The organism is Streptomyces sp. NPDC054813, assembly GCF_053611365.1.
The window spans coordinates 291,733-388,333 of the sequence record NZ_JBSHAF010000009.1 but is presented as its reverse complement, the minus strand read 5'-3'; the positions used below and the strand labels follow the sequence as shown (position 1 = coordinate 388,333).

Below are 96,601 nucleotides of genomic sequence, written 5' to 3'. Positions count from 1 at the left end.
GCGTTGACTTTTGGCACGCTGTTGAGTTCTCAAGGAACGGTCGCTTCCTTTGTACTCACCCTCTCGGGCTTTCCTCCGGGCTTCCCTTCGGTGTTTCCAACCTTACCAGATCCGTTTTCCGTTCCGTTCCCGGTCGGAATTCATTTCCGGTGGCCGTTGGAGGGCCTTCGCCTATTCGATTGCCTTCCGGCTCTCTTTCGGCGTTTCCGACTTTATCAGAAGTTGTCGGCCGGTCTGACCGGCGACTCGTTTCTGAATAAATCGGAGGGTGGCTTCGATGTTCGGAGATAACTCTCCGTTGTGAAGCAGATCGATTCTAACGATCAGCCCTGAACCTGTCCAGTTCTAGGCAACTGTTTGAATCTACCTCCCCGCCGGACCTGTGTCAACAGGTCTTCCGGGGCGAAGAGGAGAGTAGCAGCTCACGGGGGGTCTCCGCACATCAAGCGGCCGTTGGGACGAACGCGCTGCGCTCGGTCTCCTCGAGGTCGCCCGTCTCGCCGGCACGTGCGGCACGGCCGCCGAGGACGAAGACATAGGTGAGGAAGGCCAGCTCAGCGACGACTCCGATGCCGATGCGGGCCCAGGTGGGCAGGCCGGACGGGGTGACGAAGCCTTCGATGGCGCCCGAGACGAACAGCACCAGGGCCAGCCCGATCGCCATGCCCACGGCGGCCCGGCCCTCTTCGGCGAGGGCGTTGCGGCGGCTGCGCGGGCCTGGGTCGATGACGGTCCAGCCGAGGCGGAGCCCGGTACCCGCGGCGACGAAGACCGCGGTGAGTTCGAGCAGCCCGTGCGGGAGGACCAGGCCCAGGAAGGCGTCGAGACGGCCGGCCGAGGACATCAGGCCGAAGCCGACGCCCAGGTTGAGCATGTTCTCCAAGAGGATGTACAGGACCGGGAGCCCGAGGAAGACACCCAGGACCAGACACATCGCGGCGGCCTGAGCGTTGTTCGTCCACACCTGGGCGGCGAACGAAGCCGCGGGATGGCTGGAGTAGTAGGTCTCGTACTCACCGCCGGGCCGGGTCAGCTCGCGGAGCTGGCTGGGGGCGGCGATGGTCGACTGCACGTCCGGGTGGGTGCCGATCCACCACCCCAGAAGGATCGCGACGGCGGTGGATATGAGCGCGGTGGGGACCCACCAGTGACGGGACCGGTAGACGGCGGCCGGAAATCCCTGCCCGAGGAAGCGGGCGACATCGCGCCAGGAGGCGCGGCGGGTCCCTGTCACAGCGCTACGCGCGCGTGCCACGAGTTGGCTGAGGCGTCCGACGAGCTGTGGGTCGGGTGCGCTGGACTGGATCAGGGAGAGGTGTGTGGCGGTGCGCTGGTAGAGGGCGACGAGTTCGTCGGCTTCGGCTCCGTTGAGGCGCCGCTGGCGGCGGAGGAGCACGTCGAGGCGGTCCCACTCGGCTCGGTGTGCGGAGACGAAGACGTCGAGGTCCATCGGGTCTGCCTGCTCCTCGGCTGGTCGTCGACTGCCTGTCTTAGCTGTCAGCTTGTCGTACTGCGGCGCGATGCGCTCTCAGCTTGGCAGACTTGCGCTGTACAGGGCAGACCAGGGGAAGGCGGCGGGCGTGAGTGAGCTGGTGACGGGTGAGGCGGTGGCCCTCGAACTGCGTCCTGCGAGGCTGCCCAGCAGGGCACTGGCCGTACTGCTCGACCTGGTCGTGGCCATCACCGTGTACATCGGTGTGTCCATAGGTCTGGTGGCGGCCACGGCCTCGCTGGACGAGGCCGCACAGGTCGCGCTGTCGCTGGCGGCCTTCCTGTTGTTGCTGGTGGGCGGGCCGATAGCGGTGGAGACCCTGAGCCATGGGCGCTCGCTCGGGAAGATGGCCTGCGGACTGCGCGTGGTGCGCGATGACGGCGGGCCCATCCGGTTCCGGCACGCGCTGGTGCGTGGTGCTCTCGGCGTCGTCGAGATTCTCATGACGTTCGGGGTCGTCGCCTGTATCGCCTCGCTTGTCTCGGCGCGCGGCCGGCGGCTGGGGGATGTGTTCGCGGGGACTCTGGTCGTACGTGAGCGGGTGCCGGTCGGGCAGGCCCGCTTCATTCCGCCGCCTCCGCCCTGGTTGGCGGGACGTTTCGCCGAGCTGGACCTGTCGGCCGTTCCGGACGGGTTGTGGCTTGCCGTCCGGCAGTACCTGACGCGGATGCAGCAGCTCGATCCGCAGGTCTCCTGGGCGATGGCCGAGCAACTCGCGACCGACCTCGCGGCCCGGACGGGGACTCCGGCGCCGCAGGGCATTCCGCCGGCGGCGTATCTGGCGGCGGTGGCGCAAGAGCGGCAGGCACGCGAGGCCCGGCGGGCCTTCGTCGGCCAGGCTCCCTCGGAATCCGGCGCGCCGAACGTATACGCCCCGCCGGCACCCGGCGTTCCCTATGGCTACGGCTACGGCGACCCCTCGGTGCCGGGTACGCCCCATGGCTACGCTCCCCCGGTGCCAGCTGCGCCGAACAGCTACGCCCCGCCGGTGCCTCAGGCGCCCGCGCCTCCGTCGCCTCCGTACCGGCCCGACCCCGCGGCACCGGCCTTGACGCATCCCTCGCCGGTGGAGCAGCCCCCGGCTCCCCCGTCCGCCACGCCTCCAGCGACCGAGCGGCCCTCCACCGGGTTCGTGCCGCCGGCATAGGCGGAACCCGGCGCCGCGCCGGGTCAGTCGTCGAAGACGGAAGGCGGCGACCGCAGGTCCTCCAGCTCGATTCCGGGTGCCGCCAGGACCACGTCGCCGACGAGGTGCACGGTGTGCTGTTCTCCCGTGTCCAGGGCTGTGACCTGGTATTCGTCCACGGTCAGAGGGCCGTTGTCAGTGGCGTGTGCTTCGCTTTTCACCAAGGCCCAGGACTGGTCCACGGTGCGCGGGGCGAGGACCGGGTCCGTGAAGGCCACGAGGCGTACGCGGGTCGCGGCGGCGGAAGGGGTGAGGCGCAGGAGACGGGCGGTGGCGACCAGAAACGCGGGGGACGTGCCGGTGAAGGCGTGGGCGCGCACATGGCCTTCGGTGGCGTGAATGCCGGTGGGGTCCATGCGGACCCAGGTGACGCCGTCGAGGGCGGCGCCGCGCACCTGCCAGCTCCCGGCGTGGAGTTCGAGGCGGATAGGGCGGCCGAGGTCGTCGAGGGCGAGATCGACCGAGCCGCCGTGGTCACCGGAGGGGGTGGTCACCTGGGAGACATAACGCCAGCCGGAGGGGCCGGGGGCGCACTGGAAGTGTTCTTCGCCGAGGGGGGTGTGATCGTGCGGATCGTGGAGCGAATAACGGCCGCGGGGCATGGGGGTCCTGGATCTTGACGGGCTGCCGGTCCGGTGCTCGGTCCTGCGGTACGGCCGCGGGTGGGCCGACGGACCAAAGAGGCAGGCCCCCGACACGGGGGTGCGGGGGCCTGCCTCGATGGACCGGAGCACTTGCCTCCGGGAGAGCGTGTCAGTGCACTGGCGTGCTCCCCCGGAGGGCGGGCCGCGGGCTCAGCTGAGGCACCTCATTGGCGGTGTCTCGGCAGCGGTGCCTGAGTACCGGTACCTCAGTAGCGGTAGTGGTCCGACTTGTACGGGCCCTCGACCTTGACGCCGATGTACGAGGCCTGCTCGGGGCGCAGCGTCGTGAGCTTCACGCCGAGTGCGTCCAGGTGCAGACGGGCGACCTTCTCGTCGAGGTGCTTGGGCAGCGTGTAGACGCCGACCGGGTACTCGTCGGGCTTGGTGAACAGCTCGATCTGGGCCAGGGTCTGGTCCGCGAAGGAGTTGGACATCACGAACGACGGGTGACCGGTGGCGTTGCCCAGGTTCAGCAGGCGGCCCTCGGAGAGGAGGATGATCACCTTGCCGTCGGGGAACTTCCACGTGTGGACCTGCGGCTTGACCTCGTCCTTGACGATGCCGGGGATCTTGGCGAGGCCGGCCATGTCGATCTCGTTGTCGAAGTGGCCGATGTTGCCGACGATGGCCTGGTGCTTCATCTTGGCCATGTCCGAGGCCATGATGATGTCCTTGTTGCCGGTCGTGGTGACGAAGATGTCGGCCTTGTCGATGACCTCGTCGAGGGTCGTGACCTGGTAGCCGTCCATCGCGGCCTGAAGGGCGCAGATCGGGTCGATCTCGGTGACGATCACGCGGGCGCCCTGTCCGCGCAGGGACTCCGCGCAGCCCTTGCCCACGTCGCCGTAGCCGCAGACGACCGCGGTCTTGCCGCCGATCAGGACGTCGGTGGCGCGGTTGATGCCGTCGATCAGGGAGTGGCGGCAGCCGTACTTGTTGTCGAACTTCGACTTGGTGACGGCGTCGTTGACGTTGATCGCCGGGAACAGGAGCTCGCCGTCGCGCTGCATCTCGTACAGGCGGTGGACGCCGGTCGTGGTCTCCTCGGTCACGCCGCGGATCTCGGAGGCCAGCTGGGTCCACTTCTGCGAGCCGTCCGTGATGGTGCGGTGCAGGAGCTCGAGGATGACGCGGTGTTCGTCGGACTCGGCGGTGTCGACGGACGGCACCTTGCCGTCCTTCTCGTACTCGACGCCCTTGTGGACGAGGAGGGTGGCGTCACCGCCGTCGTCCAGGATCATGTTCGGGCCGCCGGTGGGGGTGTTCGGCCAGGTCAGCGCCTGCTCGGTGCACCACCAGTACTCCTCCAGCGTCTCGCCCTTCCAGGCGAAGACGGGGACGCCCTGCGGGTTGTCGGGCGTGCCGTTCGGGCCGACGGCGATGGCGGCGGCCGCGTGGTCCTGGGTGGAGAAGATGTTGCAGGACGCCCAGCGGACCTCGGCGCCGAGGGCGACCAGGGTCTCGATCAGGACGGCGGTCTGCACGGTCATGTGCAGGGAGCCGGTGACGCGGGCGCCGGCCAGCGGCTGCGCGTCGGCGTACTCCTTGCGAATCGCCATCAGGCCGGGCATCTCGTGCTCGGCGAGGGTGATCTCCTTGCGGCCGAAGTCGGCCAGGGAGAGGTCGGCGACCTTGAAGTCCTGTCGGTTGTCGACAGTCGTCATTGCGAGCTGCTCCTCGGTATCGGGTCGAGGGTGGGTACGGCTGGTCTGCGCGGCGGCGGACACAGGGGTGCCCGAGAAGAGGACACAGGCATGCCCACGTGCGCGCAGCGCAGTCCGTCGGAGGCCCTCTCTCCCTCGGCCGGCCCGCATGGGACCGCCCGACCGCCATCAGCAGCGACGTCTGGCTCCGTCCCAAGCTACACCGGTGTGGCGGGGCGTCCCCAGTCCGCCTCCGAACAGTTCACGCCGTTCGAGGGGGCGAGCGCGGTCGGAGGGGTGGGATGTGAAGAGGTGATGAGGGTCTCGACGAGGGGGTGCACAGGAACGAGCAGAAGGGGGCCAACCAGGACTTTCGCGCCTTTGGGCAGGGGTGGAGGTGTTGCAGGATGCGGGGAGATCGGGAGTTCCGATCGAGCGCGCGGGGCGTCCGGGACGGCGTTTCGTGTGACGAAGGCGTTAGGAGATCGACGTGACCAGTCCGGCCGGCCCTCCCCCCACGGGCAGCCACGGTGACGAGCCCAAGAAGGTGAAGCTGCTGGCGGTGACCGCATGTCCGACGGGTATCGCGCACACCTACATGGCAGCCGAGAAGCTCGCGCAGGCCGCTCAGAGCCACGGTGTCGAGATGAAGGTGGAGACGCAGGGTTCCATCGGGGCCGAGAACATATTGGATGACAACGATGTCAGAGACGCGGACGGCGTCATCGTCGCCGCGGACAAGGACGTGGACCTGACTCGCTTCGCGGGCAAGCGGGTGCTCAAGGTCGGGGTGGCCGAGGGGATCCGGCATCCCGAGCAGCTGATCGAACGGGTTCGGTCGGCACCCGTGCACCAGCCTGGGGGTACGGCCACGGACCCGGGAGCGGGCGGCGGCAGGGAGCGGAGCGTTGCCTACAAGGCGCTGATGAACGGGGTCAGTTACATGATTCCGTTCGTCGTGGTCGGCGGGCTGCTGATCGCGATATCGCTCTCGCTGGGAGGTAACCCCGACCCCTCGGGCGGGCTCGTCATCCCGAAGGACTCCTTCTGGATGGACGTGAACAACATCGGTGTCATCGGCTTCACGCTGATGGTGCCGATCCTGTCCGGGTACATCGCCTACGCCATCGGGGACCGGCCCGCCCTGGTGCCGGGCATGATCGGCGGCTGGATCGCCAACACCGGGTCGCTGTACGACTCGAAAGCGGGCGCGGGGTTCATCGGGGCGATCGTGACCGGGTTCCTGGCCGGGTATCTGGTGCTGTGGATCAAGAAGGTCAAGGTCCCGAAGTTCGTTCAGCCGATCATGCCGATCATCGTGATCCCGATCGTGGCGACGACGGCGCTCGGGCTGTTCTTCATCTACGTGATCGGGAAGCCGATCGCCTGGGTCTTCGAGCATCTGACCAGCTGGCTGAGCGGGATGACGGGCACGAGTGCGATCCTGCTGGGCGCGATCCTGGGCCTGATGATCGCGTTCGACATGGGCGGCCCGGTCAACAAGACGGCGTTCCTCTTCGGCGCCGGGCTGATCGCGACCGGCAACCAGACCGTGATGGGCATGTGCGCCGCCGCGATCCCGGTCATGCCGCTGGGCCAGGGGCTGGCCACGCTCATCCGGAAGCGGTGGTACGACGAGCAGCAGCGGGAGACCGGGCTGGCCTCCCTGTTCATGGGCTGCTTCGGTATCTCGGAGGGCGCGATCCCGTTCGCCGCGGCGCGGCCCGCGCAGGTCATCCCGGCCAACATGCTGGGCGGCGCGGTGGCCGGCGCGATCGCCGGGCTGGCCGGGGTGAAGGACGCGGTGCCGCACGGCGGGCCGATCGTGGCGGTGCTGGGCGCGGTGAGCGGCGTACCGATGTTCTTTGTGGCCGTCGTGATCGGGACGGTGGTGACGGCGCTGACGACCGTGGCGCTGGTCGACCTGAGCATGCGGAAGAGGAGCGGCGAGCCGACGGAGAGCGCGGGCGCCCCAGTCCAGGTACCCGAGTCCGTGCTGGTCGGGGCGGTGGCCGGTGGGGGTGCGGTTCCGGTGACGGTCGGGGCGGGCGGCGCGGGCGGCGCGCCCGATCGGACGGCAACGACGGCGACGGCGACGGCGACGGCGACGGCGACGGCGACGGCGACCGCAACGGCAAGGACAGCGGCGACGGAGACGGCGGCCTCGGGCACGGCGGGCACGGCTGACCGGCCGATGGCCACGAGCGCGACCGGTGGGCCGGGGGCGCCCGGTGCGCCCGATACGCCGAGTGGGCCGGGTGCACTCGGTCGAGGTGCTCTCCGGGTATCTGACCGAAGGGACCGTCAAGGTCCGGCTGGACGCGGACGTCAAGGAGGACGCGATCCGGGAGATGGCCGGGTTGCTGGTGCGCAGTGGTCGGGTCGCGGATGTCGAGGAGCTGGTGGCTACCGCGCTGCGGCGCGAGGCGCGGGGGACGACCGGGCTCGGCGAGGAGATCGCGATCCCGCATGCCAAGACGGATGCGGTGACCGCGCCGGTCGTCGGGTTCGCGCGGTCGGCGGAGGGCGTCGAGTGGGGCTCGCTGGACGGGACGAAGGCGCGGCTGGTCTTCATGATCGCCGTACCGGAGGCGGCTGCCGGTGACGAGCATCTGCGGATCCTCGCGCTGCTGTCCAGGAAGTTGATGGACGTCGGGTTCCGGGAGCGGCTGCTGGCCGCGGCGGACGAGCAGACGGTCCTCGGCGTGCTGAGCGAGGTCGGGTGATCGGATGCCGGCGGGTCTGCCTCCCCAGTCGACGGGGGCGGCGGCCCATGTTCGGCCTGCGCTGGAGCCAGAACCGTGGCCCGGGGCCCCGCGCCACGGGCACGAACACCGCCACGAGCACTGCCACGGCCGCTGCTACAGCTGCTGCCACAGCCACAGCCACAGCCACAGCCACAGCCACAGCCACAGCCACAGCCACAGCCACAGCCACAGCCACAGCCAGCAACGAGTTGGGCCCGGGTGGGCTCGGCTGCGGTTGGTAGCCGGTGACGATCAGCATCTGGGGGCCGCGGCATCTGGCGGCCACGGGTACGCGACGACAATCGGCGTTCTACGGCGACGGGCCCGCCCCCTTGTCCAGGGGGCGGGCCCGTCGCTGTGGCGGTCCGGGAAGGCTCAGTGGCCGGCGGGGTGGGGGAGCGGGCCGCCCGGGGTGGCTTCCGGGTCGGGGCCCTTGGCGGCCTCGGCCTCGTTGTAGATGTCGGGTTCGAGGTAGATCACGCGGGCGATGGGGACCGCGGTGCGGATGCGGGCCTCGGCGGCGTTGATGGCATTGGCGACCTCGGCGGCCGTGTCGTCGTGCTGGACGGCGATCTTGGCGGCGACGAGCAGTTCCTCGGGGCCGAGGTGGAGCGTGCGCATGTGGATGATGCCGGTGACCGTGTCACCGTCGACGATCGCGGCCTCGATCTTCTTGACCTCTTCGACGCCCGCGGACTCGCCGAGGAGAAGGGACTTGGTCTCGGCGGCGAGGACCAGGGCGATCAGGACGAGCAGGACACCGATGCAGACCGTGCCGATGCCGTCCCAGACGCCGTCGCCGGTGAGCAGGGCGAGGCCGACGCCGGCGAGGGCGAGGGCCAGGCCGATGAGGGCGCCGAAGTCCTCGAGGAGGACGACCGGCAGCTCGGGGGCCTTGGCGCGGCGGATGAACTGCGACCAGGACAGCTTGCCCCGCAGCTCGTTGGACTCCTTGATGGCCGTGCGGAACGAGAAGCCCTCGGCGATGATCGCGAAGACCAGGACACCCACCGGCCAGTACCAGTGTTCGACCTGGTGGGGGTGGCTGATCTTCTCGTAGCCCTCGTAGATGGCGAACATGCCGCCGACCGAGAAGAGGACGATCGAGACGAGAAAGGCGTAGATGTACCGCTCGCGGCCGTAGCCGAAGGGGTGTTGCGGGGTCGCCTCGCGCTGGGCCTTCTTGCCGCCGATGAGCAGCAGGAACTGGTTGCCGGAGTCGGCGACCGAGTGCACGCCCTCGGCGAGCATCGACGAGGAGCCGCTGAACGCGAACGCCACGAACTTCGCTGCCGCGATCGCGAGGTTGGCGCCGAGTGCCGCCACGATCGCCCTGGTGCCGCCTGACGCGCTCATGTGTCCGCGATGTCCCTTCTCGCCGTCGTCCGTCTACGCCGTCCAGGCGTGCGCTCGTCTTTGCCCGTGCTTTGCCGGATGGGTCATTCTTGCAGCCCTGTCCGGGAGCGGCTCGTCAGGTATCCACAATCCCGGTACGACAATCCGACCCATCCGGCATCGCGGATCCCTCAGACGATCACCGTGGCACGGAAGACCGTGCCCGCGCCCGAGACCTCCGCCTTTTCGCCCGCGGGGACGAACACCGACCGGCCGGGGGTCAGCTCCTCCTCGCCCGCCCGGACCGCGCCGGCCGTGCAGAGCAGGATCTGCGGGGTCGGCAGGGTCAGGTCGTGGGGGGCGGCACCCTCGAGCAGGACGTACCGGGAGAGCCGGAACTCGTCGATGGGCGTCTCGTAGACCTCTTCGCCGTCCGGGGCGGCCTCGGGGCGCAGCACGCCCGCGTCGCCCGCCTCGAAGCGGACGACGCGCAGGAGTTCGGGGACGTCGACGTGCTTGGGGGTCAGGCCGCACCGCAGCACGTTGTCGGAGTTGGCCATGATCTCGACACCGAGGCCGTCGAGGTAGGCGTGCGGGATGCCGGCGCCGAGGAAGAGGGCCTCGCCGGGCTGGAGGCGGACGTGGTTGAGGAGCATCGCGGCGATCACGCCGGGGTCGCCCGGGTAGTGGCGGGCGAGGTCGGCGTAGGGCGCGTGGTCGCCGCCGAGGCGGGTGCAGGCGGCGGTGGTCTCGGCGACCGTGTGGGCCATCTCCTCGCGGTCGGCGGTGAGGATCGCGGTGAGGACCTCGCGCAGGGCCGCTTCCTCCGGGTGGGCGCGCAGCAGGTCGACGTACGGCTCGAGGGCGTCGACGCCGAGGGCCTCGAGGAGTTCGGCGGCCTGTTCCGGGGCGCGGAAGCCGCACAGGCCGTCGAACTCGGTGAGCGCGCAGATCAGTTCGGGCTTGTGGTTGGCGTCCTTGTAGTTGCGCTGCGGGGCGTCCACCGGGATCCCGCGCCGCTCCTCGTCCTCGTAACCCTCCCGCGCCTGCTCCAGGTTGGGGTGCACCTGGAGGGAGAGCGGGGCGCCGGCCGCGAGGATCTTGAGCAGGAAGGGCAGCCGCGGACCGAACTTGGCCACGGCCGCCTCGCCCAGCTCGGCCTTCGGGTTCGCGTCGATGACCTCGACGAGCGTGCCGCGCGCGGTGCGCGAGGGAGCGCCCGGGTGCGCGCCCATCCACATCTCCGCCTGGGGCTCGCCGCTCGGCTCGACCCCGAGCAGCTTCGGGATGGCGGTCGGGGAACCCCAGGCGTAGGGGCGGATCGTGTTGTCGAGGCGGTCCATGACTTCTCTCTGCCGGTTCTCTCTGCGTACGGGGCGGCCGGCGAACAGGGTCGCGTGGGGACGCGGGGCACGCCGTACAACGGTGTACGACGATCCGCGATCCGCGACGGGTCCACGAACACGTGCGCCGGTGTACTGGCGCGTACGCCGGTGTACTGGCGCGTACGCCGAAGTACGAGCGAGTGCGCCGGCATATGGCGGCCGTGTTCACCGCGTGTTTGCCCACCGGTTCGCCTTCGGTACGGCCCTCAGGTCGTCCTTGGTACGGCGGGACCGGTGTCGGTGTCCATCTCAGGCCCCCGATGCGAGCGCCAGGTAAACGGCGGCGAAATCCGTGACGGCGATCAGTTCCGCCAGGGTCTCCAGCTCGCCGCCCTCCTCGGGCTCCAGCTCGCTGACCGGGGTGTCGTGGCCGAGTGCGAGCTCGCGGGCGGCGGGCGCGGCGGTGAGGCCGCCGAGGGGGCGGTCGCGCAGCAGCACCACGTGCGCGTGCAGCGCGGGGGCCTCCTCCACGCGGTCGCGGAAGAAGTCGTCCGGGTCGGCGCTGGCGGCGAGCGGGCCGGCGAGCAGGGCGTGGTGGGCCGCCAGCGCCTCGGGGAGTTCGGCGGCCAGGGCGGGGCGGCCGGCCAGTTCGGCGAGGGCGGCGGCGAAACGGCGGCCCGCGGGGCCGGCCGAGATGCCCTCCGTCCAGACCACCGGGAGCGCGTCGGCGAGGTCCGAGGCGAGGGTCTTGGCGGGGTTGCTGTAGGTCACGATGGCCGGGCCGCAGCGCTCGGCGACCCGGTCGAGGCGGTCGGCGACCTTCTCCAGGTCCTCCGGTGGGGCGGTGACCAGGCCGATGCGGTCGAGGAGCACCAGGAGCGGGGTGAGCAGCGCCCACAGGACGCCCGGGGAGGAGCCGGCGAGCGGCTCGCCCTGGTCGTACGGGGCCGTCGCCATCGGTACGAACATGCCGTGGGCGCCGGCCACCGCTTCGGCGAGCGGAGTCCCCGCGGGGGCCACGGCGGCGACCGAGCAGCCACGCCGGTAGGCCTGGTCGACGAGGAGGGACAGGCTGGGTTCGGAGCCGTCCGGGGTGGCGATCAGCAGCAGGTCGACGGAGCCGGCCCAGCCGGGCAGCTCCCAGCGCAGGGCGCCGGCGGCCGGGGCGACACCGGAGGGGGCCAGCCGGATGACCGGGCTGCCGGGGCCGGCCAGCGAGCCGAGGAGGTCGGCGGCGTGGGTGGCGGCGACGCCGGGACCCGCGATCAGGACGGCGCGCGGGCGGCCGTCCGGCTTCAGCTCCTGGACACCCGCCTCGATGGCGTGCCGGGCCGCGGTGCGGACGCGGGCGCCGGCCTCGGCCGCGCCGCGCAGCAGACCTCGGCGGTCTGCCTCGGCGAGGCCCTCCGGCGTGTCGAGCAGCGATTCGTCGAGCATGGGAGCGGCCTCCGGTCGCCGGGGTCCTGGTGCGTTGCGGTCGCGGTTGTGGTTGTGGTTGTGGTTGTGGTGCTTACGCGGGGCGGCGGGCCTCGTCGACGAGAAGGACCGGGATGCCGTCGCGGACGGGGTACGCCAGGCCGCAGTCCTGGCCGGTGCAGATCAGCTCGGCGTCCTGCTCCTTGAGGGGGGCGTGGCAGGCCGGGCAGGCGAGGATCTCCAGAAGGCCGGCTTCGAGCGGCATGGGGTTTCCCTTCGGGGGGTGGGCGTTCGCGTTCGGTCAGATTACCGCCGCCGGGCTGGGCGGGGCCGACCTCAGCCCCTGATGATCGCCAGTACCTCGTCCCGTACCTTCGTCATCGTCGCCTCGTCCCTGGCCTCCGCGTTCAGGCGCAGCAGCGGTTCCGTGTTGGACGGGCGGACGTTGAACCACCAGTCGGCGGCGGCGACGGTGAGGCCGTCCAGGTCGTCCAGGGTGAGGTCGTCGCGGTCCCCGTAGGCCGCACGGATCTCCGCGAGGCTGGCCTGCTGGTCGGCGACCGTGGAGTTGATCTCGCCGGAGCCGGCATACCGGTCGTACTGGGCGACGAGGGACGACAGCGGGCCGCTCTGACCGCCGAGGGCGGCGAGGACGTGCAGGGCGGCCAGCATGCCCGTGTCCGCGTTCCAGAAGTCCTTGAAGTAGTAGTGGGCCGAGTGCTCGCCGCCGAAGATCGCGCCGGCCCTCGCCATCTCGGCCTTGATGAACGAGTGGCCGACGCGGGTGCGGACCGGGGTGCCGCCGTTCTCCCGGACCACCTCCGGGACGGTCCAGGACGTGATCAGGTTGTGGATGACGGTGCCCTTGCCGCCGTTCCGGGCCAGTTCGCGGGCGGCGACCAGGGCGGTGATCGCCGACGGCGAGACCGGCTCGCCGCGCTCGTCCACGACGAAGCAGCGGTCGGCGTCGCCGTCGAAGGCCAGGCCGAGGTCGGCCGACTCCTCGCGGACGCGCCGCTGGAGGTCCACGATGTTGGCGGGGTCGAGGGGGTTGGCCTCGTGGTTCGGGAAGGTGCCGTCCAGCTCGAAGTACATCGGGACCAGGGTCAGGGGCAGGCCCTCGAAGACCGTCGGGACCGTGTGGCCGCCCATGCCGTTGCCCGCGTCGACCACGACCTTCAGGGGGCGGATGGAGGTCAGGTCCACGAGCCCGCGCAGATGGGCCGCGTAGTCCGACAACGTCTCGTGGGAGGTGATGGTTCCGGGCGTGGCGGCCGGCTCCGGCGCGCCCTCCTCCGACCAGCGCTCCGCCAGCTCCCGGATCTCCGTCAGACCGGTGTCCTGGCCCACCGGGGCGGCTCCCGCGCGGCACATCTTGATGCCGTTGTACTGCGCCGGGTTGTGCGAGGCCGTGAACATCGCGCCGGGCAGGCCGAGTGCGCCCGAGGCGTAGTACAGCTGGTCGGTCGAGCACAGGCCGATCTCGGTGACGTCGACACCGCGGGCCGCCGCGCCGCGCGCGAAGGCGCGGGACAGGCCGGGCGAGGAGGGCCGCATGTCGTGGCCGACGACGATCGCGGCGGCGCCGGTCACCTGCACGAACGCGGCGCCGAACAGCTCGGCGAGCGCCTCGTCCCACTGGTCCGGAACCACCCCGCGCACGTCGTACGCCTTGACGATCTGCGACAGATCAGCAGCCACGGCCAACCCTCCTGAAGTCCTATCGGTCGCCCCAAACTACCTGCCCCGGGGTCAGGCGCGGACGCGGGATCCGCCGGCGGATCCCTGTCGGACTCCCAGCGGACTCCGGGCCGCGATCTGCGGCGATCCACGGCGGTCCCGCGCGATCCCAGGCGATCCCAGGCGATCCATCGTGATCAAACGCGGTCACTCCCGCACAGCCGGCCCCGCACAGCCGCTCGCACACAGCGAGTCACGCTCAACACTTCACCCCAGCCAGTCCCTCCAGCCAGCCCCTCGCAGGAGCGCGCCGGCCGAGGTGGCGGAGCCGGAGACGGCGACGCCGAACCAGCCGAGGACCGGCCGCACAAAGGCGAGGCCCGCACCGGCCGCCGCCACCAACTGGCCGATGGTGGCCGCCTGTCCGGGGAGGTTCACGACGTGGGCGAGGGCGAGGACGGACGTCACGACGAGGATCGCGAACCTCAACTCCCGTACCGTCGCCGCCCACTCCGTGACCGCCACGCGCGCGTGCACGTGCAGGACGGCCGCGGTGGCGATGCCGGCGATCAGCACGAGTGTGCCGCCGGTCGACACCACCGGCCAGGTGAGGAGATTTCGGTCGGCCGGTCGGCCGTTCGGTTGACGACGAGGAGGGCGTACGGGGCGTAGGCACGCAGGACTTCGGGGCGCGGATCGTCGGAGAGTCGCCCGAACGAGCGGCGCAGGATGCCGAAATGCCGGGTGCGGACCGTCATCGCGCGGTGCAGGATGCCGAAATGCCGGGTGCGGACCGTCATCCGGTACACCCGCAGGGCGTTGACGACGATCCACAGGACGGGGAACACCGGGGCGACTGCGAGGAACGGCTCAGTTGTCCGGTGACCGCAGTACCCGCAGATGGCCGCGCCGCGCGACCTCCATCGGGTCCGCGCCGCGCCCGCCACCGCCCGCCTCGGCCGCCCGCTCCTGGGGGCGGGCCGCCTCGCGCACCGCGTTGGCGAGCGCTTCCAGGTCGTCCCCGCTGGGACGGGCCGGAGCGGAGCCGTCGATGAGCCGGACGACCTCCCAGCCGCGCGGGGCGGTGAGGCGCTCGGAGTGCTCGGCGCACAGGTCGTAGCAGTGGGGTTCGGCGTAGGTGGCGAGCGGGCCGAGGACCGCGGTCGAGTCGGCGTAGACGTACGTCAGCGTCGCGACGGCGGGTCGGCCGCAGGCGGTTCGCGAACAGCGACGTACAGGGCTCACGACGTTGGACGGTACCGCACTCTTGAGCGGGCCGCGACGACTCTCCCCCAGGTCACTCCACCGTGTCGGGTTGTGAAACGCCCCACACACCCCTCCGGACACGCCCCGCTGACCTGCACGGACAGCCCTGTCTGGGATCCCGGACAGGGCCGCATCCGGTCATAGGTCGGTACAAACACCGTCAAATGCCTTGAGCTCACCGGTCTTGTGGAGATACGGAAACGAGCCCAACCTTGGCTGGAATGGTCATCCTCCGACAGGTCACCCCGGGCGGTCTCGAGGCGTGGAGCAGCGCGCCCGGAGCCCGCGAGGACTACGCTTCACCAGTGATGGACAACCGTGTACCGCCCCGTGCCGCCGGCCCCGGGCCTCGTCGACGCGATCGCCACGGTCGGGGCATGCGCGGGCCGATCGCACCACCTCAGGTGCCGCTGGCCGCGAGCCGCGCCGACGTGTTCGCGGATCTGGTGCAGGACTCCGTGGAACGCCTGGAGCGGCGCTGGCCACAGCTCGCCGACATCGATTTCCTGGTCCTCGAAGTGCCCCGGATCCAGGACCGGCACGACGAGAGCTGGAGCGACGAGGCGGTGCCGCTGGGCGGGATCATTCCCGCGCGCGAGGGACGCCGGGCGCGTGTCGTCGTGTACCGGCGGCCGGTCGAGATCCGTACCAAGGGCCGCGACGAGCGGGCCGCGCTGGTGCACGAGGTCGTCGTGGAACAGGTCGCCGAACTGCTGGGGCTCACCCCGGAGACGGTGGACCCCCGCTACGGCGAGGAGTGAGCGGGGGTCCCTTCGGCGCGGCCTACCGGCACGGGCTGCCGGCACGGCCTACTTCTGCAGCACCGACACGTCCTGGTCCGCCTCCGGTACGGCCACCGTGCCGCGGTCGTCGGGGAGGGTCTGGATCGTGAAGCCCGGGACGCCCTCCTCGGTGGCGGCCAGGGTGCGGGCGCCGTAGACCGGGCCACCGGAGATCGGCTCCACGGTCAGCGCGTAGGTGCCCTTCAGGCCGGACGGGACCGGGGCCTCGACGTCCTGCGTAGTGCCGGACTTGATCGTGAACGTCTTGGACACGGCCGTGCCGCCGCCGCTGCCCGCCGACGCCGTGACCTTGACCTTGGCGGTGCCGGCGGGGGCGGTCAGGGAGAGCGTGGTGCCCTTGCCGCTGTTGTCGGCGGACGTCGCGCGGGTACCGACCGGCGCGGTCGCCGGGATGTACGCGGTCTCCTGCTTGCCGCCCTTGCCGCGGGTGATGCGCAGCGCGGCCACCACCGGGACGGACTGGTCCGTGGGCGTGAGGACCAGCGAACCCGCCTCGCCGCGGGTGACGTCGCCGAGGTCGGCGGCGGTGGTCATGCCCGCCTTCACGTGCAGCGTCTCGTTGCCGGCCGGGGTGATCAGGCCGTCCGGGGAGGCGAGGCGCACCTTCAGGTCGGCGTCGGCGTCGCCGTCGGTGAAGGCGATCAGCCGGACGTCCGTGGCGTCCTTGGGGATGCCTGGCAGGACCAGACTGCCCGCGGGGTCGGCGGAGGCGGCCAGCCAGTCGCCGCCGGTCTTGTCGTCCAGGGCCTGCACACTCGCGCCGACCCGCCCGCTGCGCACGTTCACGTGCACGGTCAGGTCGGTCTGCTTCTCGTCGGTGAGCGTGGACAGCAGGACCGGCTCGCCGGCGTGCGGCGCGACCGTGATGCCCTCCCCCACCGAGGACTTGAGCTGGCCGTCCTTGCCGTACAGCTCGATGTCGACCACGGCGGCGCTGTCGTCGGGGTTGGTGAGGTGGACGTAGTCGGTGCGGCCGGAGGCGGTGCTGGCGCCCGGGAACCAGAAGTCGGTGTCGGCGGAGGTGCAGTTGACCCCCTGGAGGCCGCGCCCGGTGCCTGCCGCGACCTCGGTGGTCTCCTGCACGGTCCAGCCGGGGGCGTACCTGCCCTCGGCGGTGCCGACGTACGCGGGTCCGTCGGCGCCGGAGGTGTCCCCGGTGGCCGGGGTGCCGGGCGCCTTCGGGGTGAGGACGGGCTTGGACGCCTTCTTCTTCTTGCCGCTCGTCCCGTCCGCCGACTGCTCGGTGGCCGCCTGGAGTTCGGCCTTGCCGTCGCTCGTGGTGCCCTTGGTGACGGGCGTGTACGAGGTGTACGAGGTGTCGGCGATGTCGGACAGGCTCGGTGCCGGGCACAGCAGGGTGGTGCGCTCCACGGGCAGCTGGGCGGCCGCCTCGGCGGTGTGCGTGGGTGCGGCGGCAGGCGCGTCGAGCGCGGCGAACCCGGTGACAGCCGCGAGGGCGGCCGTACCGGCGAACAGGGACAGGGTGGTGCGGTTCACTGCTGGCTCCCGTCGTGGTGCTCGCCGCCGGTGCCGTGGCGGTGCTGGGCGGCCGGGTCATAGGCGGGGTCGTAGCCCTGCTGGTACGTCGGGTCGTACGCCGGCTGCCCCTGCTGTCCGCCGTAGGCGTACGGGTCGTACTGGCCGGTCTGGTACGGGTCGTAGGTCTGCTGGTCGTAGCCGCCCGTCTGGTACTGGCCGGTCTCCTGGTACTGGTCGGCGTAGCCGGGTTGGTAGCCGTCGCCCGCCGGGTAGGACGCGGGATCCCATTCGTCGTAGGACGGCTGCTGCGGGACCGCGACCGGGGGTTGCTCCTCCCCGGCGGCCGGGAAGTCCGCGCCGTCCTCCGTGGTCGCCTCCTCCTCGGACTCCGCCTGGGCGCGCAGGCGGCGGGCGCGGCGGCCCTCGCCCTCGACGGGCTGGGCGGGGATCGGCTGCTCCTCGGGGAGGTCGTCGTCGACGTCACGGCGGCGGCCGGGCAGGGCGAGGACGACCAGGACGACGGCGAGCGCGCCCTGGACCCACAGCCAGACGGTGTGGGTGAACGGGGTGTCGTAGGTGACGTCCAGCTTCCCGCCGGAGGAGGGGAGTTCGAAGCCCTGGGCCCAGCCGTCGACCGTGGTGCGGGTCAGCGGCCTGCCGTCAAGGGTGGCCGTCCAGCCGGGTGCGGCCGAGTCGGCCAGGCGCAGGATGCGGCCGTCGGAGCCGGTCGGGACGGTGGTGTGGATGTCGACGGGTCCGGCGGCGACGGAGTCGGGTGTGCCCGAGCCGTTCGCGGAGACGATGGTCGCGCGGGAGACCTGCTGGTCGACGCGCCACAGGGCGCTGCCGTTCTGCTGGCTGAGCCGGGACAGGCCGGGCGTGGCGTCCAGCACGCGCGTGATGTCACGCGGGGCGCCCTTGTGGACGAGGACGTAGCGCACCGCGAACCCGCCGAGCTGGTTGGCCTGGTCGGCGCCGGAGCCGGCGACCAGGTTGGCGACGACCTTGTCGAGTTTGGCGTTCTCGCCGTCGGCGGCGGTCACCTCGGCGTCTCCCATGCGGGCGCCGGAGCCGCGCACCAGCATGTAGTCCACGCGCGCGGTGCTGTCGCTGTCGAGGACGAGGGTGCGGACCTGGTCGGTGGTGGAGCTGTCCTCGGCGACGAAGGCGGGCACCTGGGTGGCGTCGCGCCGTTCGACCGGGCCGTCGGCGCCCGCGATCATCCAGCCGGCGGCGAGCAGCAGCGGGCCGGCGGCCGAGGCGAAGGCGATCAGGGCGGCCACCGGCTGGCGCCAGCCGAAGCTCTGCTCGGCGACCCGGGAGCGTGCCCCGTCGGCGCCGAGCGCGGCGGCGGAGACGATCGCGATGCCGTAGACGAGGGTCGCCGGGCCCGCCCAGGCGGACTTGTTGGACAGAACCGCGAAGACCAGGCCGACCAGTGCGACCGCCCAGGCGGCGCGGACGGCCGACTGGCGCTCGGAGCGCAGCAGGGCGGCCAGCGCGGCCAGGACGATGCCGATGAGCATCAGCCCGTCGACCGTGCCGGGGCCGCCCGGGCTGGCGCCGAGCAGGTCGAGGGCGGAGGCGGCCGAGGCGCCGTACTCCAGCCCGGCCTCCTTGAAGAAGCCGAACGGCAGCAGCGTCAGCGACCAGGGGGCGAGGACCAGCAGCGGGGTGCCGAGCTGGGTCAGCAGCCGCAGACCGGAGGCGACCAGGTCGGAGCGGCGCACGGCGAGCACGACGACACCGAGGACCAGGGCGATCGGCCAGACGATCGGTGTGAACGCGGTGGTGATGGTCAGCAGCAGCGCGTACGCCCAGGTGGCACGCCAGCTGCCGCGCCCCCCCGAGGTGTTGGTGAGGCCGCTGGCGGCGATGCCCGCGCGGGCGGTCAGCGGCAGCAGGACGGCGAGCACGGCGGTGCCGATGCGGCCGCCCGCGAGCGCGCCGGTGGCGGCGGGCAGGAAGGCGTAGACGATGGCCGCCCAGGCGCGCAGCAGGCGCGAGGTGACCAGCGGCCGGGAGGCGAAGTAGGCGGTGAACCCGGCCAGCGGTACCGAGGCGACCAGCAGCACGGTCACCGCGAGCCCGGTCGAGCCGAACAGCAGGGCGGCCAGCGAGGCGACGAGGGCGAGATACGGCGGGGCGGCCGGGGTGCCGCCGGCGCCGACCGCGTGCCAGGAGTCCAGGTAGCGGGACCACAGCTCGCCGGAGGTGCCCGGGGCGGGCAGCAGGGCGCCGCCCGCGAGCGCGCCGCTGCCGAGCAGTGCGCGGCAGGCGACCAGCGAGAACAGCAGCAGCACCAGGAAGAGCACCGGGCCCGGTTTGCGGGCGATGCGCTTGAGGCGGGCGAACTGCTCGATCTCCAGGAAGTCGGCGTCGTCGCCGCCGGGCCCGGACTCGACCGCGCTGCCGTGCCGGCCGGCCGCGGACAGTTCGTCGTCGGCGCCGAAGAAGTTGCCCGCGACCTGCTCGACGGTGGCCCGTACGGTCGCGCCGGGCGGCGGGAACAGCGGGCGCAGTTCGCCCTTGTCGAGTTGGGAGGAGCCGCGCCTGCGCCGCCCGGCGATGATCCGCTCGGGGCGCAGCAGGGTGCCCAGCAGACCGCGGATCTCGTCGAGGGCCTGGCCGGGGACCTTGCCGACGAGGTTGCTGACCGTGCGCAGCAGGGTGCCGAGGACCAGCCGCAGCAGGATCCAGGGCAGCGCGGCCGTACGGGCGTTGACGAGCAGGGTGTAGACGGCGCCGGCCTTGTCGACCTTGTGCGGGGAGGCGGTGGTGCGGCCCGCGCAGTCGACGGCGCGGCGCTCGCGGGAGGCGGCCTCGGCGTGCCGTACGACGGCCTCGGGGGCGATCAGGACGCGGTGGCCGGCGTTGTGCGCGCGCCAGCACAGGTCGACGTCGTCGCGCATCAGGGGGAGCCGGCGGTCGAAGCCGCCGAGTTCCTCGAAGACGTCGCGGCGGATCAGCATGCCGGCGGTGGAGACGGAGAGCACGGGCCGGACGTGGTCGTGCTGGCCCTGGTCCTGCTCACGACGGTCCAGGCCGGTCCAGCGGCGGCCGGAGTTGGCGATGGTGACGCCGACCTCCAGCAGTTGCCGGCGGTCGTACCAGCCGCGCAGCTTGGGGCCGACGACCGCCACGTCGTCGCGGCCCAGCTCCATCTCGTTGTCGACGACCCGGAGCAGCTGGGCCAGGGCGTCGGGTTCCGGGGCGCAGTCGTCGTGCAGCAGCCACAGCCACTGGACGGGCTCGCCGTAGGGCAGCTCGGGCATGTCGTAGGCGTCGTCGCGCCACTGGCGGGTGACCGGGTCCCAGCCGCTGGGCCGCTTCAGGTACGGCAGGTCGTCCGGGGTGAGGACGGGCGCGGTGCGGCTCGCTTCCTCGACGGCCTGGCCGAAGCCGGTGCGGCGGGCGAGGTGCACGACGTTGGCGTCGCCGAGGGACTCGGTGAGCAGCCGGGCGGAGTCGTCCGCGCTGCCGGTGTCGGCCGCCACCGCGTACTGGGCGGGGCGCTCCTGGCCGAGCAGCCCGGCGAGCGCGTTGGGCAGCCAGCGGGCGCCGTCGTGGGAGACGAGGACCGCGGTCACCACATGACGCGGGAACTCGGGCGGGCGGGTCGGGTCGAACCCCGCTGTGGCAGTTGTTGCCTGGGCTGCCTGGTGGCTGTGGACGGACATCGAGGTACGGGCCCCGGTTCGATGGACTGCGGTGGACTCCAGCGCCCGCTGGTGGCGGCGAGGCGTCTCGGACGAGCGCCCACACTATCGGCTGGGCATGTCGACGGCCCGCCCCCTGTGGACAACCCACGGGCGACGGGCCGTTCGCGCGGCTCGGTCGGGTGCGACGGGCGGACGCCCGGTTCAGACGGCGGCCTTCTTGAGACGGCGGCGCTCGCGCTCGGACAGTCCGCCCCAGATACCGAACCGCTCGTCGTTGGCGAGGGCGTACTCGAGGCACTCGGAGCGCACCTCGCAGGCGAGGCAGACCTTCTTGGCCTCTCTGGTGGAGCCGCCCTTCTCGGGGAAGAAGGACTCGGGGTCGGTCTGGGCGCACAGCGCGCGCTCCTGCCAGCCGAGTTCCTCGTCCGCGTCGTCGACCAGCAGTTGCTGCACCAGCTCGGTCATGTGCGCCCCTCGTCTGTCTTTCACGTCCCCGTGCCTGGCCGTTACCGATTTCGGCTGAACGACACGAGTGAAATTACAAGTGTGCTGCTCCGGGCGAGTCAAGCCGAGATCTGCTATTGGGCCCGTTATTCACTCTGCGGAACCAAGGCCATGCGGAAAGTGTTCAAATCGGCATAAACCTTGACACGCAGACGAAGCCCACGAGGGCCCCCGACCCCATACAGGGCTTGTACGGAGAAGGACGCCCAGATGTTCGATCGCGTTCCGCAGTGACACGCGCGCCCGGTTGTGCGCCATGTGTCCCGGGTGCCTGCTGAACAAACCTTTCGGCAGAGAGATGAACCGGATGAGGTGAAACATGTCCCACATACCGGGCGCCGAGTTGACACTGCGGGTGTGAACCGATGTCCTAGTGGGCATGCTCGCGAACTTGGCACTCACCTCGACCCGCACCGCCGGGTCCCACGGTGCTGCCCGCGCTCGCTGTAGCTGTTGCTGTTCCAGCTGTTGAGCCGTAGCCGTATCCCACCGCTCCAGCTGCAGACCGGGTCCCCAGGACTCGGTTTTCGCATTTCGTTCCCCGCTGACCTTCTTCACTGAGGAACCACCGCACCCCATGAACAGCGACAACGACCTGCAGATCGCCGGCGACATCCTCGAAGTCCCCCACCTGCTGCAGCCCCCGCGCGAGCACCCGGTCACCGTGGCCGAGTTCGCCGGCCTGGCCCGCACGATCGCCGGCGACCGCGCGCAGTGGGAGCACCTCGTGCGGTACGACGCGACCACGCGCTGGTACCACCGGCTGCGCACCGGCCCCGGCTACGAGGTGTGGCTGCTGTCCTGGGTGCCCGGTCAGGGCAGCGGGTCGCACGACCACGGCCGCTCGTCCGGGGTGCTGACCGTCCTGGAGGGCACGCTCACCGAACGCACCGGGCGCGGCACGCGCGCGCTGTCCGCCGGCGCACAACGGGTCTTCGCGCCGGGATACGTGCACGAGGTGGTGAACGACGCGCTGGAGCCGGCCGTCAGCCTGCACGTCTACTACCCGGGTCTCACCGAGATGCCGATGCACACGGCGCAGAGCTGCGAGGCGCGACCCGTGACTGCGTGACGCGTTGTCGGAGCCGCCTGCAAGACTTGGCGCATGCGCATTGTGGTTCTGGCAGGCGGTATCGGCGGTGCCCGGTTCCTGCGCGGTCTCAGGCAGGCCGTGCCGGACGCCGACGTGACCGTCATCGGCAACACCGGGGACGACATCCACCTCTTCGGGCTGAAGGTCTGCCCGGACCTCGACACGGTGATGTACACCCTCGGCGGCGGCATCAACGAGGAACAGGGCTGGGGGCGGACCGACGAGACCTTCCACCTCAAGGAGGAACTCGCCGCCTACGGGGTGGGGCCCGACTGGTTCGGTCTGGGCGACCGGGACTTCGCGACGCACATCGTGCGCACCCAGATGCTGGGCGCCGGCTACCCGCTGAGCGCGGTGACCGAGGCGCTGTGCGACCGCTGGAAGCCGGGCGTGCGGCTCATCCCGATGACCGACGACCGGGTCGAGACCCATGTGGCCGTCGAGGTCGACGGCGAGCGCAAGGCGGTGCACTTCCAGGAGTACTGGGTACGGCTGCGGGCGTCGGTGCCCGCCGAGGCGGTGGTGCCGGTCGGCGCCGAGCAGTCCAAGCCGGCCCCGGGCGTCCTGGAGGCCATCTCGGAAGCGGACGTGATCCTCTTCCCGCCGTCCAACCCGGTGGTCTCCGTCGGCACGATCCTCGCGGTGCCCGGCGTCCGGGAGGCGATCGCGAACGCCGGGGTGCCGGTGGTGGGCCTCTCCCCCATCGTCGGGGACGCGCCGGTGCGCGGGATGGCCGACAAGGTGCTCGCGGCGGTGGGCGTGGAATCGACGGCGGCGGCGGTCGCCGAGCACTACGGCTCGGGGCTGCTGGACGGCTGGCTCGTCGACACCGTGGACGCGGGCAGCATCGCGCGCGTGGAGACGGCCGGCATCCGCTGCCGGGCCGTACCCCTGATGATGACCGACCTGGACGCGACCGCGCAGATGGCGCGGGAGGCGCTGGCACTCGCCGAGGAGGTGCGCGGGGCATGACCGACGCGACCGAAGCGGCCGACCCGACCGGGGACGCGGTGCCCGGGTACCGGGTGTGGGCCCTGGCCGGGCTCCCCGAGGTGCAGCAGGGCGACGACCTGGCCAAGCTGATCGCCGCGGCCGCACCGGGGCTCACCGACGGTGACGTGGTGATCGTCACGTCGAAGATCGTCTCCAAGGCCGAGGGGCGGCTCGTCGAGGCGACCGACCGGGAGGCCGCGATCGACGCCGAGACCGTGCGGGTGGTGGCCCGGCGCGGCGCCCTGCGGATCGTGGAGAACCGGCAGGGGCTGGTGATGGCGGCGGCCGGGGTGGACGCCTCCAACACCCCGGCCGGGACCGTGCTGTTGCTGCCCGAGGACCCCGACGGGTCCGCCCGCGCGATCCGCGCGGGGCTGCGCGACGCCCTCGGCGTCAACGTCGGGGTCGTCGTCACCGACACCTTCGGGCGCCCCTGGCGCGCGGGGCTCACGGACGTGACCATCGGCGCCGCCGGGGTGCAGGTGCTGGACGATCTGCGCGGGGGCGTGGACGCGTACGGCAATCCGCTGGTCTCGACGGTCGTCGCGACGGCCGACGAGCTGGCCGCCGCCGGTGATCTGGTCAAGGGCAAGGCGACCGGCCTACCGGTGGCCGTGGTGCGCGGGCTCGCGCACCTCGTGGCCGAGGCGGGGGACGAGGGCGAGGACGCACGGGCGCTGATCCGGGACGCGGCCAGTGACATGTTCCGGCTCGGCACGTCCGAGGCGGTCCGGGAAGCGGTGGCGCTACGGCGGACGGTGCGGGCGTTCACCGCCGACCCCGTCGACCCCGGGGCGGTACGGCGGGCGGTCGCCGCGGCCGTGACGGCGCCGGCGCCGCACCACACGACGCCGTGGCGGTTCGTGCTGCTGGAGTCCGAGGAGTCGCGCGTCCGCCTGCTGGACACGATGCGGGACGCGTGGATCGCCGACCTGAGGAAGGACGGCAAGTCCGAGGAGTCCATCGCCAAGCGGGTACGGCGCGGGGACGTGCTGCGGAACGCGCCGTATCTGGTGGTGCCCTGTCTGGTGATGGACGGGTCGCACACGTACGGAGACGCGCGGCGGGACGCGGCCGAGCGGGAGATGTTCGTGGTCGCGGCGGGGGCGGGCGTGCAGAACTTCCTGGTCGCGCTGGCCGGGGAGCAGCTGGGATCGGCGTGGGTGTCGTCGACGATGTTCTGCCGGGACGTGGTGCGGGAGGTGCTGGCGCTTCCGGCGGGATGGGATCCGATGGGGGCGGTGGCCGTGGGGAAGGCGGCGGAGGAGCCGAGGGAAAGGGCGCCGAGGGAGGTCGGGGACTTTATCGAGGTGCGGTGAGCTTTTGCCGCCTTCGGTTCGGGGTCTACCGGTTCACCGGCGAGTACACGTTGTGGAGGTTGATCGCGCCCACGCGGCGGTAGCCGCATATCGGACACAGCCCCGCGCCCCTGAAGGGGCGCTCGATGCCTAGGATTCCTTGATGGCCGGACGTTTCACTCCACGGCCCACCCGTGCGACTGTGCGGGGTGGGCAGGTCGTCGTACCTGCTGGAGTGCCCCGGCAGGCGAGCGCGCCCGGCCGGGTTCGGCTGTGGAAGCCGGACGGGGCTCTTGATCTCGGGCTTGTGCTGGGGCCGTTGCGGCGGGGGCCCGGGGATCCGACGTTTCGGGCCACCTCCGACGGGTCCGTGTGGCGGGCCAGTCTCACGCCTGCCGGGCCGGGGACCCTGCGGGTCGCCGTGTACGGCGGTGAGGTGCGCGGGGAGGCGTGGGGAGCCGGTGCCGAGTGGCTGCTGGAGCAGCTGCCGGAGCTGCTCGGCTCCGCCGACGACCCGTCCCTCTTCGTGCCCCGGCACCGGGTTCTCGCCGCCGCCCGGCACCGGCGGCCGGGGTTGCGGCTGACCCGGACCGGGCTGGTGCTGGAGTCGCTGATCCCCTCGATCCTGGAGCAGAAGGTCACCACCGACGAGGCGTACCGGGCCTGGCGGTTGCTGGTGCGCGGGTTCGGGGAGCGGGCGCCCGGCCCCGCGGGGGTGGGCGAGCGGCCGATGTGGGTGATGCCGGCGCCTCGGACCTGGGCGCTGATTCCCTCCTGGGAGTGGCACAAGGCCGGCGTCGACAACAAGCGGGCGTCGACGATCCTGCGGGCGGTGCGGGTCGCCGCGCGGCTCGAGCAGGCCGTGGGGATGGCGGCGGAGGCCGCGCAGGCGCGGTTGGAGGTGGTGCCGGGGGTGGGGCCGTGGACGTCCGCGGAGACCGTGCAGCGCAGTCACGGGGCGCCGGACGCGGTGACGGTCGGGGACCTGCATCTGCCGGGGATCGTGGGGTTCGCGCTGGCCGGGGACCGGTATGCCGATGACGAGGCGATGCTGCGGTTGCTCGAGCCGTATGCGGGGCAGCGGCATCGGGCGGCTCGGTTGATCCTGCTGAGCGGGCAGGTGCCGAAGCGGCGGGTGCCGCAGATGCCGCGGTGGGATATCGGCCGGTTGTGAAGCGCCAGGGCGGGGGGCGCTCTCCGGCGTCGGCAGGGCGCCGCCCGCGCCCACCCGTGCCGCCGCAGAGCTATGTGGGAGACGGCTGAGTGGCGCCCCTTGAGGGGCGCGGGGAACTGCGCGAGCAGCCCCCGCGCGGCCGCAGTCGGCGTACCTGCTCAGCCACCCCCTACTGGTCCGAGGAGAACCGCACCGCCCCCGCCGGGATCGTCGCGTCGCACCACACCCGCGCGCCCTCCCTGAGCTCGTTGTCGGCGCCGACGGTCGCGCCGTCTCCGATCACCGTGCCCGTGAGGACCGCGCGTTCGCCGACGCGGGCGCGGTTGCCGATCAGGGAGTCGGTGATGACCGCGCCGGGCTCGATCACGGCGCCCGGCAGGATCGTGGAGCCGAAGACGCGCGCGCCCTCCGCCACGAACGCGCCCTCGCCCACCACCGTGCCGCCCGTCAGCTTCGCGTCCGCCGCGACCCGGGCCGTGGGCAGGATCAGGCGGTCACCGCAGCGGCCGGGGACCGCCGGGGACGGGGCGCGGCCCAGGACCAGGTCCGCCGAGCCGCGGACGAAGGCCGCCGGGGTGCCGAGGTCCAGCCAGTACGTGGAGTCCACCATGCCCTGGAGGTGGGCACCGGCCGACAGCAGCTCGGGGAAGGTCTCCCGCTCCACCGACACCGGGCGGCCGTGCGGGATCGTGTCGATGACCGAGCGGCGGAAGACGTACGCCCCCGCGTTGATCTGGTCGGTGACGATCTCCTCGGGGGTCTGCGGCTTCTCCAGGAAGGCGAGGACGCGACCCGTCTCGTCGGTGGGGACGAGGCCGTACGCGCGCGGGTCCGTGACCTTGGTGAGGTGGAGCGAGACATCCGCGTCCGTCGTCTCGTGCATCTCGACGAGCGCCCTGATGTCCAGGCCCGTCAGGATGTCGCCGTTGAAGATCAGGACCGGGTCGTCGGGGCCCGAGTGCAGACGGGCGGCCACGTTGCGGATGGCGCCGCCGGTGCCGAGCGGTTCCTCCTCGGTGACGTACTCGATGCGCAGGCCGAGTGCCGTGCCGTCGCCGAAGTACGGCTCGAAGACCTCCGCCAGGTAGCTCGTCGCGAGGACGATGTGGTCCACGCCCGCTGCTCTGGCTCTGGCCAGTTGGTGCGTCAGGAACGGCACGCCCGCCGCCGGGACCATCGGCTTGGGCGTGTGGACCGTGAGCGGGCGCAGCCGGGTGCCTTTGCCGCCGACCAGGAGGATCGCTTCTGTCACCTGTCGTCTCTGCTTCCTGCCGGGACCGGCCGAACTTCTCTGTCGGCCGGCCAGTGTATGCAGACCGTGCGACGGCGCCTTCGACGGCCGCGCGGTGCCACGCGGCATGGGTGTGCGGTTTCCCCCGACTGCCCCCGACGGCGTGGACGCGACCCCCTGTGCTCAGCGTCCCTGGAGGTGCGCGGAGCTGGTCCGGGCCGAGCCGAGTCTGGCGTAGAGCTTCGCGCCCGGACAGTCGGTTGCGTACCCGTCCCTATGGCCGGAGATCACGTTCAGTCGTACGTTCTTCCCCTTTGGGTAGAGATTGCCACCGCCGGACTTCAGATATGTCTTTCCCTTCGGATTGGCCCCGAAGAGCCCGAGCTTCCACGCGGTGAGCTTGGCGATGGCAGTCACGGCGGCGCCGGGCGGCTTGTGCGAGCCGAACGAGCCGATCACCGCGATGCCCGTGCTGTTGTTGTTGAAGCCCAGGGTGTGGGCGCCCCGGACGGACTTCGCCACTCCCCCGGCGCGGCCCTCGTAGATGGTTCCGCACTTGTCGACGAGGAAGTTGTAGCCGATGTCCCGCCAGCCCATGCTCACCACGTGGTAGCGGTAGATACTGCGGATGACGGACGGGGCCTGGGAGCACTTGTAACCGTTGCCGGAGGCGGTGTGGTGGACGAAGGCCGCCTTGACCTTCCCGGTGTAGACGAACCCCTTCTCGCGCAGTGACTCGTCGGCGCCCCAGCCACGGCGGGTGATGATCCTCGGGCGCGGTCCGATGTACGGCTTCGCGCGCGGGACGCCGGTCAGCTCCGCCAGTTCGTCCTCGGTCTCCTGCCGGTTCAGGGCCGGGATCTCGGCGGCGCCGAAGGGCGCGAGGTCGGTGTTGACGGCCGCCGCCGCGTCGGCCTCGGTGCCGGTGCGGGGGACGTCGGCCGGCGGCCACTGGGGCGGGGCCTCCTCACCGGGGTCGACGAGTTCGAGGCGCAGGCCGGCCGGGAGCAGGTCGTGTCCGCCGGTGGGGGTGCTGCCGCGCGGGCCGGGGTCGTCGTCGAGTTCGGCACGCACGCGTACGTCGACGCCGTCCGAGTCGCCCACCCACAGGGGCGCGGTGCCGCCGTGCACATGGCCGGAGTCGGCCTCCGCCGTGTCCGGGTCGGCGCCGTGGTCGGCGTTGTGTGTGTCGACGTCCTGCCAGCCCGTCCACCGGCCGGTGGCGGCGGACCGGGTGCGGACCTGGACCAGGCCGTGCAGTTCGGTTCCGGGGTTGTCCCAGCTGACGCCGACGAGTGAGAAGTGCTCCAGGTCGTCGCGGTACAGGCCCTGTTCGGGGGCCCGGCCGAGGACGCGCTCACGGGTGCGGGGGGTGAGGGGCAGTGACCGGGTGCTGCCGGCGAGGGCCGCGGTCCCGGCGGGACGGCCGGTGGTCGTGGTGGCCCGCTCCGCCGGTGCGGCGGCCGCGGACGGCACGTTCAGCACAGCCGCGGGGAGGGTGAGGGCCGCGCAGGTGACGCCGATCGAGGAAGTCAGGAATCCACGCATGCCCCTGATCTTGAACATAGTCAGACATATATGTCTATTGCGGAACTGACGGTCCGTCGGGACCGATTGCGCCGAACCGGTGGCCCCGCCGGTCGGTGCGGGCACCGGCCGCGGCGTACGCTTGCCCGGGTGAACGCCACCGATCGCACCCCTGCCGACCTGCTGCGTTCCGCGCTCGCCGCGGATCCCGGACGCCCCCTGGTGACCTTCTACGACGACGCCACGGGCGAACGCGTCGAATTGTCCGTGGCCACCTTCGCCAATTGGGTGGCCAAGACGGCGAACCTGCTCCAGGGCGACCTGGCGGCACAGCCGGGTGACCGGGTGGCCCTGCTGCTGCCCGCGCACTGGCAGACGGCGGTGTGGCTGCTCGCCTGTTCGTCGGTGGGCGTGATCGCCGACGTGGCCGGGGACCCGGCGGCGGCCGACGTGGTGGTGAGCGGGCCGGATTCACTGGAGGCGGCCCGGGCCTGCCGCGGCGAGCGGATCGCTCTCGCGCTACGGCCGCTGGGCGGCCGTTTCCCGGCGGTCCCGGACGGGTTCGCCGACTACGCGGTGGAGGTGCCGAGCCAGGGGGACCGGTTCGCTCCGTTCTCGCCCGTCGATCCGGAGGAGCCCGCGCTGATCGTGGCCGGTGCGGAGATGAGCGGGGCCGAGGTGGTGGAGCGGGCGCTCGGGGACGCACCGGGGCTGGATCTGACCGGGCCGGGGTCGCGCCTGCTGTCGGGGCTGGGGTTCGACACGTGGGACGGGCTGAGCGCGGGTCTGTACGCGCCGCTCGCCGTCGGGGGGTCGGTGGTGCTGTGCCGGCACCTGGGGGAACTGGGCGAGGAAGGCACCGCCAAGCGGATCGAGAGCGAGCGGGTGACTGCGACGGTTCGGTGAGGCCGTCCGCCGGGCGCGAGGCGCGGGCCGCCAGGGCCGTTCGTCGGCCGCGGGCCGGTGGGGGCCGTTCGCGCCCACGCGGCGGAGCCGCACATCGCTGCGGCCCGCGCCCCTGGGTGGGTCCGCTCACCCTTGTGGAGTAGTTGGCGCCCACCCCCGCCCCCACCCCCAGGCACCCTGGAGGAGTGACCGATGCCGGAGGGGCCACCGCGACCGGGGACGGCATTGCCCGGCGTCGGCGGCGGCGTTGGATACGGGGTACGGCGGTGGTCGCCGGGCTGCTCGCCGCCGGCACCCTCGTCTGCGGCTGGGTGCTCTACGACCGGCTCAGCGACAACATCACCCCGGACGAAGCGGCCGCCGCCGAGCTCGCCCGCTACGAGCGGGAGCGCCCCACCGCGCTGGTGCGCGGCGCGCAGAACATCCTCCTCATCGGGTCGGACACCCGCGCCGGGGACGGGAACCGCCGCTACGGCAAGGACCTGGGCACCGAGCGGTCCGACACCACGATCCTGCTGCACCTCGCCGCGGACCGGCGCAGCGCCACCGCCGTGTCCCTGCCGCGGGACCTGATGGTGCACGTGCCGAGCTGCCTGCGGGGCGACGGCCGGCGCAGCGAGCCCTCGTTCACGCTGTTCAACTCGGCGTTCGAGATCGGGGGTTCGGCCTGCACCATCCGTACCGTCGAGAAGCTCACCGACATCCGGATCGACCATCACGTCGTCGTCGACTTCACCGGGTTCAAGGACATGGTCGACTCGGTCGACGGGGTGCAGGTGTGCCTGAAGGAACCGATCAACGACAAGGCGGCCAAGCTGCGGCTGCCCGCCGGACGGGTCACCCTCGACGGGGAGCAGGCGCTGGGGTACGTCCGGGCCCGCAAGTCGCTGGGCAACGGCAGCGACACCGAGCGGATGGAGCGGCAGCAGCTGTTCCTGGGGGCGCTCGTCAAAAAGGTGCGGGGCAGTGACGTACTGCTGAACCCGGCGAAGCTCTATCCGCTGCTGGACGCGGCGACCTCCGCGCTCACCACCGACCCCGAACTGGCCAGTCTGCGCGGTTTGTACCAGCTCGTCCGCGGGCTGCGCGACATCCCCACCGAACAGGTGCAGTTCCTCACCGTCCCGAGGGAGCCGTATGTGTACGACTCCAATCGTGACCAGCTCGTGGAGGGCAGGGCGGACGCGCTTTTCGCGCTGCTGCGGGCCGACAGGCCGGTGCCGGTCACCAAGAAGAACGCTCCCTCTTCCGAAAACTCCGAGGCGCCCGGATTTCGCGGGAACACCGCCGCCGAGGACAGTTGCGGGTAATGCACCAGCCAAGGCGGCGAACTTCCTTGCTGTTCGTTGTCAGTTAAATGAGATGGATTGCCCGGTTGTAGGGAGGATGAATTTGTCACTGGCGTCACTCGACGCTGAACTGGACGGATAGTGTGAGCCCTCCGGTGCACCCGGCCGCGAGGTCCGTCCTGGGGTCGTGCACTGTTAACCGTGACCGAGCGCCTTGGTGGGGGGAAGGCGCCGCGTGGCCCCGACGGAGGATCGGACAACCGTGGACGCGCAAGGCCGTGGGCGGGCGGACGACATCGATCCCGCAGACCAGTGGGTACTCAATCCGAACACCGGCGAATACGAACTGCGACTGACACCTTCCGCACCGCAGTCGTCGGTACCCGGACCGCGCCGACCGACGTCGTCGCGCACCGGTGCGGACGCGCCGCGGAAGACCGCGGGACGGGATGTTCCGGGGCAGGTTCCCGGGCAGCTTCCGGGGCAGCGCAGACGGCGCGGCGAGCCCGAGCCGCCGGCCGGGCGGCGCTCACGTCGGCCGGTGAAGAAGAAGTCGAAGGCCAAGAAGGCGCTGCTGTGGACCGGCGGTTCGATGGCCTTCGTCCTGGTCGCCGTCTCGGCCGCCGGCTATCTGTACGTGAAGCACCTCAACGACAACATCACGTCCGTCTCCGACGACGGCGCGAGCACCGGTGGCTTCAGCAAGGACAAGGCGATCAACCTGCTGGTGATCGGCACCGACAAGCGCACCGGCAAGGGCAACGAGGGGTACGGCGACACGGGCAGCGTCGGGCACGCCGACACCAACATCCTGCTGCACATCTCCAAGGACCGCTCCAACGCGACCGCGCTGAGCATCCCGCGCGACCTGATCGTGGACGTCCCGGACTGCCCGACCGAGCAGTCCGACGGCACCCAGAAGGTCATCCCGGGCACCACCGACGTCCGCTTCAACACCAGCCTCGGCCAGGACGGCCGCACGGCCAGCTGCACCGTGCGCACGGTGACGGAGCTGACCGGGATCAAGCCGGACAACTTCATGGTGGCCGACTTCAACGCGGTCAAGACGCTGACCGACGCGGTGGGCGGCGTCGAGGTCTGCCTCGCCAAGGACATCGACGACTCGGACTCGCATCTGAAGCTGTCCAAGGGCACCCACAACATCTCCGGCGAGACCGCGCTGGCCTTCGTACGCACCCGGCACTCCGTCGGCTTCGGCGGTGACCTCAGCCGGATCCAGCTCCAGCAGCAGTTCCTCAGCGCGCTGATGCGCAAGCTCAGCTCCAACTCGACGCTCAGCAGCCCGACCAAGCTGCTGAAGCTGGCCGAGGTCGGCACCAAGGCGCTGACCGTCGACTCCAAACTGGACAGCATCGGCAAGCTGAAGGACCTGGGTCTGGAGCTCGGCAAGCTCAACCCGAAGAACCTGACCTTCACCACCGTCCCGGTCGTCGACAACCCGGCCGAGAAGGTCAAGACGACCGTCGTGCTCAACGACACGAAGGCCCCGCCGGTGTTCCAGGCCATCAAGGGCGACGTCTCCTTCACCGCGGTCAAGAAGAAGCAGGCGCAGGCCAGCAAGGACGCGGCGGCCGCCCGCCTGGAGGGCAGCAAGTCCGCGGCGTCCGAGGTGCGGGTGCGGATCCTCAACGGCGGGGCCGCGGACGGCAGCGCCCAGGAGGCCCTCAACTGGCTGCAGAACGAGCAGGGCGTCCTCAAGTCGGAGAACGCCGGCAACGCGGACGCCAAGCTCAGCAAGACCACGCTGGAGTACGCCCCCGACCAGGCCGCGCAGGCGCGTGAACTGGCCAGCATCATGGGGCTGTCCGGCTCGGCGCTGAAGCCGGGCAAGAGCGTGACCAACTCCCAGGGGCTGCCCGCGATGACCCTGACGCTGGGCAAGGACTTCCAGGGGGCGGGGGTGTCCCTCACCACTCCGACAAAGGCGCCGGACGTGGACAGCAAGACCACCGCGGACAAGGTGACCTGCGCCAAGTAGCGACAACCGGCGTCCGGTAGCGGGGAGTTGCTGCCCGACAACACCAAGTCACAGCGAATAAGCAGGTAACCCTATGGGTCCGTCATGCGTCTAACCGGGCGCGGGGCGGACCCGTGTGGTCCGCGAAGCGTCCGATGGGGGGCGTCGGCGGCGGGCCGGTGCGCGCAGGGCGCAGGGCGGGGAGGGCTGGAAGTTGACGCAGAGCGATGTGCGGGGGGAAAAGCCTGCGGTCGAGGACACGATGTCCCTCGCACCGAAGACAGCCGGGGCGCCGGGCGGTGCGGGCGGCGGTCGTCGCAAGGGCGGCAAGAGCGGCGGACCCAACGGGTCACACGGCTCGAACGGCGGCCGGCGCAGACGCGGACGGCGCGCGTTGCGCTGGTCGGCGACCGTGCTGTCGGTGGTGATCCTCGGTACGGCCGGTGCCGGTTACCTCTACTACCAGCACCTGAACGGCAACATCCACAAGGGCGAGCGCGACATCGGCGACGCCAAGGCGCGGAAGACCGCGGCCAACGCGGCCGGTCAGACGCCGCTGAACATCCTGCTGATCGGCTCCGACAGCCGTAACTCCGACGAGAACGTGAAGCTCGGCGGCGCCAAGTACGACCGGGGCAGCCCGCCGCTCGGGGATGTCCAGATGCTGATCCACCTGTCGGCGGACCGCAAGAGCGCGGCGATGGTGAGCATCCCCCGGGACACCCGCGTCGACATCCCCAAGTGCACGGACCCGGAGACCGGCAAGGTGTACCCGGCGACCAACACCATCATCAACGAGTCACTGGCCCGCGGCGGCGCCGGCTGCACGCTGGCCACCTGGGAGAACCTCACCGGGGTCTACATCGACCACTGGATCACGATCGACTTCGCGGGCGTGGTGAAGATGGCGGACGCCATCGGCGGCGTCGACGTCTGTGTGAAGCAGAACGTGTGGGACCGGCCGACGGCCGCGGTGTCCGGCGGCTCCGGGCTGAAGATGACGGCCGGCACGCACAAGGTGCAGGGCGAGCAGGCCCTGCAGTGGCTGCGCACCCGGCACGCCTGGGGCAGTGACCCGCTGCGGGCCAAGGCCCAGCACATGTACCTCAACTCGATGATCCGGACGCTGAAGGGGCAGAACGTCTTCACCGACACCGGCAGGCTGATGGACCTGGCCGAGGCGGCCACCAAGTCGCTGACGGTCTCCGAGGAGATCGGCACCCCGAAGAAGCTCTACGACCTGGGCATGCAGCTCAAGTCGGTGCCGACGGACCGCATCACCTCGCTCACGATGCCGAACCTCCAGGACCCGCAGAACAAGGACCACCTCGTGCCGGACACCGCGAACGCCGACAAGATGTGGCAGATGCTCCGCGACGACGTGGCGTTCGACAAGAACGGCGCCGCCAAGGAGAGCAAGAAGCCCACGGCGACCGCCGCGGCGACCAAGGCGCCCTCCGTCCCCGCCGGCCAACTCGGGGTGCTGGTGCAGAACGCCACCGGGACCTCGACCGAGGCCGCGGTCCCCCTTCGGGCCCGTACGATGGCCACGGAACTCGGCACCAAGGGCTACACCCGGGCGGCGGCGGACACCTCGTCGGCCACCGAGTCCGTGGAGAAGTCGGTCGTGGAGTATCCGAGCGCGGACCTGCAGGGCGACGCCCAGGCGGTCGCCAAGGCGCTGGGGATCCCGGTCGGCCAGGTGAAGCGGACCACCGATGTGTCGGGCGTCACGCTCGTCGTCGGTGCCGACTGGCGCGACGGGACGGCGTATCCCAAGCAGTCCGCGCCGAAGGCCGGTGACCTGCCCGACAACTCCGACGCCATCAACGGCTCGGACACCAAGCAGTGCATGGACGTGTACGCGCCCTATCGGTGGCAGTAGCCCCTGCAAGGACTTTACGGACAGGGCGGTCTCTTCACCTACAGGTCCCCACAGCTACGCACAGGCAACTCCTAAGCGACTGCATGACACTGCCGCCGTGCCCAGGTGCCCAGGTACCCGGGAGTCGGGTGCGGCGGCAGTGGCGAGCGGGAGGGCGGGCAGTTGGTGCGCGGCAATGTGCGAGGGGAGGTGTCCGGCGTGGCCGTGGTCGACGACACGATGACCCTGACGCCCCAGGGCGGTGACGGTCGGCACGGTGGCAGACGGGGCGGCGGCGGGGCGGACGGTGACCGCGGGCGGCGCAGACGCCGGGTACTGCGCTGGTCGGCCTCGGTCGTGGCCCTGGCGATAGCCGGCACCGCCACCGCCGGATACCTCTACTACGAGCACCTCAACGGCAACATCAAGAAGGAGTCCCTGAACATCGGGGACTCCAAGGACCGCGCGGCCGAGTCGAAGGCGAACGCGGCCGGGCAGAAGCCCCTGAATATCCTGCTGATCGGCTCCGACGCCCGGGACACCGCCGAGAACCAGAAGCTGGGCGGCGCCAGGGACATCGGCACCGCCGCCCGCGCCGACGTGCAGATGCTGCTGCACGTCTCGGCCGACCGCACCAACATGTCGGTGGTGTCCATGCCCCGCGACACTCTGGTCGACATCCCCGAGTGCACGGACACCGATACCGGCAAGGTCTACGCGGCGACCTCCGACACCATGACCAACTCGTCCCTGGAGCGCGGCGGCCCCGGCTGCACGGTGGCCACCTGGGAGAAGCTCACCGACATCCACATCGACCACTTCATGATGGTCGACTTCTCGGGCGTGGTGTCCATGGCGGACGCGATCGGCGGGGTGCCGGTGTGCGTGGACGCCGGCATCTACTCGCACACCTCCACGGGACACGGCTCGGGCCTGAAGCTGAAGAAGGGCACCACCGCCGTCAAGGGCAAACAGGCCCTGCAGTGGCTGCGCACCCGGTACGGCTTCGAGGACGGCAGTGACATCGCCCGCACCAAGGCCCAGCACATGTACATGAACTCGATGGTCCGCCAGTTGCGCTCCAACGCGACCCTCAGCAACCCCGACAAGCTCCTCAAGCTCGCCGAGACGGCCACCAAGGCACTGACGGTGGACGACGGCCTCGGCACGGTCACCGAGCTCTACGACCTGAGCAAGGAGCTGAAGAAGGTCCCCACCAAGCGCATCACGATGACGACGATGCCGTGGGTGTACTCCTCGGACGGCAACCGCGTCCTGCCCAAGCCCACCGACGCGGCCAAGCTGTGGCGGCTGGTCCGCGAGGACATCGCCCTCGACGGCAAGGACAAGAAAAAGAAGACGACGACCACGACGACGGTCACCGACAAGGCGGCGGCCGACGACCGGATCGCCGTGCAAGTGCAGAACGGCACCAGCGGCGGCACGGAGTCCGCGGTCACCGGCCGGGCCGCCGCCGTCACCGAACTGCTCGTCGGCAAGGGCTTCACGAAGGCGGCCGCCGACTCCTCGGCGCTGCTCAGCGAGGACCGGACCCTGGTGCGGTATCCGAGCGCCGACCTGGCGGGCGACGCCCAGCGGGTCGCGAAGGTGCTGGGCGTCCCGGCCGACCAGGTGAAGAAGTCCACGGACGTCGACGGGGTCACGCTGGTGGTGGGCGCCGACTGGCGCTCGGGCACGAGGTACACCGCCGACGACGATGACACCACGCCGGCCTCGGCGAGCGCCCTCAACGCCGCGGACACCAAGGCGTGCATGCACGTCGACCCGGACTACACCTGGTAGTCCGGGTCGCTCCGCAGGCGGGTGCTCAGCTGGAGGAGGAAGGGCTGAGCACCGCGGGACGGCGGGACGCGATGACCCGCTTCGCCAGGGCCTTGGGGCTGGTCAGGAAGCCGTACCCCCACGACATGTGCATGGTGGCGAGGGCAAGCGGGATCTGGAGCCGCGCCTTGAGGGACAGCCCCTTGCCGGCCGGGAGGGACCCGGCGGCGATCGCGGCGAGATAGCCGCCGGGGATCACGAACCCGAACGGGGTGACCAGGGCGCCGACTACTATCCCGGCGGCTATCGCGCACACCGCGGTGGGCGGGGCGAGGTAGCGCAGGTTGATGGAACCCTCGTGGTAGCGGGCGACGACGTGCCGCCAACGGCCGTAGTCCTTGTACTGCTTGGCGAGCGCCTTCATGCTCGGCCGCGGCCGGTACGACACCCTCAGCTCCGGCGAGAACCAGATCAGGCCGCCGGCCTCGCGGATCCGGAAGTTCAGCTCCCAGTCCTGGGCGCGAATGAACTCCTCGTTGTAGCCGCCCTGTTGCTCGAGGGCCTCGCGGCGGAAGACACCGAGGTAGACGGTCTCGGCGGGACCGGCCTCGCCGCCCGTGTGGAAGGCGGCGTTGCCGACGCCGATCTTCGAGGTCATGGCCGCCGCGACCGCGTGCTCCCAGGCGTTCTCGCCCTCGGCGTGCATGATGCCGCCGACGTTCTGCGCGCCGGTCTCCGCCAGGAGGCGGACAGCGGTCGCGATGTAGTTCGGGGAGAGCATGCCGTGGCCGTCCACGCGCACCACGATCGGATGCCGGGAGGCCTTGATCGCGGCGTTCAGCGCGGCCGGGGTGCGGCCGGTCGGGTTCGGGACGGTGTGCACGCGCTTGCTTTTGAATGACGCAGTGTCGGCCACGAGCTGCGCCGCGATCTCGTCCGTGCGGTCCGTGGACGGACCGAGGGCGATGACGACCTCCAGCTCACCGGCGTACTCCTGCGCGAGGATCGCTTGGACGGCCCCACGCAGATGCCGCTCCTCGTTGAGGACGGGCATGATCACAGAAACTGCGGGGTGCCGCACGTCGGGCTTGGCGTTCATAGGGGGCTCACGTTACCGCGAACGGGGGACACCGGTGCGCGCCGCCGGTGCCAAGCCGCGGGCTGAAGGTCGTATCGGCCTACGGTGCTCACGGATCCCACGTACGGCCTCGTCCGGAGGTGTCCTTTGGCCGCCAGCCCGCCCCGGTCCCCCGCCCGGCCCGCCCGGCCGCAGCGTCGACCACAGCCCACCCGTCAGGCCCCGCGGCCGCCGGTACGACCCGCGAGGCCCCGGCGGCCGCGCTGGGCCATGCGGGCCGTGACCACACTCTCGGTGGTGGTGCTGGCGTCGGCCGGGATCGGACACTCCGTGATGGCCAGTCTCGACGCGGACATCGCGCGGGTCGACCCGTTCAAGGACATGAAGAACCGCCCGGCCCCCGGCCACGGCATGAACGTCCTGCTGGTCGGCACCGACGGCCGCGACAAGATCACGGAGAGGGAGCGGCGGAAGTACCGGCTGGGCGGGGCGCCCTGCCACTGCACGGACACGATGATGATCGTGCACATCTCGGCGGACCGGGAGCGGGCGACGGTCGTCAGCCTGCCGCGCGACTCGTACGCCGAGGTCCCGCCGCACACCGACGAGACGACGGGCCGGGCGCACAGCGCCCACCCCATCAAGCTGAACGCGGCCTACGCGGAGGGCGGCCCGCAGCTGACCGTCCGCACGGTCGAGGCCATGACCCATCTGAAGATCGACCACTATCTGGAGGTCGACTTCATCACGTTCATGCGGACCGTGGACGTGCTCGGCGGGGTCCGGATCTGCACGCCCCAGCCGCTGAAGGACTCCTACACCGGCCTCGACCTCTCCTCCGGTACGCACAGGCTGAACGGCGGGCAGGCCCTGCAGTTCGTCCGCTCCCGGCACGTCGACGGGGCGAGCGACCTCGGCCGGATGAAACGGCAGCAGCGGTTCCTGGCCGCGCTGATCGAGCGGGCGTCGTCTTCGGGGGTGCTGCTCAACCCGATCAAGTTCCGGGACGTGACGCGGGCGGTGCTGGGCTCCGTACGGGCCGACATGGGCTTCGGCACGGACGAGCTGCTGGACCTCGGCCGGGCGATGCGGAACTTCTCCCCGTCCTCCTCCGAGTTCACGACCGTCCCCATCGGGCAGCTGGGGTACGCCGTGAAGGGCATCGGCTCGACGCTGAAGTGGGACCAGGCCAGGTCGGACCAGCTGTTCCAGTCCCTGCGCGAGGACAAGCCGCTTGCACCGCCGGCACCCGCGCGGCCCGCCCGTCCGGCGCCGGCGACCGTGGAGGTGGCGCCGGCACAGATCCATGTGCAGGTGGAGAACGGCACGGGGACGGCGGGGCTCGGGCGGCGGATGGACGCGGCACTGGCGGCGGCGGGGTTCGCGACGAACCACCAGCCGGTGACCGCCGCCCGGCACGACGTGCGGCGGACGGTGATCTCCTTCGACCCCCGCTGGGACCGCTCGGCCCGGTCGCTCGCGGCGGCCCTGCCGGGGAGCGAGCTGCGGGCGGTGAAGGGGATGGGCCCGGTGCTGCGGGTGACGACCGGGGCGGACTTCAAGGGGCCGGCGAGTGTGCGCAAGGTACGGGCCGAGGCCCCTGCACAGGGGGAATCCTCTGTGATCAGGGGAGATGAGACGGTGTGCTGAGGGGCGTGCCTCGGCTGCGGGTGCGTGGGGGCTTGTCGCGCAGTTCCCCGCGCCCCTAAAAAGCAGGGTTGCTGCACGAGCGCTTCTTCAGGGGCGCGGGGAACTGCGCGAACAACCCCCACCGGCCCGAAGTCGGCCGACGCCCCGGCGCGGCACCGCCCTAGTCCTCGAAGCCCTCCGCCACCCGGCGCTCGCGCAGTTCGCGGATCTCCCGCCGCCGTGCCAGCCGGTGCGTCCGCCTGATCTGGGCCTCCTGATTGCGCCGGCGGTCCCTGTCGGTCTCCGGTATCACCGGCGGTACCCGGCGCGGCTTGCCGTCGGCGTCGACCGCCGCGAAGACCAGGTAGGCCGAGCCGACCTGGGTGGCGGGGTTGGACTCGTTCCAGCGCTCGGCGAGGACCCGCACGCCCACCTCCATGGACGTCCGGCCGGTCCAGTTGACCTGCGCCTTGACATGCACCAGGTCACCGACACGGACCGGCTCCAGGAACGCCATCTCGTCCATGGACGCGGTGACGGCGGGACCGCCCGAGTGGCGCCCGGCGACCGCGCCCGCCGCGTCGTCGACGAGCTTCATGATCACACCGCCGTGCACCGTGCCGAGGAGGTTGGTGTCGTTGTGGGTCATGATGTGGCTCAGCGTGGTCCGGGACGCGGACGTCGGCTTGCCGGGAATATCGGACTCCGCCTCGGGGGCCTGGTCTGTCATGGCCCCTACCTTATGCCGAAGTGACAATCACGGAATTTGTGTCGGGTTCGCAACAGCGCTGCCCTGATTTCCCGACGACCCTTGTAAGAGGTACAGGCGCTGCCTGCACACTGGGGCCCATGAACGAATGGCCCGAGGGACGGTCGAACGACAACCGCGGCAACCGGTACGGACGCGGTAGCGCCAGCGCGCAGCCTGAGGGCGCCCGCGTGATGCGCCAGGTACGACGCGGGGAACCGTCGGCGCCGCCGTACGGCGCGCCGCAGCAGGGAGGCGGCGGCTACGCCGGCGTCCCGCAGCAGCCGGCGTACGGCAACGGGTACGACGACGGCTCCGGGTACGACAGCGGATACGACAACGGCTACAACACCGGCCAGGTCTACGGCGGCGGCCCCGGGGGCGGGGGACCCGGCGGCACCCGTGAGCGCGGCCCGCGTCCGGCACCGAACTGGCGCAAGCGGATCAAGTGGACCGCGATCGTCGTCCTGAGCGTGCTGATCGTCACATCCGTGGCGACCTACTTCTGGGCCGACTCCAAGCTGCACCGGGACGTCGACCTGTCGAAGGTCATCGACCGTCCCGCGGCCGGCGCGGGCACCAACTACCTGATCGTCGGTTCCGACAGCCGCAAGGGCATGTCGGCCGACGAGAAGAAGAAGCTGCACACGGGGTCGGCCGAGGGCCAGCGCACCGACTCGATGATGATCCTGCACGTCGGCGACAACGGCGACACGCTGATCTCCCTCCCCCGCGACTCCGACGTGGAGATCCCCTCGTACCAGGGGTCCACGTCCGGCAAGGTCTACCAGGGCACCGGCCGGCACACGAAGCTGAACGCCGCCTACGCCGAGGACGGCCCGACCCTGCTCGTGCGCACGGTCGAGTACAACACCGGGCTGCACATAGACCACTACGTGGAGATCGGCTTCGCCGGCTTCGCGGACATCGTGGACGCGGTCGGCGGTGTCACGATCGACATCGACAAGGGCTTCAAGGACAGCTACTCGGGCGCGAACTTCAAGGCGGGCAAGCAGACCCTGAACGGCGAGGAGGCCCTCGCGTTCGTCCGCACCCGGCACGCCTTCGCCGCGTCCGACCTGCAGCGCACCAAGAACCAGCAGAAGTTCCTGGCGGCGCTGGCCCACCAGGTGGCCACCCCCTCGACGGTCCTGAACCCCTTCAAGCTCTACCCCACCCTCGGGGCGGGCCTGGACTCCCTCACCGTCGACAAGGACATGAGCCTGTGGGACCTGGCCTCCATGTTCTTCGCGATGAAGGACGTCAACGGCGGCGACGGCACCTCGATGAACATGCCGGTCTCCGGCTCCACGGGCGGCAACCTCGTCTGGGACAAGGCGAAGGTCAAGACCCTGGTCGACGAGCTGAAGAACGACCAGAAGGTCACCGTCACCAGCAACTGAGGCCGGTCGTACCCGGTTCAGGGGCACCCCGTCGGGGTGCCCCTGGCGCCGTCTCAGCGGTGTGTCACATGGACGCGCCGGCCATCGAGCGGCACATCTCGGCGCAGCGGCGACACGCGTCGGCGCAGCGCTTCATCTGCGGGTCGTCCGGCATGGACATACACGCCTCTGCGCACATGTCACAGGCCCTGGCGCACATCGCGCACATCTCGGCCGACAGGGGCGAGCGCCGCATCATCATGTCGGCGCACATCCGGGTCATCTCGGAGCAGTCCATCAGCGCGCGCATGATCTTCATGTGGGCCTGGCCGCCGTCCATGGACATGCAGGAGCTCATGGTCTCCTCGCACATCGTGTGGGCGGCCATGCACGCGTTGACGCACTCCTGCATCTGCTTGCTCATGGCGGTCATGGGTCCGGTCTGGGTCATGGCTTCTCCAGGGGAGAGGGGAAGGGCCCGGGGCAGGCCCCGTTCGTCTTCCTTCTAAGCCCGACCGAGCGGTAGCGCCATTCGGCGACAGAGCGGGAAAAGGCGCCCCGGGGGGCGCCTTTCCGGTGGATTCCTTGCGGGTTACGGCAGGTTCCGGGCCATCACGATGCGCTGGACCTGGTTGGTGCCCTCGTAGATCTGGGTGATCTTCGCGTCACGCATCATGCGCTCGACCGGGTAGTCACGGGTGTAGCCGTAGCCGCCGAGGAGCTGGACGGCGTCCGTGGTGACCTCCATGGCGGTGTCGGAGGCGAAGCACTTGGCCGCCGCGCCCTGGAAGGTCAGGTCGGCGTCGCCGCGCTCGGAGGCGGCCGCGGCCTGGTAGGTGAGGGCGCGGGCGGCGGCGATCTTCATGGCCATGTCGGCGAGCATGAACTGGATGCCCTGGAAGTCGCCGATCGGCTTGCCGAACTGCTTGCGCTCCTGGACGTAACCCTTGGCGTAGTCCAGCGCGCCCTGCGCGACGCCCAGCGCCTGGGCGGCGATGGTGATGCGGGTGTGGTCCAGGGTCTTCATCGCGGTGGCGAAGCCGGTGCCCTCCGCGCCGATCATGCGGTCGGCGGGGATGCGGACGTTGTCGAAGTAGACCTCACGGGTCGGCGAGCCCTTGATGCCGAGCTTCTTCTCCGGGGCGCCGAAGGAGACGCCCTCGTCCGACTTCTCGACCACGAAGGCGGAGATGCCCTTCGAGCGCTTCTCGGGGTCGGTCACGGCCATCACCGTGTAGTACTCGCTGACGCCCGCGTTGGTGATCCAGCGCTTCACGCCGTTGAGGACGTAGTGGTCGCCGTCGCGGACCGCCTTCGTCTTCATGCCGGCCGCGTCGGAGCCCGCCTCCGGCTCGGAGAGGCAGTACGAGAACATCGCGTCGCCCTTGGCCAGTGACGTCAGGTACTTCTTCTTCAGGTCCTCGGAGCCGGAGAGGATCACCGGGAGCGAGCCCAGCTTGTTCACGGCGGGGATGAGGGAGGAGGAGACGCAGGCGCGGGCGACCTCCTCGATCACGATGACCGTGGCGAGCGCGTCGGCGCCGGCGCCGCCGTACTCCTCGGGGACGTGCACGGCGTGCAGGTCGTTGGCGACCAGCGCGTCGAGGGCCTCCTGCGGGAAGCGGGCCTCCTCGTCGACCGCGGCCGCGAACGGGGCGATCTTCGCCTCGACCAGCGCGCGGACGACGTCGCGGAGCATGTCGTGCTCCTCGGACGGGCGGTACAGGTCGAAGTCAGCCGATCCGGCCAAGGTCTCTCACTCCAGACGCAGTGGTGCTGACGCTAATTACTGTTAAGTAACTCAAAGTTTAGAGCGCAGCCCACGGAACGGTGACGTGAGGTACGCGACAGCGGGAAAGTTGCCCGCAGGAGGGCCCGGTTATGCTCGGCCCCGCAGCAGCACCAACATCCCCGAGCTGGAGCATCATGAGCCTCAAGATCACCGTGATCGGCACCGGCTATCTCGGCGCCACGCATGCCGCGGCCATGGCGGAGCTCGGCTTCGAGGTGCTCGGCCTCGACGTCGTACCCGAGAAGATCGCCATGCTGGAGCGCGGCGAGACCCCGATGTACGAGCCGGGCCTCGACGAGCTGCTGCGCAGGCACGTGGCGGGCTTCGAGGGCTCCAGCGGGCGCCTGCGCTTCACCACCGACTGGGCCGAGGTGGGCGCCTTCGGCGACATCCACTTCGTCTGTGTGAACACCCCGCAGAAGCACGGCGAGTACGCGTGCGACATGTCGTACGTCGACTCCGCGATCGCGTCGCTGGCCCCGCATCTCACCGGGCCCGCGCTCGTGGTCGGCAAGTCGACGGTGCCGGTCGGTTCGGCGGAGCGGCTGGCCGCCTACCTCGCCGAGAACGCGCCCGCCGGCGTCGACGCCGAACTCGCCTGGAACCCGGAGTTCCTGCGGGAGGGCTTCGCCGTCCAGGACACCCTGCACCCCGACCGGATCGTGGTCGGTGTGCGCAGCGAGGGCGCCGAGAAGCTGCTGCGCGAGGTGTACGCGACGCCGGTGGGCGAGGGCACGCCGTTCGTCGTGACCGACTTCCCGACGGCCGAGTTGGTGAAGACGTCCGCGAACTCCTTCCTCGCCACCAAGATCTCCTTCATCAACGCCATGGCCGAGGTGTGCGAGGCCGCGGGCGGTGACGTGGCCAAGCTGGCCGAGGCGATCGGGCACGACGACCGGATCGGGAAGAAGTTCCTGCGCGCCGGGATCGGGTTCGGCGGCGGCTGCCTGCCGAAGGACATCCGCGCCTTCATGGCCCGCGCGGGTGAGCTGGGCGCCGACCAGGCGCTGACCTTCCTGCGCGAGATCGACTCCATCAACATGCGGCGCCGGGGGCAGATGGTCGAGATGGCCCGCGAGGCGCTCGGCGGCGGGTCGTTCCTCGGGAAGCGGGTGGCGGTGCTCGGCGCGGCCTTCAAGCCGGACTCGGACGACGTGCGGGACTCGCCGGCGCTGAACGTCGCCGGGCAGATCCATCTGCAGGGCGGGCAGGTGACGGTGTACGACCCGAAGGGGATGGCGAACGCCCGGCGGCTGTTCCCGACGCTGGGCTACGCGGAGACTGCGCTGGAGGCCGTGCGGGGGGCACATGTCGTGCTGCATCTGACGGAGTGGCGGGAGTTCCGGGAGCTGGACCCGGCGACGCTGGGTGCGGTGGCCTCGGCGAAGGTGATCCTCGACGGGCGGAACGCGTTGGAGCCGGAGGTCTGGCGGCGGGCGGGGTGGACGTACCGGGCGATGGGGCGACCGACCGCGTGAGGCCGCCGCTGCGTGGGGGCTGAGCGCGCCCACCCGGCGGTAGCCGCACATCGATACAGCCCCGCGCCCCTGACGGTGCGCTCCGGTGCAGGGCGTCGGGGCACCGTATCCACCCAGGGCACAAGGACGACACCGGTTCGGCCGAGGCTCAGTCGGCCGAACCGGTGTCTTGTCGCATTCTGCACCATGCGGCACAGGTGTGGCCGGTGAACTGCCTGTGCCTTACTTGTCCTTGGCCCGGTACCGGCGCATCTTCGCGCGCGCTCCGCACACCTGCATCGAGCACCAGCGGCCGCGTCCGGCCGGGCTGCGGTCGTAGTACGCCCAGTGGCAGGTGTCGGCCTCGCAGGCCTTGAGGCGCATCCAGGTGCCCTCGACCAGGGCCGTGGCGACGGCGGCGGCGATCCGGGAGAGCAGCGGGGCCGATCCGGCGGGGGTGAGGGCCGCCGAGCCGTCCGAAGGGTCGACGGCGACATACAGGGGGGCCTGCGCGAGCAGCTCGCCCAGCGGGGTGACCTCGCGGTGCGCGGGGTGTCCGGCGTGCGCGAGAAGGGCGGCGCGCAGGGACTCGCGCAGAGTGCGGGAGAGCGGGAGTTCGGCCTCCGTGACGCCGAGGCGCGCCCTGCCGTCCGGCGTGTCGAGCGCGTCGGCGCCCGACTCGATGTCCAGCGTGTTCACCAGGGCCTCGACCAGGGCCAGGCCGCCCGGCGCGGGCGATCTCCCACTCATCCCTGCAAGCCTCCCGAATTCCCTTGCGAGGTTACCTCCGCTGCGGGAGCATGCGGTAACGGTGACTGGTTACCCGGCTCTACAGGTAACAAGCAACTCGGACTTCGAGGAGGAAGTCATGGCTCTCGCCAAGCTCGGTGCCGTCGTCCTGGACTGTCCCGACCCGTCCGCGCTCGCCGGTTTCTACGCCGGGGTACTGGGCGGCAGTGTCGAGGGGGACGAGGAGTGGGTGGATCTGGCGGTGCCCGGCGGGCAGGCGCTGGCCTTCCAGAAGGCGCCCGGTTTCGTGCCGCCGAAGTGGCCTGCGCCCGGCGATTCGCAGCAGTTCCACCTGGATCTGGTGGTGGACGATCTGGACGCGGCCGAGAAGGGGGTGCTGGAGTTGGGCGCGAAGCCGCTGGACGCGGCGGACAGGGGGCGCAGCTTCCGGGTGTACGCCGACCCGGCGGGGCACCCGTTCTGTCTCTGCGCCTGCTGACCCCGGGAGGACTCGTGGCGATCGTCGCCCGTCTGCGCAACGTAGTGATCGACTGTCCCGACCCGCTCGCACTGGCCCGCTTCTACGCCGCCGTGGCCGGGGGTACCCCGGTGGCGGAGGACGACGAGTGGGTCGTACTGCAGGTACCGGACGGGCCGCGGCTGGGCTTCCAGCGGGTGGCGGGGTATACGCCGCCCGAGTGGCCGCGGGCCGACCGCAACGCCCAGCAGTTCCATCTCGACTTCGACGCGGGGTCGACCTGGGAGGAGGTCGACGCGGCCCACGAGAAGGTGCTGGCGCTGGGGGCACGGCCGCTGGACCTGGAGGACCGGGAGAAGAAGGACTTCCAGGTGTACGCCGATCCGGCCGGTCATCCCTTCTGCCTGTGCCGGATCCCCTGATCCCCTGATCCTGACCGCCCTGATCCGGATCGCCCTGATCGCGACGTCCGGATCAGGGCGGGCGGGCTCAGCTCACGTCTCCGCTTCGGCCGGTCCCGCTCTGCCCGGGATCGGCTCGCGGCGGCCTTGGGCCGCGCGGGCGGTGAAGTCGGCGCTGCGCAGGACTCGCTGGACGTTTCCCCAGGTCAGCAGGGACAGCTCGGTGTCGGACCAGCTTCGCCGGAGCAGTTCGGCGATCAGGTGCGGGTAGCAAGAGGTGTCGGCGAGGTCGCGGGGATGGGTGGCGCCGGAGTCGTAACTGCCGGACAGCGCGACGCACTCGGGGCCGGCCACGATACGGACGTGGTCGAGATGGTCGGCGACGTCCGGGACGGTCGGCCCGGACTGCTCGGCGGTGAGCGGCACCATGCACAGGCCCCGCTGCTCGCCGAGTTGCGCGAGCAGCGCGTCGGAGAGGTTGGCGGAGTGGGGGCGTACGGCTGCGGCGGCGGAGCGGGTGCACAGGACCGGCGTCTTGGACAGGGCGAGCACCCGGGCCAGGACGGTCTCCGGGGCGCCGGACAGGTCGGCCAGCACGCCGAGCCGGTTCATCTCGCGGATCACTTCCTCGCCGAACCGGGTCAGCCCCTCCCGGTCCGCCCAGTCGGCGCCGGCCAGCGAGAGCACGCGCAGGCCGAGGGAGTTCAGGACGCGCAGGATGCCGAGGGAGTCGTCGACGGCGGCGGCGGAGGCGGGGCCGAGCACCACGGCGACCCGGCCGCAGTTGCGGGCATCGATGACCTGCCCGGCGGTGCGCACCAGCCGGAGCCCCTCCGGGTGCGTCTCGACCACCCGGCGCACCAGGTCCAGCTGTTCCAGCGTGGCCCCCACGGCCCGGTCGCCGCGCTCCTGCTCCGGCAGGTCCAGCGACCAGAACAGCGCGCCCACGTGCCCCTCGCGCAGCCGGGGCACGTCCGTGTCCACGGCCGCCTCGCCCAGCTCCAGGTCGTACCAGGGCAGCGGCCCCAGCGCCCGCGGCAGCCCGCTGTAGCCGTCCGCGACCGGGTGCGCGTCCAGCAGGACATGGGCCCGCTCCAGGAACCCGGTGTCGGTCGCCAAGGGGAACGGGTCGTCCGGGAAGCTGTCGTCCTCGCCGACCTCGGTCGTGGCGGGAATGTCGTGGAGGTCGGCCATTGCGGGCTCCGTACGTCGTCGTGAGCTACGTCGTGATGGGGCTGTAGCCCACCGTCGCACGCCCGCCCGGGAGGGTTCCTGGTGGACGCGGCGTTCGGGGGTACGACCGCCCGGACCGGTCACCCGAACCGGCGGCCGCACGAACCCGACCGGCCCGGCCGTCCCGATGCCCCATTCGCCCTCCGCCCGGATCACCGGCGGAGGGCGATCCGTTTTCCGTGGGCCGACGCCCCTTCAGTCACCCCGCTCACGGGAGCCCCAGTGAGCCGCCCCCCTGGGGTGACCTGCACAACTTTGCCGACGGACGTCGCCTGTAGTCGATTAGACATGTGTCGTTCGGGTAGGTGCTAGTCGATGGCGGCGAACATGCATCCGCCCGAACAACACCCGTCCGATGGAGTAGTCCGATAAGAATCCTGCCACTCCGACCCAATACGATGGGCAGGTTTCGGCCCGCCATGCGCGAGCCGCCGCCGTCACCATCGTAAGGAGCCACAATGCCCACGGCCGTGGACCCAAGTCTCAACCGCCGCAAGCTACGTCTCGCTCTCAAGACGGCCCGCGACAAACGGGGTCTCACCCAGCGCGAGGCAGCGGAGCAGTTGGAGTGGTCACTGTCGAAGCTGATCCGCATCGAAGCGGGCACGGTCAGTCTCTCGGTCACCGACCTGCGGGCGATGCTCCAGGAGTACGGGGTCACCGACCCGGACACCGTCGCGGAACTGGAAGAGGCGGCCCGGGGCAGCAAGGGGCAGTCGTGGTGGTCCGAGTACAACGACGTCATCAGCCAGCCGTTCGCCCAGTACCTGGGCTATGAGAGTGCCGCCAACGAGATCCGCGGCTACCACCCGAGCATCATCCCCGGACATCTGCAGACCAACGACTACGTCAACGCCCTCTTCGAGGTCGGACAGCCACTCCCCAAGGCCCAACAGCGCATCGACCTGCGCATGGCCCGGCAGGAACGGGTCTTCCAGGACGACGGTCCCCAGGTCGAGATGATCCTGGACGAGGCTGCGCTGCGTCGCCAGGTGGGTGGCCCGGCGACCATGCGCAAACAGCTGGTCTTCCTCAAGGAGCTGATCGCCGAGCGCGGGGCCGTTCTCCGTGCACTGCCCTTCACGGCCGGTGCGCACGACAGCCTGGACAGCAGCTTCTTCCTGCTCGGTTTCAAGGACGACGAGGACGTGCTCTATGTGGCCGGTCCGGGAGGCATCGTCACGATCCGGGACGACCGCGAGTTCGTCGCCCGGTATCAGGAGTGCTTCGAGGATCTGCGGAACAAGGCGCTGACCGTGGAGGACACGGTCACCCTGCTGGACGAGCTCATCGAACAATTCCACCGCACCTGACACCGGTTCAGGGTGCTACGGGGGCCCAGGGGAAGCCATGACGACCGACAACAGGAGGAACGAGCGCCGCGGGAGGGAACCGAGCCCCGCGGACGCCGACTCCATACGTCCGGCGGCCGCCCCTGGGCCCGACCGGCCTCCGGAGGAGAACACGCTCGCCCGGAGAGCGCTCGGCAGCCCAGCCGCCTGGGCCCGTCTGCTCCGCTTGAAGCGGGCAGAGGCCGACACCGACCTGCGCCGTCGACGAGCCCATGTGGACAACCTGCTGCGGGTCATCCGCAACCTCGCGGCGCTGATGGTGTTCTTCTCCGCCGTCTCGACACTGGTCGCCTACGCCGGCATCCGGATGGGCGTGTCACCGGAGGTCTGCTGGATCGGCACGGTCGGCGGCGGGCCGGTCCTCGTCAGAACCTTCATCAAACTCTTTGAGACGGTGCGTCCCTCGCTGCCGGACGCACCAGCAGATCGACCGTCCAGTGACGAGCAGTAGCGGGATACCGCGCCCACCACCAGCCCGCGACGGCGGCCAGTGCGATCAACACCGCCAGCCATGTGGTCAGCCGCACCCAGAGACTTCCGCCGAGCAACGAGGCGCCCGCACCCAGCGCCGCGCCGAGCATGCCGGTCATCAGGCAGTACCCGACGAAACCGGGCTCCCTCGCCTTCGCTCGCTCATGCCGCTCGCCGCTCATCGCACATCCGGCCGAATCCGAGTCACTCATAGCTCTGCCCGGTGCCGTCCCGGGCCAGGAACAACGCTATCGCGGCCCGCCAAGCATCCGCCCTGAAGGTCACTACGGCTCCGCCGAGATGCTTGGAATCGCGCACCACGACCTGCCCCGAGAGCACGGCGATCTCGCAGCAATTCCCCTCTGAGGTATTGCTGTAACTGCTCCTCCGCCAGGAAACCGCACCCCGATGCTCAGCCAACGCCGCCCCCTCTCGCAACGCCCAGCTGCACCCTCCCCTGGCAGGCCTGCCCAGGGCCGTATGACGGTCTTACCCGTTGTGGCGGCCCGTTCAACAGGCCGCCACCCGCTCCCTGCCTTCCGCGCGGTGTCATGCGCGCAGTTCGGCCAAGGTCGTGTCGGGCCGGACGTCAGCCGTCCAGCGACTCGATCGTCGCGTTCGACGGCCCCCGTGTCCCCTGGAGGTCCCGGGCCACGTCCTCCGCCGCGCCCAGGACGCGGACCGCGTTCTGCCAGGTGAGCTTGGCCAGGTCGGGGCGGGACCAGCCGCGGTCGAGGAGTTCGGCGATCAGGTTGGGGTAGCCGGAGACGTCGTTCAGGCCGTCGGGGGTGAAGGCCGTGCCGTCGTAGTCGCCGCCGATGCCGATGTGGTCGATGCCGGCGGTCTCGCGCATGTGGTCGAGGTGGTCGGCGACCGTGGCGGTCGTCGCGACCGGGCGGGGATGGCTCTCCTCGAAGGCCCGGTGGACCTTCATCGCGTCCTCGGTGGTGTCGAGGTGGTGGAAGCCGTGCGCGCGCATGTTGTCGTCGGCCGCCGCCGTCCAGTCGACCGCCGCCTGGAGCACGAACTTCGGCACGAACGTCACCATCGCCACACCGCCGTTGGCGGGGAGGCGTTCGAGGACGTCGTCCGGGATGTTGCGGGGGTGGTCGCAGACGGCCCGGGCGGAGGAGTGCGAGAAGACCACCGGGGCGGTGGTGGTGTCGAGCGCGGCCCGCATGGTCGTCGCGGCCACGTGGGAGAGGTCCACCAGCATGCCCAGGCGGTTCATCTCCCGCACCACCTCGCGGCCGAAGGCGGACAGACCGCCGGCCTTCGGCTCGTCCGTCGCCGAGTCCGCCCAGTCGTTGTTGTCGTTGTGGGTGAGCGTCATGTAGCGCACGCCGAGGGCGTACAGGCCACGCAACGTGCCCAGCGAGTTGTCGATGGAGTGGCCGCCCTCCGCGCCCATGAGGGAGGCGATCCGGCCCTCGACGCGCGCCGCCTCCATGTCGGCGGCGGTCAGCGCGGCCCGCAGGTCGGCCGGGTAACGGGCGATCAACTGCCGTACACAGTCGATCTGTTCGAGGGTCGCCGGGACCGCGCCCGGCAGGTCCGAGCGGACGTACACCGACCAGAACTGCGCGCCCACCCCGCCCTCGCGCAGGCGCGGGATGTCGGTGTGCAGGTGCGCGTTCTGGTGGCCGGCGATGTCACGGGCGTCGAGGTCGTAGCGGACCTGCTCGCGCAGTGCGTAGGGCAGGTCGTTGTGGCCGTCGACGACCGGGAACTCGCGCAGCAGGGACCGGGCTTCGTCGAGAGAGGTCATTGCGTATTGCTTCCCGGTGTCCTACTTGCCGAAGCCGAAGCCGTTCGAGCCGCCTTCGACCTTTGACCGAAGGCGCTTGCCCTTCTCGGTCGCCTGGTCGTTGAGCTCCTGCTGGAAGTCCCGCATCCGGGCCAGGAGGTCCTCGTCGTGCGTGGCCAGGATGCGGGCGGCCAGCAGGCCCGCGTTACGGGCGCCGGCGACCGAGACCGTGGCAACCGGGACACCGGCCGGCATCTGCACGATCGACAGCAGGCTGTCCATGCCGTCGAGGTACTTCAGCGGGACCGGGACACCGATGACCGGGAGGGGGGTCACGGAGGCGAGCATGCCCGGGAGGTGGGCCGCTCCCCCGGCACCCGCGATGATCACCTTCAGACCGCGCTCCGCCGCCTGCTCGCCGTACGTCACCATCTCGCGCGGCATGCGGTGCGCGGAGACGACGTCGACCTCGTACCCGATCTCGAACTCGTCCAGGGCCTTCGCGGCGGCCTCCATGACGGGCCAGTCGGAGTCCGAACCCATGACGATGCCAACAACAGGGCTCATTCGGTGATCGTGCCTCTCAGGTAGCCGGCAGCGTGACGTGCGCGTTCGAGAACGTCGTCCAGGTCGTCGCCGTAGGTGTTGACGTGCCCGACCTTGCGGCCGGGCTTCACGTCCTTGCCGTACATGTGGATCTTCAGTTTGGGGTCGCGGGCCATGCAGTGCAGGTACGCGGAGTACATGTCGGGGTAGTCGCCGCCGAGGACGTTGACCATGACCGTCCACTTGGCGCGGGGCCGCGGGTCGCCCAGGGGCAGGTCGAGAACCGCTCGCACATGGTTGGCGAACTGGCTGGTGATCGCGCCGTCCTGGCTCCAGTGGCCGGAGTTGTGCGGGCGCATCGCCAGCTCGTTGACGAGGATGCGGCCGTCGCGGGTCTGGAACAGCTCGACGGCGAGGTGGCCGACCACGCCCAGTTCCTTCGCGATCCGCAGCGCCATCTCCTCGGCTCGCAGGGCGAGGGACTCCTCCAGGTCGGGGGCGGGCGCGATCACCGTGTCGCAGACGCCGTTCACCTGCCGGGACTCGACCACCGGGTAGGCGACGGCCTGGCCGTGCGGGGAACGTACGACGTTGGCGGCCAGCTCGCGGACGTAGTCGACCTTCTCCTCGGCGAGGACGGGCACACCGGCGCGGAACGGGTCGCTGGCCTCCTCGGCGGTCTCCACGACCCAGACGCCCTTGCCGTCGTAGCCGCCGCGGACGGTCTTCAGGACGACGGGGAAACCGTCGCCCTCGGCCGCGAACCGGACCACGTCCTCCGGGTCGGCCACGATCCGGTGGCGCGGGCAGGGGATGCCGATCGCGTCGAGCCTGGCCCGCATCACGCCCTTGTCCTGGGCGTGCACCAGAGCGTCGGGGCCGGGGCGCACGGGGATGCCGTCCGCCTCCAGGGCCCGCAGATGCTCGGTGGGCACATGCTCGTGATCGAAGGTGATCACATCGCAGCCGCGCGCGAACGCGCGCAGTGTCTCCAGGTCGCGGTAGTCGCCGATGACGACATCGCTCACCACCTGGGCCGCGGAATCCTGAGGGGTGTCACTGAGGAGCTTGAACCTGATGCCCAACGGGATGCCCGCTTCGTGCGTCATACGCGCGAGCTGGCCCCCGCCGACCATGCCGACTACCGGGAACGTCACACCCCCAGGGTATCGGCCGCGCCACGGTGGCCGGTTTCCGCGCCCGCGACCAGAGCTCTTACCGGCCGCTTCGTCTCCTCTTGCCCCGCTTTTCCGGTGTTCTTTCCAAGCCCTTCCCGACCTGTGTCGTCATCCACAGGCACGGGACATACTGGATCGTTAGCATGGCTGGGTCGCCAACACCTACGGACGGGAGCCCTCACAACCATGGAACGTGGTTCCTCGGGGCTGCAACGGCTCGTACGCGAGGTCGCCAAATTCGGCGCCGTCGGCGGCGCCGGCATTCTCGTCAATCTCGGCGTCTTCAACCTGGTCCGGCACCTCACCGAGCTTCCGGTGGTGCGGGCGAGCGTGATAGCCACCGTCGTCGCCATTGTCTTCAACTACCTCGGCTTCCGCTACTGGACGTACCGGGACCGTGACAAGGGCGGCCGCACCAAGGAACTCACCCTCTTCCTGCTGTTCAGCGCGGTCGGCCTGGTGATCGAGAACGGTCTGCTGTATCTCGCGACCTACAGCTTCGGCTGGGACAGCCCGCTGCAGAGCAACGTCTTCAAGTTCGTCGGCATCGGTGTGGCGACGCTGTTCCGCTTCTGGTCGTACCGCTCCTGGGTGTTCAAGGCGCTGCCGGCCCGTGAGGCGGTCGCCGACGCGGAGGCGATCCTGGAGCAGGCCGCCGACTCCCCGGAGCCCAAGCCCAAGCAGTGGGTCTTCTGAGTCTTCCTAGCGGACCGTCGGCCGGTCGTCGTCCGGCAGCTTGTGGGCCGACAGGGTGCGGGACAGGAACAGACCGAACACCGGCGGCTGGGCCTGGAGCAGTTCCAGACGGCCGCCGTCAGCCTCCGCGAGGTCACGGGCCACGGCCAGCCCGATCCCGGTGGAATTACGGCCGCTGATGGTGCGCTCGAAGATGCGGTTGCCGAGATCCGCGGGCACCCCGGCGCCCTCGTCGGTCACCTCGACGACCGCCTGATTGCCGGTGACCCTGGTCCGCAGGGCGACCGTGCCGCCGCCGTGCATCAGCGAGTTCTCGATCAGCGCGGCCAGCACCTGCGCGACCGCGCCGGGCGTGCCCACCGCCCGCAGATGCCGCTTGCCCGAGCTGACGATCGCCCGGCCCGAGCTGCGGTAGGCGGGGCGCCACTCGGCGAGCTGCTGCTGGATGACCTCGTCCAGGTCGAAGGAGACCGCGGAGCCGGTGCGCGGGTCGCGGGAGTTCGTCAGCAGCCGCTCCACGACATCGGTCAGCCGCTCCACCTGCGTCAACGCCACGTTCGCCTCCTCCTTCACGGTGTCCGGGTCGTCGGTGAGGGTGATCTCCTCGAGGCGCATCGACAGCGCGGTCAGCGGGGTGCGCAGCTGGTGGGAGGCGTCGGCGGCCAGCCGCCGCTCGGCGGTGAGCATCCGCCCGATCCGCTCGGCGGAGGAGTCCAGCACATCGGCGACCCGGTCCAGCTCCGGGACGCCGTACCGCTTGTGCCGGGGGCGCGGGTCACCGGAGCCCAGCCGCTCGGCGGTCTCGGCGAGGTCGGTGAGCGGGGAGGCGAGCCGGTTGGCCTGCCGGATGGCCAGCAGCACGGCGGCGATCACGGCGAGCAGCGCGACGGCCCCGATGATCAGCAGCGTACGGCCGACCTCCCGGGTCACCGTGGACCGCGGCTCCTGGACGGTGACCGTCTCGCCTTCCTCGCCGTCGACGGTGTAGTGGATGACATCGCCCTCGGGCCTGACCCCGAGCTCGATCGGCGCCTTGCCCGGGATCCGGATGACGGCGTACTGGTCCTTGCCGACCTGGCTGTGCAGTATCTCGGCGGTGATGTCCTCGTCCCCGAGGATGCGGCTGTCGACGATGCTGGCGAGCCGGAGCGCCTCGGAGTCGACGCGTTCCTGGGCACTGTTGCTGATGGTCCGCGATTCCACGATCACGAGGGACACGCCGAAGACCGCGATGACGACCAGGACGACAGCGAGGGTGGACTGGATCAGACGACGACGCACAGGATTCTCCGGGGAACGGCGACTTCAGCGCCCCGAAAGGGGCGCGGGACGCTGACATGTGCGGCTCCGCCGCGTGGGCGCGACCAGCCCACCACGACGGCCGGTCGCACACACCGCATCAGCCACCCACGGCGCGACGCGCGTAGCCGACCTAGCTCTTCTCGAAACGGAACCCGACACCACGCACCGTAGCGATGTACCGCGGGTTCGCCGCGTCGTCGCCGAGCTTCTTGCGCAGCCACGAGATGTGCATGTCGAGCGTCTTGGTCGAGGACCACCACGTCGTGTCCCAGACCTCACGCATCAACTGGTCACGAGTAACCACCCGCCCGGCGTCCCGCACCAGCACCCGCAGCAGGTCGAACTCCTTCGCGGTGAGCTGGAGTTCCTCGTCCCCCATCCACGCCCGGTGCGACTCGACGTCGATCCGCACACCGTGCGTGGCCGGCGGCTGCGCGGGCTCCGCGGCGCCGCGGCGGAGCAGCGCCCGTACCCGGGCGAGCAGTTCGGCGAGCCGGAACGGCTTGGTGACGTAGTCGTCGGCACCCGCGTCCAGGCCGACGACGGTGTCCACCTCGTCGGCCCGCGCGGTCAGGATGAGGATCGGTACGGCGTGGCCCTCGGCACGCAGCCGACGCGCGACCTCCAGGCCGTCCATGCCGGGCAGCCCGAGGTCGAGCACGACCAGGTCGATGCCGCCCTGCATTCCGGCGTCGAGCGCGGTGGGTCCGTCCTCGCGCACCTCGACCTCGTAACCTTCCCGGCGCAGTGCGCGGGCCAGCGGCTCCGAAATGGACGCGTCGTCCTCGGCGAGCAGTACACGGGTCATGAGGTGATGGTAGTCCGATTACGCGCTGTGCCGGGGTGTGATCGGCACCAGGGATTCTTACCTTGGGGCACAGTGGTACGAACCTGTGAGCGAGAGGTGAGACGGTAGAGGGGCCTTCGAAAGCGGGTACGCGGTTCCCCCGACACCTGTGATCCGTGTCTCAAGTCCTTCCATATACGGCAGTGTCCTGACGTAGAGTGACGTGAACGCCTGTAGTACACCCGGGGACCTTTGGTGGGCTTCTTGACACTGAAGGTCTCTTTTGTGTGCGGGTCGGCCCCGGTCGGCCTTGAAAGGAATGACCTCTGGCCGGGCTCCGGACGCGACACAGCGTCACGGGGCGTGGATCCCGGTGGTCGCCGTCCGCCGCTCCGTGATCCGGGGTGGACTCCCCTGGGCGTGGGGTGGACGGTCCGACCCGCCGGTGCCGGCTACTCCCCCCACGGGCGCGCACAGCCCCACCGCGCGTCCCGACCAGCAAGGAACGACCCATGGCGTCCAGCCTGACGAAGGACTCGGTCCGACCGGGCACCCCCGGTTCCGAGAAGACCTTCTTCGGCCACCCCCGCGGACTGGCCACTCTCTTCATGACCGAGATGTGGGAGCGATTCTCCTACTACGGCATGAAGGCCCTGCTCCCGCTGTACCTGGTCGCTCCCGGCGGCCTGCACATGACCGCGGCCACGGCGACGGCGATCTACTCCGTGTACCTGTCGCTCGTGTACCTGCTCGCCCTGCCGGGCGGCTGGTTCGCCGACCGTGTGCTCGGCCCCCGTAAGACGGTCGCCGTCGCGGGCGCGATCATCATGCTCGGCCACCTGACGCTGGCGCTGCCCAGCTCCGGTACGTTCTTCGCGGGCCTCGGCCTGGTCGCCATAGGCTCAGGTCTGCTGAAGGCCAACATCTCCACGATGGTCGGTCACCTGTACGACGGTCCGGACGACCCGCGCCGTGACGGTGGCTTCACGCTCTTCTACATCGGTATCAACGTGGGCGCGTTCGCCGCGCCGCTGGTCATCGGCACGGTCGGCGAGAACTACAACTGGCACCTGGGCTTCGCCCTTGCCGCGGTCGGCATGGCGCTGGGCCTCGCCCAGTTCCTGCTGGGCACGCGGCACCTGAGCTCGCGTTCGGACATCGTCCCGACGCCGCTGTCCGCCGCGGAGAAGAAGGCGACGCTGACGAAGGCCGGCTTCTGGGCCGCCCTCGCCGCGGTCTTCTACGTCGTCGTGGGTGTCTCCGGCGTCTACACGCTGAACTGGCTGCTGGTCCCGATCACCGTCGCCGGTCTGCTGATCCCGGTCATCGTCATCGCCCGCATCAAGCGCGACAAGGACCTGGACCGCGCCGAGCAGTCCAAGATGAGCGCGTACATCTGGTTCTTCGTGGCCGCGGCCGTCTTCTGGATGATCTACGACCAGGGTGGCTCGACCGTCTCCCTGTTCGCCGACGCCTCCGCCAAGAACACCATCTTCGGCTGGAACTTCCCGGTCTCCTGGTACCAGTCCGTCAACCCGGTCATGATCATGGCGTTCGCGCCGGTCTTCGCCTGGGCGTGGCTGGCGATGGCGCGGCGCGGCAAGGAGCCGAGCACGGCCGTGAAGTTCGCCGGTGGTCTGGTGCTGATCGGTGCGTCGTTCTTCCTGTTCCTCGCGCCGCTGTCGATCGCCGACGGCGGTCACAAGGCCGCCGCGATGTGGCTGGTCGGGATCTACTTCGTGCAGACCGTGGGTGAGCTGATGCTGTCCCCGGTGGGTCTGTCCGTGACGACCAAGATGGCTCCGGCGAAGTACGCGTCCCAGATGATGGGCGTGTGGTTCCTGGCGGTCACCGCGGGCGACGCGACGACCGGTCTGCTGTCCATCGCGGGCGTCGACCTCAACAAGACGGGGATCGTGGCGTTCCAGGCGGTGCTGGCGGTGCTCGCCGGTGCGGCTGTGTGGATGTACCGGAAGAAGGTCCGGGAGCTCATGGGCGACGTTCACTGATCGTCTTCTGACAGAGGGCCACCGCATTCTTTTGAATGGGGTGGCCCTCGTCGTGTCTCGGCTAACGGTTGGTGGGGGTTGCCCGCGCAGTTCCCCGCGCCCCTGACCAGGTCACCTCGTCCTCTTTCGAGGCATGAAGGTGAACACAGCGCCGCCCAAGAGGATCGCGGTGCCCGCCACCAGTCCAAGTGCCTTCACTGCGCCGTTGCTGCTGTCGCCCGTCTCCGCCAGGCCGCCGCTGCTGCTGGAGCTGCCGGAGGAGCCACCGGACGTCGACGAACCCCCCGACGCGCCGCTCGCCTGCTCGGTCGTGTCCAGCGTCAACGACACCTCCGACTTGGTCGGCGTGCAGGTGGTCGTCGTACCGAGCGCGTTGACCGTCAGGACTCCCGGCGACAGCGTCGACTCGCCGCTCGCGCCCGGCTTGTACGTGCCCGTCAGGTCCGGGATGTCGATCGGGTCGCCGGACTTGATCGCGGAGGAGTTGGTGGGGCCCTCCACATGGACCGTGCCCTTGTCGGCGCCGCCCAGGACCACCTCCATCGACGGCTTCACCGAATCCGCCGGAATGTCCGCGGGGCTGTCCATCACCGACCCGTTGAACTGCACGGTGAGGTCGAAACTCCCGCCGTTCTTCGTGGCGTTGATCTGCACCGGCGAGGTCGCGTTCTTGTCGCCGATGGGCGTCTTGCAGGCGTAGGGGACCTCGACCTCCTTGCCCGTGAAGTCGGTCTGGCCGGTGCCCGTGCCATCGGAGGAGGAGGCGGAGGCGGATACCGAGTCGGACGGGGAGGCGGAGGCGGACTCCGACGCCGAGTCCGAGGGGGACGGGGAGGCCGAGCCGGTGTCGGTCGGGGTCGCCGAGCCGCTGGAGCCGCTGCCGGTCACCTCGATCGTCGCCGCCTTCGGCACCGTCCCCGAGGGGGTGCACACGGTGTCCGTCCCGAACGCGTTGACCTTGTACCCGTCCGGGGTGAGCGTCACCTCGCCGGGTGACGTCAGTTTCAGCGTGCCCGTCATGTCGGACAGCACCATGTCTCCGCCCTTGGGGATCGCCGGGTTCTCCCGCGGCCCCTGCAGGGCGATGTCGGCGGTCTGGGCGCCGGCCGCCTTGAGCGTGCCCGACGGCTGGACCGAGTTGGCGGGCAGGTCGATGATGTCCGGGTTCTTGGACGCGGCCTGCACGAACTTCCAGGTGATGTCGACCGTGTCGCCGACCTTCGCGGTGGCGGGCGCGGTGATCTCCACCTTCGTGGTCCCGTCGACGGGGTCGGCGACCCCGGCGGGCGGTACGCAGTGGGTCGCGAACGACACCTCGGCCGCCTGTGCGGTGCCGGCGGCCGCGCCGAGCAGGGCGCCCGCCCCGGCGAGGACCAGCGCGGCCGCCGCCGCACCCGCTCTGACCGGTGTCACTCTCCTTCGCATGGTCACGTGGTTCCCTTCCTGGTGGGAGTCGTGGGACTCGTGGAACTGTCTTCGTGCGGTGCGGAGAGCCGACCGGCCGCCGTGCCCGGATCGTTGTCCGGGGTGAACCACGGCAGGGTCGAGGTCGTGTCGGGCGCCGGCTCCGGCGCGCGCAGGCGCGGCAGGCGCAGGGTCGGGCGGTGCACGCCCCGGTGGCGGATGCCGCCCGCGCGGGGCGGCCGCACCCGGTCGACCACCGCCATGCCGATGCGGAAGACGGCGGCCGGTACGACCACGCAGAGCAGGAGCCAGAACAGGGTCACGCCCCAGGGGCGGCCGACGCCCCAGGGCTGCTCGGCGAGGACCTTGCCGTCGTACTTCAGGGAGACGGTGTAGTCGCCGTGCGCCCCGGCGGAGAGTTCGACGGGCAGCTTGATCTGCGCCTTCTTGCCGGGCGCGAGGGTGCCGCGCCACTGCTGCTCGTCCCACTGAGGGGCGAACACACCGTGTGCGGTGCCCACTTGGAAGACGGGGTCCTTGAGGGTGGTGGAGCCCGCGTTGCCGATGGTGAAGACGAGGGTGCGGGAGGGGGGTGCGCCGAACCAGGTCAGCAGGGACGAGGAGCCGTCGAGGCGGGTGTCGGTGAGCATCGAGAGGCGTCCGCCGGTGGGCTCGGCGGGCAGCGCCTTCACGGGGTGCCCGGCGACCTGGAAGACGGCGTCCGCGTCGGCCTTCGCGCCGGTCACGGTGGCCACGTGCACCACGCAGGGGCAGGGCACCGGTGGCTCGGCGACCGGGAGTCGCTTGGCGAAGCCGCCCTTCGCGTCGGTGGTGACGGCGCGTCCGTCGGCGTTGGCGCAGGAGTTGGTGCCGCCGATCACTCCCCGGGCGGGGGTGGCCTGCCCGCAGATCAGCATCATCACCAGGGCGTGCGGCCGCCAGCCGGTGCCGCTGACGGTGATCGACCCGCCGGTGCCGGCCTGGGCCTCGGAGACCTTCACGGCCGGCCCGTCGGCGGCCGCGGCCAGGGGCGTCAGGAGCAGCGCGAACACCGCCGCCAGCGCCGTCGATATCGCCATCGCACGCGCTCTCACCTCGCCGCTCCCGTCAACTCGGCCTCCATGGTCTGGGGTTCGGTCGTCGCCTGGCCGGCACGGCGCCTGCGCAGTCGTACGACCGTCACGGCGGCGCCCGCCGCCAGCGCGCCCGCGGTCCCCGCGACCGCGCCCCAGGGCACGAACCGCGCCCGGGCGGCCGCCGTGTCGTGCGCGCCGCCCGCCGCCGTCGCCGTCAGCCGGACCTCGACCGCGTCCAGGGCGGGGTGGCCGGGCCAGGACTCGCTGAGTTCGGTGCGGCTGCCAGGGGCGAGGCGGACCGGGAGGGTGCGCGGGGCCCGGTCAAGGAGGTCCCGGCCGAAGACCCCGTCCGCGTGCACCGCGAGCTTCGGTACGAGGACGGTCGTCCCCCGGTTGACCAGCTCGTACGTGATGCGGTCACCGTGGACGGCGACATGTTCGACGGTCAGCGCGGTCAGGGTGGGGCCGCCGACGCGCAGCCGGACACGGACGGTGGCGGTGCGGCCGTCGGCGTCCTTCGCGACGAGCGCGCCGGGGAGGTCGCCGGGGGCGGCACCGGCCGGGACGGTCACCGTGAAGGGGACGTCGGCCCGGGTGCGGGCCGGGACACGGACGCTCGGCCCGGCGAAGGTGACGGGGACGCCGGTGCCGGACAGCCGTACCGTGACCGGGTGTCCGCCGCGGTTGGTCACCGACACGGTGTCCTGGAGGACGGCCCCGGGGGTGCCCTCGGCGTAGAACGACGGGCGGCCGCCGCCCGCGGGCGCGAGTGACCAGCCCCCGGCCGCCGCCGCGCGCGGGGCGGTGGCGAGCAGGGTCAGCACGGCGAGGCCGAGCACACGGGTGACGGACTGGGCGGACGGCATGGGCGGCTCCGGCGGTCGGACCCCGAGGGTCAGCGGCGTACGGGCTGGTTCCGCCGGGTCAGCCAGAGGGCGCCGGCCGCGCCCGCGAGCAGCACGGTGCCGCCGAGGGTGCCGAGCGCGACGAACGAGTCCTCGGGACCGGTCTTCGGAAGGGTGCCCGCGGAGTCGGCGCCGGTGCCGCCGGACGACGAGCCGGAGCCGGTCGAGCCGGTGGAGCCGCCCCCGCTCGCGGCGCTCACGTCCAGGGTCAGGGACGGGCCGGGGTTGTTGGTGGGGGTGCAGGTCGTCGTCGTGCCGAGCGCCTTGATGGTGAGGATGCCCGCCGTGAAGGTCACCTTGCCGGTCTTCTCCGGCGTGTAGGTGCCGCTCAGGTCGTTGATCTTGATGGGCGTGTTGGCGGGGATCGCGGCCTGGTTGGGCGAGCCGGTCACGTGCAGGGTCCCGCTGTCGGCGCCGCCGAGCTTGATGGTGGCGCTCGGGTTCATCGCGCCCTTGCCGAGTTCGACGGGGCTGGAGGAGACGCCCTTCTGCCAGGACATCGTGATCTTGTAACCGCTGCCGCTCCGGACGCCCTTGATGTCGATCGGGGAGACGGCGCTCTTGTCGCCGATCGGCGTCTTGCAGGCGTAGTTGACGTCGACGACGGTGGCGTGCGCCGCCGGAGCGGCGAGCAGCACCGCCGAGCCGGCGAGGGCGGCGGCGGACGCGAGCACGGCGGTGCGTTTCGGGTACGACGACACGGTCGGTCCACCCCATTCGCTACTGACGAGGTATCAGATTCGGCCGTCAAGGTACGCCGGGGCCCATGAGGAGGGAAGAGAAAGGGCGTGGCGGAAGTGTGAGCGCCCCGTGAGCGAGACGCCCGCAAGGGCACGGGGCATTATCGATTCACGGCTCCGCCGCGTGGGCGCGAGCAACCGACACAACCCGCAGCCGCTGTCCGCCACAACCCGGCACCCCCGTGGGCGCACCGCAACCGCCGTCCGCCACAACCCGGCACCCCCGTGGGCGCACGCCGCACCCCCCTAGGCCGGCGCTCCCAGTTCCGCCCAGACCGTCTTCCCGGCCTCCCCGGACGCCCGTACAACCCCCCAGTCCAGGCACAGCCGCTGCACGATGAACATCCCGTGCCCCCCCGGCCGTCCCGCCCGGTGCGGGGTCCGCGGCGTCGGCTGCCCGGCCCCCCGGTCGGACACCTCCACCCGGATCACCTTGTTGTCGCAGGCCAGGACCAACTCGTCCGGCCCCTCCGCATGCAGGCACGCGTTAGTGACGAGCTCCGAGACGACGAGCAGTACATCCTCGGCGGCGGCCCTGCGGTCGGCGGACGCGGCGGGCAGCCAGCCCCACGCGTACAGCGCCTGGCGGGCGAAGTCGCGGGCGAGCGGGACGACCCCGCTCTCGCCGGCGAGGCGCAGCCTGCGGACCTGACGACCCCCCGACGAGGCGGACGGCACGTCGGACGCCGCCGCCTCGGACATCCCGGAAACGCCGCTGGTCTCCGGGCCGCGGTCGCCCGGCGGGTAAGGCCGGGTGGTGCTCATCAGCGCTTCACCTCACCGTTTCACCGGTTCACGATTCATAAACTCGCGTTGCTGCACTTCGTACGGGCCTGTCGGTATGGCCTACTCAACCGGGGCCGGGTCGGCCGCCGATAGATCTCTCCTGCCCGGGCGATCCGCCGGGACACCCCCTGGTTGCGAACACCGGGCCGGAACTCAGCTCTCGCCGCCGGTCTCGCCGGTCAGGGCCGCCTCGACGGAGTCGTGGACGGTGAAGACCGCCTCGGCCCCCGTGATCTCGAACACCCGGGCGACGACGGGCAGCATCCCGGCGAGGTGCACCCCGCCTCCGGCGGCCTCGGCCCGTAGCCGGGCGCCGAGCAGCACATTCAGCCCGGTGGAGTCGCAGAACTCAAGGCGCGAGCAGTCGACGACAAGGCGCGAGAACCCCTTGTCGAGGAGATCGTCGAGTGGCTCGCGCAGCAGATCGGCGGTGTGGTGATCGAGCTCACCCGCCGGAGTCACGACGGCGCTGGGGCCCTCTTCCCGCACCTCCACCAGCAGCCGGCCCGACTGTGCGCTGCCGACCGTCCCGTGGTCCATTGCCGTCTCTCTCCCGAGGTCTTGACGCTTTTGCCACCGTCTGACCGATGTCTGACGATGCCCACCGATGTCCGCCGAACGCCGTGCCGACGCCCTCGAACATTACGCCTTCTCCACGCGCTCCGACACCCGAACAACCTCTCACAATCGGACAAATGCTAATAGAACGGACTTGCGAGTGACTCGCCGAAGCGGGTAGGGCTAGTAGAGACACCTAAACCGACACGGCCGGCTTTGGAGGCGCCGCACTCCGCAGTGCACGCACGGCTTCGGCAGCCTTATGCCGAGAACGATGGAGGACACCATGTCACCCCGGCTCGACGCATCGCATACCCGGACGGCGACGTCGACACCCCCACCGGAACAACTGGATGCCATCGAGGGATCCGTCGCGGGGCTCGACCTCCCCGAGATCCCCCCGTACGACCAGGTCGACGCGGTCGACGCGCGAGCCCTGTCCAAGACCCTCTTCGAGCGGCTGGAGTCGCTGGAGGAAGGCACGTACGAGTACTCGTACGTACGCAACACGCTCGTCGAGCTGAACCTCGCGCTCGTCAAGTTCGCCGCCTCCCGGTTCCGCTCCCGCAGCGAGCCGATGGAGGACATCATCCAGGTCGGCACGATCGGCCTGATCAAGGCGATCGACCGCTTCGAACTGGCTCGTGGCGTCGAGTTCCCCACCTTCGCGATGCCTACCATCATCGGCGAGATCAAGCGTTTCTTCCGCGACACGTCGTGGTCGGTACGGGTCCCGCGCCGCCTCCAGGAGCTGCGTCTCGACCTCGCCAAGGCGGGCGACGAGCTGGCCCAGAAGCTGGACCGCGCCCCCACGGTCGCGGAACTCGCGGAGCGCCTCGGCCTCTCGAACGAGGAGGTCGTCGAGGGCATGGCGGCCTCCAACGCCTACACGGCCTCCTCCCTGGACGCACAGCCGGACGAGGACGAGTCCGAGGGCGCCCTGGCGGACCGCATCGGCTACGAGGACCACGGTCTCGAAGGCATCGAGTACATCGAGTCCCTGAAGCCGCTGATCGCCGAACTCCCGCCCAGGGACCGGAGGATCCTCTCGCTGCGCTTCGTCGCCGGCCTGACCCAGTCGGAGATCGGCGAGGAACTGGGCATCTCGCAGATGCACGTGTCCCGGCTGCTGTCCCGCACGCTGGTGCAGCTGCGGAAGGCGCTGACGCTGGAGGAGTGACCGGAGCGGTGACCTGGGTCGTCGTACGGCTGCGGGCGCGTGGGGACCGGTCGTCCCACGCGCCCGCAGCCGTATGCCGGACCCGGACCCGCGGCCCCTGTGTCCCTGTGCCCCTGTGCCCTGGAGGGGCGATTCCCAGCCGCCTCTTTTCGCCAAAGGCCTCCCTCGCGCCCCACGCACACCCCAAACTGGCCGGTACGTCAGCAAGGACGGGCCCACGGCGGGCCGGCGCGAAGGGGTGCACCATGGTCCAGGACAACCCACCCTCGGACGCACGCCTGACCGAACTCCTGCGCACGCCCGCCGCCACTGCCTACCCGGCCCTCCAGGAACTGCGCGCCCGCCACCACCCCGCGGTCCTCGGCTACGCCCGGCTCTGCGCGGCCGGCGACGCGGCGGCCCGCCGGCTCACCGCGCAGACCTTCACCACCGTCGCCCGGGACATCGCGCGCGGCGCCGAACCGGTCGTCCCCCTCCGCCACCACCTGCTCCTGCTGACCGCGCGCCTGGCCGCCGCATGGTCGCACGACGAACGCTCCGCCGCCCTGGACCCCACCCTCCTCCTGGTCCTGAACTCGACGGGCGCCGCCGAGCCGCCCGCCCCGCCGCTGCTCGCGGCGTTCCAGTCCCTGCCGTCCCGCACCCAGGGCCTGCTCTGGTACGGCGTACTGGACCAGGAACCCCCGGCCCGGACCGCCACCCACCTCGGCCTGACCCCCGAGGACGTCCGGTACGACACCCCGCCCACGCTCCAGTCGCTGGCACAGGCCTGTCTGCGCAGCCGCCTGGCCGCCTCCGACGACCCGCGCTGCCCGGACTTCCGCCGGCTGATCGAGGAGTCGGTACGCCCGGAGAACCCCCGGCACAGCGCCGACCTGCACGCGCACATGGCCCACTGCCCGCACTGCACGGCCGCGTTCGAGGATCTGACCGCGCTCAGGGACAGTCCGCGCACAGCCCTGGCGGAGGGCCTGCTGCCCTGGGGCGGAACGGGATACGTACGGCAGGAGATCCCGGCCGAGGCGGCCGCCGAGCCCGGCCCGGCGCGCGGACGCCGGTCCCCGTCCCGCCGCGTCCTGCTGACCTCCACGGCGCTGGGCGTGGCCCTCGTACCGCTGCTGCTGGTGCTCCTGAGCCGCCCGGCCGGGCACACCCGGACCCCGGCGGCCGCGACCCCGGCGCCGCCAGCCACCCCCCAGGTGACCGTGACGGCGACGGCGACCGTCGCCCCGTCGTCCTCCCCCACGAAGCCGTCGCACAGCCCGACCCCGACGCACTCCCCGTCGCCCGCCCCGGCTCCGACGCACTCCGCGTCGCCGACGCCGTCGCCCACCCCGAAGCCGCCGGGCGCCGGCTACGCCCAGGTCGTGAACGCCGCCACCGGCCGCTGTCTGGACGTCCGGGACGGCGACTTCGACAACGGCACCGACGTCGTCACCGCCGCCTGCTCCGGCTCCGCCACCCAGCGCTGGCGGGTCGACACGGACCGGGGCGTGCTGCAGTCCGCCGCGGACCCCGACTTCTGCCTGGACAGCCGGGGTTCGGTCGACAAGGGCGTCGGCATCTGGGAGTGCTCGTCGGTGGACGGCGACCACGGCGACAACCTGCGCTTCACGGTCGTCTCCGACGGCGAGATCCGCCCGGAGATCGCCATCGAGACGGCCCTCACCCCGAACGGCGACGACCAGCTCTCCCTGGACCCGGTGAGCGACGGCACGGCCCAGCTCTGGCGGGCCGGGGCGAGCTGACTCAGCCGGCGACGCGGACGCCCCTGCGCCACACCCCGGCGACCAGCGGAACACCCGGCCGGTAGGCCAGATGGACGTGGCTGGGGGCGTCCAGCAGGGTCAGATCTGCGTAGGCGCCCGGGGCGAGCCGGCCGATGTCGTCCCTCCGCAGAGCCTTCGCGCCGCCCGCCGTCGCCGACCACACAGCCTCGTCGGGGGTCATGCGCATGTCCCGGACGGCCAGGGCGATGCAGAAGGGGACGGAGGAGGTGAAGGAGGAGCCCGGGTTGCAGTCCGTGGAGAGGGCCACGGTGACGCCCGCGTCGAGGAGACGGCGGGCGTCCGGCCATTCGGCCCGGGTGGAGAACTCGGCGCCCGGCAGGAGGGTGGCGACCGTCCGGCTGTTCGCGAGCGCGTCCACGTCGGCGTCCGTGAGGTGGGTGCAGTGGTCGGCGCTCGCCGCGTCGAGTTCCACGGCCAGCTGGACACCGGGACCGTAGGAGAGCTGGTTGGCGTGGATGCGGGGGGTCAGGCCCTTGGCCTTGCCCGCGGTGAGGATCGCGCGGGCCTGGTCGCCGTCGAAGGCGCCCTTCTCGCAGAAGACGTCGACCCAACGGGCGTACGGGGCACAGGCGTCGAGCATCTCGCCGGTGACCAGGGAGACGTAGGCGGCCGGGTCGCCGGCGTAGTCGGGGGAGACGATGTGGGCGCCGAGGTAGGTCACCTCGTCGGTGTGGGCGGCGGCGATGCGCAGGGCCCGCGCCTCGTCCTCGACCGTCAGGCCGTAGCCCGACTTCGTCTCGAAGGTGGTGGTGCCCTGGCGGAGGGCCTCGGCGAGGTAGTGCGTGAGGTTCGCCTCCAGCTCCGCGTCGGTCGCGGCGCGGGTGGCGGCGACGGTGGTGCGGATGCCGCCCGCGGTGTACGACCGGCCGGACATCCGGGCGTTGAACTCCTGGGTGCGGTCGCCCGCGAAGACCAGGTGCGAGTGGGAGTCCACGAAGCCCGGCAGCACCGCCCGGCCGCCCGCGTCGACCCGGTTGTCAGTGGCGGGTGCTTTGCTGGCTTCACCGGTCCACACGATGCGGTCGCCGTCCATGACGACGGCCGCGTCCAGGATCAGACCGAGAGGGGAGTTGTCACCGAGGGAGGGGTCGTTGGTGACCAGCGTGGCGATGTTGGTGATGACGGTGCTGCAGCTCATGGTGTCCTCGTGGGTGGTCGTCAGGCGCGGGGTGCTTCGACGGCCCGTCAGGCGCGAAGGGCTTCCACGGCCCGCGCGAGGGCCTGTGGCGCATCGGGGACGAGGGTGTGCGCACCGTCTCGTACGACGTGCCGCCCGCCCACGACCGTGTGCCGTACGTCCGCTGCCGTCGCGGCGAATACGGCCGTCTCGGCGCCCAGCCGGGGCAGCGGCCCCGCCGTTCTGACCGAGTCCAGCGCGATCGTCGTCAGGTCGGCGAGCATGCCGGTCTCGATGGTGCCGGCGTCCTCCCAGCCGAGCGCGGCGTGGCCGTCGGCCGAGGCGGCGCGCAGCAGGGCGGCGGCCGTCCAGTGGCCCCGGGTGCGGGTGCGCAGCCGCTCGTTCAGCTCCATCGCACGTGCCTCTTCGAGCAGGTCGATGACGGCGTGGCTGTCGGAGCCGAGGGAGAGCGGTGAGCCCGCCCGCTGGAGGGCCACGGCCGGTCCGATGCCGTCGGCCAGGTCCCGCTCGGTCGTCGGGCACATGCAGGTGCCGGTGCCGGAACCGCCGAGCAGGGCGATGTCCTCGTCCGTGAGGTGGGTGTTGTGGACGCCCGTGGTGCGCGGGCCGAGGACACCGTGGTCGGCGAGCAGGCGGGTGGGGGTGCAGCCGTGGGCGGCCAGGCAGGCGTCGTTCTCCGCCGTCTGCTCGGACAGGTGCACATGGAGCGGGGCCCGCCGCTCCTCGGCCCAGCGGGCCACGGTCGCCAGCTCGCCGGCGGGCACGGCCCGTACGGAGTGGACGGCCGCCCCGATCCGCGCGTGATCCCGTTCCTTGAGAACTGAACAGCGTTCGGCCCAGGCCTCCGCGCTGCCGTCGGAGAAGCGGAGCTGGTGGGCGTTGGGCGGCTCGCCGAAGCCTGCGGAGAGGTAGGCGGTGTCGAGGAGGGTGATGCGGATACCGGCGTCGGCGGCGGCCGCGATCAGCGCCTCGCCCATGGCGTTGGGGTCGGCGTACGGGGTGCCGCCGGGGGCGTGGTGGACGTAGTGGAACTCGCCGACGCAGGCGATGCCCGCGAGCGCCATCTCGGCGTACACCGCGCGGGCGAGCGCGTGATAGGTCTCCGGGGTCAGCCGGTCGGCGAAGGAGTACATCAGCTCGCGCCAGGTCCAGAAGGTCCCCGAACCGACCTGGACCGTGCCGCGCAGGGCGCGGTGGAAGGCGTGCGAGTGGGCGTTGGCCAGGCCGGGGAGGGTGAGACCGCGCAGGATCTCGGCCCCCGGCGGCGGGGTGGGGGTCTCCGTGCGGACGGCGCTGATCCGGCCGTCCGCCACCTCCACGGCGACACCGGGCTCGACGTAGGTGTCCAGCCAGGCGTACTCCAACCAGTACGTCGTCCGTGTCGTCACCCGCAGGCCAGCCCTTCCAGTACGTCGGCGAGCGCGCCCACCCCGGCCAGGCAGTCGTCCTCGGCCGCGAACTCGGCCGGGGAGTGCGAGACACCGGTGGGGTTGCGCACGAACAGCATGGCGGTCGGGATGCTCCCCGAGAGGATCCCGGCGTCGTGTCCGGCACCGGTGCCCAGGACGGGCACGGTAAGACCGGTGTCCCGGCCGAGGACGCGGCCGAGTTCGTCCCGCAGGGCGTGGTCGAACTCGACGACCGGGGTGAAGGACTCCCGGACCACGTCGAGGTCGATGCCGTGCGCCTGCGCGTACTCCCGGGCCGCCTTCTCGATGCCGCCGACGACGGTGTCGAGGGTGGCCTGGTCGGCGGCGCGCGAGTCGAGCCAGCCGCGCACCAGGGAGGGGATGGCGTTGACGCCGTTCGGCTCGACGGAGATCTTGCCGAAGGTGGCGACGGCACCGGCGAGTTCGGCCTCGCGGCGGGCGGCGAGCACGGTCTCGGCATACGACAGCATGGGGTCGCGGCGGTCGACCAGCCGGGTCGTGCCGGCGTGGTTGGCCTCGCCCCGGAAGTCGAACCGCCAGCGGCCGTGCGGCCAGATGGCACTGGCGACGCCGACCCGGTCACCGGACAGGTCCAGCGCCCGGCCCTGTTCGACGTGCAGTTCGACGAAGGCACCGATACGGGCGAGCCGCTCGGGGTCGGCGCCGATGGCGTCGGGGTCGTAGCCGGCGGCCTCCATGGCCCGGGGCAGGGTGACCCCGTCCCCGTCGGTCAGCCGGTGCGCCTGCTCGACGGTGAGCTGCCCGGCGGTGAGCCGTGACCCGACACAGGCGAGCCCGAACCGGGCACCCTCCTCGTCACCGAAGTTGACGAGGGCGACGGGCTTGGTGAACTCCGCTCCCCTGCGGCGGAGTTCGTCGAGCGCGGCGAAGGAGGACACGACACCGAGGGGGCCGTCGAAGGCCCCGCCGTCCGGGACGGAGTCCAGATGCGACCCGGTGACGACGGCGTCCCCGGCGGCGGGGTCGCCGAGCCAGGCCCACTGGTTCCCGTTCCGGTCGACCTCGTACGTCAACCCACGCGCCTCGGCCTGCTCCTTGAACCAGGCGCGGCACTCGGCATCGGCCCCGGTCCAGGCGAAGCGCCGGTAACCGCGGGACTCGGGATGGCGGCCGACGGGAAGCAGTTCCCGCCACATCTCGTGGAAGGAGCCGCCACCGCCGACCGGCTGCACAGGCTGCGCCGGTACAGCCTGGGCCGCTCCGGTCCGTGCCGCTCCGGGCTGTGGGCAGTCGTTCCGCAGGGCGGAACGGGTGGGCACAGCCGCACCCGCGCTCGGCGACGAGGCATCGGCCCCCACCGGAGCGCTGCCGCTACGTCCACCCTCACGAGGATTCACGCGTCGTCGCCCTCACGCATCGGCACCCGCACGCCCCGCTCGTCCGCCACCGACTCCGCGATGTCGTACCCGGCGTCCACGTGCCGGATGACGCCCATGCCGGGGTCGTTGGTGAGGACCCGGCGGATCTTCTCGCCGGCGAGCTTCGTACCGTCGGCGACGGTCACCTGCCCGGCGTGGATGGACCGGCCCATGCCGACCCCGCCGCCGTGGTGGATGGAGACCCAGGACGCACCGGACGCCACGTTGACCATCGCGTTCAGCAGCGGCCAGTCGGCGATCGCGTCGGACCCGTCGAGCATGGCCTCCGTCTCGCGGTAGGGCGAGGCCACGGAGCCGCAGTCGAGGTGGTCGCGGCCGATCGCCAGCGGCGCCGCCAGCTCGCCGCTCGCCACCATGTCGTTGAACCGCTCGCCGGCCTTGTCCCGCTCGCCGTAGCCGAGCCAGCAGATACGCGCCGGCAGACCCTGGAAGTGGACCCGCTCACCGGCCAGCTTGATCCAGCGGTGCAGGGACTCGTTCTCGGGGAAGAGGTCGAGGATCGCCTTGTCGGTCTTGTGGATGTCGGAGGCCTCGCCGGACAGGGCGGCCCAGCGGAAGGGGCCCTTGCCCTCGGAGAAGAGGGGGCGGATGTAGGCGGGGACGAAGCCGGGGAAGGCGAACGCCCGCTCGTAGCCCGCCAGCTGTGCCTCGCCGCGGATGGAGTTGCCGTAGTCGAAGACCTCGGCACCGGCGTCCATGAAGCCGACCATGGCCTCGACGTGCTTGGCCATCGACTCCCGGGCGCGGGTCGTGAAGCCCGCCGGGTCCTTGGCCGCCGCGTCCGCCATGTCCTCGAAGGCCACGCCCACCGGCAGGTAGGCCAGCGGGTCGTGTGCCGAGGTCTGGTCGGTGACGATGTCGATGGGCGCGTCCATCGCGAGCAGCTGCGGAACCAGCTCGGCCGCGTTGCCGAGGACGCCGATGGAGAGCGGGCGGCGGGCGTCGCGGGCCTCGGTGGCCAGCTGGAGCGCGTGGTCGAGCGAGTCGGCCTTCACGTCCAGGTACCGGTGCTCGATGCGGCGCTCGATGGCGCGCGGGTCGACGTCGATACAGATCGCGACGCCGTCGTTCATGGTGACGGCGAGCGGCTGGGCGCCGCCCATGCCGCCGAGGCCGGCGGTGAGGGTGATGGTCCCGGCGAGGGTGCCGTTGAACTTCTTCGCGGCGACGGCGGCGAAGGTCTCGTAGGTGCCCTGGAGGATGCCCTGGGTGCCGATGTAGATCCAGGAGCCGGCGGTCATCTGGCCGTACATGGTCAGGCCGAGGGCCTCCAGGCGGCGGAACTCCTCCCAGTTGGCCCAGTCGCCGACCAGGTTGGAGTTGGCGATGAGGACACGCGGGGCCCACTCGTGGGTCTGCATGACGCCGACCGGGCGGCCGGACTGGACCAGCATGGTCTCGTCCTGCTTGAGGGTGCGCAGCGTGCGGACCATGGCGTCGAAGGAGCGCCAGTCGCGGGCGGCCTTGCCGGTGCCGCCGTAGACGACGAGCTTGTCGGGGTGCTCGGCGACCTCGGGGTCGAGGTTGTTCTGCAGCATCCGCAGGGCGGCTTCCTGCTGCCATCCCAGGGCGCTCAGTTCCGTACCGCGCGGTGCTCGTACGGGGCGGGGTCCTGACATGGTCTGCCTCCTAGCGAATACGGCCAGTGAAGTGTTCCTGCGGTTATTCGGTTATTCACATCCTGGCCCGCTGAATAGAACTAGTCAATACATCGGTCCGCCAGCGCGGCCGCGTTCCGGGTGTTTGGCTGGACTTATGGGCCTTAAGGGTGCGGACGACGACATGTCGGGGGACGACGTGGCGGACGGCAGGACGGGCAGCGAAGCGGGCAGGGACGGTTGGGTGGACGACAGTGAGCGGGTGGTGCGGCGGGACGACGCCGTGCGGGCGGCGGTGGAGCAGGGACTGCTGGGGCCGGACGCGCCGATCGTAGGCCTGCTGGACGTGACCGGCATCCGCGCCTCGGCGGCGGCACTGCGCCAGGCGTTCGAGGCGGTCGCGGCGCCCGGCACCCCGATACTGCACGCCTTCGCGGTGAAGGCGAACCCGCTGGTACCGGTGGTGCGGCTGCTGGCCGGGGAGGGCATCGGCGCCGAGGTGGCCAGCGCGGGCGAGCTGGCCCTGGCTCGGGCGGCCGGGGTGCCGGCGGAACGGACGGTGTTCGACGCGCCCGCCAAGACCGGGGCGGAGCTGCGCGAGGCGCTGGCGCTGGGCATCGCCGTGAACGCGGACAACCCGCAGGAGCTGACCAGGATCGACGCCCTGGTGACCGGCGGCGCCCCCCGCTCGCCGCTCGGGATCCGGGTGAACCCGCAGATCGGGGCCGGGAGCATCGGCGCCACCTCCACCGCGACGGCGACCTCGAAGTTCGGGGTGGGGCTGCGGGACGAGGGGGCGCGCGAGTGGGTCGTGCGGTCGTTCGCGGAGCGGCCGTGGCTGACCCGGCTGCACGCGCACATCGGTTCGCAGGGGATCTCGCTGTCGCTGCTGGCGCGGGGCGTGGCGGAGACCTACGCGCTGGCCGAGGAGATCAACGCGCGGATCGGGCGGCGGCAGATCGACACCCTCGACATCGGCGGCGGGCTGTCGGTCAACTTCGCCTCGGAGGCCACGGAGCCGACGTACGCGCAGTACGGGCGGCTGCTCGCGGAGGTGGTGCCGGGGCTGTTCGACGGGCGGTACGGGCTGGTGACGGAGTTCGGGCGATCGCTGCTGGCCCGGCACGGCACGGTGGTGGCCCGGGTGGAGTACGCCAAGAGCTCCGGCGGACGGCGGATCGCGGTGACGCACGCGGGCGTACAGGTGGCGGCCCGGACGGTGTACGTGCCGGGGACGTGGCCGCTCAGGATCGCCGGGTACGACGGCAAGGGGCGGCCCAAGGAGGGGCCGTCGGTGGTGCAGGACGTGGCGGGGCCGGCCTGTTTCTCGGGGGATCTGCTCGCCGAGGGGCGCGCGCTGCCGGCGCTGGAGCAGGGGGACTACGCGGCCGCGCTGGACACCGGCGCGTACTACTTCGGCACCCACTACTCCTACAACTCCCTCGTCCGTCCCGGGGTTTACGGCTTTGTGCCGGACGGCGCCGGAGGCGTGGCGTTCGCCGTCGTACGGCAGCCGCAGACGGTCGCGGAGATCGTGGCCGAATCCGGAGGGGCGCACGCCGACGCGCTCACCACCCTGCGCGCAACCGGAAGCCGTTGAGAGACCCGGGACAGAGGGATCAACTGGTGTGAAAAGCAGCTCAGTTGACCAACACTAGCCTGCCGTAAGCATGTTCCACTGGAAAATGCCAAACGCATCCCTCCCGTCGCACACGTTGCGTAGTGTCTGCGTCACTCAACCGGAGAGCCAGGCGGTGGGAGGGGAGCCACGGTGCCCGGAATCGACGAGTGCTTACTGGAAGCGATGCGACTGCCCGGTGCCCGGGGGGCCGCGTTGGTCGACTGGACGAGCGGACTGGCCCTGGGCACGGTCGGGGAGGCGCCCGGCGGTGACCACGAGACCACCGCCGCGGAGGCCGCCGAACTGGCCCGACTGGCCGCCGAGCACGGGGCGTTCAGCACGGAGGACGACACCGAGGTGAACCCTCCGGTGGAGGACCTGATCATCAGCAACCGGGACAGCTACCACCTGCTGCGGTTCGTGGTCACGTCCTTCGACGCCACGGTGTTCCTGCATCTGTGGCTGGCCCGCGAGGACGGCAATCTCGCCCTCGCCCGGATCCGGCTCGGCGAGATGGCCGAGCGGCTGGTGCTGGGATGACCGTGGTCGACATACCTCCGCCGCTGCCGGTCCGGGGCCGGGCGGCCCCGCACGACGGGGCGGCCGGCGCGCTCTCACCGATGCTGATACGCCTCGCCGAGGAGCGGGCCACCGGTGTCCTGGTCCGCGAGCACGGCACCCTGCACCTGGCCGAGGGCCGCGTGGTGCACGCCGAGAGCCCACTCGCCCCTGGCCTCGACGTGCTCCTCACGGCCCACGGCACGCTCGACGCGGCGGTCTGGCCCTGGACCGACGACATACCCGCCGCGGTGCACCGGCTGCTCGACGCCGGTCTGCTGCCGAAGGGGGCGCTGGAACTGTGCCGCCTCGGCGCGCTGTACGACGCCGGGTACTTCGCGCTCGCGCCCAGCAGCACCCCGGGCCGCTTCCGGTACGGCACCCCGGGCGCCACCGAGCCGTTCCCGGCGGTCCCCGTCACCGCCCTGGAACGCGAGACCCTGCGCCGCCGCGAGCTGCTGTACCGGATCTGGCCCGACCCGTCGACGGACGGCACCCCGCTGATCCGCGCCGACCCGGTCGCGGCACCGCCGGTAACCCAGCGCCAGCGGGCGGTCCTGGGCCGGGTGGACGGCGTCCGCACGGCTCCGGAGATCGCCCGCGAACTGGGCCGGCCGGCCTTCCACACCCTGGTGGACATACGGCGGCTGGCGGCGGCCGGGCTCCTCGCCCCGAGGAGCAGCACGGCCGCACCGCCCCGCCTCCCCCCGGTCACCGACCCCGACATCGCGCTGCTGAAGAGGCTCAGGGATGCGCTGGAGGCCCTTTGAACGGCACCGCCCCGCCGAGAGGAGACAGCTGATGGCGGCAGAACCCGGCAGCTCCGGCAGAGAGGCCGTCCTCGACGAACTACGCCGGTTACGCACCCGGATGCCCCAGCTCACCGGCGCCCTCGCGGCCGGCGTCGACGGCCTGGTCGTCGCGCACGACTGTCCGGGCGTCGACCCGGAGGGCCTCGCCGCCCTCACCGCGGCCGAGCTGGGCGTCGCCGTGCGGGTCTCCGACGCCACCGGCAAGGGTGAGCTCAGGGAGCTGCTGGTACGCGGCGAGGACGGCTATGTCGCCACCTACGCAGCCGGCCGCAGCGCCGTGCTCACCCTGCTCGCCGAGGACCGGGTGAACGTCGGCCGGCTCCACCTGGAGGGCCGCCGGGCCGCCGCCCGGATCGGCGAGCTGGTCGACGCCGCCGAGGCCGCCGCCAAGGCCCTGCGCCCGGCCCGCAGCACAGCAGCCACACGGACCAGATCCACGCGCACGCCACGTACCAGCACCACTACCGACGCGCGCACCGCAGCAACCGACAGTTGAGTTGAAAGGAAACAGAGAGTCATGGCCAACACCGAAACCGCGCTGAAAGAGGCCCTCACCTCCATCGAGGGTGCCACCGGCGTCGCGCTCGTCGACTACACCACCGGCATGGCGCTGGGCACGATGGGCGGCAGCAAGACCTTCGACCTCAACGTGGCCGCCGCGGGCAACACGGACGTGATCCGCGCCAAGATGCGCACCATGGAGCACCTGGGGCTCAAGGGCGAGATCGAGGACATCCTGATCACGCTCTCCACCCAGTACCACCTGATCCGGCTGCTCAAGGGCCGGGGCGGCAACGGCCTCTTCCTCTACCTGGTGCTGGACATCTCCCGGTCCAACCTGGCGATGGCCCGGCACCAGCTGAGGAAGATCGAGGAGGACCTGGAGGTCTGACCTCCGGGTCCCGGGTTCACACCAGCGCAGCGGTGCGGCGGCGGGCCCCGCCCGGGGCCGCGTCGCCGGCCGCGATGCCGGTACCGCGGTAGGCCTTGACGGCCTTGCCGACCGGACGGCCGCCGCACCCGTCGAGCCAGTCGACGCGCAGCCACACCAGCTGCTCCCCGGCCCGCTCCCGGCGGCCCAGCCAGGCCGCCTTCAGCCGCAGCCCGGTGCCGGTGCCGGCGAGCAGCATGCCGCCGGCGGCCGGCACCGCGAAGGCGCTGCCGAGCGCCACGGCCCAGGCCAGCAGCAGCCACCAGCGGTGCCCCCGGCGCCAGTTGCGCACGGTCACCGCCCGGTCCTGGAGCACATCGTGCTTGCCGGCCCGGGCGGCCCCGCGCAGCAGTGCGGTGTACCGCTTGCGGCGGGTGAGCGCCACGACGGCGGCGCCGACGATGAACAGCGCGGCCCCGGCCATGACGCCGATCCGGCGTCCGGTGATCCCCTCGGGCAGCACGCCGATCCCGGCCGCGAACACCCCGAACCACCACAGCGGGGCGGCCCCGGCCCGTACGACCACGGCCACCCGGGCCAACCCCTGTCCGCCCCGTGCCCCTCGTACCGCACGCGCCATGTCCGCAGCCTCCTCGCCCGTATCGGCCCAGTCAGTCCGTAGGGCGGGACGCTAACCAGAGAACGTGAGACGAGTCTTAAAGCCGGTCGTTCGACAAGCCCGTCGTTCGGCAAGCCGCTCGTCCGATCGGGCGGGCTATTCGACGAACAGCCCCCGGGTCGCCGCCCGCGCGTCGAACTCCTCCAGGCGGGCCTGCGCGTCCGGCAGGTCGTCGGCCATCGCCTCCAGGAGCACCCGGCCCAGCAGCATCGGCGCGCACGCCGTGTCGAAGGCGAGCCCGGTGCCGACGGCGGCCGGCAGCAGCAGGTCGGAGACCTTGGCCACGGGCGCGAAGGCGGAGTCGGCGACGGTCACGACGGTCAGCCCGGCCGTCCTGGCATAGCCCAGGGTGTCCACGACCTCGCGCGGATGCCGGGGCAGCGCGAAGCACAGCAGCGCCGTCGCACCCGCCCGTACGGCCGCGTCGATACGGTCGTGGATCATCGTGCCGCCCTCGTTGAGCAGCCGGACGTCCGGGTGCACCTTGGCGGCGAAGTAGGCGAAGCCGTAGGCCTGCGAGGCGGCGGCGCGCAGGCCGAGCACCGGCAGCGGCCGGGACGCGGCCAGCAACCGGCCGGCCTGCTGCACCGGGCGCGGGTCGGCGAGCACCTCGGCGAGGTGCCGCAGGTTCTCGATCTCGGCCTCGACGGCCTGCTGGTACTCGTTGTACGAGCCGTTGCCGGCCGCCTGTTCGGCGGGTACCACCTCGCGCAGGTGCTTGCGCAGCGCCGGGTAGCCGTCGAAGCCCAGGGCGACCGCGAACCGGGTCACGGACGGCTGGCTGACCCCGGCCAGTTCGGCCAGCTCCACGCTGGACAGGAAGGGCACGTCGGCGGCGCGCCGCACCATGCTGTGCGCGATGCGCCGCTGGGTCGGCGTGAGCCGGTGCCCCTCGAAGAGCGCCTGCAACCGTGTCGCAGGGCTGTCGGTCACGTTCATGACGTGCTCCCCCTCCAGATGTCCGTGAACCGGTCGAGCAGTCCGGCCGCCGCCGTGACGTCGTCCGTGAGCGGCCGGTCGGCCGGGTCCGCCTCAAGGACCGCCTCGGCGAGCTCCAGCGCCAGCCCCACCCCCAGCCCGGGTTCGGGCTTCAGGTCGCGCTGGCGCAGCGCCCGTACGGCGGCGACGAGTTCGCAGCCGACCACCAGACGGTACGCACGGCAGGCGCGCAGCGTTTGACGGGCGGCGAGCGAGGCGAAACTGGCCTGCTCCTCGACGCCTCGGGAGAGTACAGCGTGCCCGAGGGAGGCGGGCGCGGAGAAGGCGCGCAGATCGCCGAGGGCGGCGCCGGCGGCGTACTCCAGGATCATCACGCCGGAGGAGGCGGGCTCCGGGTCGGCGAGGAAGGGGCGCAGGCGGGTGAAGGCGGGCTCGTTGAGGGAGGAGAGCCGGGAGGTGGACAGGCGCGCGACCTGGGTGACGGCGAGCCGGAAGTGGTCGAGGGCGAGGGCGAGTTGGGCCTGGTAGAAGCCGCCGTGGTGGTAGGCGGCGAGGTCCTCGGATGAGATGAGGGGGTTCTCGGCGGCCGCGTTGATCTCGATCGCGAGGACCTGCTCCAGGGCGTCGGCGGCGTCCAGCGCGGGGCCGTGGATCTGGGGCAGGCAGCGGAAGCCGTAGGGGTCCTGGATACGGCCCAGCGGCGGGGTGGGCCGGTCGGCGGCCCCGATCAACTCCCGCATCCGGCGGGCGACTTCGACACTGCCCCGGTGCGGGCGGGCCGCGTGTACCGGGGCGGCGTAGGCCTCGTGCGAGCCGTCGACGGCGAGCAGCGACAGCGCCGCCACCACCTGGGTGGCCTCGATCAGCCCGCGCAACTCGTGCAGGGCGAGCGCCGACTGGCCGAGGGTGAGGGCGTTGCTGCTGATCAGGGCGAGGGCGTCGTTGTTGTCCAGCGGCTGGGGATCCGGGGCCCGCTCGCCCCGCCAGGGGTGTTCCCCGGCCAGCGCCAGCCCCACCTGGGCCAGCGCGGCGATGTCCCCGGTGCCGACCGAGCCGAACTCGTTGACGACCGGGTAGGCGCCCGCCTCCAGCGCCTCGCACAGGGCGGTGACGACACTCGGCCGCAGTCCCGCGCCGCCCGCCAGGAGTTGATTGGCCCGCACCGCGAGCATGGCGCGCACCTGCCGGGCGGGCAGTTCCTCGCCGATCGCCCCGGCGTGGCTGCGCAGCAGCCGCAGTCCGTGTCCGGCGGCGGCCTCGGTGGGCACGTCCTCGTTCCGGTTGGCGCCGACGCCGGTCGAACGGCCGTAGACGCGGCCGGTCGCGGCGATCTGCCGGGCGGCGTTCCAGGACTCCTCCGCACGCCGCATCCCGTCCGTGCCGGGGACCGGCCGGGCGGCACCGTCGGCGAGTCGTACGACATCCTCGACGCCCATTCCGATGCCGTCGAGGATCACCAGGCCGGAATGTTCTGTTCCGGGTGCGTCCACGATGCGAGACGACAACACGCCCAAACTCCCCTCGATCCGGACACCCGATCTTGCGTTGCGGTCATCCGTTACCTCGGATTAACGCCAGACCGTTGACAAGCTATTCATCTACGAAGAACTCTGCATGACGTTATACAGCCGGGCAAGGGACATCTCATGATCCAGTTCGACGCGGTCCACAAGCGCTTCCCCAACGGCACGACAGCAGTCCACGATCTCTCCCTGGAGATGCCGGAGGGCGGGGTGACCGTCCTCGTCGGCTCCTCCGGCTGCGGCAAGACCACCACTCTGCGGATGATCAACCGGATGGTCGACCCGACCTCCGGCACCATCCGGGTCGGCGGCAAGGACGTCCTCGAACAGGACGCGGCCGAGCTGCGCCGCTCCATCGGGTACGTCATCCAGCAGGCCGGGCTCTTCCCGCACCGCACGGTGCTCGACAACATCGCCACCGTCCCGCTGCTGCTCGGCTGGAACCGGAAGAAGGCCCGCGCCCGCGCCGCCGAACTCCTGGAGACCGTGGGCCTGGCCGCCGACTCCGGCAAGCGGTACCCGCACCAGCTCTCCGGCGGTCAGCAGCAGCGCGTCGGCGTGGCCCGTGCCCTCGCCGCCGACCCGCCGGTGCTGCTGATGGACGAGCCGTTCGGCGCGGTCGACCCGGTGGTCCGCGCCCAGCTCCAGGACGAACTGCTCCGGCTCCAGAAGGAGTTGAACAAGACCATCGTCTTCGTCACGCACGACATCGACGAGGCGGTCCGGCTCGGCGACCGGATCGCCGTCTTCCGCACCGGCGGCCATCTCGTCCAGTGCGCGCCGCCCGCCGAGCTGCTGGCCCGCCCGGCCGACGACTTCGTGGCCGACTTCCTGGGCGCGGAGAGGGGACTGAAGCTGCTGTCCCTCAAGACCCTCGCCGACGTCCCGCAGGGTCCGGCACCCCAGGGCGGCTGGACCCTGGCGCTCGACCCGGCGGGCAAGCCCCTGCACTGGCGGTCCAAGGACGCCGAACTCCCCCTGCGGCCCCTCAAGGACGGCGACTCCCTGCTGGCGGCGCTCGACGAGTCGATCGCCTCCCCCACCGGGCTCGTAGCCCGGGTCGACGCGGACGGCGTCCTCACCGGCGTCTCGTCCCGCGACGACATCCACGCGCACGCCGGCCAGGCGCACACCGAGGCCCGGGTGGTGGCGGCATGACCATCGACTGGTCGTGGATAGGCGACCACACCGACGACCTCACCAGCCTCACGTTCTCCCATCTCCAGGCGGCGATGACCGCGGTCCTCCTCGGCCTGCTGATCTCGCTCCCGCTCGCGGTCCTCGCCCACCGGGTCCGCCCGCTGCGCGGCTTCCTGCTCGGCCTGTCCAACGTGCTCTTCACGATCCCGTCGATCGCGATCTTCGTCCTGCTGCTGCCGATCAGCGGCCTGACCCGCACCACCACGGTCATCGGCCTCACCGTCTACACGCTGGTCGTGCTGCTGCGGAACACGGTCGAGGGCCTGGACTCGGTCCCCGCGAAGACCAAGGAGGCGGCCAAGGCGATGGGCACCCGCCCGCTGCGCACCCTCCTCACGGTCGAGTTCCCGCTGGCCCTCCCGGTGATCATGGCGGGCGTCCGGATCGCCACGGTCATGTCCATCTCGCTCGTGAGCGTCGCCACCTACATCGGCGACGGCGGCCTCGGCCAGCTCTTCACCGACGGCTTCCAGCGCGACTTCCCGACCCCGGTGATCGCCGGCGTGGTGCTCACGATCCTGCTCGCGGTGGTCGCCGACGCCCTGCTGGTGGCCCTCCAGTACGTACTGACCCCGTGGCGGCGGAGGCGAGCCTGACATGTTCGAACTCTTCAAGAACCTCGGCACCTGGCTGACCAGCGGCTCCCAGTGGGCCGGCTCCGACGGCATCGCCCACCGCCTCGCCGAGCACCTCCAGTACTCGCTGCTCGCGACCCTGATCGCCGCCGCGATCGGCCTCCCGATCGGCCTGCTCATCGGGCACACCGGCAAGGGCGCGTTCGTCGCCATCAACCTGGCGTCCTTCGGCCGCGCGCTGCCCACCGTCGGCCTGGTCGTCCTGGTCTTCCTGGCCGGCGGTCTGTCGATGCTGCCGGTGTACGTGGCGCTGGTCGCCCTCGCCGTACCGGCGATCGTCACCAACACCTACGCCGGGATGACGGCCGTCGACCCGGACGTCCGCGACGCCGCCCGCGGCCAGGGCATGCGCGGCCACCAGGTCCTCTTCCAGGTCGAGCTGCCGCTGGCGCTCCCGCTGATCATGACGGGCCTGCGCCTCGCGCTCATCCAGGTCGTGGCCACCGCGACCATCGCCGCCTACGTCTCCTTCGGCGGCCTCGGCCGCTACGTCTTCGACGGACTCGCCCAGCGCGACCTCGTCCAGGTGCTCGGCGGCGCGGTACTGGTCGCCGTCGTCGCCATCGCCCTCGACCTGCTCCTCAGCAGCCTCCAGCGCTTCCTTTTCCGCCACCGCACTGCCTAGGGACCCTCGATGAACCGACGTACGCTCCTCGGCGGCCTCCTCGCGGCGGCCTCCGTCCCCACCCTCTCCGCCTGCTCCAGCGGCATCACCTCCCTGAACGAGAGCAGCGGTTCGGCCGCCGGCGGCGGCTCCAGCAAGAGCGGGATCACCATCGGCACCGCCAACTTCACCGAGAACCAGGTGCTCGGCTACCTCTACGCGGCCGCCCTCAAGGCCGCCGGGGTGAAGGTGAAGGTCCGCCCCAACCTCGGCACCCGGGAGATCGTGATCCCCGCGCTCAAGGCCGGCGACATCGATCTGCTGCCCGAGTACCAGGGCGCCCTCCTCAACTACCTGGCCCCGAAGGACACCTCGGCGGACCCTGGCACCATGCAGAACGCGCTGGCGATCGCCCTGCCCGGCGGCCTCCAGGTACTGCCGTACGGGCAGGCGGCCGACTCCGACTGCTTCGTCGTCACCCGGGCGACCGCACAGAAGTACGGCCTGACCTCGCTGGCCGACCTGGCCAAGCAGAACGGCAGGCTGGTCATCGGCGCGGCGCCCGAGGTGAAGAAGCGGCGGGTGGGCGCGGTCGGGCTGCAGGACGTGTACGGCGTCCAGTTCAAGGAGTTCAAGTCGCTGGACTCGGACGGACCGCTGGTCAAGGGCGCCCTGAAGAAGGGCGACGTGGACGTGGCGAACCTCTTCACCACCGACACCGACATCGCCGCGAACGACTGGGTGGTGCTGGCCGACCCGAAGAACCTGATCCCCAGCCAGCACATCGTCCCGCTGATCGCCGACCGCAAGGCCGACTCCACCGTCCGCAAGGCCCTCGCCCGGCTCGGCAACCTCCTCACCACCGAGCAGCTCACCGAGCTCAACAGCCAGGTGGACAACGACAAGAAGGACCCGGAGGACGTGGCGGACGCCTACGCCAAGCAGCACGGGCTGACCTGATCACGAAGCCGTATCGCAAGATCGATGACCTGACGACGGAAGTACCAAATGTCCGCAAACAGGCACACGGAGTGACCAGACGTGTGCTTACGGTGAGGAGGTGTCAACAGCACCGCACCGGATCTCTGTGAACTCTGAGGAAGCGTCATGGCCTCGAACCGCAGGGCCTTTCTGACCGCCACCGCAACCGCAACCGCCGTCGGCGCGCTGGCGGTCGCCCCCACCCCGGCGACGGCCGGCACCGGCCGACCGGGCGCCCCCGCTCCCGCCACCGCCGGCGCCGCACTGGACGAACTCCTCGCCGGCAACCGGCGGTACGCGGCCGGCCGGCCGCGCCGCCCGCACGACATCGCCGGCCACCGCCGGCTGCTGGCCGGCGGACAGCACCCGTTCGCCGTCGTCCTCGGCTGCATCGACTCCCGGGTCGTCCCCGAGCTGGTCTTCGACCAGGGGCTCGGCGACCTGCTGTGCATAAGGACGGCCGGGCAGGTGCTGGACGAGGCCGTGCTCGGTTCGATCCAGTACGGCGTGGAGGAGCTGCGCGTCCAGCTGGTCGTGGTGCTCGGCCACGAGCGCTGCGGGGCCGTCGCCGCCACCCTGGGCCGGCTGCGCACCGGCGCGCCCGTCCCCGGCCACCTGGAACTCCTCGTCGAGGAGATCGCCCCGGCCGCCCGCCGCACCAGGGCGCTGCCCGGCGACTGGGCCGAGCACACACTGCGGGCGCACACCGCGTGGGTGCGGGACGCGATCCGGGCGGACCCCGCGTTCGGCGGGGCGTCGGTGGTGGCGGCACGGTTCGACCTGGACAGCGGGCTGGTGTCGCTGCTGCCCTGAGGGCGGGCCCCCGGAGAATTGCGGGGGCTTACCCCAGTGCGCCGGGCGTCCCGGCTCCCTACCGTGGGCTCCATGACGGACGCGCATGACACCGACCTGAAGAAGGAACTCGACGCCACCCTGCACGCCCGCAGGGAACTGGGGCCCGAGTACGAGTCGGAGCTGGCCGACTCCTTCCTGGAGAAGATCGACCAGCGCATCGACGGTGCCGTGGAGCGCCGGCTGCGCAGGACCCTGGCCGAGCAGCAGCTCCAGGTGGCCCGGAGCACGCGGCGCGGCAAGGGCACCGACTCCTGGGGAGAGCGGTTCGGTTTCGCGATCGTCTCGCTGGTGCTGGCGGTCCCGCTGTCGGCGCTCGGCGGCACGTTCGGCGGCACGACCGGCCTGATCGCCACCTGGCTCGGCATCGTCGGCGTGAACATGGCCCAGGCGGTCCGCCTCAACCCGGGCATGTTCCACCGCTCCGACCGCGAGAACTGACCCGCGCCCCCGCAGGTCACACCTGCCGGGTCGGCAGCACCACGACCTGGCGCAGGTTGACGTGGCGGGGCCGGCTCGTCACATAGCCCACCAGGTCGGCGACGTCCTCGGCGGCCAGCGAGCCCATCCCCTCAAACATGCCGCCCAGTTGCTCCCTCAGTTCGGCCGACCCGATGTGGTCGGCCAGTTCGGTCTCCGTCAGCCCCGGCTCGACATTGGTGACCCGCACGTCACGCGGCCCGAACTCGGTGCGCAGCAGCTGCGAGAGATGGGTGACGGCGGCCTTGGTGGCGCCGTACACCGCGTAGGTGGGGAAGACGGCGTGCGCGCCGATGGACGACACATTGACGAGATCGGCGGTACGGCCCTGCGCCGCGGCTTCCACCAGGTCCCCGGTGAAGGCGCGGAGCACCCGCAGCACACCGGTCACATTGGTGTCGATCATGCGCTGCCACTCGTCGATCCGGCCGTCGTCGACCGGGTGGGGCAGCATGACGCCGGCGTTGTTGACGACGAGATCGACGGTCCCGAAGGCCTCGTGCACGGCGTCCGCGGCGGCCCGCACCGACGCGTCGTCGGTGACGTCGGCGACCACGGCGAGGGCCTGTCCGCCGCCCGCCCGGATCTTCTCCACGACCGTCTCCAGCCGGTCCGCGCGTCGGGCCAGCAGTGCCACCCGGGCGCCCGACCCGGCGAGCCGCAGGGCGACGGCCGCTCCGATCCCGCTGGCGGCCCCGGTGACGACGGCGGTACGCCCGGACAGGTTGTCGTACGACATGAGGTACTCCCTGAAGAGGGCCGCCGGGCCGGTCCCGGTGGCGTGTCTCCACCCTCGCCGGGTCCGGGCGCCCTACCCAGGGATGCGCTTTTCCTGGGTCTGGCAGAACCAGGTTGGAAGCCCACCGCTCCCCTACGATCGAACCCATGGACGGGGAACTCGGAGACTTTCTGCGCTCGCGCCGCGCCCGGATCCGGCCCGAGGGGGTGGGGCTGCCCACGCACGGGCGGCGCCGGGTGCCGGGCCTGCGCCGCGAGGAAGTGGCGCAGCTCGCGGGCGTGAGCGTCGACTACTACATCCGGCTGGAGCAGGGGCGCGGCCCGAGCGTCTCTGACGCGGTGCTGGACGCGATCGCCCGCGTCCTGCGCCTGGACGAGACCGAACACGCCTATCTGCGGACGGTGGCCCGCCCGGGCAAGGACACCAAGCGCGCCAGGCACCCCGCCGGCCCGCGCGTGCGCCCCGGTGTGCAGCTGCTGCTGGACGGCATGGACCGGACGGCCGCGTTCGTGCTGGGCCGCCGGATGGACGTGCTCGCCTGGAACGCGCTCGGCGACGCGGTGAACGGCTTCAGCGCGCTCGCCCCGGCCGAGCGCAACGTGCCGCGCCAGGTCTTCCTCAACCCGGCGGCCGAGGGCTTCTACCCCGACTGGGCGGCCGTCGCGGCCCAGACCGTGGCGAACCTGCGGATCGACGCGGGCCGCCACCCCGACGACCCCCGCATGGCCGCGCTGATCGGCGAACTGTCCCTGAAGAGCGCGGACTTCCGCCGGCTGTGGGCGGACCACGAGGTCAAGGAGTGCGCGTACGGCGTGAAGCGCATCCAGCACCCGGTGGCCGGACTGCTCACCCTCCCCTACGAGACCCTCACGGTCCCGACGGCCCCGGACCAGACGGTCGTGGCGTACACCCCGGAACGGGGTTCGGAGACGGCGGAACGGCTTGCGCTGCTGGGGAGCTGGGCGACGACCGGCTGAGCCGAGCCGAGCCGGGAAAAGTAATGCGCGGGGACCGCCGCACCCCCGTTACCGGGGGGCGGGACGACGGCGGTCCCCGCGAGGGACATGGACCGGGTCAGGGCCGGGTCTCACGTCCAAGCGTCCATGGAGGTCCGGGAGCCGCTCCGGAGGTCCTTGGACGTTCGGTGTCGGCCGAGGCGGGGAGCCGCTCCCGCCCTGCCGACACCCACCAATGTGCCGGACCCGTGTTAAGCGTGTGCTGCGTGGACGTGACACGCTCGTACCACTTCCGCGAAGTCCACCGCTTGGACAGCGGACAGCAAGTTCCCCGGTGTCACGGCCGGTTCACCGGACGTTCGCTAGTGCTTGCCGCCCTTGGCGAGAAACGCCAGCAGGTCCTGCCGGCTGACGACGCCCTTGGGCTTGCCCTCGACGAGGACGATCGCCGCGTCCGCCGCGCCCAGCACCGACATCAGGTCGCCGACCGGCTCACCGGAGCCGACCTGCGGCAGCGGCGCGCTCATGTGCTTCTCCAGCGGGTCCTGCAGGGAGGCCCGCTTGCTGAACAGCGCGTCGAGCAGCTCCCGTTCGACGACCGAGCCGACGACCTCGGCGGCCATCACGTCCGGGTGCCCGGCGCCCGGCTTGACGACCGGCATCTGCGAGACGCCGTACTCGCGCAGCACCTCGATGGCCTCCCCGACGGTCTCCTCCGGGTGCATGTGGACGAGGGAGGGGATGGAGCCGCCGGCCTTGTCGCTCAGCACGTCGGCGACGCGGGCGCTGGGGCCCTCGTCCTCCAGGAAGCCGTAGTCGGCCATCCACTCGTCGTTGAAGATCTTGCTGAGGTAGCCGCGGCCGCTGTCCGGCAGCAGGACGACGACGACGTCGTCCGGGCCGAGCCGCTCGGCCACCCGCAGCGCGGCCACGACCGCCATGCCGCAGGAGCCGCCGACCAGGAGGCCCTCCTCCTTGGCCAGTCGCCGGGTCATCTGGAAGGAGTCCTTGTCGGACACCGCGACGATCTCGTCGGCGACGGTCCGGTCGTAGGCGGTGGGCCAGAAGTCCTCACCGACGCCCTCGACGAGGTACGGCCGCCCGGACCCGCCGGAGTACACGGAGCCCTCCGGGTCCGCGCCGATCACCTGGACCCGGCCGTCGCTGGCGTCCTTCAGGTAGCGGCCGGTGCCGGAGATGGTGCCGCCGGTGCCCACGCCCGCCACGAAATGGGTGATCTTCCCCTCCGTCTGCTCCCACAGCTCGGGGCCGGTCGAGTGATAGTGCGAAAGGGGGTTGTTCGGGTTGGAGTACTGGTCCGGCTTCCAGGCGCCGGGGGTCTCCCGGACGAGCCGGTCGGAGACGTTGTAGTACGAGTCCGGGTGCTCGGGATCGACGGCGGTGGGGCAGACGACCACCTCGGCGCCGTACGCCCGCAGCACGTTGATCTTGTCGGTGCTGACCTTGTCGGGGCACACGAAGATGCACTTGTACCCCTTCTGCTGGGCCACGATCGCCAGCCCCACCCCGGTGTTTCCGCTGGTCGGCTCGACAATGGTCCCGCCGGGCTGAAGCTCCCCGCTCTTTTCGGCGGCCTCGATCATCCGCAGGGCGATGCGGTCCTTCACGGAGCCGCCCGGGTTGAAGTACTCGACCTTGGCGAGCACGGTGGCCTGGATGCCCTGGGTGACGCTGTTGAGCCTCAGCAGCGGGGTGTTGCCGACGAGGCTGATCATCGAGTCGTGGAATCGCACCGTTGTCTCCGGTTGCTTTCAAAAGAAGTGGTCCTGGTGGTGCCGCCAGCCTAAGGCCCGCTTCGGAGGTTCACTCACCGTTGAGATTGGCGGACGGCCGGTACGGGGCAAGGAGTGGATGTACGGGCAACGAGGAGGTGGCTGCAACGTATGTCGAGCATGTCTAGGGCACGGGTGGCCCGGCGGATCGCGGCCGGGGCGGCGTACGGCGGAGGCGGGATCGGGCTGGTCGGCGCGGCCGCGGTGGGCCTGGTGCTGGCCGAGGTCCGGATGGCCAGGACCCGGGTGAACAACGGCAACAGCGGCGGCCGGGTACCGGCGGCGGACGGCCGCTACGGCGACACGTACGGCACCGGTGAGCCCCCGCTGCGCCTGACGATGCTCGGCGACTCCACGGCGGCGGGGCAGGGCGTGCACCGGGCCGCGCAGACGCCGGGCGCGCTGCTGGCGTCGGGCCTCGCGGCGGTGGCCGAACGCCCGGTCGAGTTCACCAACGTGGCCCAGCCCGGCGCCCAGTCCGACGACCTGGACCGCCAGGTGGCGCTGGTCCTGGGCTCGGCCCCGCCGCCCCCCGACGTCTGCGTGATCATGATCGGCGCGAACGACGTCACCCGCCGCATGCCGCCGACCCGCTCGGTGCGCCATCTCTCGGCGGCGGTACGACGGCTGCGCACCGCGGGCGCGGAGGTGGTGGTCGGCACCTGTCCCGACCTGGGCACGATCGAGCCGGTACGACAGCCGCTGCGCTGGCTGGCCCGGCGGGCGTCGCGCCAGCTGGCGGCGGCCCAGACGATCGGCACGGTGGAGCAGGGCGGCCGCACGGTGTCGCTGGGCGACCTGCTGGGCCCCGAGTTCGCCGCGAACCCCCGCGAACTCTTCGGCCCCGACAACTACCACCCCTCGGCGGAGGGCTACGCCACGGCGGCGATGGCGGTGCTCCCCACGGTCTGCGCGGCCCTCGGCCTGTGGCCGGCGGAGGAGGAGCGCCCCGACGTCACCCGCCGCGAGGGTTTCCTCCCGGTCGCCCGTGCGGCGGCGGAGGCGGCGGCGGAGGCCGGCACGGAGGTCACGGCGGCGATGCCGACGGGGCCGCGGGGACCGTGGGCCCTGCTCAAACGCCGCCGGCGCCACCAGGTCGACGAGCCGCCCACCCTCCCGACCGACCCGGCTTCCGAAGAGGCGGGGTCGAGGGCCGCCAGAACCGACTAGAACCGGGAGACGGCGAGCTGGGCGCGGGACGGGTGGGGGACCTGTCACGGGCCTCCGCATGAGGCGCCCCGAAAGGGGCGCGGGGAACTGCGCGAACGGCCACGACGGCGCCGCGGACGAAGACCGGAACGGCCACACAAAAAGCAAGCGCTTAGAAAGTGCGGCCAGTGTCACACCGCGGTACCGGTGACCAACGACATACGTGCGGGTAACTTCCCAAGCAGCCCTGTCAATCCCGCACGCCACTGGAGCCGTGAGATGCCCGAAGCCGTCATCGTCTCGACCGCCCGTTCCCCGATCGGCCGTGCCGTCAAGGGCTCCCTGAAGGACCTGCGCCCCGACGACCTCACCGCGACCATCATCCAGGCCGCCCTCGCCAAGGTCCCCGAGCTCGACCCCAGGGACATCGACGACCTGATGCTCGGCTGCGGCCTCCCCGGCGGCGAGCAGGGCTACAACCTCGGCCGGATCGTCGCCGTACAGATGGGCATGGACCACCTCCCCGGCTGCACGATCACCCGTTACTGTTCCTCGTCCCTCCAGACCAGCCGCATGGCGCTGCACGCCATCAAGGCCGGCGAGGGCGACGTGTTCATCTCGGCCGGTGTCGAGACGGTCTCCCGGTTCGTCAAGGGCAGCTCCGACGGCCTCCCGGACACCACCAACCCGATCTTCGCCGACGCCCAGGCCCGGACCGCCGCCACCGCCGCGTCCACCGGCTCCACCTGGCACGACCCGCGCGAGGACGGCCTGGTCCCCGACCCGTACATCGCGATGGGCCAGACCGCCGAGAACCTGGCCCGCGTCAAGGGCGTCACCCGCCAGGACATGGACGAGTTCGGCGTCCGCTCCCAGAACCTCGCCGAGGAAGCCATCAAGAACGGCTTCTGGGAGCGCGAGATCACCCCGGTGACCCTCCCCGACGGCACGGTGGTCAGCAAGGACGACGGCCCGCGCGCCGGCGTCACCATGGAGGGCGTGGCCGGCCTGAAGCCGGTCTTCCGCCCCGACGGCCTGGTCACGGCCGGCAACTGCTGCCCGCTGAACGACGGCGCCGCCGCCGTGATCATCATGTCCGACACCAAGGCCCGCGAGCTCGGCCTGACCCCGCTCGCCCGGATCGTGTCGACCGGCGTCACCGGCCTCTCCCCGGAGATCATGGGCCTCGGCCCGGTGGAGGCCTCGCAGCAGGCCCTGCGCCGCGCCGGTCTGACCGTCGACGACATCGACCTGTTCGAGATCAACGAGGCGTTCGCCGCCCAGGTGATCCCCTCCTACCGCGACCTGAACATCCCGCTGGAGAAGCTGAACGTGAACGGCGGCGCCATCGCCGTCGGCCACCCCTTCGGCATGACCGGCGCCCGGATCACCGGCACGCTCATCAACTCCCTCCAGTTCCACGACAAGCAGTTCGGCCTGGAGACGATGTGCGTCGGCGGCGGCCAGGGCATGGCGATGGTCATCGAGCGCCTGAGCTGAGCCACCGCAGGGCCCCGAGCAACCTCCGAGTGATCCCTGAGTGACCGTCACGGAACCCACCGTGACACCACGGCCCGGTGTTCGAGAAAACTCCGAACACCGGGCCGATTTGTGATCCAATCTCCCCCAGGATGTGACCTATCTCCCTCTGCGGATATATCACCGCAGGTCAGCCGGGTCGCCCAACCAAACCCGAGGGTCAAAGTCCTGTCCCTTTCGTGACGTTACGCACTGACAGCTTGATAGTCCGCCCTTCAAGCTGATGTAGGAAGTCGGGGGTCGACTTTGAACCGGGAGTACGTCAGTGAGCGCCATGCCGATCGCCTTGCTGCTCACCACGGCCGCCACGGGCGCCGTGGGCGTCGCTGTCCTGCGCAGTGTGCTGAAGCTGCGCCGCCAGGTCGCCGAGCTGCACACCCAGCTTGCCCAGAACCAGGCCGCCGCGATGCGCGCGCTGCTGCCGGCCGCCCGCAGTCATGCGGACGCCGAGCAGATACGCGCCGCCGTGGCCGAGGCGCTGGCCGAGGAGCGGGAGCGGGAGCTGGCCGAGGCGCGGGCCTTCTGGGCCGCGCAGGAGGTGCGTGACGCCTCCGACACGCCTTCGCTGCTGGGCCTGGCGGACGGTGAGCCGTTCCTGCCCCGGCACAGCGACTTCGTGGGCCTGGAGCCGGTCGCCGAGCAGGCGACGGAGGCCGACGACTTCGCCGGGGGCGCCGCCGCCGAGTCGCCGGAGCTGGCCGCGGCCCGCCGCCGCCACCCGTCCCACCCGGACTTCGTACCCGTGCAGTCGCCGGTGGTGAACGACCATGAGCGCACGGTCGCGACGCTGGAACAGCTGGCCGAGTCCCAGGTCGAGCTCTCCGACGTGCGCCCGGGGCCGCTGGGCACGCTGGACGTCTATGTCTTCGCCGACGGCACGACGCTGTGCATGACGCCGGGGCACCGGGAGACGGCGGAACGGCTGGCCGCGGCGCTGAGCGCGGGCGAGACGCCGTACCTGCTGGGCGGGTCGGGGATCTCCGGCGCCTACACGCTGACGTTCGCGTGCGGCGAGGAGAACGTGTACATCCTGGCGGACCGGGTCATAGCGTCGCTCTGAGCCGCTGAGGGTGCGTGGTCGGGTGCGGGACCGTCGTGGCTGGTCGCGCCCACGCGGCGGAGCCGCATATCAGATACAGCCCTGCGCCCCTGACAGCAGGGCGTTGCGGCGAGCGCCCCTTCCGGGGCGCGGGGAACTGCGCGAGCAACCCCCACGCACCCGCACCCGGCAACGCACCGCCGCCCTCAGACCCCCGCCTTCTTCTGGGCCTCTTCCACCAGGCGCACCGCGTCCCCCACCTCGGCGTCGCTCCTCAGCACCACCGCCAAGTCGTTCCCGGCCACCGTGATTTGGTCGGCGACCGCGAACATCCCCGCGTCCGGCATCTCCCGGGCCTCGCCGCCCGGCTCCTCGACATCCTGCGCCCAGTCGGCCAACTGCCTGGCCAGCGCCAGCGCCTCCGCGGCCGCCCCCCTCTGCAGCCGACTCTGCGGCGCCGCCCTCAACTTGTCGGCGAAATGCTCCACGGCACGGGTAAGAGGCGTCGTATCAACCACGCCGTGAGCGTAACGCCTGACGTCGGCTGTCCTGTCCCGACTGTTGCCAACACGCCAACACTCAGGCACGGTGACGTGAAGGACCGGCTACAACCCCCTTTGCGCACCGGAGGCGCCGATGTCCCAAGTCTTCTCCGAGGAGACCCATCGCAACATGCTCGCCCGCATCCCCCACTGCACCGGTCGTGAAGTGTCCGACTGGCTGCGTACCGTCGCCGAAGGCCCTTCCCTCTTCCGCTTCGAGGAGAAGGTCAGCTGGCTCCGCCACGAGCACAACCTCGCGTACGGCCACGCGAAGGCGTTGATCCACGAGTACGACCTGAGGAGGGCCGCGCGCAAACTTCTCTAGGCGCGCACAGACGACGAAGGGCCCCGGGGGTGCCCCGGGGCCCTTCTCGGCTCTCTTGCGAGAGAAGGTCGTACCGCTAGTCGTTGCTGCTGAAGATCGCCACCAGGCGCAGCATCTCGACGTAGATCCACACCAGCGTCAGGGTGAGGCCGAACGCGGCCAGCCAGGCCTCGTTCTTCGGGGCGCCGTACGCGATGCCGTCCTCGATCTGCTTGAAGTCGAGGGTCAGGAAGAACGCGCCGAGCAGGATCGCGATGATGCCGACGATCGCGCCGAGCGGACCGAAGCTGCGCAGCCCGCCGTTCTCGGCGACGCCGAACGCGACCAGCAGCAGGTTGACCGCCATCACCAGCACGAAGGCGATGGCGATGGCCATGCCGACGCGGGCGTAGCGGGCGGTGACGCGGATCCAGCCGGCCTTGTAGACCAGCAGGGTCGCGGCCGTGACCGCCATGGTGCCGAGCACCGCCTGGAACGGGGCACCGCTCCACCGGCTGTTGTACATCTCGCTGATCACGCCGAGGAAGACGCCCTCGAAGGCGGCGTATCCCAGGATCAGCGCGGGCACCGGGGTGCGCTTGAAGCTCTGGATCAGGGCCAGGACCATCGCCACGATCGCGGAGCCGAAGGCCAGGCCGTAGCTGGTGCTGGAGACCGGCAGCAGAGCCCAGGCGAGGGCCGCGCCGACGGCGACCGTGCCCAGCGTCATCGCCGAGCGCAGGACCACGTCGTCCATGGTCATCCGGCCGGTGGTGGCCGGGGCCTGCGGCGGGGCGCCCTGCTGGACGTCCTGCTGGGCGTAGGGGTTGTTCGCGTACGGGTTCTGCGCGTAGGGGTTGCCCTGTGCGTACCCGGCCTGCGGCGCGGTGTTGAAGCCCGCGTAGCCGTTGTCGCGGCTGAACCCCCGTCGCGAGAAGACCGGGTTACTGCTCCTCATTTCGCTCCTCCATGGCCACGCTGCGTGGCCTTGGCGTCAAGAGTAATGGATTGGCAAAAGGATGACCCTAGTACCTGGGGAGGATCTTTCCCTCGCCGTGCTGCGCAACACGCTACGCGGACCCCTCATTCCCGGCCATGGAGGGCTTCATTCCATGACCGAGTCGCTACACGGCCGGAACCGGCCGGAGATGCCTCAGGCATCCAGCGGGAAGCCCGTGTACGCCTCCGCCAGGTCGGTCTCGGCCGCCCGGCAGGAGGCGATCCGGCCGAGCCGGGCCAGCTGGAGCCGGGCGTCGAAGGGGGTGTCCCCGGGGCCGCGGTGCAGCAGGGTCGTCATGTCGTAGGAGAACCGCTCGGCCTGCCAGACCCGGCGCAGGCAGGTCGCCGAGTAGGTCTCCAGGAGCTCGGGCGAGCCCGTCTCCCGCTCGTGGGCGAGGGCGCGGGCGAGGGTGACGACGTCACCGACGGCGAGGTTCAGCCCCTTGGCGCCGGTCGGCGGCACGATGTGGGCGGCGTCCCCGGCGAGGAGGACCCGGCCGTGCCGCATGGGCTCGTGGACGTACGACCGCATGGGTGTGACCGACTTCTGGGTGATCGGCCCGCGCGCGAGGCGCCAGGCGTCGTCGGTCTCCAAGCGCCGTTCCAGCTCGTCCCAGATCGCCTCGTCGGTCCAGTCCTCGGCGTCCGTGTCGGCCGGGACCTGGAGGTAGAGGCGGGAGACGGACGGGGAGCGCATCGACAGGAGGGCGAAGCCGCGGTCGTGGCGGGCGTAGACCAGCTCGTCGTGGGAGGGGGCGACATCGGCGAGGATGCCCAGCCAGGCGTAGGGGTAGGTGCGCTCGAAGACCCGGGAGAGGGACTCGGGGAACGCGCCGCGGGCCACCCCCCAGAAGCCGTCGCAGCCGACGACGTACGTGCACTCCAGCACGTCCTCCCGCCCCTCGTGCCGGAACCGCACCCGCGGCCGCTCGCTCTCGGCGCCCTCCACCGCCAGCGCCTCCGCCTCGAAGAGCAGCGGCCCGCCCTCCTTGAGCTGGAGGGCGATGAGGTCCTTGCAGACCTCGGTCTGGGCGTAGACCGTCACGGACCGCCCGCCGGTGAGCCCGGGGAAGTCCACGCGGTGGCGCTGTCCGGCGAACCGCAGCTCGATGCCGTCGTGGCGCAGGCCCTCGCGGTCCATCCGCTCCCCGGCGCCCGCCGCGCGCAGCACGTCCACCGTGCCCTGCTCCAGGATCCCGGCGCGCTGGCGGTGTTCCACGTAGGAGCGGTCGCGGCTCTCCAGGACGACCGAGTCGATGCCGGCGTTGTGCAGCAGCCGGGCGAGCAGGAGCCCGGCGGGTCCGGCTCCGATGATGCCGACGGTGGTGCGCATCGGTCGTTCCTTCCGTGGACGGGGCGTCGTCGCCCGCTGCGGAGACTGCGGCGTTCACCTGGTTCGCCTGTTCGTCTGGTGAAATTTACTTCACCACGTTCTTCCGAGTCTCCGTCCGCGCCTCCCCCCTGTCAAGGCCCGGCCCCGGGCCCGGGCGCCCGGGGCGGCCGGCCCCCCGGGCCGCCGGAGGCGGTGGTGGGCCGGGCGGCCGGTGCGCGGAGCGGTGGGGCGGGGGTCAGCGGCCCGGCCAGCCGTCCAGGTGGCGGTGCATGGTGACATCGGTGCGCGGGTCGCCCTTCGGGGCGTTCGCGACCGCGTCGTGCAGGACGGTGGTGACCTCGGCGGCAAGCCCGTCGGCCTGCGTGCGCAACTCGTCGGCGGGGAGCGTGGAGCGGCTCAGCTCGTCGAGTCGGCGGTGGATGTCGGCGAGCTTGCCCCGCGCGGTGGCGTCGAGCAGCAGCGGGTTGGGCGTGGCGACCACGAACTGGTAGGCACCGGCCAGGGTCTGGCAGCCCGTGCACTCCTTGTTGGCGGCGTCGCTGAGGTTCACCGCGTTCAGCCGGGTGTGCTCCCCGGCGACCGTGACGATCTGGAAGGACAGCGCGACCGAACGGCAGTGGTCGTCCGCCGAGCAGCCGGCCGAGACGGCGTTGGCCTGGTTGCGTACGGCGGCGGCGTTGACCTTGCCGAACTGACGGACCGTGAACGAGTCCCGGACCTGGGTGTGGTGGCCGCGGTCGGCGTGGCTGAAGACATGGTCGGAGGCGACCGCGGCGTGCGGCACGGCGGTGGCCGCCTGTGCGGGCAGGGCGGTGGCCGCGCCGGCGACCCCGGCGGCGAACAGGCCGATCCGGACGGCCCGCCGGGTGAGCGGACCTGAGGTGGTGCGTGGTTTTCGGTGACTGCTCATGGATGCTCCAGTGCTCCTGTGCTTCTGCGGTAGGTGGTTCGGTGGCCGTGCGCCGGCCGGCCGCGTGGTGGTGGCCGGCCAACCGGCCCGCGCGGTGGCCGTACGACGGCCCGGGGCCGCTCGTCAGGACGTGGCCGGGGCCGGGCTGGGCGAGTCGCTGGCCGGCGGCGGGGACGGGCTGGGCGTCGGGGACACCGGGACGCTCTCCGACGGCGTGGGCGACGGCTCGGGCTCCGTCGTGCCGGGCCCGTCGGAGGGCGAGGGCACCGGATCGGCGACCGTTCCCCCGCTGGACGGCACCGGCGACCTGGAGGCACCGTCGCCGGGACCGCCGGGTACCGAGGCGGACGGCGACGCCGAGGCGGACGCCTGGCGCGAGGACTCCGTCGGCGAGGGCCCGGCGCTCGCCCCGGCCGAGACGGCCGGCGCACCGGCCGCCGGGTCCGACGGGCTGCCGGATCCCGTCGGGCGGTCCGGGGTCGTGGCCTGCCGGGCCGGCGGTGCCTCGGTCGGCACCCCCGGCTGCAGGATCGGCGCGATCGGCGGCTGCTTGGGCAGCGGCTTCGGCGTCACCCCGGAGACCCAGGCATAGCTGAGACCGGTGAGCCCGGCGAGAGCGAGGGCGCAGACCGCGAGCCTGAGCCTCGGCCGGCCCGCGGTGGTGCGTTTGGCGGCCCGGATGATCCGCCCGCCGATCTTCACGGACAGATAGACGACGCCGGCCATCGGGCACAGCAGCATCACGCTGCCGATGGTCCCGACCAGCCCCTCGACGATCTTCCCGTCCACGAACGCCGAGCCGGTGCCGACGAGTTGCTCGGTCAGGGAACGGGTCATGGTGGTGAGGATCCGCGGCAGGTTCCACAGCGCGTACCCGAGTTCGCCGATGATCAGCGGGACCATCGTCAGCACCCAGGTGGCGACGATGGCACGCGCCGACTTCTTCAGCCCGGCGACCTCCTCGCGGGCCTTGTCCCCCCGCGGCCCCGGCACCAGGGCCAGCAGGATCGGCTTGATCTTGCCGTACAGGTCCGGGACCCCGGCCAGGTCGCCGAGGATGTAGTAGCCGTCCAGCCGTACGGCCGGCATCAGCTGTTCCAGGATCTCGAAGTGCCCGAGGTAGACCGTGGCCAGGAAGAACTGTGCCCCGGTGGCGAAGTAGGCACCGGCCATGGCCAGCATGAAGACGATGTTGAAGTAGACGCCGCCGAGGTCGGTGCGGAGCCGGCCGGCCCGGCCGATCCGGTAGACGTCGGTGACGTCGGTGTACATCGAGGGCCAGATGAGGAAGAGCCCGCACCCGATACAGCCGGGGCGGGCTCCGCCGTATCTGCACGCGGAGGCGTGGCCGAACTCGTGGAAGACGAGGGAGGCCACGGTGAGCACGAAGACGACGAGGATCAGGACGGGCTGGTCGAGCACCTCCAGGACGGGTTCTATCGCCCCGAAGAACCCGAACAGCCAGACGTCCATGCCGACGACCGCGGCCAGCACCAGTGCCACCACCACCGGTCGGTGCAGCCAGGCCAGCGAACGGGCGATCTTCGCCGTACGCCGCTCGTCGAAGATCACCCGGTGGCCCTTGAGGGCGAGCAGCAGGTCGGAGCGCGGGGCGTCGACCTCGTCGTCCTCCTGACCCTCCGGGACCGTCACTCCCAGCGGTTCGAGCTTCTTCTCGACGAGGTAGCGGATGTTCTCCCCGCTGATCTCGCGGCCGAAGCGGGCGCTGACCCGGTGGGCGATGGCCTCGGCATCGCGGACGCCGTCGACCGACGACGCCACCAGGTACAGCAGCCTGGACAGCTGCACGACCTGCCCGTCCCCCCGACGGGCGATGTACTTGGGCTCGGTGAATCCCGACCCCTGGTACTCGCCGTGCAACCGCAGTCCCGCGCTCAGCCTCGGGATCGGCGACGGCGGGTCGACCACCGGCAGGTTGCCCGTCGCGACCTGCTCGTAGGTGACCGGCCAGCCGCCGGGTCCGGGCACCGGGCCCGTGTCGTACAGTGCGGCGGTCCCGTCTCCGAGCACCGTCATGTGTGGTCTCCCCCCGGATCCCGCATGCAGTTCCCCCCCTTGGCGCCGGTCCGGCGCCGGGCGCGGGGGGGCCCCCCCGGGGGGGGGGGGGGGGGCGCCCCGGGGGGGGGGGGGGGCGCGGTTGGGGTGGGGGGGGGGGGCGGGGGGGGAGGGCCCCGAGGGGTGGTGG

The 96,601-nt window shown here is 71.4% G+C and carries 86 protein-coding genes and 2 pseudogenes; 40 read left to right on the top strand and 48 right to left on the bottom strand.

The features are described from left to right. Window positions 1–291 (top strand): hypothetical protein (locus tag ACWGJB_RS21085; RefSeq protein ID WP_453381645.1); only part of this gene is annotated, 291 nt, incomplete at its 5' end. A gap of 151 nt (window positions 292–442) precedes the next feature. Here ACWGJB_RS21085 and ACWGJB_RS21080 read toward each other — a convergent pair. Next, the gene (locus ACWGJB_RS21080) at window positions 443–1,450 is read right to left on the bottom strand and encodes a stage II sporulation protein M (protein ID WP_450765731.1); all 1,008 of its coding nucleotides are present in this window, start codon (window positions 1,448–1,450) and stop codon (window positions 443–445) included. A gap of 130 nt (window positions 1,451–1,580) precedes the next feature. On the opposite strand from ACWGJB_RS21080, the gene ACWGJB_RS21075 reads away from it, so the two are divergent. Then, on the top strand, window positions 1,581–2,639 hold the full coding sequence (locus ACWGJB_RS21075; protein WP_453381644.1) for an RDD family protein: 1,059 nt from the start codon (window positions 1,581–1,583) through the stop codon (window positions 2,637–2,639). Between the two features lie 23 nt (window positions 2,640–2,662). On the opposite strand, the gene ACWGJB_RS21070 is transcribed toward ACWGJB_RS21075, so the two are convergent. Together ACWGJB_RS21070 and ahcY are read right to left on the bottom strand one after the other, a co-directional pair. Then, window positions 2,663–3,280: a hypothetical protein gene (locus ACWGJB_RS21070; protein WP_453381643.1), complete on the bottom strand. Its 618-nt coding sequence runs from the start codon at window positions 3,278–3,280 to the stop codon at window positions 2,663–2,665. Between the two features lie 248 nt (window positions 3,281–3,528). Continuing rightward, complete coding sequence (gene ahcY, locus ACWGJB_RS21065; protein ID WP_453381642.1) at window positions 3,529–4,986, bottom strand: adenosylhomocysteinase; 1,458 nt, start codon at window positions 4,984–4,986, stop codon at window positions 3,529–3,531. Between the two features lie 469 nt (window positions 4,987–5,455). Between ahcY and ACWGJB_RS21060 the strand changes: the two are divergent. Continuing rightward, a pseudogene (locus ACWGJB_RS21060) lies at window positions 5,456–7,691 on the top strand (fructose-specific PTS transporter subunit EIIC). Between the two features lie 396 nt (window positions 7,692–8,087). Here ACWGJB_RS21060 and ACWGJB_RS21055 read toward each other — a convergent pair. From ACWGJB_RS21055 to ACWGJB_RS21020, 8 genes and pseudogenes are all read right to left on the bottom strand, one after another. Then, the gene (locus tag ACWGJB_RS21055; protein WP_453381641.1) at window positions 8,088–9,068 is read right to left on the bottom strand and encodes a cation diffusion facilitator family transporter; all 981 of its coding nucleotides are present in this window, start codon (window positions 9,066–9,068) and stop codon (window positions 8,088–8,090) included. A 170-nt stretch (window positions 9,069–9,238) separates the two neighbouring features. Further along, window positions 9,239–10,390 carry a mannose-6-phosphate isomerase, class I gene (manA, locus tag ACWGJB_RS21050; protein ID WP_453381640.1) on the bottom strand — a complete coding sequence of 384 codons (1,152 nt, stop codon included), beginning with the start codon at window positions 10,388–10,390 and terminating at the stop codon, window positions 9,239–9,241. A 291-nt stretch (window positions 10,391–10,681) separates the two neighbouring features. Beyond that, window positions 10,682–11,809 carry an SIS domain-containing protein gene (locus ACWGJB_RS21045; protein ID WP_453381639.1) on the bottom strand — a complete coding sequence of 376 codons (1,128 nt, stop codon included), beginning with the start codon at window positions 11,807–11,809 and terminating at the stop codon, window positions 10,682–10,684. A gap of 73 nt (window positions 11,810–11,882) precedes the next feature. After that, window positions 11,883–12,053 carry a Trm112 family protein gene (locus tag ACWGJB_RS21040; protein WP_020940431.1) on the bottom strand — a complete coding sequence of 57 codons (171 nt, stop codon included), beginning with the start codon at window positions 12,051–12,053 and terminating at the stop codon, window positions 11,883–11,885. 71 nt (window positions 12,054–12,124) lie between these two features. Further along, window positions 12,125–13,489 carry a phosphomannomutase/phosphoglucomutase gene (locus ACWGJB_RS21035; RefSeq protein ID WP_453381638.1) on the bottom strand — a complete coding sequence of 455 codons (1,365 nt, stop codon included), beginning with the start codon at window positions 13,487–13,489 and terminating at the stop codon, window positions 12,125–12,127. A 282-nt stretch (window positions 13,490–13,771) separates the two neighbouring features. Beyond that, window positions 13,772–14,080: pseudogene (locus ACWGJB_RS21030) on the bottom strand (L-lactate permease); the annotation flags it as partial. Next, window positions 14,038–14,316, bottom strand: coding sequence for a hypothetical protein (locus ACWGJB_RS21025; RefSeq protein ID WP_453381667.1), 279 nt, complete (start codon window positions 14,314–14,316; stop codon window positions 14,038–14,040). The gene ACWGJB_RS21025 and the pseudogene ACWGJB_RS21030, both read right to left, overlap by 43 nt. Window positions 14,317–14,338: 22 nt before the next feature. Further along, the gene (locus ACWGJB_RS21020) at window positions 14,339–14,713 is read right to left on the bottom strand and encodes a DUF3499 domain-containing protein (protein WP_450765716.1); all 375 of its coding nucleotides are present in this window, start codon (window positions 14,711–14,713) and stop codon (window positions 14,339–14,341) included. 329 nt (window positions 14,714–15,042) lie between these two features. Here ACWGJB_RS21020 and ACWGJB_RS21015 point away from each other — a divergent pair, with 329 nt between their 5' ends. Then, on the top strand, window positions 15,043–15,495 hold the full coding sequence (locus ACWGJB_RS21015; protein ID WP_453381665.1) for a metallopeptidase family protein: 453 nt from the start codon (window positions 15,043–15,045) through the stop codon (window positions 15,493–15,495). A 48-nt stretch (window positions 15,496–15,543) separates the two neighbouring features. Here ACWGJB_RS21015 and ACWGJB_RS21010 read toward each other — a convergent pair whose 3' ends face one another. The 3 genes from ACWGJB_RS21010 to ACWGJB_RS21000 form a co-directional block, all read right to left on the bottom strand. Continuing rightward, the gene (locus tag ACWGJB_RS21010; RefSeq protein WP_453381637.1) at window positions 15,544–17,034 is read right to left on the bottom strand and encodes a DUF5719 family protein; all 1,491 of its coding nucleotides are present in this window, start codon (window positions 17,032–17,034) and stop codon (window positions 15,544–15,546) included. Beyond that, window positions 17,031–20,696: a glycosyltransferase gene (locus tag ACWGJB_RS21005; protein WP_453381636.1), complete on the bottom strand. Its 3,666-nt coding sequence runs from the start codon at window positions 20,694–20,696 to the stop codon at window positions 17,031–17,033. The genes ACWGJB_RS21010 and ACWGJB_RS21005 overlap by 4 nt, the downstream gene beginning before the upstream one ends. 183 nt (window positions 20,697–20,879) lie before the next feature. Further along, entirely contained in the window at window positions 20,880–21,143 is a 264-nt protein-coding gene (locus ACWGJB_RS21000; RefSeq protein ID WP_003975777.1) for a WhiB family transcriptional regulator, read from the bottom strand. 616 nt (window positions 21,144–21,759) lie between these two features. On the opposite strand from ACWGJB_RS21000, the gene ACWGJB_RS20995 reads away from it, so the two are divergent. The 4 genes from ACWGJB_RS20995 (at window position 21,760) to ACWGJB_RS20980 (ending at window position 25,740) form a co-directional block, all read left to right on the top strand. Further along, the gene (locus tag ACWGJB_RS20995) at window positions 21,760–22,254 is read left to right on the top strand and encodes a cysteine dioxygenase (RefSeq protein WP_453381635.1); all 495 of its coding nucleotides are present in this window, start codon (window positions 21,760–21,762) and stop codon (window positions 22,252–22,254) included. 33 nt (window positions 22,255–22,287) lie between these two features. After that, entirely contained in the window at window positions 22,288–23,247 is a 960-nt protein-coding gene (cofD, locus tag ACWGJB_RS20990) for a 2-phospho-L-lactate transferase (protein WP_453381634.1), read from the top strand. Further along, window positions 23,244–24,587, top strand: a complete 1,344-nt coding sequence (locus tag ACWGJB_RS20985; protein WP_453381633.1) for a coenzyme F420-0:L-glutamate ligase — start codon at window positions 23,244–23,246, stop codon at window positions 24,585–24,587. Before cofD ends, ACWGJB_RS20985 begins: the two co-directional genes overlap by 4 nt. A 142-nt stretch (window positions 24,588–24,729) precedes the next feature. Further along, on the top strand, window positions 24,730–25,740 hold the full coding sequence (locus ACWGJB_RS20980) for a DNA-3-methyladenine glycosylase family protein (RefSeq protein ID WP_453381632.1): 1,011 nt from the start codon (window positions 24,730–24,732) through the stop codon (window positions 25,738–25,740). Between the two features lie 169 nt (window positions 25,741–25,909). Here the strand turns inward: ACWGJB_RS20980 and ACWGJB_RS20975 are convergent, their stop codons facing one another. Both ACWGJB_RS20975 and ACWGJB_RS20970 read right to left on the bottom strand, forming a co-directional pair. Further along, a complete protein-coding gene (locus ACWGJB_RS20975; RefSeq protein WP_453381631.1) occupies window positions 25,910–26,992 on the bottom strand; it encodes a sugar phosphate nucleotidyltransferase in 1,083 nt (360 codons plus the stop codon). Window positions 26,993–27,154: 162 nt separating this feature from the next. Beyond that, a complete protein-coding gene (locus ACWGJB_RS20970; RefSeq protein WP_453381630.1) occupies window positions 27,155–28,537 on the bottom strand; it encodes a peptidoglycan recognition protein family protein in 1,383 nt (460 codons plus the stop codon). A 111-nt stretch (window positions 28,538–28,648) separates the two neighbouring features. Between ACWGJB_RS20970 and ACWGJB_RS20965 the strand changes: the two genes are divergently transcribed. From ACWGJB_RS20965 to ACWGJB_RS20945, 5 genes are all read left to right on the top strand, one after another. Then, complete coding sequence (locus ACWGJB_RS20965) at window positions 28,649–29,404, top strand: TIGR03089 family protein (protein WP_453381629.1); 756 nt, start codon at window positions 28,649–28,651, stop codon at window positions 29,402–29,404. A gap of 185 nt (window positions 29,405–29,589) precedes the next feature. Beyond that, on the top strand, window positions 29,590–30,714 hold the full coding sequence (locus tag ACWGJB_RS20960; protein WP_453381628.1) for an LCP family protein: 1,125 nt from the start codon (window positions 29,590–29,592) through the stop codon (window positions 30,712–30,714). Window positions 30,715–30,955: 241 nt separating this feature from the next. Further along, window positions 30,956–32,692, top strand: a complete 1,737-nt coding sequence (locus tag ACWGJB_RS20955) for an LCP family protein (RefSeq protein WP_453381627.1) — start codon at window positions 30,956–30,958, stop codon at window positions 32,690–32,692. Between the two features lie 241 nt (window positions 32,693–32,933). After that, the gene (locus ACWGJB_RS20950) at window positions 32,934–34,556 is read left to right on the top strand and encodes an LCP family protein (protein WP_453381626.1); all 1,623 of its coding nucleotides are present in this window, start codon (window positions 32,934–32,936) and stop codon (window positions 34,554–34,556) included. A 219-nt stretch (window positions 34,557–34,775) separates the two neighbouring features. Beyond that, window positions 34,776–36,338: an LCP family protein gene (locus ACWGJB_RS20945; protein ID WP_453381664.1), complete on the top strand. Its 1,563-nt coding sequence runs from the start codon at window positions 34,776–34,778 to the stop codon at window positions 36,336–36,338. A gap of 25 nt (window positions 36,339–36,363) precedes the next feature. Here ACWGJB_RS20945 and ACWGJB_RS20940 read toward each other — a convergent pair whose 3' ends face one another. Next, window positions 36,364–37,416, bottom strand: coding sequence for a glycosyltransferase family 2 protein (locus tag ACWGJB_RS20940; protein WP_453381625.1), 1,053 nt, complete (start codon window positions 37,414–37,416; stop codon window positions 36,364–36,366). 126 nt (window positions 37,417–37,542) lie between these two features. On the opposite strand from ACWGJB_RS20940, the gene ACWGJB_RS20935 reads away from it, so the two are divergent. Continuing rightward, the gene (locus tag ACWGJB_RS20935; protein WP_453381624.1) at window positions 37,543–39,045 is read left to right on the top strand and encodes an LCP family protein; all 1,503 of its coding nucleotides are present in this window, start codon (window positions 37,543–37,545) and stop codon (window positions 39,043–39,045) included. 160 nt (window positions 39,046–39,205) lie between these two features. Here the strand turns inward: ACWGJB_RS20935 and ACWGJB_RS20930 are convergent, their stop codons facing one another. Continuing rightward, complete coding sequence (locus tag ACWGJB_RS20930) at window positions 39,206–39,754, bottom strand: acyl-CoA thioesterase (protein WP_351738700.1); 549 nt, start codon at window positions 39,752–39,754, stop codon at window positions 39,206–39,208. Window positions 39,755–39,873: 119 nt separating this feature from the next. On the opposite strand from ACWGJB_RS20930, the gene ACWGJB_RS20925 reads away from it, so the two are divergent. Continuing rightward, complete coding sequence (locus ACWGJB_RS20925) at window positions 39,874–41,175, top strand: LCP family protein (protein ID WP_453381623.1); 1,302 nt, start codon at window positions 39,874–39,876, stop codon at window positions 41,173–41,175. A gap of 64 nt (window positions 41,176–41,239) precedes the next feature. Here ACWGJB_RS20925 and ACWGJB_RS20920 read toward each other — a convergent pair whose 3' ends face one another. Both ACWGJB_RS20920 and ACWGJB_RS20915 read right to left on the bottom strand, forming a co-directional pair. Continuing rightward, window positions 41,240–41,605, bottom strand: a complete 366-nt coding sequence (locus ACWGJB_RS20920; RefSeq protein ID WP_453381622.1) for a four-helix bundle copper-binding protein — start codon at window positions 41,603–41,605, stop codon at window positions 41,240–41,242. A gap of 141 nt (window positions 41,606–41,746) precedes the next feature. Next, window positions 41,747–42,904, bottom strand: coding sequence for an acyl-CoA dehydrogenase (locus tag ACWGJB_RS20915; RefSeq protein ID WP_453381621.1), 1,158 nt, complete (start codon window positions 42,902–42,904; stop codon window positions 41,747–41,749). Between the two features lie 176 nt (window positions 42,905–43,080). Between ACWGJB_RS20915 and ACWGJB_RS20910 the strand changes: the two genes are divergently transcribed. Further along, window positions 43,081–44,424 carry a UDP-glucose dehydrogenase family protein gene (locus tag ACWGJB_RS20910; RefSeq protein ID WP_453381620.1) on the top strand — a complete coding sequence of 448 codons (1,344 nt, stop codon included), beginning with the start codon at window positions 43,081–43,083 and terminating at the stop codon, window positions 44,422–44,424. A gap of 222 nt (window positions 44,425–44,646) precedes the next feature. On the opposite strand, the gene ACWGJB_RS20905 is transcribed toward ACWGJB_RS20910, so the two are convergent. After that, window positions 44,647–45,153 carry a CGNR zinc finger domain-containing protein gene (locus ACWGJB_RS20905; protein WP_453381619.1) on the bottom strand — a complete coding sequence of 169 codons (507 nt, stop codon included), beginning with the start codon at window positions 45,151–45,153 and terminating at the stop codon, window positions 44,647–44,649. Between the two features lie 118 nt (window positions 45,154–45,271). Here ACWGJB_RS20905 and ACWGJB_RS20900 point away from each other — a divergent pair, with 118 nt between their 5' ends. Both ACWGJB_RS20900 and ACWGJB_RS20895 read left to right on the top strand, forming a co-directional pair. Then, window positions 45,272–45,631, top strand: a complete 360-nt coding sequence (locus tag ACWGJB_RS20900; protein ID WP_453381618.1) for a VOC family protein — start codon at window positions 45,272–45,274, stop codon at window positions 45,629–45,631. 14 nt (window positions 45,632–45,645) lie between these two features. Beyond that, window positions 45,646–46,032 carry a VOC family protein gene (locus tag ACWGJB_RS20895; protein ID WP_453381617.1) on the top strand — a complete coding sequence of 129 codons (387 nt, stop codon included), beginning with the start codon at window positions 45,646–45,648 and terminating at the stop codon, window positions 46,030–46,032. 72 nt (window positions 46,033–46,104) lie between these two features. Here the strand turns inward: ACWGJB_RS20895 and ACWGJB_RS20890 are convergent, their stop codons facing one another. Further along, a complete protein-coding gene (locus tag ACWGJB_RS20890; protein ID WP_453381616.1) occupies window positions 46,105–47,205 on the bottom strand; it encodes a dipeptidase in 1,101 nt (366 codons plus the stop codon). Window positions 47,206–47,702: 497 nt separating this feature from the next. Here ACWGJB_RS20890 and ACWGJB_RS20885 point away from each other — a divergent pair, with 497 nt between their 5' ends. Both ACWGJB_RS20885 and ACWGJB_RS20880 read left to right on the top strand, forming a co-directional pair. After that, window positions 47,703–48,557, top strand: a complete 855-nt coding sequence (locus ACWGJB_RS20885) for a helix-turn-helix domain-containing protein (RefSeq protein WP_453381615.1) — start codon at window positions 47,703–47,705, stop codon at window positions 48,555–48,557. 37 nt (window positions 48,558–48,594) lie between these two features. Beyond that, window positions 48,595–49,047, top strand: a complete 453-nt coding sequence (locus ACWGJB_RS20880) for a hypothetical protein (RefSeq protein ID WP_453381614.1) — start codon at window positions 48,595–48,597, stop codon at window positions 49,045–49,047. Between the two features lie 224 nt (window positions 49,048–49,271). Here the strand turns inward: ACWGJB_RS20880 and ACWGJB_RS20875 are convergent, their stop codons facing one another. The 4 genes from ACWGJB_RS20875 to ACWGJB_RS20860 all read right to left on the bottom strand — a co-directional run bounded on the left by ACWGJB_RS20875 (window position 49,272) and on the right by ACWGJB_RS20860 (window position 52,517). Then, window positions 49,272–49,487 (bottom strand): DUF397 domain-containing protein, encoded by a 216-nt coding sequence (locus tag ACWGJB_RS20875; protein WP_453381613.1) that lies wholly within the window; start codon window positions 49,485–49,487, stop codon window positions 49,272–49,274. A gap of 169 nt (window positions 49,488–49,656) precedes the next feature. Beyond that, on the bottom strand, window positions 49,657–50,835 hold the full coding sequence (locus ACWGJB_RS20870; RefSeq protein WP_453381612.1) for a dipeptidase: 1,179 nt from the start codon (window positions 50,833–50,835) through the stop codon (window positions 49,657–49,659). Window positions 50,836–50,856: 21 nt separating this feature from the next. Continuing rightward, a complete protein-coding gene (gene purE / locus ACWGJB_RS20865) occupies window positions 50,857–51,381 on the bottom strand; it encodes a 5-(carboxyamino)imidazole ribonucleotide mutase (protein WP_362569897.1) in 525 nt (174 codons plus the stop codon). After that, window positions 51,378–52,517 (bottom strand): 5-(carboxyamino)imidazole ribonucleotide synthase, encoded by a 1,140-nt coding sequence (locus ACWGJB_RS20860; protein ID WP_453381611.1) that lies wholly within the window; start codon window positions 52,515–52,517, stop codon window positions 51,378–51,380. The genes purE and ACWGJB_RS20860 overlap by 4 nt, the downstream gene beginning before the upstream one ends. Before the next feature lie 207 nt (window positions 52,518–52,724). Here ACWGJB_RS20860 and ACWGJB_RS20855 point away from each other — a divergent pair, with 207 nt between their 5' ends. After that, window positions 52,725–53,234: a GtrA family protein gene (locus ACWGJB_RS20855; protein WP_453381610.1), complete on the top strand. Its 510-nt coding sequence runs from the start codon at window positions 52,725–52,727 to the stop codon at window positions 53,232–53,234. A gap of 6 nt (window positions 53,235–53,240) precedes the next feature. Here the strand turns inward: ACWGJB_RS20855 and ACWGJB_RS20850 are convergent, their stop codons facing one another. Next, window positions 53,241–54,515, bottom strand: coding sequence for an ATP-binding protein (locus ACWGJB_RS20850; RefSeq protein ID WP_453381609.1), 1,275 nt, complete (start codon window positions 54,513–54,515; stop codon window positions 53,241–53,243). A gap of 151 nt (window positions 54,516–54,666) precedes the next feature. Next, a complete protein-coding gene (locus ACWGJB_RS20845; protein WP_007382513.1) occupies window positions 54,667–55,344 on the bottom strand; it encodes a response regulator transcription factor in 678 nt (225 codons plus the stop codon). A gap of 491 nt (window positions 55,345–55,835) precedes the next feature. Here ACWGJB_RS20845 and ACWGJB_RS20840 point away from each other — a divergent pair, with 491 nt between their 5' ends. After that, window positions 55,836–57,332 carry an oligopeptide:H+ symporter gene (locus tag ACWGJB_RS20840; protein WP_453381608.1) on the top strand — a complete coding sequence of 499 codons (1,497 nt, stop codon included), beginning with the start codon at window positions 55,836–55,838 and terminating at the stop codon, window positions 57,330–57,332. A gap of 111 nt (window positions 57,333–57,443) precedes the next feature. On the opposite strand, the gene ACWGJB_RS20835 is transcribed toward ACWGJB_RS20840, so the two are convergent. From ACWGJB_RS20835 to ACWGJB_RS20810, 6 genes are all read right to left on the bottom strand, one after another. Then, window positions 57,444–58,757, bottom strand: coding sequence for a hypothetical protein (locus ACWGJB_RS20835; protein ID WP_453381607.1), 1,314 nt, complete (start codon window positions 58,755–58,757; stop codon window positions 57,444–57,446). Between the two features lie 2 nt (window positions 58,758–58,759). Then, window positions 58,760–59,815, bottom strand: coding sequence for a hypothetical protein (locus ACWGJB_RS20830; protein ID WP_453381606.1), 1,056 nt, complete (start codon window positions 59,813–59,815; stop codon window positions 58,760–58,762). An 11-nt stretch (window positions 59,816–59,826) separates the two neighbouring features. Then, on the bottom strand, window positions 59,827–60,678 hold the full coding sequence (locus ACWGJB_RS20825; RefSeq protein WP_453381605.1) for a hypothetical protein: 852 nt from the start codon (window positions 60,676–60,678) through the stop codon (window positions 59,827–59,829). A gap of 29 nt (window positions 60,679–60,707) precedes the next feature. Continuing rightward, window positions 60,708–61,418 carry an LPXTG cell wall anchor domain-containing protein gene (locus ACWGJB_RS20820; RefSeq protein ID WP_453381604.1) on the bottom strand — a complete coding sequence of 237 codons (711 nt, stop codon included), beginning with the start codon at window positions 61,416–61,418 and terminating at the stop codon, window positions 60,708–60,710. Window positions 61,419–61,703: 285 nt separating this feature from the next. Continuing rightward, window positions 61,704–62,222 carry an ATP-binding protein gene (locus ACWGJB_RS20815; RefSeq protein ID WP_453381603.1) on the bottom strand — a complete coding sequence of 173 codons (519 nt, stop codon included), beginning with the start codon at window positions 62,220–62,222 and terminating at the stop codon, window positions 61,704–61,706. 174 nt (window positions 62,223–62,396) lie between these two features. After that, entirely contained in the window at window positions 62,397–62,783 is a 387-nt protein-coding gene (locus ACWGJB_RS20810) for an STAS domain-containing protein (RefSeq protein ID WP_453381602.1), read from the bottom strand. A gap of 304 nt (window positions 62,784–63,087) precedes the next feature. Between ACWGJB_RS20810 and ACWGJB_RS20805 the strand changes: the two genes are divergently transcribed. After that, the gene (locus ACWGJB_RS20805; RefSeq protein WP_453381601.1) at window positions 63,088–63,981 is read left to right on the top strand and encodes an RNA polymerase sigma factor SigF; all 894 of its coding nucleotides are present in this window, start codon (window positions 63,088–63,090) and stop codon (window positions 63,979–63,981) included. Window positions 63,982–64,226: 245 nt separating this feature from the next. Then, window positions 64,227–65,729, top strand: a complete 1,503-nt coding sequence (locus ACWGJB_RS20800) for a ricin-type beta-trefoil lectin domain protein (protein ID WP_453381600.1) — start codon at window positions 64,227–64,229, stop codon at window positions 65,727–65,729. 1 nt (window position 65,730) lies between these two features. Here ACWGJB_RS20800 and hutI read toward each other — a convergent pair whose 3' ends face one another. The 4 genes from hutI to hutU form a co-directional block, all read right to left on the bottom strand. Then, a complete protein-coding gene (hutI, locus tag ACWGJB_RS20795) occupies window positions 65,731–66,909 on the bottom strand; it encodes an imidazolonepropionase (protein WP_453381599.1) in 1,179 nt (392 codons plus the stop codon). A gap of 47 nt (window positions 66,910–66,956) precedes the next feature. Next, entirely contained in the window at window positions 66,957–68,303 is a 1,347-nt protein-coding gene (locus tag ACWGJB_RS20790) for a formimidoylglutamate deiminase (protein WP_453381663.1), read from the bottom strand. Beyond that, complete coding sequence (locus ACWGJB_RS20785) at window positions 68,294–69,496, bottom strand: allantoate amidohydrolase (protein WP_453381662.1); 1,203 nt, start codon at window positions 69,494–69,496, stop codon at window positions 68,294–68,296. The genes ACWGJB_RS20790 and ACWGJB_RS20785 overlap by 10 nt, the downstream gene beginning before the upstream one ends. Before the next feature lie 197 nt (window positions 69,497–69,693). Beyond that, entirely contained in the window at window positions 69,694–71,358 is a 1,665-nt protein-coding gene (gene hutU / locus ACWGJB_RS20780) for a urocanate hydratase (protein WP_453381598.1), read from the bottom strand. Between the two features lie 163 nt (window positions 71,359–71,521). On the opposite strand from hutU, the gene ACWGJB_RS20775 reads away from it, so the two are divergent. From ACWGJB_RS20775 to ACWGJB_RS20755, 5 genes are all read left to right on the top strand, one after another. Beyond that, window positions 71,522–72,937, top strand: coding sequence for a diaminopimelate decarboxylase (locus ACWGJB_RS20775; RefSeq protein ID WP_453381597.1), 1,416 nt, complete (start codon window positions 71,522–71,524; stop codon window positions 72,935–72,937). 171 nt (window positions 72,938–73,108) lie between these two features. Beyond that, entirely contained in the window at window positions 73,109–73,498 is a 390-nt protein-coding gene (locus ACWGJB_RS20770; protein WP_453381596.1) for a hypothetical protein, read from the top strand. Then, on the top strand, window positions 73,495–74,286 hold the full coding sequence (locus tag ACWGJB_RS20765; protein WP_453381595.1) for a transcriptional regulator: 792 nt from the start codon (window positions 73,495–73,497) through the stop codon (window positions 74,284–74,286). Before ACWGJB_RS20770 ends, ACWGJB_RS20765 begins: the two co-directional genes overlap by 4 nt. Before the next feature lie 31 nt (window positions 74,287–74,317). Beyond that, window positions 74,318–74,824: a roadblock/LC7 domain-containing protein gene (locus ACWGJB_RS20760; protein ID WP_360495095.1), complete on the top strand. Its 507-nt coding sequence runs from the start codon at window positions 74,318–74,320 to the stop codon at window positions 74,822–74,824. Window positions 74,825–74,845: 21 nt separating this feature from the next. Then, window positions 74,846–75,220 (top strand): roadblock/LC7 domain-containing protein, encoded by a 375-nt coding sequence (locus tag ACWGJB_RS20755; protein ID WP_351738766.1) that lies wholly within the window; start codon window positions 74,846–74,848, stop codon window positions 75,218–75,220. A gap of 16 nt (window positions 75,221–75,236) precedes the next feature. Here ACWGJB_RS20755 and ACWGJB_RS20750 read toward each other — a convergent pair whose 3' ends face one another. From ACWGJB_RS20750 to ACWGJB_RS20740, 3 genes are all read right to left on the bottom strand, one after another. Beyond that, window positions 75,237–75,839 carry a hypothetical protein gene (locus ACWGJB_RS20750; protein WP_453381594.1) on the bottom strand — a complete coding sequence of 201 codons (603 nt, stop codon included), beginning with the start codon at window positions 75,837–75,839 and terminating at the stop codon, window positions 75,237–75,239. A gap of 135 nt (window positions 75,840–75,974) precedes the next feature. Next, window positions 75,975–76,817 carry a MurR/RpiR family transcriptional regulator gene (locus ACWGJB_RS20745; RefSeq protein ID WP_453381593.1) on the bottom strand — a complete coding sequence of 281 codons (843 nt, stop codon included), beginning with the start codon at window positions 76,815–76,817 and terminating at the stop codon, window positions 75,975–75,977. Next, entirely contained in the window at window positions 76,814–78,322 is a 1,509-nt protein-coding gene (locus ACWGJB_RS20740; protein WP_453381661.1) for an aromatic amino acid ammonia-lyase, read from the bottom strand. The genes ACWGJB_RS20745 and ACWGJB_RS20740 overlap by 4 nt, the downstream gene beginning before the upstream one ends. 141 nt (window positions 78,323–78,463) lie before the next feature. On the opposite strand from ACWGJB_RS20740, the gene ACWGJB_RS20735 reads away from it, so the two are divergent. The 6 genes from ACWGJB_RS20735 (at window position 78,464) to ACWGJB_RS20710 (ending at window position 83,053) form a co-directional block, all read left to right on the top strand. After that, window positions 78,464–79,498: an ABC transporter ATP-binding protein gene (locus tag ACWGJB_RS20735; protein WP_453381592.1), complete on the top strand. Its 1,035-nt coding sequence runs from the start codon at window positions 78,464–78,466 to the stop codon at window positions 79,496–79,498. Beyond that, window positions 79,495–80,136 carry an ABC transporter permease gene (locus ACWGJB_RS20730; protein ID WP_351706500.1) on the top strand — a complete coding sequence of 214 codons (642 nt, stop codon included), beginning with the start codon at window positions 79,495–79,497 and terminating at the stop codon, window positions 80,134–80,136. The genes ACWGJB_RS20735 and ACWGJB_RS20730 overlap by 4 nt, the downstream gene beginning before the upstream one ends. Before the next feature lies 1 nt (window position 80,137). Beyond that, entirely contained in the window at window positions 80,138–80,800 is a 663-nt protein-coding gene (locus tag ACWGJB_RS20725; RefSeq protein WP_453381591.1) for an ABC transporter permease, read from the top strand. A gap of 9 nt (window positions 80,801–80,809) precedes the next feature. Then, on the top strand, window positions 80,810–81,739 hold the full coding sequence (locus tag ACWGJB_RS20720) for an ABC transporter substrate-binding protein (protein ID WP_453381590.1): 930 nt from the start codon (window positions 80,810–80,812) through the stop codon (window positions 81,737–81,739). A 147-nt stretch (window positions 81,740–81,886) separates the two neighbouring features. Continuing rightward, window positions 81,887–82,573, top strand: coding sequence for a carbonic anhydrase (locus tag ACWGJB_RS20715; protein ID WP_453381589.1), 687 nt, complete (start codon window positions 81,887–81,889; stop codon window positions 82,571–82,573). A 72-nt stretch (window positions 82,574–82,645) separates the two neighbouring features. Next, complete coding sequence (locus ACWGJB_RS20710; RefSeq protein ID WP_453381588.1) at window positions 82,646–83,053, top strand: hypothetical protein; 408 nt, start codon at window positions 82,646–82,648, stop codon at window positions 83,051–83,053. Window positions 83,054–83,069: 16 nt separating this feature from the next. Here the strand turns inward: ACWGJB_RS20710 and ACWGJB_RS20705 are convergent, their stop codons facing one another. Beyond that, the gene (locus tag ACWGJB_RS20705) at window positions 83,070–83,831 is read right to left on the bottom strand and encodes an SDR family oxidoreductase (RefSeq protein ID WP_453381587.1); all 762 of its coding nucleotides are present in this window, start codon (window positions 83,829–83,831) and stop codon (window positions 83,070–83,072) included. A gap of 146 nt (window positions 83,832–83,977) precedes the next feature. Here ACWGJB_RS20705 and ACWGJB_RS20700 point away from each other — a divergent pair, with 146 nt between their 5' ends. Then, complete coding sequence (locus ACWGJB_RS20700) at window positions 83,978–84,808, top strand: helix-turn-helix transcriptional regulator (RefSeq protein ID WP_453381586.1); 831 nt, start codon at window positions 83,978–83,980, stop codon at window positions 84,806–84,808. 341 nt (window positions 84,809–85,149) lie between these two features. Here ACWGJB_RS20700 and ACWGJB_RS20695 read toward each other — a convergent pair whose 3' ends face one another. Beyond that, a complete protein-coding gene (locus ACWGJB_RS20695) occupies window positions 85,150–86,541 on the bottom strand; it encodes a cystathionine beta-synthase (protein ID WP_450765611.1) in 1,392 nt (463 codons plus the stop codon). Window positions 86,542–86,691: 150 nt separating this feature from the next. On the opposite strand from ACWGJB_RS20695, the gene ACWGJB_RS20690 reads away from it, so the two are divergent. The 3 genes from ACWGJB_RS20690 (at window position 86,692) to ACWGJB_RS20680 (ending at window position 90,328) form a co-directional block, all read left to right on the top strand. After that, window positions 86,692–87,750: an SGNH/GDSL hydrolase family protein gene (locus ACWGJB_RS20690; protein ID WP_453381585.1), complete on the top strand. Its 1,059-nt coding sequence runs from the start codon at window positions 86,692–86,694 to the stop codon at window positions 87,748–87,750. Window positions 87,751–88,008: 258 nt separating this feature from the next. Beyond that, a complete protein-coding gene (locus ACWGJB_RS20685) occupies window positions 88,009–89,229 on the top strand; it encodes an acetyl-CoA C-acetyltransferase (protein ID WP_453381584.1) in 1,221 nt (406 codons plus the stop codon). A 304-nt stretch (window positions 89,230–89,533) separates the two neighbouring features. Then, window positions 89,534–90,328, top strand: coding sequence for a hypothetical protein (locus ACWGJB_RS20680; protein ID WP_453381583.1), 795 nt, complete (start codon window positions 89,534–89,536; stop codon window positions 90,326–90,328). 185 nt (window positions 90,329–90,513) lie between these two features. Here ACWGJB_RS20680 and ACWGJB_RS20675 read toward each other — a convergent pair whose 3' ends face one another. Further along, window positions 90,514–90,825, bottom strand: a complete 312-nt coding sequence (locus ACWGJB_RS20675; protein WP_453381582.1) for a hypothetical protein — start codon at window positions 90,823–90,825, stop codon at window positions 90,514–90,516. A gap of 118 nt (window positions 90,826–90,943) precedes the next feature. Here ACWGJB_RS20675 and ACWGJB_RS20670 point away from each other — a divergent pair, with 118 nt between their 5' ends. After that, window positions 90,944–91,174: a DUF4287 domain-containing protein gene (locus tag ACWGJB_RS20670; protein WP_351706537.1), complete on the top strand. Its 231-nt coding sequence runs from the start codon at window positions 90,944–90,946 to the stop codon at window positions 91,172–91,174. A gap of 76 nt (window positions 91,175–91,250) precedes the next feature. On the opposite strand, the gene ACWGJB_RS20665 is transcribed toward ACWGJB_RS20670, so the two are convergent. From ACWGJB_RS20665 to ACWGJB_RS20650, 4 genes are all read right to left on the bottom strand, one after another. Continuing rightward, window positions 91,251–92,111, bottom strand: coding sequence for a Bax inhibitor-1/YccA family protein (locus tag ACWGJB_RS20665; RefSeq protein WP_450765604.1), 861 nt, complete (start codon window positions 92,109–92,111; stop codon window positions 91,251–91,253). A gap of 195 nt (window positions 92,112–92,306) precedes the next feature. Next, window positions 92,307–93,485, bottom strand: coding sequence for a 4-hydroxybenzoate 3-monooxygenase (locus ACWGJB_RS20660; protein ID WP_453381581.1), 1,179 nt, complete (start codon window positions 93,483–93,485; stop codon window positions 92,307–92,309). Between the two features lie 235 nt (window positions 93,486–93,720). Beyond that, window positions 93,721–94,395, bottom strand: a complete 675-nt coding sequence (locus ACWGJB_RS20655; protein WP_453381580.1) for a hypothetical protein — start codon at window positions 94,393–94,395, stop codon at window positions 93,721–93,723. A 123-nt stretch (window positions 94,396–94,518) separates the two neighbouring features. Next, entirely contained in the window at window positions 94,519–96,432 is a 1,914-nt protein-coding gene (locus ACWGJB_RS20650; RefSeq protein ID WP_453381579.1) for a hypothetical protein, read from the bottom strand. Window positions 96,433–96,601 lie beyond the last annotated feature (169 nt).

What these genes read in the sequence shown, in the direction of transcription:
- ACWGJB_RS21045 (WP_453381639.1), bottom strand. Translation starts at nt 11,809, where the DNA reads ATGCTCGACGAATCGCTGCTCGACACGCCGGAGGGCCTCGCCGAGGCA.
- ACWGJB_RS20710 (WP_453381588.1), top strand. Translation starts at nt 82,646, where the DNA reads ATGACGGACGCGCATGACACCGACCTGAAGAAGGAACTCGACGCCACC.
- ACWGJB_RS20945 (WP_453381664.1), top strand. Translation starts at nt 34,776, where the DNA reads ATGACCCTGACGCCCCAGGGCGGTGACGGTCGGCACGGTGGCAGACGG.
- ACWGJB_RS20785 (WP_453381662.1), bottom strand. Translation starts at nt 69,496, where the DNA reads ATGTGGCGGGAACTGCTTCCCGTCGGCCGCCATCCCGAGTCCCGCGGT.
- ACWGJB_RS20985 (WP_453381633.1), top strand. Translation starts at nt 23,244, where the DNA reads ATGACCGACGCGACCGAAGCGGCCGACCCGACCGGGGACGCGGTGCCC.
- ACWGJB_RS21005 (WP_453381636.1), bottom strand. Translation starts at nt 20,696, where the DNA reads ATGTCCGTCCACAGCCACCAGGCAGCCCAGGCAACAACTGCCACAGCG.
- ACWGJB_RS21070 (WP_453381643.1), bottom strand. Translation starts at nt 3,280, where the DNA reads ATGCCCCGCGGCCGTTATTCGCTCCACGATCCGCACGATCACACCCCC.
- ACWGJB_RS20805 (WP_453381601.1), top strand. Translation starts at nt 63,088, where the DNA reads ATGTCACCCCGGCTCGACGCATCGCATACCCGGACGGCGACGTCGACA.
- ACWGJB_RS20885 (WP_453381615.1), top strand. Translation starts at nt 47,703, where the DNA reads ATGCCCACGGCCGTGGACCCAAGTCTCAACCGCCGCAAGCTACGTCTC.
- ACWGJB_RS20830 (WP_453381606.1), bottom strand. Translation starts at nt 59,815, where the DNA reads ATGGCGATATCGACGGCGCTGGCGGCGGTGTTCGCGCTGCTCCTGACG.
- ACWGJB_RS20930 (WP_351738700.1), bottom strand. Translation starts at nt 39,754, where the DNA reads ATGACAGACCAGGCCCCCGAGGCGGAGTCCGATATTCCCGGCAAGCCG.
- ACWGJB_RS20845 (WP_007382513.1), bottom strand. Translation starts at nt 55,344, where the DNA reads ATGACCCGTGTACTGCTCGCCGAGGACGACGCGTCCATTTCGGAGCCG.
- ACWGJB_RS20870 (WP_453381612.1), bottom strand. Translation starts at nt 50,835, where the DNA reads ATGACCTCTCTCGACGAAGCCCGGTCCCTGCTGCGCGAGTTCCCGGTC.
- ACWGJB_RS20910 (WP_453381620.1), top strand. Translation starts at nt 43,081, where the DNA reads ATGAGCCTCAAGATCACCGTGATCGGCACCGGCTATCTCGGCGCCACG.
- ACWGJB_RS20810 (WP_453381602.1), bottom strand. Translation starts at nt 62,783, where the DNA reads ATGGACCACGGGACGGTCGGCAGCGCACAGTCGGGCCGGCTGCTGGTG.
- ACWGJB_RS21080 (WP_450765731.1), bottom strand. Translation starts at nt 1,450, where the DNA reads ATGGACCTCGACGTCTTCGTCTCCGCACACCGAGCCGAGTGGGACCGC.
- ACWGJB_RS20725 (WP_453381591.1), top strand. Translation starts at nt 80,138, where the DNA reads ATGTTCGAACTCTTCAAGAACCTCGGCACCTGGCTGACCAGCGGCTCC.
- ACWGJB_RS20970 (WP_453381630.1), bottom strand. Translation starts at nt 28,537, where the DNA reads ATGTTCAAGATCAGGGGCATGCGTGGATTCCTGACTTCCTCGATCGGC.
- ACWGJB_RS20925 (WP_453381623.1), top strand. Translation starts at nt 39,874, where the DNA reads ATGAACGAATGGCCCGAGGGACGGTCGAACGACAACCGCGGCAACCGG.
- ahcY (WP_453381642.1), bottom strand. Translation starts at nt 4,986, where the DNA reads ATGACGACTGTCGACAACCGACAGGACTTCAAGGTCGCCGACCTCTCC.
- ACWGJB_RS20730 (WP_351706500.1), top strand. Translation starts at nt 79,495, where the DNA reads ATGACCATCGACTGGTCGTGGATAGGCGACCACACCGACGACCTCACC.
- ACWGJB_RS20720 (WP_453381590.1), top strand. Translation starts at nt 80,810, where the DNA reads ATGAACCGACGTACGCTCCTCGGCGGCCTCCTCGCGGCGGCCTCCGTC.
- ACWGJB_RS20650 (WP_453381579.1), bottom strand. Translation starts at nt 96,432, where the DNA reads ATGACGGTGCTCGGAGACGGGACCGCCGCACTGTACGACACGGGCCCG.
- ACWGJB_RS20700 (WP_453381586.1), top strand. Translation starts at nt 83,978, where the DNA reads ATGGACGGGGAACTCGGAGACTTTCTGCGCTCGCGCCGCGCCCGGATC.
- hutI (WP_453381599.1), bottom strand. Translation starts at nt 66,909, where the DNA reads ATGAGCTGCAGCACCGTCATCACCAACATCGCCACGCTGGTCACCAAC.
- ACWGJB_RS20705 (WP_453381587.1), bottom strand. Translation starts at nt 83,831, where the DNA reads ATGTCGTACGACAACCTGTCCGGGCGTACCGCCGTCGTCACCGGGGCC.
- ACWGJB_RS20755 (WP_351738766.1), top strand. Translation starts at nt 74,846, where the DNA reads ATGGCCAACACCGAAACCGCGCTGAAAGAGGCCCTCACCTCCATCGAG.
- ACWGJB_RS20775 (WP_453381597.1), top strand. Translation starts at nt 71,522, where the DNA reads ATGTCGGGGGACGACGTGGCGGACGGCAGGACGGGCAGCGAAGCGGGC.
- ACWGJB_RS20745 (WP_453381593.1), bottom strand. Translation starts at nt 76,817, where the DNA reads ATGAACGTGACCGACAGCCCTGCGACACGGTTGCAGGCGCTCTTCGAG.
- ACWGJB_RS20940 (WP_453381625.1), bottom strand. Translation starts at nt 37,416, where the DNA reads ATGAACGCCAAGCCCGACGTGCGGCACCCCGCAGTTTCTGTGATCATG.
- ACWGJB_RS20750 (WP_453381594.1), bottom strand. Translation starts at nt 75,839, where the DNA reads ATGGCGCGTGCGGTACGAGGGGCACGGGGCGGACAGGGGTTGGCCCGG.
- ACWGJB_RS20715 (WP_453381589.1), top strand. Translation starts at nt 81,887, where the DNA reads ATGGCCTCGAACCGCAGGGCCTTTCTGACCGCCACCGCAACCGCAACC.
- ACWGJB_RS20825 (WP_453381605.1), bottom strand. Translation starts at nt 60,678, where the DNA reads ATGCCGTCCGCCCAGTCCGTCACCCGTGTGCTCGGCCTCGCCGTGCTG.
- purE (WP_362569897.1), bottom strand. Translation starts at nt 51,381, where the DNA reads ATGAGCCCTGTTGTTGGCATCGTCATGGGTTCGGACTCCGACTGGCCC.
- ACWGJB_RS20920 (WP_453381622.1), bottom strand. Translation starts at nt 41,605, where the DNA reads ATGACCCAGACCGGACCCATGACCGCCATGAGCAAGCAGATGCAGGAG.
- ACWGJB_RS20835 (WP_453381607.1), bottom strand. Translation starts at nt 58,757, where the DNA reads ATGCGAAGGAGAGTGACACCGGTCAGAGCGGGTGCGGCGGCGGCCGCG.
- ACWGJB_RS20685 (WP_453381584.1), top strand. Translation starts at nt 88,009, where the DNA reads ATGCCCGAAGCCGTCATCGTCTCGACCGCCCGTTCCCCGATCGGCCGT.
- ACWGJB_RS21015 (WP_453381665.1), top strand. Translation starts at nt 15,043, where the DNA reads ATGGACAACCGTGTACCGCCCCGTGCCGCCGGCCCCGGGCCTCGTCGA.
- ACWGJB_RS20900 (WP_453381618.1), top strand. Translation starts at nt 45,272, where the DNA reads ATGGCTCTCGCCAAGCTCGGTGCCGTCGTCCTGGACTGTCCCGACCCG.
- manA (WP_453381640.1), bottom strand. Translation starts at nt 10,390, where the DNA reads ATGGACCGCCTCGACAACACGATCCGCCCCTACGCCTGGGGTTCCCCG.
- ACWGJB_RS20980 (WP_453381632.1), top strand. Translation starts at nt 24,730, where the DNA reads ATGGCCGGACGTTTCACTCCACGGCCCACCCGTGCGACTGTGCGGGGT.
- ACWGJB_RS20670 (WP_351706537.1), top strand. Translation starts at nt 90,944, where the DNA reads ATGTCCCAAGTCTTCTCCGAGGAGACCCATCGCAACATGCTCGCCCGC.
- ACWGJB_RS21000 (WP_003975777.1), bottom strand. Translation starts at nt 21,143, where the DNA reads ATGACCGAGCTGGTGCAGCAACTGCTGGTCGACGACGCGGACGAGGAA.
- ACWGJB_RS21040 (WP_020940431.1), bottom strand. Translation starts at nt 12,053, where the DNA reads ATGCCGCTCGAAGCCGGCCTTCTGGAGATCCTCGCCTGCCCGGCCTGC.
- cofD (WP_453381634.1), top strand. Translation starts at nt 22,288, where the DNA reads ATGCGCATTGTGGTTCTGGCAGGCGGTATCGGCGGTGCCCGGTTCCTG.
- ACWGJB_RS20840 (WP_453381608.1), top strand. Translation starts at nt 55,836, where the DNA reads ATGGCGTCCAGCCTGACGAAGGACTCGGTCCGACCGGGCACCCCCGGT.
- ACWGJB_RS20815 (WP_453381603.1), bottom strand. Translation starts at nt 62,222, where the DNA reads ATGAGCACCACCCGGCCTTACCCGCCGGGCGACCGCGGCCCGGAGACC.
- ACWGJB_RS20890 (WP_453381616.1), bottom strand. Translation starts at nt 47,205, where the DNA reads ATGGCCGACCTCCACGACATTCCCGCCACGACCGAGGTCGGCGAGGAC.
- ACWGJB_RS20655 (WP_453381580.1), bottom strand. Translation starts at nt 94,395, where the DNA reads ATGAGCAGTCACCGAAAACCACGCACCACCTCAGGTCCGCTCACCCGG.
- ACWGJB_RS20765 (WP_453381595.1), top strand. Translation starts at nt 73,495, where the DNA reads ATGACCGTGGTCGACATACCTCCGCCGCTGCCGGTCCGGGGCCGGGCG.
- ACWGJB_RS20800 (WP_453381600.1), top strand. Translation starts at nt 64,227, where the DNA reads ATGGTCCAGGACAACCCACCCTCGGACGCACGCCTGACCGAACTCCTG.
- ACWGJB_RS20855 (WP_453381610.1), top strand. Translation starts at nt 52,725, where the DNA reads ATGGAACGTGGTTCCTCGGGGCTGCAACGGCTCGTACGCGAGGTCGCC.
- ACWGJB_RS20665 (WP_450765604.1), bottom strand. Translation starts at nt 92,111, where the DNA reads ATGAGGAGCAGTAACCCGGTCTTCTCGCGACGGGGGTTCAGCCGCGAC.
- ACWGJB_RS20905 (WP_453381619.1), bottom strand. Translation starts at nt 45,153, where the DNA reads ATGAGTGGGAGATCGCCCGCGCCGGGCGGCCTGGCCCTGGTCGAGGCC.
- ACWGJB_RS21055 (WP_453381641.1), bottom strand. Translation starts at nt 9,068, where the DNA reads ATGAGCGCGTCAGGCGGCACCAGGGCGATCGTGGCGGCACTCGGCGCC.
- ACWGJB_RS20660 (WP_453381581.1), bottom strand. Translation starts at nt 93,485, where the DNA reads ATGCGCACCACCGTCGGCATCATCGGAGCCGGACCCGCCGGGCTCCTG.
- ACWGJB_RS20690 (WP_453381585.1), top strand. Translation starts at nt 86,692, where the DNA reads ATGTCGAGCATGTCTAGGGCACGGGTGGCCCGGCGGATCGCGGCCGGG.
- ACWGJB_RS20995 (WP_453381635.1), top strand. Translation starts at nt 21,760, where the DNA reads ATGAACAGCGACAACGACCTGCAGATCGCCGGCGACATCCTCGAAGTC.
- hutU (WP_453381598.1), bottom strand. Translation starts at nt 71,358, where the DNA reads ATGTCAGGACCCCGCCCCGTACGAGCACCGCGCGGTACGGAACTGAGC.
- ACWGJB_RS20735 (WP_453381592.1), top strand. Translation starts at nt 78,464, where the DNA reads ATGATCCAGTTCGACGCGGTCCACAAGCGCTTCCCCAACGGCACGACA.
- ACWGJB_RS20950 (WP_453381626.1), top strand. Translation starts at nt 32,934, where the DNA reads ATGTCCCTCGCACCGAAGACAGCCGGGGCGCCGGGCGGTGCGGGCGGC.
- ACWGJB_RS20760 (WP_360495095.1), top strand. Translation starts at nt 74,318, where the DNA reads ATGGCGGCAGAACCCGGCAGCTCCGGCAGAGAGGCCGTCCTCGACGAA.
- ACWGJB_RS20880 (WP_453381614.1), top strand. Translation starts at nt 48,595, where the DNA reads ATGACGACCGACAACAGGAGGAACGAGCGCCGCGGGAGGGAACCGAGC.